Raw genomic sequence first — 84985 nt, 5'->3', positions numbered from 1 at the left:
GAAGCCCTCGGCGGGCACGGTCCGCTTCATCTCGGCGAGCTGCCCGGCCGGGAGGAGCCGGCCGCCCAGCAGGGCGCGCAGGAAGGTGTTCATGTCGGCGGTGGTACTGATGACGGCGCCGTCGGACCAGGCGTTCGCCTGCTCGGTGGTCTCGGTGAGCCTCTTCTCGCCGGGGAACTTCGTGTAGGCGGTGGCGGTCGGTCGCGGGATACGGGCGGAGGTGCCGGGGGCGAAGGTGTCCTTGAGCCGCAGCGGCTTGACGATGCGGTCGCGCACCTCCCGCTCCCAGGAGTTGCCGGTGATCTTCTCGATGATCATCCCGGCCAGGACGTAGTTGGTGTTGGAGTAGCTCCACCGGGTCTCCGACCCGGGATCGGCGGCGTCCGGCAGCCACTCGGGCGCGACGGTCATGGCGAGCTTCACGCGCTCCTCGGGAGCGAGCGAGGTGTAGCGGTTCGCGAGGAAGTCCTGCTTCATGGTCTCCAGGCTCTGGAACTGGAGGTTGGTGTAGTTGGCCAGTCCGCTGGTCTGCTGGAGGAGGTTGCGGACGGTGATACGGCTGCCGTCGTTGCCGTTGCCCTGCACCAGGCCGGGCAGCCACTGCTCGACGGTGTCGTCGAGGTCCAGCTTCCCCTCGGCGACGAGCTGGAGGACGAGGACGGCGGTGAACGTCTTGGTGTCGCTGCCGATGCGGTAGTGCGCGTCATACGGCACCGGCCGGTTGCCGCGCAGGTCGGCGACTCCGGCCCGGACGGTGGTGGAGCGGCGCCGCTCGTCCTGGACCCGGACGGTCAGGCCGGTGACCCCGGTCTCCAGCACGGCCCGCGCGTCCTTCCGGAGCTGGGCCCGCTCACCGTGGTGCGCGGCGGCACCCGCCTTCGCCGTACGCTCCCCGGTCGCCATGGCGTCGGTGCTCAGACCCGTGAGCGTCGTGGCGCCGATCGCGCCGACGCCCGCCAGCGCGAGCCCCGCCCGCACGCTCGTCGCCCGGCTCCACCTGGTGTTCTTCCGCGTCTTCCGCTGCCTCGTCGTCATACCCGAAACGCTATGGACCGGCGGCGGCGCGGGATAACCGGCTGAGCGGTGAAACGGGGGTACAGGCTGCGCTACTTCCCCGCCCGCCCGCCGCCCGCCGGGGTGTCCGGATCGCGACGCACCCGGCGCGAAACCCGCCACGGACGCCGGAACACTCACCTACCGTTCCGCGGTGACACCCGGTCAGGAGGCCCGGCAGCGGACGGGCGGGGACGGAGGGGGACCCGGTGAGCGGTGACGGCGGCGACGCGGACCTGGACATCGACGGGGACCACCTGGACCGGATCACCCGGGGCCTGCGGGACGCGATCGGTGAGCTGAAGGACATCGGCCCGGCCACCGGCGCGCTGCTCGGCGCCGGTTTCGAGAACCTGTCGATGACCGGCATGGAGACCGGACACGGCCGGCTCGCCCGCGAGTTCGAGACATTCTGCGAGGACTGGGAGTGGGGCGTACGGGCGCTGGTCCAGGACGCCAGTGACCTGGCGGCCCGGATGGGGCTGGCGGCGGGGCTCCTCTGGGAGGAGGAGCAGTACCTCGGGGGCACCTTCAAGGTCGGCGCGAACGCACTGCTGGGCAACCCGCACCTCTCCGAGGAGGAGGTGACCCGGCAGAGCTGGCGGGAACTGGTCACCCCCGACGCCCCCGAGATGGGCCCCGACGCGCTCCGGCGGGCCGCGGACGAGGCCGGGCAGACCTGGCGGGACACCGCACGCGGAGCCGCCACCGAGGGAACGGGCGGCCGGCTGACCGACTGGGCGCTGGACGAGGCGGGGGCCGACGAGCGGACGCGCGACCGGATGCTGGACGAGGCGTTCGGCCCCTCCCCGGAGGACGGCGCCGGGGGTGGGCGCTGATGGGGTGGGGCGACCTGGTGCCCGACGACCTCGAGGAACTGGGCGAGAAGGGCGCGGAGAAGCTCGGCGAGGGCATCGACTGGGCCGGCGACAAGGCGGCGGACGGGCTGGACGAACTCGGCTGGGAGCGGGGTGTCAACCTGGTCCGTGAGGGCAGCGGCTCGCTGGCCAACCGGATGGGCGCGGACGTCGACGAGCTGGAACTGGGGCAGACCGACGACCCGCGGAAACTCGTCCACGGCAGCGTCGGGAAGATCCGCGCCACCGTCTCCCACCTGCGTGACTTCACCAGGGCGTTCGACAACGTCGGACAGGGCCTGCGGGGCCTGGACTCCGGGGCCTGGAAGGGCGAGGCGGCCGACGCCTTCCGGACGAAGGCCGGACTCCAGCCGCCGAAGTGGTTCCGGGCGGCGCAGGCCTGCCGGGCGGCCGCCGAGACGATGGACCGCTTCGCCGACACCGTCAAGTGGGCGCAGGACCAGGCGCAGGAGGCCGTCGACGCCTGGCGGGCCGCCGAGAAGGCCACCAGGCAGGCGCGGACCGCCCACGAGACGGCGGTGGACAGGTACGACGAGGCGGTACGGAAGCACGGTGCGGCCGCGCTGAGCGGCCGGGATCCCGGCCCGGAGCCGGAGCGGCCCGGTGACTTCTCCGACCCCGGCGAGTCCGGCCGCCGGGCCGCCCGGGAGAAGCTGGCCGAGGCCCGCCGTCAGCGCGACGCGGCGGCCGAGGAGGCACTCGCCGCCGTGGCGCGGGCCCGGCAGGACGCCCCGGCCAGACCGTCCTATGGGGAGCAGCTCAAGGACGGGCTGATGGAGGGCCAGCTCCGGATCAACCACTTCAACATGGGGATGATCAGAGGCTCGGCGGGAGTCGTCTCCTTCGCCCGCGGCCTCAACCCCTTCGACCCGCACAACCTCACCCACCCCGGCGACTACCTCACCAACCTCAACAACACCGCCGCCGGACTGGTCCAGACGGCCAACGACCCGCTCGGGGCGGGCAGGCAGATGTACGAGCAGTTCATGCGGGACCCGGCCGAGGGCAGCGGCAGGCTCGTTCCCGAACTCCTCGCCACCCGGGGCGCGGGCGCCGCCCGCAAGGGCCTGGGCGCCGCTCGGGACCTGGCCGACAACCCCGGCCGCACGACACTGCGCGACAACGGGCCCCACGACAGCAAGACGCCCGACAGCCGGAAGAACTCGCAGGGAGTGGACCCGGTCGACCTGGCGACGGGCCGGATGTACCTGCCGCAGACGGACGTCTCCCTGCCGGGCGCGCTGCCGCTGGTGTTCCGGCGTCGTGTGGAGTCCGGCTACCGGGCCGGACGGTGGTTCGGGCCGTCCTGGTCCTCCACCGTCGACCAGCGGCTGGAGGTCGACGCCGAGGGCGTCGTCCTCATCGGCGAGGACGGTCTGATCCTGGCCTACCCGCACCCGGCGCCGGGGGTGTCCACCCTGCCCGAGGCGGGACCGCGGTGGCCGCTGGAGCGCACCCCCGACGGCGGCTACACCCTCACCGACCCGGAGACCGGCTGCGTACGGCACTTCGCTCCCCCGGCGGGAGCGGAGCCCGGCGGCGACGGCGTGGCGCTGCTGGAGCAGCTCACCGACCGCAACGGCAACTGGATCACCTTCGCCTACGACGAGGCCACCGGCGCCCCGGTCCGCATCGAGCACAGCGGCGGCTACGTCCTGCACCTGACCGTCGAGGACGGGCACGTCACCGCCCTGTCCCTGGCAGCTCCGGACGGCACGGCACAGCCGGTGATGCGCTACGGCTACAGCGACACCGGCGACCTCACCGAGGTGATCAACTCCTCAGGGCGCCCCCTGCGCTTCGAGTACGACGAGCACCGCCGGGTGACGGCCTGGATCGACTCCAACGACCGCCGCTACGACTACGTCTACGACGAGCGGCACCGGGTCGTCGCCGAGGGCGGCGAGGGCGGCCACTTCCAGGTCATCCTCACCTACGACGACATCGACCCGGCCACGGGCCACCACATCACCACCGTCACCACCGCCGAGGGCCACGCCACCCGCCACCTGATCGACGACGCCCGCCGGACCGTCGCCACGACCGACCCCACCGGAGCCACCACTCGCTTCGCCTACGACGACCGCGACCGCCCGCTCACCCACACCGATCCTCTGGACCGCACCACCCGCTTCGAGTACGACGAATCCGGCCACCTCGTCCGCCTCACCCGCCCGGACGGCCGGGAGGTGGTCATCACCCGCAACGAGCTGGGCCTGCCGACCGAGGTCCGCGAGCCGGACGGCGCGGCATGGCGTCACACCTATGACGAACGCGGCAACCGCACCGCCACCACCGACCCGGCGGGCGCGACGACCCACTACGCCTACGACACCCATGGTCATCTGACGGCGGTGACCAACGCGCTGGGCGAGACCACGTCCGTGCGCTGCGACGCGGCGGGCCTGCCCGTGGAGATCACCGATCCCCTCGGGGCGGTCACCCGCTACACCCGTGACGCCTTCGGCCGCCCCACCGCCCTCACCGACCCCCTTGGTGCGGTCACCCGCCTGGCCTGGAGCACCGAGGGCAAACTCACCCACCGCACCGGCCCGGACGGGGCGGATGAGTCGTGGGAGTACGACGGGGAGGGCAACTGCGTCCGCCACACCGACCCGGCCGGCAACACCACCGTCTTCGAGTACACCCACTTCGACCTGCTCGCCGCCCGCACCGACCCGGACGGAACGCGGTATGAGTTCGAGCACGACGCCGCCCTGCGCCTGACCGGTGTCACCAACCCCCAGGGCCTGACCTGGCGGTATGTCTACGACCCGGCCGGGCGCCTGACCGCCGAGACCGACTTCGACGACCGCACCGTCACCTATACCCACGACGGCGCCGGACAGCTGACCGCCCGCACCACCCCCCTCGGCGAGACGATCACCTTCGCCTACGACGAGCTGGGTCTGCTGGCCCGCAAGGACGCCGCGGGCGCCGTCACCACCTACGAGCGCGACCTTGCGGGCCGCCCACTGCGCATCACCGGCCCCGACACCGACCTGACCTACCAGCGCGACAAGCTGGGCCGCGTCAAGACCGAGATGGCAGGCGGCCGGGTCCTGACGTTCTCCTACGACGCGCTGGGCCGCCGCACCCGCCGCACCACCCCCACCGGCCAGGTCACCACCTACACCTACGACGCGGCCGGCAACCGCACCACCCTCACCACCGGTGGCCGCACCCTGGACTTCACCCACGACCCGGCCGGCCGCGAAACCACCCGCCGCATCGGCGACGTCACCCTCACCCAGCTGTGGGACCCCGCCGGCCGCCTCACCGACCAGACCCTCACCAGCCCAGAGACCACGGTCCAGCACCGCAGCTACCACTACCGCGCCGACGGCTACCTCACCGCCGTCGACGACCTCCTGACCGGCCACCGCACCTTCGACCTCGACCCGGCCGGCCGCGTCACCGCCGTCCACGCCCAGGGCTGGACCGAGACCTACGCCTACGACACCGCCGGCAACCAGACCTCCGCCGCCTGGCCCACCACCCACGCCGCCGCGGACGCCACCGGCCAGCGCACCTACACCGGCACCCGCCTCACCCAGGCCGGCCGCACCCGCTACGAACACGACGACGCCGGCCGCCTCACCCTGCGCCAACGCACCCGCCTCTCCCGCAAGCCCGACACCTGGCGCTACACCTGGGACACCGAAGACCGCCTCACCACCGTCACCACCCCCGACGGCACCCGCTGGCGCTACCTGTACGACCCACTGGGCCGCCGCACCGCCAAACAACGCCTCACCCACACCGGCGAGGTCGCCGAACAGATCGACTTCACCTGGGACGGCCCGGTCCTCATCGAACAGACCACCACCACACCCGACCTCCCCCACCCGGTCACCCTCACCTGGGACCACCACGGCCTGCACCCCATCACCCAGACCGAACGCCTGGTGGACGAAGCCACCCAGACCGAGATCGACGCCCGCTTCTTCGCCATCGTCACCGACCTCGTCGGCACCCCCACCGAACTCATCGACGACACCGGCCACCTCGCCTGGCACACCCGCACCACCCTGTGGGGCACCACCACCTGGAACCGCGACGCCACCACCTACACACCCCTGCGCTTCCCCGGCCAGTACCACGACCCCGAAACCGGCCTCCACTACAACTACTTCCGCTACTACGACCCCACCACCGCCCGCTACCTCACCCCCGACCCCCTCGGCCTCGCCCCCGCCCCCAACCCCACCACCTACCCCCACAACCCCCACACCCGGACCGACCCCCTCGGACTGGCTCCGTACCCCAACCAGATGCCGGAAGAATTGGCGCAGGAGTTGGCTGACGCGGAGAGACTCGGAGTCAGACCGTTGAGGGTCGGTGATGAAGGGTTCGATGCCGCGGTGAACTCGGGAACCATCAAATGGGCCGTTGATGAACAAGGGAGGCTATTCGTTATTCCGAAATATGCGAATGGTGTTGAGCTGAAGCATCCTGTGCTCACGGGAGGTCGCCCAGTGCTGGCTGCTGGCGAGGCGGAGATAGCCGGCTCCGATGGAAGCTACTTCGGGATGGAAATCAACAATATGAGTGGTCATTACAAGCCTTCCATGGAAAGCTTGCAGGTGGGGAGGGAAGCGTTTGAGCGGGCCGGAATTTCATTCCTCGAGTGAAGAGTCAAATGAGCTGATCAACCTTTTCGGAAAGCATCCGAGGGGTGTCTCCGCAAGGGATGTTAAGAGTATCGTTCTGTCTCTTCCGGTAGAGGGCCTGTCCGGCTCCGCGTTGGAGGAGTTGCGAGACATGGGCGTCGGCAGGATGCAAAGTTCACTGCCGCAGGAGGAAAGAGTCCTGTGGGCCGAGGTGGCGATTTTTTGCATCCGGCGGAAAGAAGTATGTGGGGCTTCCGACCTCCTTGCTTCTTCTGTCGATGAAGCTCGAATCAGATCTTACGTAATTCGGAATCTGGATGGAAGGGATTTGGGGCCGACTTGGAGTCTGGAGGAGCTGTGTGGCCTAGTTCTTGATTCCATCCCGTATCCGTTTGAGGAGGCAAAAGAGAGGGCTTCGCGGTGGCGTAGTCTAAGTCGTGAAGAAATGCTGACTCTGCGACGGATTAAAAATCTTCTAGGTGCCGTGAAGGATGTGGGGCGCCTTATTCAAGAAAAAGATGAGGCGTGTGAAGGTGTCAGGATGTGGCTGGATCTTGTGCCTCTTCTTCCTTGAAGGTGGGTGTCGGACGCCGTATGGACATGGTTGTTTACCCCGGCGGCAATGTGATCGGTGCTGTATGGCAAGGGGGGAGCTTCGAGCGGCAGGCCACGAAGTATTCGACTTCGCAGCGAGGGTTGGAATGGAGCGGACATGTTCTGCCATCATGCCGACCCTCGCCCCCGCAATGGAGTGATCCCGTGAGGTGGCCCCGCCCGGGGGGAATCCCGCGAGTCGCGATGAGTTCTGCGGCGTTTGGCGGTCGTACTGTCGGACCCGTCACCGAGGAGGACCTCTGATGCGCAGCGTGACCTATTCGATGAACGTCTCGCTCGATGGCTACATCGCCGGGCCGGACGGCGGGTTCGACTGGTCGGAGCCCGACGAGGAGGTCTTCCGCTTCTGGATCGACGAGATCCGGGGGGTCGGCGTCCATCTGCTGGGGCGGCGGCTGTACGAGACGATGCTGTACTGGGAGACCGCCGAGCAGGACCAGTCCCTCGACGACGCCGAGCTGGAATGGGCCGCGCTCTGGAAGCCGCTCCCGAAGGTGGTGTTCTCCACCACGCTGTCGGCGGTGCGGGGCCAGGCCCGCCTGGCCTCCGGCGGCTTGGCGGAGGAAATCGGGCGGCTGCGGGCCGAGCCGGGGGAGGGCGGCGAGATCGCGATCGGCGGCGCGACCCTCGCCGCCGAGGCGGCCGAGCTGGACCTGATCGACGAGTACCGGGCCATTGTCCACCCGGTGCTGGTCGGCGGTGGCATCCCGTTCTTTCCCCGGCGCGAGCGCCGGGTGGACCTCGAACTCGTCGAGACCCGCACCTTCAACTCGAAAGTCGTCTACCTCCGCCACCGCGTGGCGCGCTAGCCGGTCCGCCCGCCGGTCCCGGGAAGAACGGGCCGGTCAGTGGCCTGGATGCACCGCTCGCCCGTGTTTCGTCTCCTCGACGCCGGGCCGCGGGCGCGGGTACCGGAGGCGGTGGTGGGGCCGGTCCTCCGGTACCCGCGATCACCCGTGATCAGTTACGCGGCAGGCTCAGCGGGAGATCGCGTATCCCCTGAACGCGGCCTTGGTCTCCGGTCCGATGATTCCGTCGAGGGGACCGTCGTAGCCGTAGCTCCGCAGCAGGCGCTGGAGCGCCTTCACCGTTCCGCCGCCGACGACCCCGTCGATCGCCCCGGTGTAGCCGAAGTTCCTGAGGCTGCGCTGCATCGCCTTCCAGCTGTTGGTGCCCAGCTGTCCGTCGATCGCGCCGGTGTAGCCGTAGAAGTCCCGCAGGTACGCCTGGAGGTTCTTGGCCTGCGTGATGGTCAGCCCGAGGTTGACCACCGCGAGCGGGGCGGCGGCCTCGGCGGTGACCGCCGCCGGCCTGGTGTCCGGGGCGGACGCGGCGAAGCTGGTGCCCGCGGTGGTCAGGGTCGTCGCGGCGATCCCGGCGACGGCTACGGCGCTGACGAACGTTCTCTTCGTGGCTCGCATGTACTTCCTTCGAACGGGTGGAGCCGACCGCACCGGCCGGCTTGCCGACAAGGCTGCGGGACAGTGACCGGTGGCCGCCGCACCCCTGGGGAAGTTGACGTACACGTGGGACGTCCCACACGCTGACCTGCTGTTATGCCGCCCAACGGGTCGGCGGGGCGGGACGGGGATCTCTCGGGGCGGCGCGGGAACCGGAGGATCGGGGTCCTGACTCCCGCAGGGAAGAACGCGTCCCGTGCCCGACGTTCCGTGCGGATTACTGCCCCCACCGGGTCCGTGCGGGCCGGGGCCGGGGCAGACTGGCCGGGTGAGTACCGCATCCCTGCGCAAGGGCGCCAACGTGCCGCTGTCCGTACCCGCCGTCCGGGCCGTACTGAGCTGGGCGGACGCGCCCGGTGTGCCGGACGCCGACGCGTCGGCGCTGCTGCTGACCGCCGCCGGGCGGGTGCGGGACGACACCGACTTCGTCTTCTACAACCAGCCCCGCCACGCCTCCGGCGCCGTGCGCCACCTCGGCAAGCGGCGCGAGGGCGGCGCGGTCCTGGACACCGTGGAGGTGGACACGGCCCGGCTGGAGGCGGGCGTCGAACGGGTGCTGCTGTGCGCCTCGGCCGACGGCGGGACGTTCGGGCAGCTCACCGGGCTGCGGCTGACGTTGCAGGACGCGGCTACCGGCGCCGAACTGGTGTGGTTCGAGATGGCGGCGACGGCCGAGACGGCGTTCGTCGGCGGCGAGCTGTACCTGCGCGGCGGGCAGTGGAAGTTCCGGGCGGTCGGGCAGGGGTACGCATCGGGGCTGGCCGGGCTGGCCACCGACTACGGCATCAGTGTGGACGAGCCGCAGCCGCAGCCCGCACGGCCCCAGCCGCAGGCGCCGCCGCCCCCCGCCGCTCCTCCCGCCGCGGCTGCCCCGCGGCTGACCAAGGGCGAGGAGCACCTCCCCGTCGACATGCGCAAGCGCCTCTCCCTCCGCAAGGAGCAGGTCGCCGTCAGCCTCCGCAAGCACGGCGCGGAGGGGGCGCGGGCGCGGGTGATCCTCGTCCTGGACGCCTCCGGCTCGATGTCGTTCCTCTACAGCAAGGGCGTCGTCGCCGGGGTCGTCGAGCGCATGGCGGCGGTGGCCGCGCAGCTCGACGACGACGGCGAGATGCAGGCGTGGACGTTCGCCTCGTCCCCGGCCCGGCTGCCGGACCTGCGGCTGGGCGAGCTGCCCGAGTGGATCGGGCTGCACGTACGGGTGGGGGAGCTGAGCCTCTTCGGGCGGCCGAAGAAGCGCAAGCGCGGGCTGGCGCCCGAGCAGATCGACATGCGGACGATCGGCATCCAGAACGAGGAGCAGAAGGTCATCGCCGAGGTCCGCGCGTACGTCCGCGAGCACCCGGCACCGGATCCGACCCTGGTGCTGTTCTTCTCCGACGGCGGGGTCTACCGCAACGACCAGATCGAGAAGGAGCTGCGGGAGGCGGTCGAGGAGCCGGTCTTCTGGCAGTTCGTGGGGCTGGGCAGGGCGAACTACGGGGTGCTGGAGCGGTTCGACACGCTGCCGGGCCGCCGGGTCGACAACGTCGGTTTCTTCGCCGTGGACGACATCGACAAGGTCTCGGACCCGGAGCTGTACGACCGGCTGCTGTCGGAGTTCCCGCAGTGGATCCGGGCCGCCCGGCAGGCGGGCGTCCTCCGCTCCTGAGCGGGGAAGCCCGCCTGCCGGACGTCCTGTGCGCCATCAGCCGTCCAGCCGTCCAGCCGTCCAGCCGTCCGGGGAGGACTACCCGCCGCGCTTGGTGATCTTGTCGGTCACGTCCGTGGTGTCCTCGGCGGGCGGCGGGGAGACGTCGACCTCGGTGCCGAAGTCGCTGAACTCGAGCGTGGTGCGGAGCGCGGTGCTCTGCGGGTTCTTCGAGCCCTGCGGGTCCTGGGTGGAGTTCACCGCCCCCAGGTCGATGTCGAACTGCTGGCGGCGGATGCGGTCCTCGTCGTCGAGCCACAGGTGCATCGGCAGGGTGTCGCCGAGCTGCTCCCGGAGCCGCTGGGCCTGGGGGTTGTCGCCCCTGGCGAGTTCGTCGACGTCCACCTCCACCCGGTACTTCGTGGTCTCCACGCCGTCGATCTTCTCGGTGCCGACGCGTTCGGCGTCGCCGTCCGTCAGGGCGCCGGCGTACTCCATGGCCTGGGCCGGGTCGGTGATCTGCAGCTCGCCGGTGCCGCCGGCCGCCAGGGCGATCTCGCCCAGATCGACCTTGATCCACGGCTTGTCCCCGCCGAGCTGCCCGCGCAGGGACTCGGGGAGCCGCTGGTAGAGGTCCTGCTCCACCACCCGCTGCTCGATCTTCTGGCCGCCCGTCCCGATCGTCAGCCTGCTCGTGCCGTCGACCAGGTCGATGACGCCGTTCCCGGTGATCGTCTGCTGCTCTCCGTCGGCGGCGGCGCGTACCCGCAGCTCCAGCTTCGCCGTCTCGGCCTCCAGGGTCTCCTCGTGGGCGGCCCGGACGACCTCGGTGGTGCTCCGGTCCCCGTCGCGGGTCTCCTCGCCGCCGGGTTCGGAGGCACTGCCGTTCCCGTCGTCGCCGCAGCCGGTCAGTACGGCCGTACCGGCCAGCAGCCCGGCAGCCGTCACCACGGCGGTCCTGCTCCTGCGTGACACGCGCGCCATCGCACTCTCCTCCGGTGTCGGGTGAGGGAACTTCCCGTACCGTGATCCGCTTTTCCGGTGAGACCGCCGGTAAGGGGCGTGAATCGGCCAATTGGCGTGAACGGCCGGGAGGTTCGCCGTCCGCGGTCACACGGTGAACGTCTCCTCGTTCCGCGGCACGCCCACCCCGCGCCAGGCGAACGGCACGCCGCGCGCGGTGCAGGGGTCGGCGGCGTCCATCAACTGGAAGTGCAGGTGCGGCTCGGTGGAGTTGCCGGTGTTGCCGACCCGGGCCACCACCTGGCCCGTCCGTACCCGTTCGCCCTCCCGCACCGTGACCGAGCCGCGCTTCAGATGGGCGTAGAGGGCGTACGTGCCGTCGCCGAGGTCGAGCACCAGGTGGTTGCCGACGAGGGCACCGAATCCGGCCAGGTCGCGGAAGGACGCCTCGACGAAGAAGGGGAGCAGGGCCGGGTAGGAGCTGCGGGTGAGATGGTCGCGGCGGCCGTCCCGGACCCGTACGACCGTGGCGTCGGCCACCGCCAGCACCGGCTCGCCGAAGGCGGGGAAGTCGCGGTTGCGGCGGACGGGCGGCCACCAGCCGAACGCCGGGCGGGGCTCCCGGGGCGGCTCCGGCTCCCGCACGACGTCGATCGCGTACGCCTGGCCGTAGGCCCGGACGCCGTGGCTGGGGACCTTGTCGGCCGGGCTGTTGAGCGCGCTCCAGCGGCCGGTGACCGGCGGTGCGACCTCCACCGCGGCGGGCTCGGGCCCCCGGTGGACGGCCCGGGTGAGGTACGCGCGCAGCGCCTCGGCGGCCAGCGCGAGCCCGGCAGCCGCGAGCAGTACCCGGCCGGACAGGCCCCTTCCGTCACCGAGGTCGGCCACCTCGGCGCCGAGGTCGGCCAGGACGAGCGCCACCACCAGCGCGTACAGGGCGGGACGCAGCCGCCCGACCAGGGCGGCCGCGCGGGCGGGACGGGAGGGACGGACGGGGCGGCGGGTCGTGGTCAACGGCTGCTCCTCCCGGGCCTGTCGTGCCGTGCCGTGTCGTGTCGTGCCCTCCGGGCGTGTTCTGCCCGGTCCGGCCCGGGCGGTAACCCCGGCGGCGGCCATCACGGCTGCCCGGCCGACCGCTCCTTCCGCAGGTGGCGGCGGAGGCCGTACGCGGCCCCGGCGCCTCCCGCCAGTGCGCCGACCACCATGCCCGCGAGGGTGGCGGGGTCGCCGAGGGAGATGTCCGAGTTGCCGAAGTAGACGGCCTCGGCCACCAGCAGGGCCAGCACCGCCATCAGCAGGGCGCGGTACTTGCGGCTGAAGAACACCCGGCGCCCCGGGACCTCCGGCGCGGCGGCCAGTGCGGCGGCCGGACCGGCGGTGACGGCACACGGGCGCTTGAAGTACGCCAGGTACGCCCACCGGCCGCATGGCTCCCAGCCGTCCGGGGCGAGCCGGGCGGCCAGTTTGCCGCGCTCCCCGCGGAGCGTGGTCTCGCGCCGGTACTCCCAGCGCATGGCGTTCCCGGGGTCGCGGCGGCAGACGAACTGGCCCAGCCGGTCCACGCGCTCGACCTCCCAGCCCTGGCCGCCGTAGCGGTTCAGCAGCTCCCGGTCGGTGTAGATGTCGGCGGTCCAGCGCCACTCCTGGGCGCGGGAGCCGGGCTGTCCGGCGGCCTCGGGGGCGGACGCGCCGGTGCCGCGGGCGAGCTGCTCGGCGAACTCGGCCACCGGGCCGAACTCCGCCTCCGGCGTGCTGTCGGCGTCCAGCAGGTGGTCGTGCAGCTCGGTGAGGGTGACGGTCACCCGCTCCTCGGCGACGCCCCGGGCGCGGAGCCGCTCCGCCAGATCCGTGAAGTACGCGTCCATGGTCTCTCCCCTCGTCTGCGGCCCTCGTGCGCGGGACGCTCAGCCCTGTGCCGCCGCGGCGGCCGGTCCGCCGGTCAGCGCGGTGCTCACCGTGCGGTGGAACGCCAGCCACGCCTCGCTCTGCTCGGCCAGGCTCCGGCGGCCCTCGGCGGTGAGCCGGTAGTAGCGGCGGCCGGGGCCGCGCTCGGCGGCGCGGAACTCGGCCGCCACCAGCCCGGCCTCCTCCAGCCGGTTGAGCACCGGGTAGAGGGTGCCGCCCCGGATCGTGCCGAGCCCCGCCTCGTCCAGACGTCTGGCGATCTCGTAGCCGTAGCTCTCGCCGTCGGTCAGGCAGGAGAGCACCAGCAGGTCGAGGACGCCCTTGAGCCAGCTGGCCCGTCGGTCTGTTGCCATACCTAGATGACACCATGAGCTAGATAGGATTGCAACCTAGGTGGGTGAGTAGAACGACGGTACGGCCGATGAGCCGACACGTTCCGTACCGGTGTGCGGCCCGCCCCGCGCCCCGCGCCCCGCGCCCGGCGGCCGACCGGCCGGGCTCCCGGCCTCAGTCCGCCCCGGCGGACCGGTCGGCGCGGTCGGGGCCGAACGCCCCGACCGCCCCGGCCACCAGCGACTCCAGCCGGTCCCCGTGCGCCCCGCGCCAGTAGACGCGCCCGCAGTCGCGGCAGCGGGCGAAGGTGTCGTACGTACGCCGGGTGCCCGGCCGCAGCAGATGCGCGATCTCGGCCTTGCCGACCGAGGCGAGCGCCCCGTTGCACGCGGTGCACCGCGTCCACGGCGCCAGGGGCGGCGCGAAGCGGTCCAGTACGTCGGCGAGCTGGTCGTCCGGGTCCGAGCCGCGCACATAGGCGCCCAGCCACAGCCGGCGGCGCATCAGCAGCCCGCGGTCCTGGGAGAGCAGGACCCGCCGCTCGGCGTTGGCCTGCTCGACCAGGGCGGCGTCGCCCCTGTCGTTGTGGTAGGCGGTGTCCAGGCCCGCCACCAGCCGCAACCGCCTGGCCAGCGTGCCCAGATGGACGTCCAGCAGGAAGCGCGGCGGTCCGCCGGGCACCGGCTGCGGCCGGGGCACGGGCTCGACCCGGACCGTCTCGCCCGCGCCGGGACGGTACGACGGCTCCACCCGCCGCCCGGCACCACCACCACCGGCACCACCACCACCGGCACCACCACCACCGTCCTCCACCACCAGCGCGCCCACCTCGGTCAGCGGCACACCCGAGGACTGCACGATCTGGACGAGGGGGGAGACGCCGTCGTGGGGGACGGGAAGGAGTTCGTCCGCGCGGCGGCGCGCGGGCAGGAAGATCCGCAGTGCGGGGGAGACCTTCAGGAACAACTCGGGCCGGGGATGCTCGGTCACCCTCCCCAGGGTGCCAGCCCGTCCCCCGCTGCCCCACCGCTTTTCCCGGCCGTCCCCACCTGTCCCTGTCCGTCCCTGCCTGTCCCCATCTGTCCCCGTCCCCGCGGTGGCGTCCGCCCGGGGGCCGTCCCCGGTACTCAGTCCGGGGTGTGCTCGGGCCCGCCGAAGTCGGGGCTCGCGAAGCCGGGGCCGGTGAAGTCCGGGCTGGTGAAGCCGGTCCGGGTGCCCGTCTCCCGGGCCCGGTCCGGGGCCGGACTGGAGAAGCCGGGATGGGTGTAGCCCAGCCGGGGGTGGCGGCTCTCGCCGCGCGGCTCCCCGGGCCGGTCGTCGCGCCGGTCACCGTGCTCCCCGCGCGGCTCCCCGTGCCCGGGCACCCGGGCCGTCCCCGGCGCGCTCCCGGGACCGTCCAGCGCTCCGTGCCCCTCCAGCGCGTTGTGCAGGAACGGCAGCATCCCGCGTTCCAGCAGTGCCGTACGCCAGGCCGCGTGGGCCCGCTCGACCTCCTCGGCCAGGGCCCGCCGTCGCCCGTCCCGCTGCCCGCCGTCCCGTCTCCGGCCGTCCGCCCGGATCGCGCCGGAGCCGTGGCGCAGCGCGGTGACCAGCAGCCCGACGCACGCGGCCAGGAGCGCGGCGGCGGTCAGGGCGGCGAAGGCCCAGCCCGTGTCGCGCAGCGGTGCGGCGATGGCGGGCTCGGGGTCCAGCATCCGCAGCACATGGCCGACGACGAGGAAGATCACCGCGGCCGTCCCGGCGAGCACGGGCGCCAGCACCGAGAGCATCGCCACCAGCCCGGCGCCGGCCCCGGCGGCGGAACCGGCGGAGTCCGGGGCGTGGCCGGGACGGCGCAGCTCGTCGCGGAGCTGGACGAAGGTGCCGTACTCCGCGGCGGCGCAGGCGGCGATCGCCGCGGCGGCGCCGAGCGCCATGGCGCGGAGCTGCTCGGTGGTCGGCGGTTCCGCGCCGGTGCCCGGCACGGTGCGCCGGTGCGCGGTGGTGCGCAGAGCCTCCTCGAGGACTCTGCCGAACTCGGCACGGTCCTCGGGGCTCAGGTGCGGAGCGGTGTTCATGTGCGTCCCCCGGTGCTCCGTAAGGCCGTGAGGGCGGAAACGGAGGAGAGCTCGCTACGGCAGGGACCCGCATGGTAAGGCGGTTCCGGCGGAACGTGACAGGGTGTTTCCGGAAAATACGCACTACCGGGGCGCGCCGTTCACTCCGGTCGCCGACACCGCACGCACCCGGTGGACACCGTGCGGACCGCGCACGACCGCCGTACAGCCACCGCCGCCCGTCGGCCGCCCGCCGTTCAGAACGGCAGCGGAAGCTGTGCCACCAGTAGCTTTCCGGCCATGGTCACCCCGCCGTCCATCGCCACGGCGAGGGAGTCGGCGTACACGTGCGGACCGTTCACCTGGGGTGTGCCCTCGCCGCCGTCCTCGGAGCCGACCTCGCCCAGCAGATACGGGATCGGACTGTGGCCGTGGACGACGCGCCGCCCGCCGTAGGCGTCCAGCAGCTCGCGCGCGGCCATGGGCCCGGCCTCGTCGCGGAAGGCGAAGCGCTTGGTGAACTTGCGGAACAACTCCCAGGTCTCGTCGGCGTCGTGGTGGGTGAGCGCCTCGGTGATGGTGTCGTTGACGTCCGCGATGGAGTCGCCGTACTCCAGGTAGGCCATGGTGTCGGAGTGGACCAGCAGATGGTCGTCGGCCAGGGCCATGGCGTCCAGCCGGGACATCCACTGGACGTGGTGCTCCTGGAGGCGCTCCATGTCCGAGCGCTGGCCGCCGTTGAGCAGCCAGGCGGCCTGGAAGGAGGCGGTGCCCGCGCCGGAGCCGACGGGAGTGTCGCCGAACCGCTTGGCGCCGATCAGCAGCAGCTCGTGGTTGCCCATCAGCGCCTTGCAGTAACCGCCCGCGGCGGCGGCCTCGGCGGAGAGCTGCATCACCAGGTCGATGACGCCCACCCCGTCCGGGCCGCGGTCGGTGAAGTCGCCCAGGAACCACAGCCGGGCGTTGCCCGCGGTCCAGTGGTCCTCGGTGTCGATCAGGCCCTGGTTGAGCAGGGCGGTGCGCAGCTCGTCCAGATAGCCGTGGACGTCGCCGACGACGTACAGCGGTCCCGGCCCCTCCGCGGGGGCGGGCGTGTCGACCAGGGTGGGGGTGGGGACGGGCGCCCCGGCGCCGATGACGGGCAGGTCGCGCCGGGTCGGGGTGTACCCCTCCGGGTGCGGCCCGGTGGCCGGAGTGGCCGGTGTGCCCGGCGTGCCGGCCACACCACTGACCGCGCCACCGGCCACACCACTGACCGCGCCACCGGCCACACCACTGACCGCGCCACCGGCCGCCGGACCCACCACACCGCCGGCCACGGTGCCGCCCGTCGCGCCCGTGCCGTGCCAGACGTCGGCTCCGTGACCGGCCCCCTGAGTCATCGACCCCTCCACCATCGCGCGCGCCTGCACCTGCCGGACCCTCTCTTCGCCTCCCGCGGGTTGCCCCAGCCGAAAGCCGGTCCTGGTGTCGTGCGCCCATCATAGGAACGCAGGTCGCGCCTTGTGACGCACCCGGGGGCGGCAATTCGGCCCGCGTCCGGACGTGGCGCGGGCGGCACGGGGCTTTTTCCCGGAATCATCCGGTTCTGCGGTCAACCGTGCTGTTCGGGGGAGCGGGGCGCGCTCACCGTCGCCCGCCGGCGGCGGCGCTGCGAGGAGGTGCGGACGATCAGGTCGGTGGGCATGATCTGCTGGACGGGGCGGCCGCCGCCGGTCCCCTCGATGGCGTCGATCAGCAGCTGTACGACGGTGGTGCCGATGCGTCCGGGCTTCAGCGACAGGGTGGTGATGGGCGGCTCGGTGCCGGCGTAGACGGCCGACTCGCTGCAGCACACCAGCAGCAGGTCGTCGGGGACGCGCAGCCCGTAGCGGCGGGCGGCGGCGAGCAGGTCGGTGCCGTTGGGGTCGAACAGGCCGTACACGGCGTCGGGCCGGTCGGGCCGGGCGAGCAGCCGGTCGGCGGCGACGGCGCCCGCGCAGGGGTCGTGGGCCGGGTACGCCTCGTACACCGGGTCCTGGCCCCGGCGTTCGCACCAGCGCAGATAGGCGGTGGTGGACAGCCGGGTGTAGGTGTCGGTGCTGGTGCCGGTGAGCAGGCCGATGCGGCGGGCGCCGGCGGCGGCCAGATGGTCCAGCAGACCCGTCACCGCGGCCTCGTGGTCGTTGTCGACCCAGGCGGTGACGGGCAGGTCGCCGCAGGGGCGGCCGTCGGAGACGACGGGGATGCCCTGGCGGACCAGCTCGGTGACGACCGGGTCCCGGTCGGAGGGGTCGATGACGACGGTGCCGTCGAGGGCGACGTTCGACCAGACGTCGTAGGGGCTCTGCCGGGTGCTGCCGGGCAGGATCACCAGGGCGTAGCCGCGGGCCAGGGCGGCGGAGGAGGCGGCGCGGGCCATCTCGGCGAAGTAGGCGAACTCGGTGAAGGTGAAGGGCTCCTCGCCGTAGGTGGTGACCGTGAGCCCGAGCAGCCCCGACTTGCCGGTGCGGAGGGTGCGGGCCGCGGCGGAGGGCCGGTAGCCGAGCCGGTCGGCGACCTCCCGGACATGGCGCCGGGTGGCGTCGGGCAGCCGTCCCTTGCCGTTGAGCGCGTCCGAGACGGTCGTGATCGACACTCCGGCCGCGGCGGCTACGTCACGGATGCCCGCGCGTCCCAGTCGACGGCTGTGTGCCCGGCTCACCTGGTGCTTCCCTGCTGCTGTCATGGCGTGCCGATAGTAGGGCCGTGACACACCGTCTGCGGGAGCTCACAGGGGAGGGGGTGAAGAGACGATTCTGCAAGCCGTGACTGCGGTAACGACCTTGGAAGAGGCGGTAGTTGAAGGATTAACCCATCGTTTCTGCAGCTGTTTCGGCGTCTGCTCCAGCAGAACCCCGGATGTCTCAAAGCTGTCTCAACTCACCTCCACGAGTGACGCGCGCCACGGCGCGCGCCACCCGCGCACGCTCGCAAAAAAGCGCCCATGGGGGAGGTACGCGGACCCCGGGAATCCTCCTATGGTGTGCAGCAATAGCGGTACGAGCGGCGGCACGGCCGCTCCACGACCCGGCCCTCCGGGGCCGTCCAACAACTCACGGAGGACCTGCCATGACGGAGAAGGCCCCCAAGCTGCGCGCGGCGCTGGACGGGATCCCCACCTACAAGCCCGGCCGTCCCCCGGCCCCCGGCGGCCCGCGGGCCTACAAGCTGTCCTCCAACGAGAACCCCTACCCGCCCCTGCCCGGCGTCCTGGAGACCGCCACCGCCGCGGCCGGCTCCTTCAACCGCTATCCGGACATGGCCTGCACCGCCCTTCTGGCGGAGCTGGCGGACCGCTTCGAGGTGCCCGTGACGCATCTGGCGACCGGCACCGGCTCCGTCGGCGTCGCCCAGCAGTTGCTGCAGGCCACCGCCGGTCCCGGCGACGAGGTGATCTACGCCTGGCGGTCCTTCGAGGCGTACCCGATCATCACCCAGATCTCCGGCGCGGCCTCCGTCCGGGTGCCGCTGACCGGGGGCGAGGACCACGACCTGGACGCGATGGCGGACGCCGTCACCGACCGCACCCGGCTGATCTTCGTCTGCACCCCCAACAACCCCACCGGCAACGCCGTCCGCCGCGCCGAGCTGGAACGCTTCCTGGACCGGGTCCCCGGCGACGTCCTGGTCGTCCTGGACGAGGCGTACCGCGAGTTCGTCCGCGACCCCGGGATCCCCGACGGCATCGAGCTCTACCGCGACCGTCCCAACGTGTGCGTGCTGCGCACCTTCTCCAAGGCGTACGGCCTGGCCGGCCTGCGGGTCGGTTTCGCGGTCGCCCACGAGCCGGTGGCCGCGGCGCTGCGCAAGACGGCGGTGCCCTTCGGGGTGAGCCAGATCGCGCAGGACGCGGCGGTCGCCTCGCTGCGCAGCGAGAACGAGCTGCTCAAGCGGGTGGACGCGCTCGTCGCCGAGCGCGGGCGGGTGCTGCGCGAGCTGCGGGCCCAGGGCTGGACGGTGCCCGAGACGCAGGCGAACTTCGTCTGGCTGCGGCTGGGCGACCGTACCGCCGACTTCGCGGCGGCCTGCGAGAAGGCGGGCGTGGTGGTGCGTCCCTTCGCCGGCGAGGGGGCCCGGGTCACGATCGGCGAGGCCGCGGCCAACGACCTCTTCCTGCGGACGGCGGAGAGCTTCCGCCAGGAGCCGTAAGCCCCGCCACCCGGGACCAAAGGCCCTCCCAACAGGGACGTTCGTGTCCTCCCACCCCCGGTTTGGAGGCACGAACATAGCTGAGTCATACTTCTTGTGAATGTGAACGCATTCACAAAGTTGTGTGCCACCTCACACCCGTCCGCATCCTTGGAGAGTGCCGTGGACCTGGCTCTGGCGCCCGAGACCCTGGCGCGGTGGCAGTTCGGCATCACCACCGTCTACCACTTCCTCTTCGTCCCCCTGACGATCTCGCTCGCCGCCCTCACCGCCGTTCTCCAGACGGCCTGGGTCCGCACCGGCAGAGACGTCTACCTGAGGGCCACGAAGTTCTGGGGCAAGCTCTTCCTGATCAACATCGCGATGGGCGTCGTCACCGGCATCGTGCAGGAGTTCCAGTTCGGCATGAACTGGTCCGACTACTCCCGCTTCGTCGGCGACGTCTTCGGCGCCCCCCTTGCCTTCGAGGCGCTGATCGCGTTCTTCTTCGAGTCCACCTTCATCGGCCTGTGGATCTTCGGCTGGGACCGGCTCCCCCCGAAGATCCACCTCGCCACCATCTGGATGGTCTCGATCGGCACGGTGCTCTCCGCCTACTTCATCCTGGCGGCCAACTCCTGGATGCAGCACCCCGTCGGCTACCGCATCAACGCCGAGTCCGGCCGCGCCGAGCTGACCGACTTCCTCGCCGTGCTCACCCAGAACACCGCCGTGGCGCAGTTCCTCCACACCATGACCGCCGCCTTCCTCACCGGCGGCGCCTTCCTGGTCGGCATCGCCGCCTACCACCTGATCCGCCGCCGCCACATCCCCGTGATGCGGACCTCGCTCCGCCTCGGCCTGGTCACCATGGTGGCGGCCGGCGCGCTCACCGCCGCCAGCGGCGACCACCTCGCCAAGATCATGTACGAGCAGCAGCCGATGAAGATGGCCGCCGCCGAGGCCCTGTGGGAGACCGAGGGCCCCGCCCCGTTCTCCGTCTTCGCCTACGGCGACGTGGACGAGGGCCACAACAAGGTCGCCGTCGAGATCCCCGGCCTGCTCTCCTTCCTCGCCCACAGCGACTTCGACTCACCCGTCCCCGGCATCAACGACACCAACGCCGCCCTCCAGGAGCAGTACGGCCCCGGCGACTACCGGCCCAACATCCCCGTCGCCTACTGGAGCTTCCGCTGGATGATCGGCTTCGGCATGGCCTCCCTCGCCCTCGGCGCGGCCGGTCTGTGGCTCACCCGCCGCCGCTTCTGGCTGGCCGAACGCCACCGCACCACCCCCGACGAAGTCCCCACACTCGCCCTCACCCGCGAGCGGACCCTCGGCCCCACCCTCACCCGCCGCTACTGGCAGCTCGCCTTCCTCACCCTCGGCTTCCCGCTCCTGGCGAACGCCTGGGGCTGGATCTTCACCGAGATGGGCCGCCAGCCCTGGGTCGTCTACGGCCTGATGCGCACCACCGACGCCGTCTCCCCCGGCGTCTCCCAGCTCGAAGTGATCCTCTCGATGACCGTCTTCACCACCCTCTACGCCGTCCTCGCGGTCATCGAGGTCAAGCTCCTGGCCAAGTACGTCAAGGCCGGACCCCCCGAACTCACGGAGGCCGACCTCAACCCGCCCACCCGGATCGGCGGCGACAAGGACGACGCCGACCGCCCCATGGCCTTCTCCTACTGAGGTTTCCCATGGAACTCCACGACATCTGGTTCGTCCTCATCGCCGTCCTGTGGACCGGCTACTTCTTCCTGGAGGGCTTCGACTTCGGCGTCGGCGTCCTCACCCGGCTGCTGGCCCGCGACCGCGCCGAGCGCCGCGTACTGATCAACACCATCGGCCCCGTCTGGGACGGCAACGAGGTCTGGCTGCTGACCGCCGGCGGCGCCACCTTCGCCGCCTTCCCCGACTGGTACGCCACCCTCTTCTCCGGCTTCTACGTCCCCCTGCTCCTCATCCTCGTCTGCCTGATCGTGCGCGGCGTCGCCTTCGAGTACCGCGCCAAGCGCCCCGAGGAGAACTGGCAGCGCAACTGGGAGCACGCCATCTTCTGGAGCTCCCTCCTCCCCGCCTTCCTGTGGGGCGTGGCCTTCGCCAACATCGTCCACGGCGTCGCCATCGACGCCGACAAGGAGTACACCGGCGGCGTCCTCGACCTCCTCACCCCCTACGCCCTCCTCGGCGGCCTCACCACGCTCACCCTGTTCACCTTCCACGGCGCGGTCTTCACCGCCCTCAAGACCGTCGGCGACATCCGCGCCCGCTCCCGCGCCCTCGCCGTCCGCCTCGGCCTGGCCACCGCCGTCCTCGCGGTCGCCTTCCTCGGCTGGACCCAGCTCGACCGCGGCGACCTGACCACCCTCCTCACCGCGTCCGCCGCCGCCGTCGCCCTCCTCCTCGCCATCCGCGCGATCACCGTCGGCCACGAGGGCTGGTCCTTCACCCTCTCCGGCGTGACGATCGTGGCCGCCGTCGCGACCCTCTTCCTCGCGCTCTACCCGAACGTCATGCCCTCCACCACCAACCCGGCCTGGAGCCTGACGGTCACCAACGCCTCCTCCACCCCCTACACCCTGACGATCATGACCTGGCTGGCCGTCCTGGCCACCCCCCTCGTCCTGCTCTACCAGGGCTGGACCTACTGGGTCTTCCGCAAGCGCATCGGCACCCAGCACATCGCCCCCGACACCCACCCCCAGCAGCAGGAACCGACCCGCGCATGAAGCCCGTCGACCCCCGCCTGCTCCGGTACGCCCGCACCACCCGCGGCTTCCTCGCCGCGGCGGTGGCCCTCGGGCTGGCCGGAGCGGGCCTGGTCATCGCCCAGGCCGTACTCATCGCCGAAGTCATCACCGAGGCCTTCCAGCACCGCACACCCCCCACCGCCCTCACCACCCCCCTGCTCCTCCTCGCGGCCGTGTCCCTCGGCCGGGCCCTGGTCTCCTGGCTCACCGAACTGGCCGCCCACCGCTCCTCCGCCGCGGTCAAGTCCGAACTCCGCCTGCGCCTCCTGGCCCACGCCACCGCCCTCGGCCCCGCCCGGTCCACCGGCGAACTCGCCACCCTCGCCACCCGCGGCATCGACGCCCTCGACGACTACTTCGCCCGCTACCTCCCCCAACTGGCGCTCGCCGTCGTCGTCCCCGTCGCCGTCATCGCCCGGATCCTCACCGACGACTGGATCTCGGCGGCGACCATCACCGCCACCCTCCCCCTGATCCCGGTCTTCATGGTCCTGATCGGCTGGGCCACCCAGAGCCGCATGGACCGCCAGTGGCGGCTGCTCACCCGCCTGTCCGGCCACTTCCTCGACGTCGTCGCGGGCCTGCCCACCCTCAAGGTCTTCGGCCGCGCCAAGGCCCAGGCCGAGAACATCCGCGTCATCACCGCCGACTACCGCCGCGCCACCCTGCGCACCCTGCGGATCGCCTTCCTCTCCTCCTTCGTCCTCGAACTCCTCGCGACCATCTCCGTGGCCCTCGTCGCCGTCGGCATCGGCATGCGCCTGGTGCACGGCGAACTCGACCTCCACACCGGCCTGGTCATCCTGATCCTCGCCCCCGAGGCGTACCTCCCGCTGCGCCAGGTCGGCACCCACTACCACGCCGCAGCCGAAGGCCTCTCCGCGGCCGACGAGGTCTTCACCCTCCTCGAAACAGCACCCCCCACCCCCGGCACGCACCCCGCCCCCGACGCCCGTACCGCCACCCTCACCCTCGACGGCCTCACCGTCCGCCACGAGGGCCGCACCACCGACTCCCTCCCGCCCACCACCCTCACGATCAGCCCCGGCGAGACCATCGCCCTCACCGGCCCCTCCGGCTGCGGCAAGACCACCCTCCTCCGCACCCTCCTGGGTCTCACTCCCCCCACCACCGGCCGCATCCTCGTCAACGGCACAAACCTGACCACCCTCGCCCCGCCCACCTGGCACTCCCAGATCGCCTGGGTCCCCCAGCACCCCCACCTGTTCGCCGGGACGATCGCCGACAACGTCCGCCTCCCCCGCCCCGACGCCACCGACGCCGAAGTGCTCCGGGCCCTCCACGACGCCGGAGCGGCCGACCTGGGCCCCACCACCCTCCTCGGCGAGAACGGCACCGGTCTCTCCGCCGGCCAGCGCCAGCGCGTCGCCCTGGCCCGCGCCTTCCTCGCCGACCGCCCGATCGTCCTCCTCGACGAACCGACCGCCGCCCTCGACGGCGCCACCGAGGCCCAGGTCGTCGACGCGATCGCCCGCCTCACCCGCGACCGCACCACCCTCCTGGTCGTCCACCGCCCCGCGCTGCTCCCCCTGGCCGACCGCGTGATCCGCATCGGCTCCGCCGCCGCAGCGCCCTCCGGACCCGCACCCGTCCCCATCGGCACACCGGACCACCCGGCACCCACCGAACCCGCAGACGGCAGCGAGCCCGCACCCGGCAGCGCGCCGGACCCCGCGACGCCCGTCGGACCCGCACCCGGCAGCGTGCCGGAGGGGACGGGGAGGGGCGGCCGTTCCGGACACTCAAGCGTTATTTGCGGCCAATGGGCGGATCAGGAGCGTGTCACGTCCACGGCCGTAAATAATGCCGTCCGGAATGGTCGCCCCGGACCGGCCCCGACCCCCGCACGCACCGCCCCCGCCCCCACGCACGCACCCGCACCCGCGCCCGCCCCCACGGACGCACCCGCACCCGCACCCGCACCCGCACCCGCACAGCGCAGCACCCTCGCCCGGGTCCGCGAGATCGCGCACCCCCTCCGGGGCCGGTTCGCCCTGGCGCTCGTACTCGGCGCCCTCGCACTGGCCAGCGCGATCGGCCTCATGGCCGTCTCCGGCTGGCTGATCTCCCGTGCCTCCCAGCAGCCCCCCGTCCTGTACCTGATGATCGCCGTCACCGCGACCCGCGCCTTCGGCATCGGCCGAGCCGTCTTCCGCTACGCCGAGCGCCTCGTCTCCCACGACGCCGTGTTCCGCGTCCTGGCCGACCTGCGCGTCGCCGTGTACACGCGCCTCGAACGCCTCGCCCCCGCCGGACTGCGCCGCACCCGCCGCGGCGACCTGCTCACCCGCCTCGTCGCCGACGTCGACGCCCTCCAGGACTACTTCCTGCGCTGGCTGCTCCCCGCCACCGTCGCCGCCACCGTCTCCCTCGCCGCCACCGGCTTCACCACCTGGCTGCTCCCCGAGGCCGGACTGGCCCTCGCCGCGGGCCTGCTCACCGCCGGAGTGGCCGTCCCCGCGCTGGCCGCCGCCGTCGCCCGCCGCACCGAGCGGCAGCTCGCCCCCGCCCGCGGCACCCTCACCACCCGCACCGTCGACCTGCTCACCGGCACCGCCGAACTGACCGTCGCCGGTGCGCTGCCCCGCCGCCTGGCCGCCGTACGGGCCGCCGACGCGGCCCTCACCCGCATCGCCGCCCGCAGCAGCGCCGTCACCGCCCTCGGCGGCGGCCTGACGGCGCTGACCACGGGCCTCACCGTCACCGCCGCCGCCTGGTTCGGCGCCGCCGCCGTGCACACCGGGCGGCTGGACGGCCTCCTCATGGCCGTGGTGGTCCTCACCCCGCTCGCCGCGTTCGAGGCGGTCACCGGGATGCCGCTCGCCGCCCAGCACCGGCAGCGGGCCCGCCGCTCGGCCGAACGCGTCCACGAGGTGACCGACGCCCCCGCGCCCGTACGCGAGCCGGAGCACCCGGTACCCGCGCCCGCGCCCGCCGCCGCGTTCCCCGTGGTGCTCGACGGCGTCACGGCCCGCCACCCGGGCCAGGACCCCGGTGACCGCCCCGCCCTCCAGGACATGCACCTGCGGCTGACCCCCGGACGGCGGGTCGCGGTCGTCGGTCTCTCCGGCTCGGGCAAGACGACGCTCGCCCACGTCCTGCTGCGCTTCCTCGACCCCGTCGCCGGCCGCTACACCCTCGGCGCCGACTCGGCCACCGCCACCGACGCCACCGCCCTGGCCTCCGACGACGTCCGCCGCCTCGTCGGCCTGTGCGCCCAGGACGCGCACATCTTCGACAGCACCCTGCGCGAGAACCTCCGCCTGGCACGCACCACCGCCACCGACGCCGAACTCCACGCGGCCCTGGCCGCGGCCCGCCTCGACACCTGGGCCGCCACCCTCCCCGAGGGCCTGGACACCCTGGTCGGCGAGTTCGGCGCCCGGCTCTCCGGCGGTCAGCGCCAGCGGCTGGCCCTGGCCCGCGCGCTGCTGGCCGACTTCCCGGTCCTGGTGCTGGACGAGCCCGCCGAGCACCTGGACACGGCCACCGCCGACGCCCTGACCGCCGACCTGCTGACCGCCACCGAGGGCCGCACCACCGTGCTGATCACCCACCGGCTGGCCGGGCTGGACGCGGTGGACGAGGTGCTCGTCCTCGACGGCGGCCGTACGGTCCAGCGCGGGCCGTACGCGGAACTGGCCGCGCTGGACGGGCCGTTCCGGGCGATGCTGGAGCGGGAGCGCGCCACGGAGGGGGCGCTGACCACGGCGGTCGGGTGACGCCGCGAGGCGGGTCGCCCCGCGAGGCGGGTCGCCCCGTGTGGCGGGCGCCCCCCGCCGCTACGCCGCCGCCGACAGGCGGCCCCGCTGCTCCTCGCTCAGCCGCAGCTCCATCGCCTCGAACGCCTCGTCCAGCTGCCCGGTCCGGCTCACCCCGACGATCGGGACGATCGCCGGGTCGCCCCCGGCCAGCCAGGCCAGGACGACCTGGTTGGCGGTGGCGCCGGTCTCGGCGACGATCTCCCGCAGTACGGCCAGCCGTCGCCGGGTGCCGGGGTGCTCGTAGTGCTCGGGCAGCGGTTTGTCGGTGCCGGCGCGGGTGTAGGAGCCCCACAGCAGCGCGGAGTAGACCCACAGGTCCATCCCGGGCTCGCTGCGCACGTAGTCGAGCGACTCCTCGGTCGCGTGCATGTGCCCGTCCTCGGGGAGGACGACGCCCGGCCGGGGCTGGAGGTAGGAGTAGCGCTGCTGCACGGCCGTCCAGCCCGTCACGCCCAGTTCGCGGGCGACGGCCCGGCCGCGCTCGACGCGCCAGGCGGGGTGGTTGGAGGCGCCGAGCCGGCGGGCGAGGCCGTCCGCCACCACCTCGCCGAAGGCGCCGACGGTCTCCTCCAGGGGCACGCTCCGGTCCTCGGCGTGCGCCCAGTACAGGTCGATCCACTCGGTGCGCAGCCGCCGGAGGCTCTCGTGCAGCCCCCGGCGGATGGCGGGGGCGGACAGTCCCTCGGCGGAGTCCGGCCAGTCGCCGGGCACGGTGGGCTGCTGGCGGACCTTGGTGCTGATCAGCACCCGGTCGCGGATGCCGGGCCGGGCGGCGAGCCAGTCGCCGATCACGGTCTCGCTCTGGCCGCCGGTGCCGGAGGGGTCCAGCCAGAAGCTGTAGCAGTTGGCCGTGTCGAGCCACTGGCCGCCGCGCTCGACGAAGCGGTCGAGCAGTTCCATGGACGCCGTCGCGTCCAGCCGGGTGCCGAAGTCGATGGTGCCCAGGGCGAAGTACGGTGCGCTCACCGGTGGTCCTCTCGTCGTGCGGTGCGCTTGGCGGACCTCATGGTGGGGCTTGGAGCGCGCTCCAGGGCAAGCGGTGGGTGCACGGGGTGCGGGTGGGGTGCGGGTGCGGTGCGTGCGGGGGTCGGGGCCGGTCCGGGGCGGCCATTCCGGACGGCATGATTTACGGCCGTTGCCGCAACACGTTTCCTCACCCATCCATTGGCCACAAATCACGCTTGAGTGTCCGGAACGGCCGCCCCTCCCCGTCCCCTCCCGCTCGCTGCCGGGTGCGGGTCCGACGGGCGTCGCGTGGTCCGGCGCGCTGGTGGGTGCGGGTCCGACGGGCACCGCGGGGGCCCGGCAGGATGCGGGGGTGGGGCCGGTGTGCGTCGTGCGGCCCGCGCAGGGTCGGCGGGGGGAGCGGCCCCGGGCCGCTCGTTCAGGCGGTTCCGGGCCGCCGTATCGCCGACGGCAGGTCCAGCAGCCGTTCGATGACGGCGGCCACCCCGTCGTCCTCGTTGCCGGCGGTGCGGTGGGTGGTCGCGGCCAGTACGGCGGGGTGGGAGTTGGCCATGGCGTACGAAGTGCCGGCCCAGGTCAGCATCTCCAGGTCGTTGGGCATGTCGCCGAAGGCGACGACCTCCTCGGGCGCGACGTTGCGTCGCTCGCAGCACAGCGCCAGGGTGGACGCCTTGCTGACGCCGGGGCCGCTGATCTCCAGCAGCGCGCTGGGGCTGGAGCGGGTGAACTCGGCGTGGTGGCCCGCCGCGGTGCGGGCGGTGTCCAGGAAGTCGTCCGGGGTCAGCCCGGTGTGGTGGGCCAGGAGTTTCAGGACCGGTCCGTGGTCTTCCTCGAGAGCCGGTGCCAGCAGTTCCTCGACCGGGGCCACCACCGCGCCGGGGTCCAGGTGGAACTGGGGGTAGAGGGGCTCGTAGTGGATGCCGGCGGTCCGCTCGACGGCGAAGCTCGTCTCCGGGGCCGCCGTCCGCAGCTCCTTCACCACCGACAGGGCGGTGGGGGGCAGCAGTTCCCGTACGTGCACCACTTCTCGTCCGCGGTGCAGGTCGACCACGGCGGCGCCGTTGGCGCAGATGGCCAGGCCGTGCCCGTGGACGTGGTCGCTGACCACGCCCATCCAGCGGGCGGGGCGGCCGGTGACGAAGAAGACCTCGATCCCGGCCTCCTCGGCGGCGGCGAGCGCCGCGACCGTGCGGTCGGAGACGGACTTGTCGTCGCGCAGCAGGGTGCCGTCCAGATCGGTGGCGATCAGGCGCGGGCGGGTGGCCGGGAGGTCCTGGGCAGGAGTCACGGTCACCATACTCCCGCATATGCGCGCACAGCCGTGCATGAAGGTGCCCGAATGAGACAGGAGGCGAACGCATCCGGAACCGGATGGACACGGACAGTCAGACCCCGATGATCTGGGCCCGGTGGCCGCACAACCGGGTCATGTCGTCCACGTCGGAGGTCAGCACCGCGACGGGCCCGGGCTGGCGCAACGCCGCCTCCGCGACGGTGGCGTCGATGGCGTACTTGTGTCCGTGGAGGCCGGCATCTTTCAGGAGTCTGGCCGCCTCCCTGGCGGCTCGCTCGGTCACCGGTTCCACTCTGACCCGGGACAGTGTCCACTGCAACCGGGGCATGCTCACCCGTGCGTGGCTGACCTCGACGATGGTGTTGGCGGAGACGACCAGGTCGGTGCCCATCCTGTGGAAGGCCTGCACCATGGTGAGCAGTTTTCGTTCCTGGGAGATCCAGGCAGAGAGCCCCTGGGAGTCCAGGACCGCGGTCTCGACGTGCCTGTTCAAGCCGCGCTCGCCGGTCCCTCGGTTTCCGTGCCGCCGAAGATCTTGGCGAAAGCCTCGTTCATTTCCTCCTCGGTGAAGGCTCCGTGTTCCTCCTGATACCTCTGCAGGTCGGCGCCGAGGAGTTGGTGCCTTATCTGCCGGGCGACCGCTGCGGCTACATAGCCGGAGACGTTGTCCGTGAGTTTCCTCAGTTCGGTCACCTGGTCGGTCGGAAGCGTGACGGTGATGCGTGTCGTGTCGGTCATGGAAGGAAGCATACTGCGATATGCGCCCCGAGCGGGGTGAAAGATCCGGTTCAGAGGAGCTGGCGCGGGGCCTCTGTCGCGATCTGTTCGAAGACGCGCTGGTCGGTGGCGAAGCCGGAGTCGGGGATCGGCCAGTGGACGGCGAGCTCGGTGAAACCCAGCTCCCGGTGGCGGCCGGCGAAGTCCACGAAGGCGTCCAGGGACTCCAGCGGGCGGCCGCGTTCGGGGGTGAAGCCGGTGAGCAGGACTTTGTCCAGCTCGGCGACGTTCCGGCCGGTGTCCGAGCAGGCCGTTTCGAGCTTCTTGAGCTGGCCGTGGAGGGCCGCCGCCGACTGCTCCGGGGTGCCCTCCTCGGTCAGTTTCGGGTCGCCGGTGGTCACCCACGCCCGGCCGTACCGGGCGGCGAGCCGCATGCCGCGCGGGCCGGTGGCGGCTACCGCGAAGGGGAGGCGGGGGCGCTGGACGCAGCCGGGGATGTTGCGGGCCCCGTCGGCGGAGTAGTGGGTGCCCCGGTGGGTGACCGCGTCCTCGGCCAGCAGCCGGTCGAGCAGCGGTACGAACTCGGCGAAGCGGTCGGCGCGTTCGCGCGGCGTCCAGGCCTCCCGGCCGAGGACGGTGGCGTCGAAGCCGCTGCCGCCGGCGCCGATGCCCAGGGTGACCCGGCCGCCGGAGATGTCGTCCAGGGAGATCAGCTCCTTGGCGAGCGTCACCGGGTGCCGGAAGTTCGGCGAGGTGACGAGGGTGCCCAGCCGTATGCGGGAGGTGGCCGTCGCGGCGGCGGTGAGGGTGGGCAGCGCGCCGAACCACGGCCCGTCGCGGAACGGGACGCGCCAGGAGAGGTGGTCGTAGGTGTAGGCGGTGTGGAAGCCCAGCTCCTCGGCGCGTGTCCACTGGTCGCGGGCGCCTTCGTGCCAGCGGTGGACGGGGAGGATCACGGTGCTCAGACGCAGGCTGCTCATACCTCCGAGCCTATGGCGGCTCAGGGTTCCCGAGGTCCCCGCCCCGGGCGGCCGGTGAGGGGGCCCGGACGCGGTCAGCCCGGGAGCCGGAGGTACTCCGGCGGTACGTGCGCCACCAGCCACACCCCGTTGGCGCTCACCCGGAACTCGTGCCCGTCCCGGTGCATCGCCCCGGCGTCCACCGGCAGCACCACCGGCTTCCCGCGCCGCGCCCCCACGGCGGCGGCGGTCTCCCGGTCGGGGGAGAGGTGGACGTCGTGGCGCGCCATGGCCCGCAGGCCGTCCCGGCGGATGGCCGCCAGGTTCCGCCCGACCGTCCCGTGGTAGAGGTACGCGGGCGGCTCGGCGGGCGGCAGACCCAGGTCCACCACGACGGTGTGCCCCTGGCAGGCGCGGATGAGGTCCCGTTCGGCGTCGAGCGTGAAACGCCGTTTGTCGTTGCCGGCGACCACCTCGGCCAGCTCCTCGCGGGTGAGGCGGACGTTGTGGCGGGCGGCGGCCTCCAGCAGGTGGGGGACGGCGACCCAGCCCTGGGCGTCCAGGGTCAGGCCGATCCGCCCGGGGTCGTGCCGCAGGTGCCGGGAGAGGTACTTCGAGACGCGCTTCATGCGCCGTTCGTCCATGGACGGACAGGGTGCCCGGCGTCCCGGCGCCGCGCACCTCCTTTGTTCAGGACCGGGCGGCCGACGCCCGCACGTTGATCCGGGCGAACGCCCGCAGCAGGGGCGGCGCCAGCCGGGACAGCCACAGGCCGCCCCGCGCCTCCAGGCTCACCGGCACCACCGCGCGGTTGCGCACCACCGACCGCAGCACCGCGTCGGCGACCTTCTCCGGTGAGTACCGGCGGATCCGGTACACCTGGTAGGCCCGTTTGCGGCGGCGCTCGCGCTCCTCGGCGTCGAGGCCCCGGAAACGGGCGTCGTCCAGGATCGAGGTGCTGACGACACCGGGGCAGACCGCCGACACTCCGATGCCCTCCCCGGCCAGTTCGGCGCGCAGCACCTCGCTGAGCATCAGCGCCCCCGCCTTGGAGGTGCAGTACGCGGGCAGGGCGCGGGTGGGCTCGTAGGCGGCGCAGGAGACGACGTTGACGATGTGGCCGCCCTGCCCGCGCTCGGCCATCTGCCGCCCGAAGAGCCGGCAGCCGTGGATCGTGCCCCACAGGTTGGAGCCGAGCACCGCCGCCCAGTCGTCCGCGCTGTGTTCCAGGAACGGTCCGGCGGCGGCGATCCCGGCGTTGTTGACCAGGATGTCCACCACGCCGCAGTTCCGGGCCACCCGTTCGGCGAGCTCCTCCATCGCCTGCCCGTCGGAGACGTCGGCGACCTCCGCCCACGCCCGCGGCGCGCCGGTGAGCCGGGCGTGCTCGGCGGTGCGCGCCACGTCCTCGGCGTCGATGTCCACCGCGACGACGCGGGCCCCGGCCCGGGCGAAGGCCAGCGCCGTCGACCGGCCGATGCCCCGGGCCGCGCCGGTGACCAGCACCAGCCGGCCGCCGAAGTGCTCGGCGTACGGATCGCGCGCCCGGTGCCGTACGGGTGCCAGGGCCGGGACGCCGGCCCGGGAGTCGGCGCGGGTGTCGGCGCGTCCGCCGGGCGCGCGGTCCGCGCCGCTCCCGGCGAACGCGCCGATCCAGTCGGCCAGCTGGTCGGGCCGGGTGCGCGGCGCCCAGTGCCCGGCGCGCAGCGCCCGGTGCACCAGGCGCGGCGCCCACCGCTCCAGGCCGTCGTGGACGGCGGGGGAGAGGAAGGGGTCCTCGGTGAGGGTGATCACCTGGACGGGCACCCGGGCGTACGCGTCCTCGCGCGGCCGGCGCAGCCGGTCCGGCAGGTTGTCGCGGTAGAGCCAGACGCCGTGCGCGGCGTCGGCGGGCAGCGAGCCGGTGGGGTACCCGTCGCCGTACGCGCGCCGCGCGCCGTACCCGTCGGCGGCGCGTGCGGCCCGGCGCCGGGCCAGGGCGGGCCAGAGCACGCCCGAGGCCACCTCCGGCAGCACGGGCACCTGCATCGCCCACACGTGGGAGAGCCGGGCGCCCTGCCCGAGCGCCTGGAGGGCCCGGCGCGGGCCGGGCCGGGTCAGCCGCCGGGCGAACCAGTGCCCCAGGTGGTCCAGGGACGGACCGGAGATCGAGGTGAAGGACGCGATCCGGCCGCGGGTCCGCTCCACCGTGGCGAACTCCCAGCCCTGGATCGACCCCCAGTCGTGCCCCACCAGGTGCACCGGGGCGTCCGGGCTGACCGCGTCCGCCACCGCCAGGAAGTCGCCGGTCAGCCTCTCCAGGGTGAAGCCGCCGCGCAGCGGCTCGGGGGCGGTGGACCGGCCGCAGCCGCGCATGTCGTACAGCACCACGTGGCAGCGGTCCGCGAGCCGCTCGGCGACCGGCAGCCAGAGCTCCTTGGTGTCCGGGTAGCCGTGCAGCAGGAGCACCGTCGGGCGGCGCCCGCCGTCCGGTGCCGACGGGGTGCCCAGCTCGGCCACCCGCAGCCGTGCGCCGTCCCCGTCGACCCAGCGTTCCCGTACGCCCGCGGGAGCCGCCGCCGTGCCCGCCGGTGTGTCCGCCGTCATCGCTGTCTCCTCCCGCCGGCGCCGCACGGCACCGGAACGTCCTGCTTGTCCGGGTATCCGCTCTCCGTGCGGTGACACCGGCGGACGGCGGGCCGCCGTGGCCATCCCCCGGGCAGATCTCCCTTAGGGGCGCCTCCCTCTCCGGTACGAGGCACATCCACGCCCCCGGGGTGACGTGAACCCTTCACGGCACCACTACGGTCGACCTGTGACTGTCATCGCGACCGAAAACCTCAGCAAGAGGTTCCCGAGGGTTACCGCGCTGGACCGGCTCACCATGAGGATCACGCCGGGCGTGACCGGCCTGGTGGGTGCGAACGGCGCGGGTAAGTCGACCCTGATCAAAATCCTGCTGGGGCTCTCCCCGGCCAGTGAGGGAACCGCGTCCGTACTCGGCCTCGACGTCTCCGACCGGGGCGCCGAGATCCGGGAGAGCGTCGGGTACATGCCCGAGCACGACTGCCTGCCGCCCGACGTGTCGGCGACCGAGTTCGTCGTCCACATGGCGCGGATGTCCGGGCTGCCCGCCGACGCCGCCCGGGAGCGCACCGCCGACACCCTGCGCCACGTCGGCCTGTACGAGGAGCGCTACCGGCCCATCGGGGGCTACTCGACCGGTATGAAGCAGCGGGTCAAACTGGCCCAGGCGCTGGTCCACGACCCGAAGCTGGTCTTCCTGGACGAACCGACCAACGGCCTCGACCCGGTCGGCCGCGACGACATGCTGGACCTGATCCGCCGTGTCCACACCGACTTCGGCATCTCGGTCCTGGTCACCTCCCATCTGCTGGGCGAGCTGGAGCGCACCTGCGACCACGTCGTCGTCATCGACGGCGGGAAGCTGCTGCGCTCCTCCGCCACCGCCGACTACACCCAGCGCACCGCCACCCTCGCGGTCGAGGTCACCGACACCGACACCCATCCGGACGGCACCACCGCCCTGCGCGAGGCGCTCACCGCCGCCGGGCTGACCGTGGCGCCGGCCGGGGCGGCCGGCGAGGGGCTGCCCGGTGCCGGGCACGTCCTGCTGGTCGAGGCGGCCGGCAGCGGTGAGGAGGCCGGGGACGCCGGGAACGCCGCGGACGCCGTGTACGACACCGTCCGCGACACCGTCGCCGGGCTGGGACTCGGCCTGGTCCGCATGGAGCAGCGCCGGCACCGCATCGCCGAGGTCTTCCAGAACTCGCCGCAGCCCGGCACCCCCGGTGCTCCCGACACCCCCGCCGCCACCGAGACCGTCCAGAAGGGGGGCAGCACCGATGCGGCCTGACACGACGCCCGAGGCGGCCACGACCGGCGCCGCCACCGTCCCGCCCGGCGCGGACGCCAGCATCCACAACATCGGCTACCGCCACTACGACGGCCCCCGGCTGGGCCGGTCCTACGCCCGCCGCTCGCTGCTGATCCAGTCCCTGCGCGGCGCGTACGGCCTGGGCCGCTCGGCGAAGTCCAAGGTGCTGCCGTTCATCCTGCTGGCCGTGATGGTCCTGCCCGCGGGCATCCTGGTGGCGGTCGCGGTGGCCACCGGCGCCGACGAGCTGGAGATGGACTACACCCAGTACTGGCTGGCCCTCCAGCCGGTCATCGGCCTCTACCTCGCCGCCCAGGCACCCCAGTCGGTCTCCCTGGACCTGCGCTTCCGCACCGTCCCGCTGTACTTCTCGCGCCCCATCGAACGCGTCGACTACGTGGCGGCCAAGTACGCCGCCATGGCCGCGGCCCTCTTCCTGTTCACCACCGCGCCCCTGGTGATCATGTACGCGGGCGCCCTGCTCGCCAAGCTGGACTTCGCCGACCAGACCACCGGCTTCCTGCAGGGACTGGCGGCCAACGCGCTGATGTCGGTGGTCTACGCCGGGGTCGGTCTGCTGGTGGCCGCCCTGACCCCGCGCCGGGGCTTCGGCGTCGCCGCGATCATCGCCGTGCTGACCATCCCGTACTTCGCCGTCACCACCGTCCAGGCGATCGCCGAGGTCCAGGAGGCCCAGGGCGCCGTCCCGTGGCTGGGGCTGGCCTCCCCGACCTCGCTGCTCGACGGCTTCCAGTCGGTCTTCCTCGGCGCCGTCTCCGGCTTCCCCGGCGGACACGAGCCGTCCGCCGCCGCCGCGGCCGTCTACGTCCTGGTCCTCGTCGCCCTGGTGGCGGGCTGCTGGGCGGCGCTGATGCGCCGGTACCGCAAGGCGCTGTGATGAGCCAGTACATCTCCCCGCGGAACGAGAAGGCGGCGTAACCCATGACCACGATCCACATCGACCACGTGTCCCGCTGGTTCGGCAACGTCGTCGCCGTCAACGACGTGACGATGGACATCGGGCCCGGCGTCACCGGTCTGCTCGGCCCGAACGGCGCGGGCAAGTCCACCCTGATCAACATGATGGGCGGCTTCCTGGCCCCCTCCACCGGCACCGTCACCCTCGACGGCACGACCATCTGGCGCAACGAGCAGGTCTACCGGCAGATCGGCATCGTCCCCGAGCGGGAGGCGATGTACGACTTCCTCACCGGCCGCGAGTTCGTCGTCGCCAACGCCGAGCTGCACGGCCTGCCCGAGCCGGACGCGGCGGCCCGGCGGGCGCTGGCCACCGTCGAGATGGAGTACGCCCAGGACCGGAAGATCGAGACGTACAGCAAGGGCATGCGGCAGCGCGTGAAGATGGCCTCCGCGCTCGTCCACGACCCGGCCGTGCTGCTGCTGGACGAGCCGTTCAACGGCATGGACCCGCGCCAGCGCATGCAGCTCATGGAGCTGCTGCGGCGGATGGGCGACGAGGGCCGCACCGTGCTGTTCTCCTCCCACATCCTGGAGGAGGTCGAGCAGCTCGCCTCGCACATCGAGGTGATCGTCGCCGGACGGCACGCCGCCTCCGGGGACTTCCGCCGCATCCGCCGGCTGATGACCGACCGGCCGCACCGCTACCTCGTGCGGTCCAGCGACGACCGGGCCCTGGCCGCCGCGCTGATCGCCGACCCCAGCACCGCGGGCGTCGAGCTCGACAGCGCCGAGAACGCCCTGCGCATCCAGGCCGTCGACTTCACGCGCTTCACCGAGCACCTGCCGCGCGTCGCCCGCGAGCACGGCATCCGGCTCCTCACGGTCTCGCCCTCGGACGAGTCCCTGGAGAGCGTCTTCTCCTACCTCGTCACGGCCTGACCCGGCCCGGCAACCACCCAAGGAGCCTCTTCGCGATGTACGACCCCACGGTCGCCCGGCTCACCTACCGGGCCCTGCTCGGCCGCCGCCGGGCACTGATCCTGTTCATCCTGCCCGCCCTGCTGCTGGTGATCGCCGTCGCGGTCCGGCTGCTGGTCGGCGCCGACGACGAGACCGCCGTCAACGTGCTGGGCGGCTTCGCGCTGGCCACGATGGTCCCGCTGATCGGCGTGGTCGCCGGGACCGGCGCGATCGGCCCGGAGATCGACGACGGCTCGATCGTCTACCTGCTGGCCAAGCCGGTGAAGCGGCCCACGATCATCCTCACCAAGCTGACCGTGGCCGTCGCCGTCACCATGGCGTTCTCCGGCATCCCCATGCTGATCGCCGGGTTCATCCTCAACGGCAACAGCCAGCAGATCGCCGTCGCCTTCACCGTCGCCGCGGTCGTCGCGTCCATCGCCTACAGCGCCGTCTTCCTGCTGCTGGGCACCGTCAGCCGCAACGCCGTCGTCTTCGGCCTGATCTACGCGCTGATCTGGGAGTCCCTCTTCGGCAACCTGGTCCCCGGCGCCCGTACCCTCAGCGTCCAGCAGTGGGCACTGGCGCTGGCCGAGAAGACGGCGTCGCCCGACGTGGGCATCAACTCCGACGTCGGCCTGGTCACCGCCGCGATCCTGCTCGCCGTGGTGACGGTGGCGGGCACCTGGTACGCCGGGCAGAAGCTGCGCACCCTCACCCTCGCCGGCGAGGAGTGAGCCGCCCGGCACCTTCCGCCGCCGAACGCCTGCGGGCCCCGCCACTCCGAGGGAGCGGCGGGGCCCACGGGCGTTCGACGAGCCAGCGCACCTTCGAGGTGGTGCGGGCCCGCCGCGCTCCCGGGCATGGGAAGCGTCCGCGTGCACGCCGCCTTCAGGCCATCCCGTCGACGCGGTATCCCTATATGTGGGATTCAGCAAGGTTATGGGCTGTGGCCGTATGGACCGAATTCGGCCATGAAGCACTTGGGGCCGAAATTAGTTTCCATCGCCATGTGCTCTGTGCATATAGTGCTGGTGCTCTGCGGGTCTGACCAACTCGCGACGGGTAGTGGGGGTGGGGGTCTTGTGCCCTCGGGTACCTCACGTGACTACAGGAGGCGCTCATGTCTATTTCCAGGTCTTCTCTGCATGCTGCGGCAGTGGCGACAGCGGTTGTTTCCCTCGGCTTGACTGCTCCACAGGCTTCCGCCGTCAATGCCGCCGAAATCTTGGGTGTGAGGGTCTCGGCAAGCGCGGACGCCGGCACTCACGCCATCGCGGCGGCGGACCCGCAGGCTGTCCAGGCCGCGGCCAATTTGTGCGGCTCGGGCTACTCGCTCAACTACGCCGAGCGCCTTCCCGACGAGCGAAGATTCGGGACCCTGTTCACCTACGAAAATGGCCGGAACAGCGTCTGTGCCATCTTCGACAACAACCTGGGTGTCAGGAAATACATGAAGCTCAAACTGTGCGATAACCGGGTCAATGGGGTCTGCAAGACGGATGAGGGTAACTTCACCCAATACGCTGGTCCTGTCCGTATCACGAGCGACGCCGCCCAATGCTCCAAAGTAACGGCGATCATGAAGGACTCGGCCAGCTCCAACGTGGCGATCATCGACCGCGTAACCACTGCGACTCACTGCAACTGATGGGACACCGGAAAGTCCGCCGCGTTCCGCGCCGCAAGACGTGGGGCGCGGCCGTCACACTGGCTGTGGTCGCTGTACTGATCGGTGCTGTGGTCACTGCGTTCCGCGATACCGGCTCGGGCGAAGAGGCCGCCGGGAGCGATGAAAGGCCCCGGCTCTCCGCCGCTTCTCCATCGGCCTCGCCGGGTGGCAGTGGGTCCCGTTCCCCCGCGCCCCCGGAGATCTCCGGCAGCCCGTCCACGCCGCCGGAACCCGCGGAGTCCATGTCCTCCGCGGCCAAACCGTCCCCGAGGACCGATGACAGGGTCAGGCCCGAGGAGCCACTGCCGCCCTCCCACGATCCCGGTGGAGACCGGGATTTCTCCCAAGTCGTTGCCACGAAGGGCGATGTGGCGGTGAAGGAGCCGGTACGCAAGTCCTCCGGAGACGGAATGTGGGTGTCGGTAGAGGTCACCAACCAGGGTGGGGAATCGGCCAGTTATGAGATCGAGATCCGGGTGACCGGCCCAGAAGGGTTCAACGCCACAGTGCGTGCCACCACCAACGTTCTCGCGCCCGGTGAACAAGCGTCCCAGGCGCACACAGCGATGGACATGTCTGGTGCACCCGTCCCGGAACGTGCTGAGGTCAGCATCGTCAGTGTCACCCGCGCCCCCTCGTGAACCACTGCCGGTGCCTGGTGGAGCGACAGAAGCTGGTGCTACGAAGCGATGGGCCTTCCGTTCGGAAGGCTTCGATCGGCGGGACTTCTGCTGCCTTCTGGTGAGAAAGTTCGGCGGTCCGGTCGTCCTGCTGTGGGACGACATCCGTCTGCACCTGGTCCGCGGTATGCAGGAGTTCATCAAGGACGCGGACTGGCTGACCGTCTTCCATCTGCCCTCTACGCGCCCGATCTCAATCCGTACGAAGGCATCCGGTCGCTGGTCAAGCGTGAGGTCGGCAACCTCGCGGCCGCCGACCTCTCCCGGGTCATCTGAGCCGTCAAGCCCAAGCTGAAGCAGCTCCGGTACCGGCCCGACGTGGTCGACAGCTGTCTCGCTAGCACTGGCCTGATCATCGAAGGTTGACCGACATCTCGAGTTCAAGCTCGGTAGCGGTCGAGATCCACTCAGTCGGTAGTCGTAATTTAGCGGGTCATCCATCTGAGCCAAGATCTCCAGCCAACCACCCGTCCGGGCGACACACCCCATTACCTGCTTCCACGAAAGGACTTCCATGGCTGACGAAATGGTTCTACAGGCCCAGAAGTGGGTCAACGCGACTTACAAGGACGTCGCTGGTTACAACGCCGTGAAGGAGGACGGGAGGACTGGATGGAACACCATGTACTCTCTGACACGGGCATTGCAGCACGAACTCGGCATCACAGCGCTCTCCAACGCCTTCGGTCCCACCACATTGTCCAGGCTGGTCGCCAGGGGCCCCGTCAGGATCGGTGAGTCGAATAAGAACATCGTCAAGATCATCCAGTCCGGAATGTACTGCAAGGGATACAGCGCCGGCGCCATCGACGGGGAGATGTCAGACGCCACCCGGACCGGCATCAACACAATGATGAGAGACATAGGTCTATCGTCAGCCTATATTGACGGTACCGTGCGTCCTAAGGTATTCAAGGCCCTGCTCACCATGGACGCCTACATTTTCCTGTCCGGCGGATTGGAGCAGATACGCTTCCTGCAGCAGTGGCTCAATGGCCGATACATGGAAAAGTCGACCTTCTTCATCGGTCCGTGTGACGGCTACTTCTCCCGCGACGCTCAGCAAGCTCTGATGAAGGCAATTCAGTATGAGGTGGGAATTCACGAGGACGATGTCAACGGCGTCTTCGGGCCCGGCACCCAAGCCGGCTTGAGGTCCCATACGCTCGCCGAAGGTGACAGTGGTACGTGGGTGCAACTGTTCTCGGGCGCCTGTGTGGCGAACGGTCCTTCCAACACGAGTGGAGACATCGCGAACTTCAGCAATCGGTTCGACGCGAATCTCACGGACTGGGTAAAAAAATTCCAGAGTTTCTCTGCGATCAACGTGACCGGGAAAGCCGACTTCGACACCTGGGCGCAGTTGCTGGTCTCCTACGGCAACCCTGACCGGCGGGTCAACGTCACCGCCTGCGATACTCGTTTTACCATCACTGCTGCCCGGGCGAAGGCCCTATACGATGCCGATTATCGAGCCGTGGGTCGTTACCTTGACGAGCCGTCATCGAGTAATCTGAACAAAGAAATACAGCCTGGCGAGTTGGAGGCGATATTCTCTGCCGGGTTGAATGTCATCCCCCTGTTCCAGTACGACGCAAGGAGTCTCGATGACTTCGACTACGGGAATGGATACGATCATGGACGCAGAGCGCACGACCGGGCCGAGGGGTATGGATTCAATCGGAGTACGGTGATCTACTTCGCAGTCGACTACGATGCCACACAGGCGGATATGGAAAGGGTTGTCGACTACTTTGTCGGAGTGAATGACGCACTGAAAAGCAAAGGCAGCAAGTACATCGCCGGGGTGTATGGTTCGCGGAACGTATGCGCCAGTGTGTCCGCAGGAGCCTATGTCCCTTATGCGTATGTCTCCGGCATGTCGTATGGTTTCTCCGGAAACCTAGGATTTCCGCTTCCGCAGAACTGGACATTCAACCAGATCAAGGAGTTTCAGTTCTCTGCAGGTTCGGACACGTTTGCGTTGGACCGGGTGGCCCACCGTCCCGGCTGGGACTTCGGGCAGAGCTCGGTCAACGAGGTGGGTATATCGCCGGCAGAGGAATTCATTGCCTACGTCCAGAAGGTGTATGACGCCGCTGTCTCCTACGGAAAGGGTGACGCGAACGAACTCTCGCTACAGTTCATGCGCTGGAACAAGTACACCGACTCCCGCTGGAGAGCTCTGTTCGGTGAGGTCGACGACGCATTCATTCAGTACGCCACGGGTAAGGGACTCAGTCGATCGAGGGAGCATGCGTACATCGACCCGTCGATGGGCGTCATCATCAACCCTGACCACCTAGCGGCTAGCGCGAGCGGATACTTCCTCAAAGGAAATGCTGGGATCGGTAAGGCAAACCGCGCCGAACTGGCTAGTTGGGGCGGAGACCTGCTCACGTTCTACGGTGAGTGGAGCCGCTCAGACAACGCTTCTCCGCTGGACTTCTGTCGGAAGACGCTCGCCAGACCCGATGTGGCGTCGACGTTCAGTCTCAACGACATTATCGAGGACATCGATGGGTTCGCGGTTGCCGCGAAGCTGAAGTCCGGTGGCACGAACATCGTCTCAGCGCTAAAGGACATCCTCCTCAACGGGGGCCATCTGACGCGCTTCAGTGACTTCTTCCTGGCCAGATTCAACAATGATATGGATAACGTCAAGAAGACGGCAAAGGCATTCCTCGAAGACCAAATAGACGACAAGCTCCTGTCAGTCACGCGTGCGCTATTGATCCGTAGGAACTGCCCGCTGGGCAAGGAGCCCTGGAACGAATCTGGTTCCGTAATGAACGAGTTTTACGGAGGTTTCGCCGAAGTACTGAATCGCCTCATCGATCAGGAGTGAACCGTTAAAGGAATTTCCTTGCCGAGTAGAATGCGAGGAAGCGGTGGGATATCCCGCCCAACCGCAGGGGTGAAAGAATAGAAGGTGACGCAGTGCTGATGGCTTTTCTGGGCGTACTGATGCTCATCAGTCTGGTTACTGTGGCAGCGGGCACTGTGACCGTCGCCCTGATGATGAACAACCCACCCCTGCCTATGTCCAAGCTCTGTGCGGTTATCGCTCTGATCTTTGGCTCCTCGGCAGCAGCGGTGTACTGCTACGGCTGGTTCTCCGTCACCATGGGAGGGCCGTTTCCCGAGTTGTGCGAGGACCAGAATGCCTCCGGTGCCGAGTTGGTGAGCATTGAGCAGGAGCAGTGGCCTCTTCGCAGTGCATGTGTCTACTCCGATGGTGCAACGGTGGAGCACATCTCCATGTCGATCAACGTGCTCATCTGCACGCTGGCAGGTCTTGCCATCGTCCTGGCCTGCGCCAGCGCAGGCCTGCGCCGGCGGGCCAGCTCATTACATTGAAGGGATCTCATGATCACCGAACACTCACGTCGCGCCGTACTCAAAGGGTTTGGTGTCGCTGCGGGAGCCGCACTGGTCACCGGCGGGAGTGGACTTATCACTCCCGCCACCGCCCAGACCGCGGACTCCTCGTGGCGCAAGTCGACGTCGGCGAACGGCTGGGACATTCCCGCCGGTCGCTTGCCGCTTATCGCCATGCATGACATTCAGGGATGTGATCTGACCGTCTCCCTGCGCGAAGGTGACGCGGGAGTTGTCCTGGCCTATCTGGCGCAGCGTTTCCACTACGACGTCGCCATGCTGGAGCGCGAGCGTGGTGAGATCATCGGATACAGCGCCGATCGCAACGTTAAGGTGGAATTCGAGTCAAACCACCTATCCGGTACCGCGCTGGCGCTTTATCCAGAACTGTATCCGCTGGGAGCCAAGGGGAGCTTTTGGCCACACCAGGTCACAGCGATCCGAGATATTCTCGCGGAGCTTCAAGGGGTGGTGAAATGGGGCGGCGACATGAGGCCGCCCCAGGAATCGATGTTCTTTATTGACGTTCCGCCTGATTCAAGGAAGCTCAAGCAGGTCGCAGCGACGCTCCGAGAGTGGCAAATCACCCCAGGCGAGGGTGCCGGGACCCAGAACGTCGAAGAACCCGCGCGTATCGCAGCTTCGAAAAAACTCGCCAAGAAGCAAGCAAGGTAGCATTCCGGCTGGAATTCTGTATTCCTCCGGTTGACGGCCTGATGGTGGGGAGTGCAACGAGCCTGTGCATGGTCGGTGGTGAGGTGCCCAGCTCTCGATCGTCGATCATGGTTGTGTGATGGGGAACGTGCCTCATACAGCGATCGGGGGGACACGGGCCTGTCAGCCGACGTGATTGCCGAACTCTCAGCTGAGCTGGATCCGTTGTGGCATGAACGGCATCAGGCCAGGACTGCTCCAGGCAGCGGAAGCGGGCGACGGGCATCGGCGCGAAGCACCAACTGGTCTTCGCCGACCGGCTCCTGGCCACGCTTGTCCACTTCCGACGCGCCACCACGCACGACGCGCTCGCCTGCCGGTTCGGCGTGAACCGCTCCACCGCCACCTGGGCTATCGGTGAGGTGCGGCCCCTGATCGCCGAGCGAGGCTGCACGGTCTATCCCGGCGTGCGGCTGCGGACCCTCGTCGGGGTTAACCACCCCCTCCATGTCAGCGGCAGGACCGGGATCATCGACGGCACCGAAATTCGGGTCCGGCGACCGGCCGCCGGGACCTTTGGTTCCGGGGCCGGTGGCGCGAGGGGACGTGCGGCCCCGTCCCTCGCCGCTCGTAGCAGGAGGAGAAGCGCACGATGTCAGCGTCCGACCCGTTCGCGGAGCACCACCCCGCCGTCTTCCTCATGCTGCTCCTGACCGGTCTCGCCGCCGCCCCGGGGCTCGTGCTGTACGCGTTCGGCACCGGGGTCGTGCTGCTGGTCCGTGCCCGGAAGGCCACGGCCACGGCCGCGGTGACGTGGACGGCGGCCGTGAGGTCCGTCGCGGCCCTGGTGTGGGCCGGTGCGGTCGGCGTGTACACCTGGGGACTGCTGCACCTGATGTTCACCGACGACTACGGCAAGTCCATGGCGTGCCACGAGATCGGTGCGGAACATGTCGTCGGCTACGACCCGTCGTTCGTCCCGCTGGAGTTCGGCTGCCGCCTGGACGACGGGCGGACGGTCGATGTGATCGTCCCCGACTACGTCAACGCGTGGGCGTTCCCCTTGGCCGGGTGCGCCCTGCTCCTCACCCTGCTGGTGAGGAGTGGGAGCAGGAGCAGGAGCGGGACGGAGGCCGGGGCGCAGCCGGCGGGCGGGGGCGCGCACGAGGGCGGGGCACCGGCCCGGAAGTGGTTTGCCTGCGTGGGCGTGAACCTCCTGCTGGGGGTGCCCGCGGTCGTCCCGGTGTGGCTCCTGTGGCAGTTCGCGGCCAACTGGCCGCTGGCCGCGCTGGGCTGGACGCGGGGAGAGCCCACGGAGAACGACGGGATGCTGCCGTGGTTCCTCTTCGCGGGCCCGGTGGTCGTGGCGTTCGCCCTGGTGTGGTGGCTCGTCAATCGTGCCGTCGCCCGCCGGGCCCGCCTGCGGGGCGGGCCCTACTGGGCAGTCGCCGCGGTGACGGTGCTGGTGCCCAGTCTGGCGAGTGTGGCCGTGACGGCTCTCCTCTGACGCTCCGGCGGCCCACACCTGTGGGCCGCCGGAGCGGGACCGGTACGGGACCGGGGCGAGGGCGGGATCAGGCGCCGGCCAGGCCCGCCTTGAGGGCGGCGGCGATCTTCACGACGCGCTCGGCCTGGACGCGGGCGGCGGTGCGGGTGGTGTCGTCGACGGGGTTGTTGCCCTGGGCGTCGACGTGGGAGGTGCCGTAGGGGTTGCCGTCGACGAACTTGGACGGGTCGGTGTAGCCGGGGGCCACGAGGATGCCGCCGAAGTGGTGGATGGTGTTGTACAGGGCCAGCAGGGTGGACTCCTGGCCGCCGTGCGCGGTGGCGGAGGAGGCGAAGCCGCTGTACACCTTGTCGGCGAGCTTGCCCTCGGCCCACAGGCCGCCGAGGGTGTCGATGAACTGCTTGAGCTGCGCGGATATGTTGCCGTAGCGGGTGGGGGAACCGAAGATCACCGCGTCGGCCCACTCCATGTCGTCCGGCGTGGCCTCGGCGGTGCCGGCGGTGGCGGCGGCGTGGGCGGCCCAGGCGGGGTTGGAGTCGATCGCGGCCTGCGGGGCGAGCTCGGCGACCTTCCGCAGCCGGACCTCGGCACCGGCCTTCTCGGCCGCCTCGCGGATCTCCTGGGCGATCGTGGCGATCGTGCCGGTGGAGGAGTAGTAGACGATGGCGAGCTTGACGGGGGTGCTCACAGCGGGGTCTCCGTTTCGTTGGCGGTCGGTGTGCGGTTGCGGGACGTACCTGTCTGCGGGCACGGCGGAGCCGCTTGGCGCCTCACGACGGGTGTCCGCCGACGGCACTGATTGAACACTAAACCATTGGGTGGTCGCTCGAATTCCCGTGGGGGCGGCGGACCGGGCACGAGACGACGGAGTCCCGCCGCGTCACGCGGCGGGACTCCGTACGGACGGTGCGGGACGGTGCGGGACGGTGCGGCTCAGGTGGTGGGCAGTTCGCCGTTCTTGAGGCCGGTGACGAAGGAGATCCAGCTCTGCGGTGGGAACGTGAGCGCCGGGTGGCCGGGGTGCTTGCTGTCGCGTACGGGGACGTTACCGGAGCGGACACGGGCCGGTGCCCACTCAAGGCAGTTGGCCCCTCCGTTGCCGCTGTGGCTGGACTTGACCCACTCCGCGGGGGAGAGATCCACGAGGTTGCTCATGTCGGTAGCGCCTCCATGACGGACCGGATGAAAGCCGCCGAGTCACGCGGCGACAGGGCACATGCTCTGAGCAGATCGTAGGCCCGCCGGCGGTCCGCGACGCTCTCCATGTCCTCCAGCAGCGTCCCGGTGGTGATGCTCTCCTCCCAGACGACCTGTGTACCGCCGTCCAGGGTCAGCAACGCCAGTGAGCCTCCCACCAAGGCATGTCCCCCGTGTTCGAACGGGAGAACCTGGAGGACGGTCGCCGGTGTGAGGGTCAGCTCGGCGAGGCGGGCCAGTTGGGCCCGCATGACTGCCGGTCCGCCGAAGCCGCGGCGCAGTACCGCCTCGTCGAGGATCAGGGAGTGGTCCGGCGGGGAGGCGCCCCGCAGCAGGGCCTGGCGGCTCATCCGGGCCGTGACCAGCTCATCGATCTCCTCCCACGCCGCCTTGGGGTTGGCCGCGGTGAACTGGGCGCGGGCATACTCCTCCGTCTGTACGAGCCCCGGCACGATCTGACCGGCGTACTCCTCGATGAGCCGGGACTGGGCCTCCAGCGTCATCCGGCGCCGGAACTGGTCGGGGTGGATCTCCCGGCACGCGAGCCGGTACAGCTCCGCGAAGATCCCGTCCGTCTCGAAGGCCATGTCCAGCGCGGTGGGCAGCGACGGGGGCGGCATGACCTCGGCCGTCTCGATGCGGGACAGGTGGCTGCGGCTGACGTTCACCACGTCCGCCAGCCCTTCCAGACTCATGCTCGTCCGCTCCCGTTGGGCGCGCATCTTCGCCCCGAACAGATGCCGGGCGCCGCGGTCGGGTGTCAGATCGCGAGGTCGTGCGGGCATTTCGGGCAACTCCCTCTCCCCAGCCGGAACATGGGACATCAACGCCTTCCGACCGTAGGCGGAAGCGGCCACTCTGCGGATACGAATGGTTACGCAACACACGGAACGGTGAAAGGCGTGAGGCATGGACGAGCTGGTGATCGCCCCCGAGCCGGGGACGTATGTCTACGACCCGGAGCGGGGCGAGGTGGGCGAGTACGTGGCCCGGGAGGTGGACCGGGCGGGGCCGTGCGCCCGGATCCGCCCGGTCGGGGGCGGGCAGGAGTGGGTGGCCGACCTCGCGGGGCTCCGCCCCGCCACCGCGTGCGAGCGGCTCCGCGCGGTGCTGGGCGCCGCCAACGCCGGGCGGCGGTGGGGCCGGTGACGTACCCCGCCACGGCGTCGGCGCCGATGCCGCCCGCGGGCACGGACGACGGCAACGGGTGGGCCACCGGCACCTGCTGGCTGTACTGCCGCCGGTCCGGGGTCCGGGTGCTGTGCGTCGGGACGGCGGTGACGCCGAACGGGGCCGCCCGGCTGTACGGGTGCGGCGGGTGCCTGGCCGAGCTGGACTGGATGGTCCGGCTCCGGCCCGCCGCCCCCGGACCCGGCCCGGCCCTGCACAGGACGCGCGGTCCCGCGGCGTTCCGCGGGGCCCCGTACGCTGGAGGCATGAGCACGGCACGGTGGCTGGACGAGCGCGAGCAGCGGACCTGGCGGGCCTTCCTCGGCGCCACCCAGCGGGTACGCGAGGAACTGGACCGCCAGATGCAGCGCGACGCCGGGATGCCGCTGGCGTACTACCAGATCCTGGCCATGCTCTCCGAGGCGCCCGAGCGCACGCTCACCATGAGCCGGCTGGCGCGGATCACCGGCTCCTCGGCCAGCAGGCTCTCGCACGCCGTCGCCCGGCTGGAGGGCAAGGGCTGGATCAGCCGCTGCCAGCACCCCGCCGACCACCGCACCACCCTGGCCACCCTGACCGACGAGGGGTTCACCGAGCTGGAGTCCGTCGCCCCGGGGCATGTGGAGCAGGTGCGCAACTCCCTGTTCGACCACCTCGACCCCGAGCAGACCGAGCAGCTCCTCGACATCTGCCTGGCCGTCCTGACGGACAACCGGGAGTGTGCCCGGGAGAACGCGGAGTCCTGAACCGTCCCGGTGCGGCCGGTGGGTCCGCGCGGTCACACGCGGGGTTTCCCGGGCCCGGCGGGCCCGGGGCGTAGGCTGGCCGGGACATCCGTTTCAGGCTTCTCGTTTTCGTCTGCCGCACGGCAGGCCACGGCCCCCCGCATGGTGAGGGCGACGGCCGGACGCGGGCCACCCCCCGCCTGACAGGTCGTCCTCCATGGCTTCGCCCGAACCCTCCTCCCCATGCTCCGCGCTCTGCTGCGGGCGTTCCATCTGGCCGCCTTCGAGGAGCTGCCGGGGCTGGTGGCCCGGCATGCCGGTGAGGCCGGGCTGCACCACGCGACGGTCCATGTGGCCGATGTGCAGGAGAAGGTGCTGCGGGAGATCACCGGACAGGGCCTGGACGCCGGGCGGGGCGGGCAGGAGACGCACATCGACGGCACGCTGCCCGGCAGGGTCTTCCGCAGCGGTCAGCCGCTGTCCGCGCCCGCCGACGGACGGGTGCAGCACTGGCTTCCCGTCCTGGACGGCACCGAACGCCTCGGCGTGCTCCGCCTCGACACCGACGGAGAGCCGGACGACCCGAAGCGGCAGACGATGGAGGACCTCGCCTCCCTCATAGCCCTGCTGCTGGTCGCCCGGCGGCACCACAGCGACTCCTACGCCCGCCTCACCCGCATCAACCCCATGTCGGTCTCCGCCGAGATGCAGTGGACCCTCATGCCGCCGCGCACCTTCGCCAGCAACAGGGTGACCATCACCGCCGCGATGGAACCCGCCTACGCCGCCGCCGGCGACGCCTTCGACTACGCACTGGCCGCCGACACCGCCCACCTGGCCGTCTTCGACGCCATGGGGCACAACACCGCCGCCGGACTGACCGCCAACCTCGCCATGGCCACCTGCCGCAGCCGACGGCGCCAGGGCGGAAGCCTCACGGACATCCGCGACGCCATCGAGGCCACCCTGATCGAGCAGTTCACCCACACCCGTTACGCCACCGCCGTGCTGGCCGACCTGGACCTGACGACCGGCCTGCTCACCTGGATCAACTGCGGGCACCCGCCGCCGATCCTGATACGCGGCGGACGCTGGACCACCCACCTGCACTGCCGGCCCACCCACCCCCTGGGCACCGAACTCGGTCTCCCGGCGACCCTGTGCCGCGAACAGCTCGAACCCGGGGATCGGCTGCTGCTCTACACCGACGGCATCACCGAGGCCCGCGACAACAAGGGACGCGAGTTCGGCCGCGACCGCTTCGTCGACTTCATCATCCGCCACCAGGCCGGTGGCCTCGCCGCACCCGAGACCCTGCGCCGCCTGGTGCACGCGGTGCTCGACCACCACGACGGGCGGATCGACGACGACGCCACCGTCCTGCTGTGCGAGTGGCACGGCAACGCCGAGACGACCCCGCCCGTCCAGTACGGGGGCGGCCCCCGGCAGGACACCGCCGGCCGGCCCCGGCTCTCAGGGCCGGCCGGCGGTGCCCTGCCACCGGACACGCCCGCCCGGGACGGCCGGGTCGCCGGCCGGGGGCGGCGGACCGTGCGGGTGCGGTCAGGCCCCGGCGAGCAGCCGTTCCAGGACGAGGGCGATGCCGTCCTCGTCGTTGGAGGCCGTCACCTCGTCGGCCACCGACAGCAGCTCGGGGTGGGCGCCGCCCATGGCGACGCCGTGGGCGGCCCAGGCGAACATCGGGATGTCGTTGGGCATGTCGCCGAAGGCGATCGCCGCCGTCGGCGACACTCCCAGGCGGCGGGCGGCGATCGACAGGCCCTTGGCCTTGGACAGCCCCAGCGGCAGCAGTTCGACGATGCCCTCGCCGGAGACCACCACGCTCACCAGGTCGCCCGCGGCCCGCCGGGCGGCCGCGGCCAGCTCGTCGTCGCCGAGCCCGCCGGGGTGCTGGAGGTAGATCTTGTTCAGCGGCTCGGCCCACAGCTCGGCCGGATCGGTGGTGGACGACGCGGGCAGTTCCCCGTCCCCCACCCGGTAGCCCGGCCCGAACAGTACCTGGCCGTCCAGCCCGTCCCGGGAGACGGCCAGGGCCAGCGGGCCGGCCTCCGCCTCGATGCGCTCCAGCGCCAGCCGGGCCTGCCGCCGGTCGAGGGTGACGGAGGTCAGCAGCCGGTGCTCGCCCGCGTGGTAGACCTGCGAGCCCTGCCCGCAGACGGCCAGGCCGTCGTAGCCCAGCTCGTCCAGGATGTACCTCGTCCAGGGCACGGCGCGGCCGGTGACCACGATGTGCGCGGCGCCCGCCGCCGTGGCGGCGGCGAGCGCGTCGCGGGTGCGGGGCGAGACGGTGCCGTCGCTGCGCAGCAGGGTGCCGTCCAGGTCGGTGGCGACCAGCCGGTACGGGAGGCGGGTGGCGGAGGGGACGGGGGCGGAGGCGGCGGCGCTCACCGGCCGACGGGTTCCAGCGCCTCGCGGCCGCCCAGGTACGGCCGGAGGATCTCCGGGACCCGGACCGAGCCGTCGGCCCGCTGGTGGTTCTCCAGCAGGGCGACGATGGTGCGGGGCACCGCGCACAGCGTGCCGTTGAGGGTGGCCAGCGGACGGACCCTCCTCTTGCCGTCTCCGCCGTCCCCGGCCTCCTCGCGCATCCGGACGGACAGCCGCCGGGCCTGGAACTCGTTGCAGTTGGAGGCGGAGGTCAGCTCGCGGTACCTGCCCTGGGTGGGGATCCACGCCTCGCAGTCGAACTTCCGCGAGGCGGAGGCGCCCAGGTCGCCGGTGGCGACGTCGATCACCCGGAACGGCAGCTCCAGGGCGTTCAGCCACTGCTTCTCCCACTCCAGCAGCCGCGCGTGCTCCGCCTCGGAGTCCTCGGGGGCGACGTAGGAGAACATCTCCACCTTGTCGAACTGGTGGACGCGGAAGATGCCCCGGGTGTCCTTGCCGTACGTGCCGGCCTCGCGGCGGAAGCACGGCGAGAAGCCGGCGTAGCGCAGGGGCAGCTTCTCCCCGTCGAGGATCTCGTCCATGTGGTAGGCGGCGAGCGGGACCTCGGAGGTGCCGACGAGGTAGTAGTCGTCCTTCTCCAGGTGGTAGACGTTCTCGGCGGCCTGGCCGAGGAAGCCGGTGCCCTCCATGGCGCGCGGCTTGACCAGCGCCGGGGTCAGCATGGCGGTGAAGCCCGCCTCGGTGGCCTGCGCGATCGCGGCGTTGACCAGGGCCAGCTCCAGCAGGGCGCCGACGCCGGTGAGGTAGTAGAAGCGCGACCCGGAGACCTTGGCGCCGCGCTCGACGTCGATGGCGCCGAGGGTCTGGCCGAGCTCCAGGTGGTCCTTGGGCTCGAAGCCCTCGGCGGCGAAGTCGCGCGGGGTGCCGTGCGTCTCGCGGACGGTGAAGTCGTCCTCGCCGCCGACGGGGACCTCGGGGTGGACGAGGTTGCCGAGCTGGAGGAGCAGCCGCTGGGTCTCGGCGTCGGCCTCGTCCCGCTCGGCGTCGGCGGCCTTGACGGCGGCGGACAGCTCGCCCGTCTTCTTCAGCAGCCCGGCCTTCTCCTCGCCGGCGGCCTTCGGGATCAGCTTGCCGAGCTGCTTCTGCTCGGCGCGGAGCTGGTCGAAGCGGGCGCCGGACGACCTGCGCCGCTCGTCGGCGGAGAGCAGGGCGTCGACGAGGCCGACGTCCTCTCCACGGGCGCGCTGCGAGGCGCGCACACGGTCGGGGTCCTCACGGAGCAGACGAAGGTCAATCACGCGGCCAGGGTACCGGGGGGCGGGCGTCGCGCTCGACTCGATATGGCGGTACGTGAGCTTTTGCCCTTTTTGTCCATTGCTCGGCTTACGGAATGACTGCCGTCAAGTGAATTCGCAGTTGTCACCGTGCCGAGTGGGCGGCGGGCGCCGGGGGGACGGAATTCCGCTCCGGCGATGTCGCCGGGCGGCGGGCGGTGGACGCGGGCGGCGGGGCCGGCCGGCGCAAGTTATCCACAGGTCGCAGGAGAGAGCCCTGGAGTTGTCCACAGGGGGCGGGGAAATCCTGTGGAAGAACCGGCGATACGGTCTGCCGGGGGATGTGCCCGGCCATGGATTCCCCTTTGCCGCCACCGCTACACGCCCTTGCGGGCGAAAAGGCCGCCCTTCCGGTTGTAGGGCAAGTGCCGATCAAGTGAATTGCCGTATGGAGCGGAGATCTGCTCGGTTCTGGGCGATGTGTTGATGATTTCGGTTTTTGGGCGAAGTGACGGTTTTCCGGGCCGGGTTGTGCACAGGCCGCCCGCGCCCCTGTGGATAACTCCGGAAAGAGGGCTCCGGCGCCGCTCTCCCGGCCTTCTCCGGCTGTCCCCAGGGCCCTTCCGGGCCTTCCGGGTCTCTTCCGGGTTTCCCGGGCTTCCGCCCGGGGAGCTCAGGCGCGGCCGTCGATGCAGCGCGTCAGCCAGTCCGACGCCTCGGCGAACTCCGTGTCCGTCGTCCCCGGCCGCAGCGGCGCGGTCTGCGACGGCTCGGCGCCCGCCCGCGGATACGACCCCAGGAAGCGCACCTTCGGACAGATCCGCCGCAGCCCCATCAGCGCCTCGCCCACCCGCCGGTCGGTGATGTGCCCCTCGGCATCCACCGAGAAGCAGTACCGGCCGATCCCCTGCCCCGTCGGCCGGGACTCGATCCGCACCAGGTTGACGCCCCGCACCGCGAACTCCTGGAGCAGCTCCAGCAGCGCGCCCGGGTGGTCGTCGCCGAGCCACAGCACCACCGAGGTCTTGTCCGCGCCCGTCCGCGCCGCGGGCCGCCCGGGCCGTCCGACCAGCACGAACCGCGTCTGGGCGTTGGGCGCGTCGTGGATGCCGGTCACCAGCGGCGCCAGCCCGTACCGCGCCGCCGCGAACTCCCCCGCGAACGCCGCGTCGTACCGCCCCTCCTGCACCAGCCGGGCGCCGTCCGCGTTGGAGGCCGCCGACTCCCACTGGGCGTCCGGCAGGTGCTTCGCCAGCCAGCGGCGCACCTGCGCCTGGGCCACCGGGTGCCCGGTCACCGTCTTGACCGACTCCAGCGCGGTGCCCGGCCGCACCAGCAGCGCGAACGCGATCGGCAGCAGCACCTCGCGGTAGATCATCAGCGGCCGGCCGGCGGCCAGCTCGTCCAGGGTCGCGGTGACCCCGCCCTCCACCGAGTTCTCGATCGGCACCAGGGAGCCGCCCGCCTCCCCGTTGCGCACGGCGTCCAGCGCGGCGGGCACCGACACCATCGGCACCAGCTCACGGGTGGCCGCCTCCGGAAGCGTGCGGAGCGCGGCCTCGGTGAAGGTGCCCTCGGGGCCCAGATAGGTGTAGCGGCTCGCGGGAGACATACGGCCACAGTAGCCGTGCGGGCGGCGGCCCCGGCCCGGATCTCAGCCCTCGAACAGCCGCTGCCCCACGTACCCGCCCTTCTCGGCTCCGCCCGGCACCGCGAACAGCGCGCTCGCCTCGTGGCGGAGGAAACGGGACAGCGCGTCACCCCGGTCCAGCTTGCGCTGCACGGGCACGAAGCCGCGCAGCGGATCCGCCTGCCAGGCGACGAACAGCAGTCCGGCGTCCGGGGCGCCGTCGTCGCGGAAGCCGTCGTGGTAGGAGAAGGAGCGCCGCAGCATCGCCGCGCCGCCGTTGGTCTCCGGCGCCGTCACCCGCACGTGGGCGTCGGCGGCGACGGCGAGCTCGCCGTCGGCGGTCCGGCCCGCCAGGTCCACCGGGGTGGTCTCGGTGCCGTCGGGGCCGGCCGAGAGCGGGGCGCCGTCCGACTTGCGGCGGCCGATCACCTTCTCCTGGTCGGCGAGCGGGACGCGCTCCCAGTCGTCCAGCAGCATCCGGATGCGGCGCAGCACCGCGTACGAGCCGTCCGCCATCCAGCCCGGCTCGCCGCCGGCGGGCACGAAGACCCGCCGCCCGAAGTCCTCGTCGGTCTCCCTGGGATTGTTGGTGCCGTCGATCTGGCCCATCAGGTTGCGGGCGGTGCGGGGGGCGGCGGTGGCACCGGGGGAACGGTTGAAGCCGCTCATCTGCCAGCGCACCCGGGCCGTCCCGGCCGCCTCGCGCTGGAGGGCGCGCAGCGCGTGGAAGGCCACCGGGGCGTCGTCGGCGCCGATCTGCACCCACAGGTCGCCGTCGGAGCGCTTCGGGTCGAGCGCGTCGGCGGAGAACGGGGGCAGCGGCTCCAGCGCGGCCGGGCGGTGCGCGGCCAGGCCGGTGCGGTCGAAGAAGGTCCGGCCGAAGCCGAAGGTGACGGTGAGGGCGGACGGCCCGGCGTCCAGGGCGATCCCGGTGTCGGGCAGCCTGCCGGGCGGCACCTCGCCCGCCATCAGCGCCCCGGCCACCCGCGACCAGCGGCGCAGCAGTGCCGCGGCCTCCTTCCGGCCCGCGCCCGCCACCAGGTCGAAGGCGAGCAGATGGCCGTGTGCCTGCGCCGCCTCGGTGATGCCCGGCTGGTGCGTGCCGTGGAAGGCGATCCGGCGCCGCCCGACGGTGGCCAGGGCGGTGGGCGGTTCGGCCGCGGCGGACGTGGCCAGGGCGCCGCCGGCCGCGCCGAGCGCCAGCCCGGCGGTGCCCGCCGCGCCCGCGGCGCCGAGCACCCGGCGGCGGGACGGGCCGGCGGGTGCGGTGGGTGCGGTGGGTTCGGCTGACTCGGTGGGCTCGGCTGACTCGGCGGTGCGGTGGCGTTTCATGGGCCTGCGGTGTCTCGGTTCTCGTGGCGGTTCTCGTGGCGGTGCGTGATCACGGGGGTCAGGGGAGCAGGAAGGTCATCCGCTCGGTCACCTGGTCGATGTCCGAGGTCCGTACGGTGACGGCGGCCTCCCAGACCCCGGACATGGGCAGCTGGAGTCCGGTGGCCGTCCAGCGTCCCGTGCCGTCCTCGGTCAGCTCGGCGGTCAGCGGGCCGATGTCCTGGGCCTCCAGGGTGAAGGCCAGCCGCACCTCCGGTACGTCCATGGGCTGCCGGCCGTCGGGGCCGGTGATGAGCAGCCGGACGGTGTTGTCGCCCTTGCGGCCGGGGTCGATCTCGAGCTCGGCCGAGCCCTTGCCGTCCTGGCCGCCGGTGTCGAAGGGGGTGAGCAGTGTCAGTGTGCCCGAACCCACGGCCGAGTGCTCCGCCGCCTCCCGGGCACTGGCGGCGGCCTGCGTCGTACGGGCCGGCTCGGTGCCGGTGAGCAGGGTCGTCACGACGAGGACGGCCGCCGCGACGGCCGCCTCGGCGAGCACCGACCGTCGCAGCCCGGTGCGCGGGAGGTCCGCGTCGCGCTCCCGGCGGCGGCGCGCGGTGTCGGCGGCGGCCCGCTGGCGCGCGAGCTGGGCGGCGCGCTCGGCGGTCGGGGCGTCCTCCGGACCGCCCGGAACGCCGGAGCCGTCCCCGCCCGCCCGCTCCGGGGCGGACTCGGCGGTCGCGGCGGTCGCCCCGGCCACCGCGGGGGCGGTCTCCCGCCGCTCGCTCCGCTTCTCCTCCGGGGCCTCCGCCGACGCCGTCCCCTTCCTCTCCCCTGCTTCCGGCTCCGTCTCCGCGGCCGTCCCGGGCGCGGTCTCCGCGGTGCCTGCGGTGCCTGCGGTGCCTGCGGTCCCTGCGGTGTCCGCGGCCGCCGGTGCGGGAGCCGTGTCCGCCAGCCGCGCGGTCCAGCGGCGGGAGTGGCGGGCGAGCGCGACCAGCAGCGCCACCAGGCCGACCTTGAGCAGCAGCAGCCGCCCGTAGTCGGTGGAGGTGAGCGCCGACCAGCTGCCGACCTGCCGCCACGACTGGTACAGACCGGTGGCCGCGAGGACGGCCACACCGCCCAGGGCGAGCCCCGAGAAGCGGCGTACCGCCCCGGCGGGTACGGCGGGACCCCGCCACAGGGCGGTCAGCAGGGTGGCCAGCCCGCCCAGCCAGACGGCCACGGCGAGCAGGTGGAGGATGTCCACCGGAATCGCCACCCCGGTCTGGATGCCGGTCGAGGCGTGCTCGGCCAGGGCCCAGGTGGCGGCCAGTCCGACGGCGCCGACCGTACCGCCGACGGCCAGCCCGAGGAGCAGCTCGCGCCGGTCTCGCGGCCCCCGCCCCTCCCCGGTGTTCCCGGTGTCCCCGGATCCGCCGGTCTCCCCGTCACGTGCCTCGTCGCCCGTCCCGCCGGCGGTCAGCCGGGCGTACATCCCGAAGAGCACCGAGACGAACAGCGCCGCCACCGCGAGCAGCAGCAGTCTGGACACCAGCGCCGTGCCCGGCCGGGTCTCCAGCACCGCCCGGAGCCCGTCCGCGTCGAGGGCGTCGCCCAGCCGGCCCGAGCCGGTGTACGGGCCGCGCAGCAGCAGGGCCGCGATGGTGGCGGCGGTCAGGGCGAGCCAGCCGCCCACCACCAGGCGCTGCACCGCCCGGAGCCGGGCGGCGCCGGGCCAGCAGGCCAGTACGAAGACCGCCCCACCGACGAGCAGCACGAAGCCGGTGTAGGCGGCGTAGCGGGCGATGTCGTACAGCGCGCCGACCAGGCCGCCGCCCGGCTCCTCGGCGGAGAGGGAGACGGAGGTCTCGGAGGGCGCCCCGACGGAGAAGGTGAAGCCGCCCGCGATGGGGTGGCTGTCGGCCGAGACCACCCGCCAGGCCACGGTGTACGTGCCGTCGGCGAGGCCGCCGCGCAGGCCCACCGCGTAGTGGAAGCCCTCCCCGCCGCCCGCCCCGTCGGACCGCTCCCCCGGTTCGCCGTCGTCCACCCGCTCGCCGTCCGGCGCCAGGACGCGGATGGAGTCGTCCGACAGCGCCACGCTCTCGGTGAAGGTCAGCGTCACCTCCTCCGGCGCGTGGGTGACCACCTCGCCCTCCCCCGGGTCGCTCTCGGTCAGGACGGCGTGCGCGGCGGCCGGGGCCGCGCCGCCGAACTGGCCGAGCAGGCCGAACGCGGCGAGCAGGACGGCCAGCAGGGCGGTGCGGGCCCGGGCGCGCGACCGGGCGCGCGACGGGGTGGGGGAGCGGTGCGCGGTGCGGGGGACGGCGGTGGTCATGGCGGTGACCTCACTGCTCGTGGGTGTGGGGGGAGTGGGTGGGGACGTGGTTGGTCGCCTCGACGGGGATCTCGATCTCGATCGGGTCGGACTTCTCGAACCGCAGCTCCACCGTGACCTTCTCGCCCTTCTCGGGTCTGCGGTCGAGGTCCATGAACATCAGGTGGTTGCCGCCGCGGCTGAGCTCCAGGGCGCCGTCCGCGGGCACGGGCAGCGAGGCGACCCGCTCCATCCGCCCGCCGTCGGTGCGGTGGATCTGCACCTCGTTCGCGATGGCGCTGGTCGCCGAGGTGAGCGCGTCGTCGCTGCCGCCACTGTTGTGGACGACCAGGAAGCCGCCCGCGGTGTCGGTGGTCACCGGCTCGGGCATGTAAGCGCCCTCGACGGTCAGCTCCGGTCCCGCCGTCTCCGCCCCCGTCCCCGTCCCCGTCTCCTGCGTCTCCGTGCCGGAGCCGCAGGCGGTCGTGCCCGCGGCGAGCAGCGCGGCGGCCAGCAGCGCGGCGCCCCGTCGGGCGCGGCGGGTACCGGGGGCGCCGGGGGTGCGCGGCCGGGTCACGGCAGCTCCCCCTTCACCAGCTTGGGCAGGTCCTGCTCGTAGACCTCGACGGGCACGTCCGAGGTGTACAGCACGTGCGCCTTGTCGTCCTTCGGCAGGAAGGCGAGCACCTGGGTGCCGTGGGAGGAGACGACGTCGCCGTCCTCCTCCACCACCGGCGGCTCCAGACTGATGCCCAGGGTGCGGGCGCCGGCCTGGATGGTGTCGAAGTCGCCGGTGAGCCCGGTGAAGTCGGGGTCCTGGGCGCGCAGCCACTTCCCGAGCGAGGCGGGGGTGTCGCGCTCGGGGTCGGAGGTGATGAAGACGACCCGCAGCTTCTCCTGGTCGGCCTCCGGCAGCTTGGACTTCGCCACGGCGATGTTGCTCATCGTCAGCGGGCAGACGTCGGGGCAGTGGGTGTAGCCGAAGTAGACCAGGGTCGGCCGGCCCCGGGTCTCCTCGATCAGCTCGTAGGTCTCGCCCCGCGTGTCGGTGAGGACCAGATCGGGCTTGTCGAAGGGGTTGCTCAGGACGGTGCCCCGCTTCACGGAGCCGGTGGGCTCCGACACGGCTGCTGTGTCGCCGGAGCCGCCGGAGCCGCTGCCGGAGGAGCCGCAGGCGGCGGTGGTCACGGCGAGCAGCGCGGCGGCGAGGGCCAGCGCCGCGGTACGGCGGGCGCGCCGGGGGTGGTGGCGCGGGATGTGGTGCATTCTGGTTCTTTCCTGCTGTCGGTGGATGCCGGCGCGCGGCCCCGGGAGGGGCCCGGCCCCGCGGTGCGCGGGGGCGCGGGCCCCTCCCGGGCCTCGCGGCCGTCAGGCGGTGGTGGTGGTGCGGCGGCGTCCGGCCAGCACGCCGAAGGCGATGCCGCCGGCGCCGGCGAGGATGCCGAGGACGCCGAGGACACGGGCGGTGGTGTCGGTGCCGCCGTTCTCCGCGGCGGCGTTCTCCGTCTCGTCGCCGTCCGCGCCGTCGCCGTCCTTGTCGGCGGCGGGTGCCGCCGCGTTGTCGGCGCCGTCGCCGTCCTCGCCGCCCGCCTCGTCGGCGGGCGGGACCAGCTTCAGCACGGGCGCCGGGTGCTCCGGCTCCTCGCCGCCCTCGGCGGGCGGCTCCTCGATCCAGCGCACGACCTCCTCGTTGCTGTACGTCTGGACGGCCTTGAGGACGAGCCGGTCCACGTCCTCGGGGAGCTGCCCGACGGAGAGGGGGAACTGCTGGAAGGTGCCCGGCTGGATGCCGCCGCCGGTCTCCGTCCAGGTGATCTTGGAGGGCACCTCCTTGAGCTGCCGGCCGTGGAGCTCCAGCGGCTTGTCCAGCTTGGTCCTGGTGACCTCCACGTCCCAGCCGGGCACCGGCTGGGGCATCACCGAGGCGATCGGGTGCTCGGCCGGGAGGGTGACCTCCACCTTCACGGTGGAGGCGTTGTCGCGCTCGTTGGGGACCTTGACGTCGACGGTGGCGTAGCCGCCCTGCTCCGCCGTGCCCGGTACGGAGACATGGGCGGCGGCGGGTCCGGCGAGGACGAGGGCGCAGGCGGTGGCGGCGGCACCGGCGGCGGCCAGCCGGCGGCCGGACGGCAGCGGGCGGCGGGCCGTGGCGCCGGCGGTCTCACGGACGGCGGTGCGGGGGGTGGACTGCATGGTCGATGACACTCCTCTGACACGGGTGGGGGAGCGCCTCCCGGCCCGGCGGGGCGGCACCCGGCACGGCGGCCGGACAGCGGCGGCCGGGCGGGAACGAACCGACGACGGGACGACGGGACGACCGGTCGGTGCCGCCGGACAGGCCGGGGCCCCGGGCCGGACAGGCGCGGATTCGGTGTGCGCGCGGCACCGGCGCGCACCTCACCCGTGGGGTACGGAAGTGGGGGGTGTGCGCGTCAGACCGCGAGGGTGAGGTCGTCCGCGGAGCACGGCGGCCCGCGCCGGACCACCGGGTGCCCCGGGGGCAGGGAGCGGGGCGGTACGGGGTCCGCGCCGCGGTCGGTGCGGGGCGCGGACGGCGGCAGGAGCCCGGCGGGCAGCAGCCCGCGGCTCAGCGCGCGCGCCCAGCGCAGTGCCGTGCGCAGCGCCCGGACGAGCAGCGCGCCGGCCAGGGCGTCGCCCACGGCGGCCTGCCGCGCGTACAGCCGGACCAGCCGCCACAGCGCGTCGTCGCCGCGGCGCAGCAGCCAGCCCATGACGAGCGCGGCGAGCAGATGGCCGAGCAGCATGGGCACGGAGAGCAGCGACAGCGCGGTGCGCACGGCGGCCTGGAGGCACTCGGCCGGGGTTTCGGCGGCGAGCGTACCGGCCGGGACGGCATGGCCCGCGTGGCCGGGGCCACCGGGGTGACCGGGATGGGCCGCTCCCGGCAGGGCGGACAGGGAGAGCCCGGCCTCGCCGACGACCCGGCGGGCCTCGGCCTCGCTCAGGGCGGCCGTGGCCCGGTCGTCGCACAGCAGCCGTCCGGCCAGCTCCAGCAGCCCGTGCCGGTCGCCGGCCCCGGCCCCCGGGGCGCTCCGGGCGGCCGGTCCGTCCTGCCCGCAGGAGAAGAGGAAGTGCAGCGCGAGCTGCCCGGCCGCCAGCAGGGCGGCGATGCCCGGCAGGGAGCGCTCGCGTCCGGCCAGCGGCACGGCCACGGCGAGGACGGCCGCACAGCCCGCGCCGACCGTCCACAGCGGCAGGCCCTGCCCGGCGGCGAGCACGTGCCCGGCCGCGGACAGGGTGACGCAGACCGCGGTGAACACCGCGGCCCGCAGCAGTCGCAGGTCGGCGGCGGCACGCGCGACGGGGGCTCTCATGGCCCGGCCATCATCTCACCCGCGCCGCCGCGGGCTGCAGGGCGTTGTGGAAAACCGATAATCCCGGCCCCGGCGGTTCTTTCCCGTGCCTGCTGCCGTGCCTGCCCCCGCGCCCGCTTACGGGCTCGCCACGGGCTGCCCGCGGTCACCACCGGCCGGTGTCCGCATCCGTCCACTCCGGGCGGTACGCCCTGATCGTTCCTTCTCATGCGTTTTCCGTACCTCACGGCACTCCTCCCCTCCGCCGAATGAGGGGTAGGAGGCCCGGGACGGCTTACCGGCGCCGACCCTGGCAATACGTATGCGTATGTCGAGCCGCAGCCAGGAGGCTGAGCATGAGCATCTGGTGGTCTCTCCACTTGCGGCGTGAGGCCGCGAGCGTTCCGCTCGCCCGGCGGCTACTGCTCGGCGCGATGGAGGCGGCGGGCGTCGACCCCGATGTCTCCTACGACCTTTCGGTAGCGCTCTCGGAAGCCTGTGCGAACGCGGTGGAGCACGGCGGTCCCGGGGAGTCCGGGCGGTCGGGCGCCGGGGAGTACCACGTGACGGCGTACATCGATGACGACATGTGCCGCATCGAAGTGGTCGATCACGGGCCGGGCTTCGGGGACGGGACGGCGTACGAGGAAGGACACGGCGGTGCGTACCGCGCGACGGACCCGCTCGGTACGGCGGCGGAGGACGCCGCACCCGCCATGGCGTTCGGCCCGTTGCTCGCCGACGCCGGTCTCCAGGAGGTGCCCCACAGCGGTGAGCACGGCCGGGGGCTGTTCCTGATCGAGGCCCTCGCGGACCACGTCGACTTCCGCAACAGGCCGGGCGACGGCGCCGTGGTCTGCTTCGACAAGCTCCTCAAGTGGCGGGAGGACGCGCTGCTGAAGGCGTCCTGACCCGCGCTCGTGTCCGCATCCGCATCCGTACCCGTCCCCGGTTCCGGCCGGGCGGACGGGGGAGGGCGGTCCCTTCCGGGACCGCCCTCCCCGCGGTACGCGCCACCCGGTGCGCGGGTCAGCCGCGCAGCCGGGCCATCCACTCCTCGACCTCGTCCGAGCGGCGCGGCAGCGCGGCCGAGAGGTTCCGGTTGCCGTCCTCGGTGACGAGGATGTCGTCCTCGATGCGCACCCCGATGCCCCGGTACTCCTCGGGCACCGTCAGGTCGTCGGGCTGGAAGTACAGGCCCGGCTCGACGGTCAGGCACATGCCCGGCTCCAGCGTCCCCTCGGCGTACGCCTCGCGGCGCGCGACGGCGCAGTCGTGGACGTCCATGCCGAGCATGTGGCCGGTGCCGTGCAGCGTCCAGCGGCGCTGGAGGCCCAGCTCCAGCACCCGCTCCACCGGGCCCTCGACCAGACCCCACGCCACCAGCTTCTCGGTGAGCACCCGCTGGGCGGCGTGGTGGAAGTCCAGGTACTTCGCGCCCGGCCGCACCGCCGCGATGCCCGCCTCCTGCGCCTCGTAGACGGCGTCGTAGATCTTCCGCTGGAGGTCGGTGAAGCGGCCGCCGACGGGCAGGGTGCGGGTGACGTCGGCGGTGTAGAGGGTGTGGGTCTCCACACCCGCGTCCAGCAGGAGCAGCTCGCCGGAGCGGACCGGGCCGTCGTTGCGCACCCAGTGCAGGGTGGTGGCGTGCGGCCCGGCGGCGCAGATGGAGCCGTAGCCGATGTCGTTGCCCTCCACCCGGGCGCGCCGGAAGAAGGTGCCCTCTATGTACCGCTCGGAGGTGGCCTCGGCCCGGTCCAGCTCGCGCACGACGTCCTCGAAGCCGCGCACCGTGGAGTCGACGGCCTTCTGCAGCTCGCCGATCTCGAACTCGTCCTTGACCAGGCGCATCTCGGAGAGGAAGACGCGCAGCGCCTCGTCGCGCTCGGCGGTGGTCTTGTCGCGCAGGGCCGCCTCGACACCCGCGTCGTACCCGCGGACCGTCCGGACGTCGCCGCGGGCCTCGCGCAGCGCGGCGGCGACGGTGCGCACGTCCTGGCAGGGCAGGCCGTAGAGCCGCTCGGCCTCGGCCAGGCTGTGCCGGCGGCCCACCCACAGCTCGCCCTGGCCGTCGAGCCAGAACTCGCCGTTCTCCCGGTCGGAGCGGGGCAGCAGGTACAGCACCGCGTCGTGGCCGCCGCCGTCGCGCGGCTCCATGACCAGGACGCCGTCCTCGGTCTGGTTGCCGGTGAGGTAGGCGTACTCCACGGAGGCGCGGAACGGGTACTCGGTGTCGTTCGAGCGGGTCTTGAGGTTGCCCGCCGGGATCACCAGCCGCTCGCCGGGGAAGCGGGCGGAGAGCCGCGCGCGCCGCTCGGCGGTACGGGCGGCCTGGGGGACGGGGGTCAGGTCGCGCAGTTCGGTGTCGGCCCAGCCGCTCCGCATGTTCTCGGCGAGCTCGTCGGAGACGCCCGGGTACAGGCCGTTCTTCCGCTGCTTGACCGGCTGCTCCTCCGCGTGCTCGTCCGCCTGCTCGTCCGGGGTCTCCGGCGTCTGCTGGTCAGCCACGTCGCTGCCTCCTCCTGCTGGTGGTGTGGGCCTGGTGCGGGCCTCCTCCATCGTAGGTCCGCGCGGGCCGCCGGCCGGGGCCGCGGAACGGGGCCGCGAACGGGCCGGACGGACTCAGAACCGCGCCGCGAGCAGCACGGCGTCCCCGGCGGCCCCGTCCCCGGCGGCCCCGTCCCCGGCGGCCCCGTCCCCGGTGTTCCCCCCGACGGGGGCGAGGGCGCGCAGCAGGTGGTCGGCCAGCGCGCCGGGGTCGTCGCGGACGGTGGGCGCGGCGCGCTCGGCGGCCGACCTGAGCAGGTCGACGGCCCGGTCGAGGGGCTCGCCGGTGCGGCGCAGCAGCCCGTCGCCGTAGAGGAGGAGCGTCTCCCCGGCGGCCAGCTCCAGCTCGACGCCGGGCGCCTCCCAGCAGGTGAGCATCCCCAGCGGCGCGGAGAGCGCGGTCTCGGCGAGCTCGGTGCGCCGCGGCCCGACGACCAGCGGCGGGCAGTGCCCCGCCCCGGCCAGCACGATCCGGGCGCCCCCGGCCGCGGCTCCGGGTGCGGCTCCGGGTGCCGAGGCGGGCGGGGGCGGGGCCGGCTCGGCGTATCCGAACAGCACGGTCGCCGCGCGGGCGGGTTCGGTCAGCCGCAGCAGCACCTCCAGATCGGACAGCACGGCGACCGGGTCCTCGCCCTCCAGCACCGCGTACGCCCGCAGCGCCGCGCGCAGCCGCCCCGCCGCGGCCGACGCGTCCGCACCGGAACCGGTGACCGTGCCCACGGACAGGGCGAGTCCGCCGTCGGGCAGCGGCAGCGCGTCGTACCAGTCGCCCCAGTCGCCGCCGCACGGTCCGGTGCGGTGCCGGACCGCCAGCCGCACCCCCGGCACCCGGGGCAGCCGGCCGGGCAGCAGCCCCTCGCGCACGGTGTCCAGGGCGCTCCGGGCGCGGGCCAGGTCGAGTTGGCGGGCGAGGTGTTCGGCGGCCTGCCGCGCGTACAGCCGCAGCAGGTGGCGGCGGCGCTCGGTCGGCCGGGCGGGCTCGTCGTAGAACCAGACGGCCGCGCCCACCCGTCCGGCGGTGCCGGTCTCCAGGGCGACCGCGTAGCTCGCGGCGCAGCCGAGCCGGGCGGCGACCTCGCGGTGGCGCGGGCCGAGGCGGGCGTCCCGGCCGATGTGGGGGAGGACGACCTCCCGGGGCCCGGCGGGGCCGCCCCCGCCCCCTTCCCCACCCCCTTCCCCGCCCCCGCGCCCGGGCGCGGCGGACTCCGCCGGTTCGGGCGACAGCAGCGCGAAGGGGACGGAACCGTGCGGGACGGTCTCGATCTGGCCGAGGTCCGCCACGCCCAGGCCGAGCCCGACGGTGGCGCCGGGACCGACTCCGCCGGGCCGTTCGGCGGGCGGGCCGGGGTGTCCCGCCGGGCCCGCCGGGGCCAGCGAGAGCAGTCCGCGCCGGGCGCCCGCGAGGGCGGCCCCGGCGCGGAGCACCTCGTGCACCGCGCTCTCCAGGGTGGCCGTGCGCAGCAGGCGTTCGGTGAGCCCGTGGAGGATGGTGAGGTCGGAGAGCCGGCCGGCGAGCCGGTCCTGGACGGCGGCGAGGTGCTCGGCGGGACGGGCCGGGACCGGCCCCCGGCCCGGCGCCGGATCCGGGCCGGGACCGTGCGGCCGGGCCGGTACGGACTGCCCGCGGGGCACGGCGGAGGGCGGGCCAGTGTGCTGGGAAGGCGGTGCGGGGGAGTTGGTTCCGGCCAGTTTCGGCGGGCGTCGGGCGCTCATGGGCGGTGGCCCCCGGTGCGGGCCGGCGTGCTCGACAGCATCGCGAACCCCCATGTAGTGCTGCTCCGCCATCAATGCCTCCAGGTGTACACGTCCTGATGGCGAGATGTCCAGCATTGTCCGAGCGGGCCGCGGGTGTCCCGGAAGACGGTTCCGCCGCCCGGGGCGGGGAGGGAATGAGATGGTTCCGGGGGGTGTCACGAGCTTGGCCGAAAACATACGCTGTGCTCGGTGGTGCGCGGTCGACTGGCGTCTGACACGACAGCGCGTCATCACGACTGTTGTGGGTACGTGAGTACGTACGGCAAGAGGGATCGGGCAGGTCGGGCCGCGCCGGAACCCGGCGGCGGGCCCGCGCGTCTCACGGGGCGGAACCGGGGCGTGACCTCGTACGCGGCGATCGGGATCAGGGCAGGACCGGCAGCGGGACGCCGCGCGGGCACGAGGCAGTACGGACAGCACGGGCGCAGCCGCGAGGCGCGCCACTCTCCGTGTTTCGCGGTTTCACGGTTTCGCGCCCGATCCATGGAAGGCCCGGGGCCGCGGGGGGACATCGCGGTGCCGCAGCGCTCGGCAGCGTATGTGCGATCACGTGAGATCCGCAGATGTACAGGTGTGAGGGGGGTCGGACAGCCGCCATCGGCTGACCGGTCCGGATAGGTCCTTGTCGATCTTTGGCGTTACGGAAAGGAACGAGCGCTGATGCGCGAGATCCTCGGAAGGCGACGCATGACCCGCTGGGCGCTGCGCGACGCGGCGCTCGTCTGCGCCACACGGTGGGGGTGGCCGGTACTGCCCGGGGTGGCACCGCGGGAGTCCAGGCGCCTGACCGCACGCCAGTCCGGGCAGCCACGGGGGCGCTGCTCCTGTCCGCGGCCCGACTGCGCCGTGCCCGGCGCGCACCCCTTCGACCCCGGGCTGCTGGCGGCCACCACCGACGCCCGCATGGTGCGCTGGTGGTGGACCAGCCGCCCCGGCGCGCCCCTCCTGCTGGCCACCGGGGACCGCGCGCCCTGCGCGCTCAGTCTGCCGGCGGCCGCGGGTGAGCGGGCACTGGCGGAGTTCGACCGGCTCGGGGTGCGCACCGGTCCGGTGATCGCCACCCCGACCCGCTTCGTCCTGCTGGTGGCGCCGTACGACCTGGAGGAACTGGGCGAGCTGCTCTACGCCCAGGACTGGGTACCCAGTTCGCTGCGCTTCCACGGCGAGGGCGGCTATGTGCCGCTGCCGCCGTCGCGCACCGGCGCCGGGCAGGTGGACTGGGAGCGGCCGCCGTCTGTGGGGGACGGCGGAACCCCGTGGCTGCCGCGGATGGAGTCCCTGGTGGACGTGCTGGTCCGGGCGAGCGCCCAGGTCCCGGACACCGGCAGCCGGCTGGCGTACTGAGCCCGGCGCACCGGAGGGTGCGGTCCCGGCCGGGGTGCCGGCCGGGACCGCACCCTTTCACTTTCACTCGTACGGGTAACGGTGCGCCGGAGTTGGAGGGAAACAGGCGCTCTGTCCCGAGGGGCGCCGGTCCGTTCCCGGTATGTTCGGCCCACCCGGAGGGCCCGCCGAGGGCTCCCGCTCCCCAGCGAGTCGCAGGTGGGTCGTCCATGCATGAGCCGCAGCACCGTGCCACGAACCTCCGCAGCCTCCGCCTGATCGCGCTCGCCAGTACGGTGGCGCTCGCCGTGGCCCTGCCCCTCGCCGCCGCGACCGCCGGCCCGGACTCGCCGTACGCGTCCGGCCTCCGGCACACCGCCGCACCCTCCCCGACACCGGCGCCACCGGCCGCGCCCGCGGCCCCGGCCCCCGGAGCGCCCGCCGCCCCCGGCTCCGCCGAACTCGCCATCCCCCCGGAGCTGCTGTCGGACGTCGGCCTGTCGGAGGTCACCGCCGTCTGCGGGGCCCAGGCCGCGGCACCGGAGGGGGTACGGGCGCAGACCTGCGTCCTGACCCGGGACAGTACGACCTGGGGGCGGATGTACTACCGGAACACGACGGGCGAGCCCCTGCCCGGCGCCCTCAGCCTGACCGGCCCCGACGGCCGTACGGTGCACATGCCCTGCGCCCTGCCCGCGACGGACCGGCCGGGCGCGTGCGACACCCCGGCACGGCGGCGGACGGCCGGCACCCGCCCGGACGGGGAACCGTACGCGGCGGTGGCGGAGATCGGGGCGCCGGACGGGGAGCGGCTGCTGCTGCGGTCCGGCAGCGGAACCGGCGGTGACGCCGGTGATCCCGGCGATCCGGGGCGCCCGCACGGGGGCTGACCCCCCGGGGCACCGCACCGGGGCCCGGACATGAGAAGACCCGATCGCTGGCGACGGGGGATGCACCAGCGACCGGGCAGTTAGAACGGTAACAAGTAACGGCCCGTTCGCAAATTCCACCGATCCCTTCAAGCCGTCTATTCACCGGCCCGCAAGGGGAGTTGTGACAGGAGTCACGGCAGGAATGTAGCAACGGACGCCGGAAATTCGTCTGTCAGTTGAGAGTTACCTGGCGATTGGTGAATCCGCTGCGCGCACGGCGCTCGTCGGCGGTCAGCGGAGCGGTGGACTCCAGCGCCTCGCCGAGCCGTTCGGCGAAGGCCGCCGCGGGCTTCTCGCACTCCTCCGCGCGCATCGCGCCCGGCAGGTCCCACACCGGCACGACCAGCCCGTGGGCCCGGAAGGAGCCGACCAGCCTGGTGTCCTCGCCCAGCGACGAGGCACCCGCGGCGTGCAGCCGGGCGAGCGCGTCGAGCAGCCGCTCCTCGGAATGCGGCATGACCCACCGCAGATGGTTCTTCTCCGGAGTCTCGCACCAGTACGCCGCCTCCACTCCGGTCAGCCGGGCGGTTGGCAAGGCCGCCGAGTTGGCGCGTTCCAGTGAGGCGGCCACTTCCGGGCTCTGGTTCTCCGCGTCCTCCACCCAGAACCCGAATCCGTCATGCACCTCCGGTACGAAGGGCGCCTCCGGGTCCAGCAGATCCTGCAGCCGGGGGGCGTCGGCCGCGGTGCGCTCGGCGGCCACCGGGCTGCCCGGCCGGGCCGTGAGCGCCCGCAGCAGTACGTCGGCGAGGTCCCGGCTGATGTCCCCGGAGGGGGTGTCGTTCTGCAGCCCGAGCAGGACGGCGCCGTTGTCGCGGCGCAGGGCGGGCCACGCCATGGGCAGGACGGTGGCCAGCGTCAGGGCGGGGACGTCGTCGGGCAGCCCGTCCTTCGGGGTGAGCGGCGCGGTCGCGGCGGGCACCAGCTCGCGCAGCGCCACCCAGTCGCACTCCCCGGGCAGTCCCTCGAACGGGCGACGGACGAGCTCCGTCACCGCCTGCGCGGCGGCGCGCCCGTGGCAGGCCTTGTAACGGCGGCCCGATCCGCAGGGGCAGGGCTCGCGAGCCCCGACGACGGGGATCTCCCCACCGGTGAGCTGCGGCGTTGCGGCCTTGGTCTGGGGGCGGCGCTTCTTGGCCATGGCGTACGGATCTCCCGGTCGTACGGACGCTGTCGGCGCGAGCCTAGCCCGTACCACCGGAGGGTCCCGCGTACGCGGGAAACACCGGAGACGCCGGAGACGACACCGCCCCGGGCATCCGCGGGGCGATCAGGCGAAGTCCTCCAGATCCATCAGGTCGTCGAACCTCATCGACGAGCCGAAGCCGGACTCGGACGGCGGCACCACCGCCCAGACCGTCACACAGCCGGGCACCCCGCCGTCCCGCACACCCCAGTCGCGGGCCAGGGAGGTGATGATCGACAGGCCTCGGCCGCCCCGCGCCGTCACCGACGGATTGGACAGCCGCGGCCGGGTCGGGCCCCCGCCGTCCGTGACCGATACGCGCACCCCGCCGTCGCCCGTACGCCCCCACGCCGCCCGTACGCACTCGCCCGGGCCGATGGGCCTGGCGTGCCGGTACGAGTTGCTGAGCAGTTCCGAGAGAACGAGAACCGCGTCGTCGACGACCGCTTCCGGCATACCGGAGCCGAGCAGCTCCTCGCGCATCCGCCGCCGTGCCGTACCCACGCCCGCCGGACCGTGGGGTACGGCCATCGTCGACGACGTCGGCGCTTCCTGTGCAACCACCAACGCCACCCCCGAGACCTCCTTCTTCACCCCACGCCACGGGATGAATGCCCTTTTGCCCGTGCGTGGAAACCGTCCGGAGCGGTCCCGTGACGCGGCTGACGGCCGGAGCCGGCCGGCTCCGGCCGCCGTACGGGCCGAGTGCGCCGGAGCACCACCCCGCCGTGTCCCGGCCGTCAGCCCTCCTCCAGTCCTTCGAGCTGGGCCAGCACGTGCCGGGGCCGGTTGGTGATGATGGCGTCCACGCCGAGCAGCGCGCACAGCTCCACGTCGGCCGGATCGTCCACCGTCCACACGTGCACCTGGTGGCCCATGCTGTGCGCGAGCGCCACGTACTCGGGGTGGGCACGCAGGATCCGGATGCTCGGCCCGGCGACCGGCACACCCGGTGGCAGCCGCCCGTCGCGGTGGCGGGGCAGCAGGAACTGCATCAGGTAGACGGTGGGCAGCCACGGCGCCGCGGCCCGCACCCGGTGCAGGGAGCGCGCCGAGAAACTCATGACCCGTACCGGAATGGCCGGATCGTGACGGGCGAGCACCCGCAGCAACTCCTCCTCGACCTGCCCCGCCCAGCGGGTCGGGTGCTTGGTCTCCACGGCCAGCTCCACCCGGCGGCCCGCCGACGCCTGCTCCTCCACCAGCCGCAGCAGCCGCTCCAGGGTGAGGACCGAGGTGTGCTCGCGGCTCTCGGTGTCCGGCGACTCCCGGGTGTCGCCCCAGCCCTTCCAGGAGCCGAAGTCCAGGGCGGCCAGATCGGCCAGCTCCAGCGCGGAGACGGCGCCCCGGCCGTTGGAGGTACGGTTGACGCGGCGGTCGTGCACGCAGACCAGATGGCCGTCGGCGGTGAGCCGCACGTCGCACTCCAGGGCGTCGGCACCGTCCTCGATGGCCCTGCGGTACGCGGCCAGGGTGTGCTCCGGGGCGTCCTCGGAGGCCCCGCGGTGGGCGACGACGGAGATGCGGCGCCGGGAACCGGACGGCACCCGGTCGGTCTCATTACTCACCGCGTTATGGTGCCACCCCGTACCGCGCGGGTCGGCGGACGGGGGCCGCCCGGACGGGTGCGCTTACGCCGGTCTGACGTCTCATGGGGGAAGCTGGCGTCATACACCTGAACAATCACACCGCGCTCCGGGCGGTGTGTACTGTCGTGTACCTGAGGAGAGAGCTGTGAGCACCGAGAACGAGGGCGCAGCCGACAGGCCCGCGTCGGACGCCCCCGTGCCGCCCCCGCCGGCCGGGCGGTCCGGCGCCGACGACGCCGCGCCCAGGACACCGAACGACGCCCCGCCGGAGGACTACGACCTCCAGGCGCCCACCCACGCGCCGCCACCGGCGCCGGCGGCCGAGGACCCGTCGACGACCGTCCTGCGGAAGATCGACCCGGACGCGCCACCGCCGCACTCCCAGCACCAGCCGCACTCCCAGCAGCAGCCGCAGCCGCCGCAGCAGGACCCGCCGACCACCCAGTTCGCGACGACCCCGCCGCCCCCCGCCCCGGTCCAGCCCCACACCCCCCAGTCCCACGGGGCGCACGGGACCCATGGGGCACCCGGAGCCCAGGCCCCGCAGCCGGGAGAACCCCACAATCCGTGGGGCGCGCCCGGCGAAGGCTACGGCGGCGGTACGCACCCGCCCCAAGCCCCCGACACCGCCGCCGCCTCCTGGGGCGCCCCGCTCGTCCCGCCGGCGCCCCCGGGCCCGGAGCGGAAGCGGGGGCGCTTCGGCGGCCTCATCGCCGCCGTCGTCGCGGCCGCCCTGCTGGCGGGCGGCGTCGGCGCGGGCGTCGGCTTCTGGGCCGCCGACCGCGCGAACAGCGGCACCTCGACGACCATTTCCTCCGACGGCAACCTGGAGCAGGTCAACCGTCCCCCGGACTCCGTCGCCGGGATCGCGGCCAAGGCCCTGCCCAGCGTCGTGACGATCGAGGCCGCGGGCGGCGGCGAGAGCGGCACCGGCACCGGCTTCGTGTACGACCAGCAGGGCCACATCATGACCAACAACCACGTGGTGGCCAGCGCCGCCGACGGAGGCGACCTGACCGCCACGTTCTCCGACGGCCGGAAGTACGACGCCGAGGTCGTCGGCCGCGCCCAGGGCTACGACGTGGCGGTCATCAAGCTCAAGGACGCCGGCGGCGCCAAGCTGACCCCGCTGCCGCTCGGCGACTCCGACAAGGTCCAGGTCGGCGACGCCACCATCGCGATCGGCGCCCCGTACGGCCTGTCCGGCACGGTCACCACCGGCATCGTCAGCGCCAAGAACCGCCCGGTCGCCTCCAGCGACGGCCAGGGCGCCCAGGCCTCCTACATGAGCGCCATCCAGACCGACGCCTCCATCAACCCGGGCAACTCCGGCGGCCCGCTCCTCAACGCCGAGGGCGCGGTCATCGGCATCAACTCCGCCATCCAGTCGGCGCCCGGCGGTGGCCTGGGCGGCGCCCCGGGCAGCATCGGCCTGGGCTTCGCCATCCCGATCAGCCAGGCCAAGCGGGTGGGCGACAACCTGATCAAGACCGGTGAGCCGGTCTACCCGGTCATCGGCGTCCAGGTGGTCACCCAGCAGCAGAGCGACGACGGCGCCCGCATCATCGAGGACGCCGAGGACGGCGCCGAGCCGGTCACCCCGGGCGGCCCGGCCGACAAGGCGGGCCTGCGGGCGGGCGACGTGATCACCAAGTTCGACGGCGTGGCCATCGACAGTGGCCCCACCCTGATCAGCGAGATCTGGGCCCACGAACCGGGCGAGAAGGTCACGCTCACCTACGAGCGCGACGGCAAGGAAGCCCAGACCGAACTGACCCTGGGCTCCCGCACGGGCGACTGAGCCACCTCACCGGCCGTACCGGTTAGGCTGTCCCCACGCCGCGCGCCACCCGGCGCGCGACGTGGGGAGGCTTGCCCGAGCGGCCTAAGGGAACGGTCTTGAAAACCGTCGTGGTGGCGACACCACCGTGGGTTCAAATCCCACAGCCTCCGCATCTGATCGGCCCCTGACCAGCACAGACGGTCAGGGGTCGTCGTCGTGCCCGCTGCCGTCGGCGACCGCCGTTCCCCGTGGTCTCCCGTTCGACGGGGGCACGGAAAGGGCGCGTGCGTTCCGGTGGGCAGGCACTGTTCCACCGTTATTCCTGGTCGTCGCCGAGGACATTACGGAGCCAGTGCTGGAAGCAGCGGTGAACGGCATTGCCGTCATGAGGGTCGAGCTGGATCCATTCTCTCGCGGCAGTCACCAGGTGCCTCATGGCGAAAGCTTCGCCGGAGGTGCGCGGTGGCAGCGGGCAGCGCACCGCTGAGGGCTGTCAGGGTGGCGATGCCTCGGCGGGTTCGCGTCCCACGGCCCCCGTCGGGGCGCCGGTGGCGTGCCGTTTCCGTCGCCTCGCTGTCACACGCGGGTGATAGCTCTTGTGCCCGTGACCGCTTTCCGTGACTTCAACTTCAAGCTGCTGGTCGTCGAGAAACTCATGTACTGGGACCGGACGCTCACCCCGCCGTTCAGCATGAGTGCGTACCTGCGGAGAAAGAAGGGCGTCACCGACCTCTACGGCTACGTGCACGGCAACGGCCTGGCGTACACGGTGCTCGACGAGGCCCGTGACTTCTTCGAACGGCTGCACATCGGTGACGAGTTGCTGGCGACCGTGGACACGCTGGTCCTCGACGGCGGTCACCAGGTGTACCTGGAGTGCGCCCCGATCTGGGACGGCGAGGACGACCTGTTCGACGTCCGCTCGCTCGACGATCTCCCCCTCCTGCCGAATCTCAGGCGCATCATCGGTGCGGACTCCGGCGGGATCGACGTCCCGGACAAGTACGCGATACTCGCGGCCCGGGGCATCGCCGTCGACTGATCCCGGGTGGTTCCGTCGTCGGCATCACCCGGGCGGCCGTGCCCGGTGACCGGACGTCCGTCCACTGGGCGAGTGCCTCGCCGACGAGGTGGAAGCCCTCGCCCCGCGTCGTGAAGGCGTAGGGTGCGCCCCGATCGCCGCCGCGGTCCGGCCGGACGTGGAGCCCGGCAAGGTCCTCACGCCAGCGGCAGGGCGGCGAAGACCGACGCCCGGGCCACCGATCCCGAGGTGACCGACGCGGTGCTCTCCCTGAGAGCGCGCCTGAGCGGCCTCGTCCACGACCGGGCGCAGCGGGGACGCCCCTGTGCCTTCGGCCGGGGCACGAGGTCCGAGGACAGTAGGTTCGTGTGGTCGAGGGCCGGGGCCGAGCCGTAGGGGTGTGCGCATGGGTGATGGTCACGTCACGATCAAGCTGACGAGTGACGAGGCGCTGGTGCTGTCGCACTGGCTGGAGAAGTTGCAGATGACGGACCTCAGTCGCATGGTCGACGACCCGGCGGTCTGGGCACCGGTCCACCGGATCGCGGGAACGCTGGACAAGGCGCTTCCCGGGCTGTTCGCGCCCGACTACGACCAGCGGCTCGAGGCCGCTCGCCGGCGGCTCCGTCCGGAGGAGTGACGGATCGGTCCGAACCGCGCCCGGCCGCCGCGGGCCGAGGTTCCTGGAAGGCGCCGTCCCGGAGTGCCGCGAGGAGGACGCCGGGGCGCGTCCGCCGGGGCGGCTCAGTCCCGGTCCGGTGGTGGCGGGGCCAGGGGCAGGGTCAGCCGGAAGCGGGCGCCCTCGCCGAGGGCGGTCTCCAGCTCGACGTCGCCGCCGTGGGCCCGGGCGAGGGAGCGGGCGATGGCGAGTCCGAGCCCCGCGTCGGCGCCGCCCGAGCGGTTCCGGGAGCGGTCGGCCCGGTAGAAGCGGTCGAAGACGCGGTCCGCCTGCCCGGCCGCCAATCCCGGTCCCTCGTCGGCCACTTCGAGTACGGCGCGGCCGTCCGCCGTGCCGACGCCGATGCGGACGGGGGTGCCCGGCGGGGTGTGGGCGGCGGCGTTGCCCACGAGGTTGGCGACGACCTGCCGCAGCCGGCCCTCGTCGGCGTGGACCGGGGCCGGGCCGGGCGGGCCGGTGCCGCCCGGCCCGGTGAGCTCGACCGGGCGGGACGCGTCGAGGGCGCGCAGATCGTGCCGGGCGTCGCCCGCCAGGGTGCGCAGATCCATCGGGGCCCGGTCGAGCTGCCCCTCGGGTGCCTCGTCGAGCCGGGCGAGCAGCAGCAGGTCCTCGGTGAGGGCGGTGAGCCGGGTGGCCTCGCGCTCGATGCGGCGCATCGCCCGGTCGACGTCGGCCGGCCCGGGCAGCCCGCCCATCCGGTGCAGTTCGGCCGAGCCCTTGATGACGAAGAGGGGGGTGCGCAGCTCGTGGCTGACGTCCGAGACGAAGGTACGCATCCGGGCCTCGGAAGCCGCCCGGTCGGCGAAGGCCCGTTCGAGCTGGCCGAGCATGGTGTTGAGCGAGGCCGCGAGATGCCCGATCTCCGTGCCGGGCTGGGCGAGGACGGGTACGCGCCGGGTGAGGTCGCCGCCGGCGATCGCGGCCGCCGTGTGCTCGATCCGGCGCAGCGGCCGCAGACCCCGGCCGAGCGCGAACCAGCCGACCGCCGTGAGCAGGACGAGCAGGACGGCGCCGCCTGCCAGGCTGCTCGTCCGCAGCCGGGCGACGGTGGCGTCGGCCTCGGTGAGCGGCGCGGCGGCGATCACCGCCCCGTCCCAGCCGGTGGCCGGCCGGGCGACGGCCCGCCAGCGTCCCGAGCCGTCCGCGGCGGGCAGGCCGACGGCCGTCCCGTCGGTGGGGACGGTGCGCAGCGCGCCGGGCGGCGGCAGGGCCGCGCCGTCCAGCCGGGGGGAGTGGACGCTCCTCGTCGGCGAGCCGTCCGCGTCCAGGTACACCAGGTACGGGGCGCCGAACAGGTCGAGCCCGGGGCCGAGGAGCTCGGGGCGGGCGCGGGCACCGTCCACCTCGGGCGGCCCGGTGGCCGAGACCTGGGAGACGAGTTCGGTGAGCGAGCGCAGCCGGTCGTCGATGCGGTCGAGCTGGTAGCGCTCCAGGCGGTCGGAGACGACCGCGCCGATGAGGCCCAGTCCGGCCAGCAGCAGGCCCGTGGTGAGCAGCAGCAGCCGGGCCCGCAGTGAGAGCCGGTGCAACGAGAGCCGGTGCAACGAGAGCCGGTGCAGCGAGAGCCGGTGCGGCGAGAGCCGGTGCGGCGGGTGCCGGTGCGGCGGGTGCCCCGGCGGGCGCCTCACCCGCCTCACCGCCGGGGCTCCCGCAATACGTAGCCCACGCCGTGCACGGTGTGGATGAGCCGGGGCTCCTCGGTGTCGACCTTGCGCCGCAGATAGGAGATGTAGGTGTCGACGATGCCGGCGTCGCCGCCGAAGTCGTAGGCCCACACCCGGTCGAGGATCTGCGCCTTGGACACCACGCGCCCGGCGTTCTCCAGCAGGTAGCGCAGCAGCCGGAACTCGGTGGGTGAGACGCGGACGGGCCGCCCCGCCCGCGTCACCTGGTGCCCCTCGGGGTCGAGCGCGAGGGTGCCCGCCGTCAGCACGCCGGTCCGGTGGCCCGTGGTGCGGCGGAGGATCGCGCGGATCCGGGCGATCAGCTCCTCCAGGTCGAAGGGCTTCGTCACGTAGTCGTCGGCGCCGAGGGAGAGCCCGGTGACCTTGTCGGCCTGGCGGTCCCGGGCGGTGAGGAAGAGGACGGGCACCGGCCCGCCGCGGCCCTCCGCGCGCCGCTCGCGCAGCCGCCGGACCACCTCGAAGCCGTCCATGTCCGGCAGCATGACGTCGAGCAGCACCAGGTCGGGGGGCTCCTCGGTGGCCGCGGCGACCGCCTCGGCGCCGGTCGTCGCGGAGGTCACCCGGAAGCCGGCGAAGCGCAGCGTCGCGGAGAGCAGCTCGCGGACGGTGGGCTCGTCGTCCACCACCAGCAGCCGCTCGGCATCCCGCCCGGCACCGTCGTCCTCCCGGGGCGTCATCGCCCCGGGCACCCGGGCTTCCCGGGCTTCCGGGGCCGTCTGTTCCGGTCGCTCCACGCCGGCCAGGATACGGAGGCCCGGCTCCGGAGCCCGTCCGCGAGCGGTCCGCCGGGCGCCGCGGGCCCGCGCCTCACACGTCACGGTGCCGGAAGGCGACGAACGCGGCGGCCAGCACCGCGGCGACGCCGAGGCACATCCCGCCCAGGTTCAGCCAGGGGTGCGGGTAGTCGGGGTCCGGGACCGTCGTGAGGACCGCGGCCGCGCCCGCCGTCGGCCAGAAGCCGAGGAGGCCCTCGAGCCAGGCGGGGAAGAGGCCCGCGAGGCCGGGCACCAGGAAGATGATTCCCACCAGGATGGTGAGCGCGCCCGCCGTGGCCCGCATGAGCGTGCCGAGACCGGCGGCGAGCAGCGCGATCGCCGCGAGGTAGAGCCCGCCGCCCGCCACGGCGGAGAGCGCCCCGGGATCGCCGAGCTCCGCGCTGGGCACGTCCTGCCCGCGCAGGAGGGCCTGGCCGATGAGGAAGGCGGCGAACATCAGCACCTGGCCGGCCACCACGGCGACGGCGGTGGCCACCGCCAGCTTGGCCGCCAGCAGCCGGTGCCTGCGGGGCGTGGCGGTCAGCGAGGTCTGCATCAGACCGGTCGCGTACTCGGAGGTCACGACCAGCATGCCCAGCACACCGATGATCAGCTGGGCGACGATGTACGTCGTCAGACTGAGGCCGGTCGGATCCCAGTCCTGCCGTTCCTCGGCCGTCGCGTCCGCGTACTGCGTCCCGGCGGAGCTCATGGACAGGACCGTGATGCCGAGCCCGACCCCGAAGAGGCAGGCCAGCGTGTACCAACTGGAGCGCAGACTACGGAACTTGACCCACTCCGCGCGGAGGGTGTGGACGAAGGTCACCCGGGGCGCGGCGGTGGGCCCGGTGACGGACCCGCCGGCGGGTGCGGCGGTGGTAGCGGTGGCGGTGGTAGCGGTGGCGGCGGGCTCGGCGGCGGGCGGGGTCATGCGGCGGCCTCCTGGTGTCCCTGGTACTCGACGCTGTCCCTGGTCAGTTCCATGAAGGCGTCCTCCAGCGAGGGGCGCTGCGGGGTGAGTTCGCTGAGCGGGACGCCGTGGTAGACGGCGAGCCGGCCGATCTCCTCGCCCGTCAGGCCGGAGACGGTGAGCGAGGATTCGGGGCCCTCCCGCACGGTGGCCCCGGCGGCGGTCAGCCGGGAGGCGAGGGAGCCCGGTTCGGGGGTGCGGACGAGTACGGTGCCCTCGCCGCGCGTGCGCAGGAACTCGCTCATGCCGGTGTCGGCGATGAGCCGGCCCCGGCCGATGACGACCAGGTGGTCGGCGGTCTGCGCCATCTCGTTCATGAGGTGGCTGGAGACCAGCACCGCCCGGCCCTCGCGGGCGAGGGAGCGTATGAAGGCCCGGATCCAGCGGATGCCCTCGGGATCGAGCCCGTTCACCGGCTCGTCGAAGATCAGCACCCGAGGGTCGCCGAGCAGCGCCGCCGCGATGCCGAGCCGCTGCCGCATGCCGAGCGAGAACCCTCCGGCCCGCCTGCGGGCCACGCCCTCCAGCCCGGTCCGGGCGAGCACCTCGCCGACCCGGCGCCGGGGGAGGCCGTTGCTCGTGGCGAGCGCCAGCAGATGGCTGTACGCCGTCCGGCTGCCGTGGACGGCGCCGGCGTCGAGCAGCGCGCCCACCTCGGTCAGGGGCACGGGCAGGTCGCGGTAGTGGCGGCCGCCGATGGTGACGGAGCCCCGGGTGGGGGCGGCCAGTCCCAGGATCATCTTCATGGTGGTGGACTTGCCGGCGCCGTTCGGGCCGAGGAAACCGGTCACCTGCCCGGGCCCGACGGTGAACGACAGGTCGTCCACCACGGTGTCGGGACCGTACCTCTTGGTCAGTCCCCGTACGTCGATCGCTGTCATGGGACGGCATCCTGGCGGGCCGGTCCGGTCTTTCCCTGGGAACTTCTGGGAGAACCCTGGGAGTCCGGCGGCCCGTGCCGCGCTCCGTGCCGAGCCCGGGCCCCGTCCGTGCGCCGCCGGGGCGGACCGCTCACAGGAAACCCTCGGGAGAACGGCTGCCGCGGGCCGGCCCGGCGTGCGGCGCCCGTACGGGGCGGAGCAGCGTCCGGAGCTTCGGAGGAGAAGCGCGAGAGCGGGGCCGAACGGGTGGTGCGGTTGTGCGGTGGTTTATCGACACATCGTCATTCGTGCGGGGGAATGAGGCGCCGGCGGCGGTTTTCCGGGTTTCCGGTGGGCAGTCTGGTGGCGCGACGTCGCTGAACCGGAAGAAGCCCAACGGACGCTCCTGGAGGAGGACATGGCAGGTATCCGCACCGTCCGCCCCGTCGCGGCGGTGCACACGCTCCACCGGCTCCGGTGAGCCGACGGGGTGCCGGCCGGGCGGGGAACCGGCCGGTGCCCGATGGGAGAAGGGATGCACGGCGCGGCCGCACCTGGAGTGCGGCCGCGCCGTCGTGTGGGGGAGGGGCACGCGGGGACCCTGAGAGGGGCCGGTGTTCCCTACACCCCCGGGAGGTGTATCCGGCGCCTCCCCTCCGACCTGAGAGGGATCCGGCATCGGGACCTGCGGCCGATTCCGGTGGGGGGCGCGGAACCTAGCGTTGGGCCATGACCACTCAAGGGGGAACCACCGCGGCCGGGGCGCGCCTGACGTTCACCTCGTACGTACAGGCGCGCGGTCCGGTGCTGCTGCGCACGGCCCGCTCGCTCACCGGCAATCCGGCCGACGCCGAGGACCTGCTCCAGACCGCGCTGGCCAAGACCTACCTGGCCTGGGAGCGCATCGAGGACCAGCGCGCCCTCGACGGCTACGTGCGCCGCGCGCTGCTCAACACCCGTACCTCGCAGTGGCGCAAGCGCCGGGTGGAAGAGTACGCCTGCGACGAGCTGCCCGAGCCGGAGACGACGGTGCCGGCGGACGACCCCGCCGAGCGGCAGGCGATGCGCGACGCGGTGTGGCGGGCGGTACTGAGGCTCCCGGCCCGGCAGCGGGCCATGGTCGTCCTGCGGTACTACGAGGACTTCAGCGAGGTGCGGACCGCCGCGGTGCTCGGGGTCTCCGTAGGCACCGTCAAGAGCGCGGTGTCGCGGGCGCTGGCCAAGCTCCGGGAGGACGTGCAGCTGCTGGCCGAGGCGCGCGGCACCGCACCGGACGAGGGGGACGGGGCGCGGGGGGCGGCAAGGGCAGCGGCAGGTGCAGCCGGTGCCGCGGAGGTGCGTGATGTGCGTGATGTGCGGAACGGCGTGCGGGCGGTGCGGCGCGCCGGGGGCCTCGGGGCGGAGCCGGTGACGGCCGCCGCGTAGCCGCGGGAGGCGCGCGGCACCGCGCGCCGGAAGGGACGGAAGGCGGCGGAAGGCGGTGACACCTCCGGTCCGCCCTGGTGACATACCGGCCGGTCGGTGGCAGGCTGCCGGGGAAACGACCGCGTTGCCCGCGGGTGGCGCCCGTATCTCTCCTCGGGAGGCCCCGGTGCTGAGCACGATGCAGGACGTACCGCTGACCGTCTCGCGCATCCTGCGCCACGGCACCACGGTGCACGGGCGGTCGCGGATCACCACCTGGACCGGGAACGCCGAGCCGCAGCGGCGGACGTTCGCCGAGATCGGGGAGCGTACGGCCCAGCTCGCGCACGCCCTGCGGGACGGGCTCGGTATCGCCCGGGACGACCGGGTGGCCACCCTGATGTGGAACAACGCCGAGCACGTCGAGGCGTACTTCGCGATCCCGGCGATGGGGTCGGTCCTGCACACCCTCAATCTCCGCCTCCCGGCCGAGCAGTTGGTCTGGATCGTGGGCCACGCCGCCGACCGGGCGATCCTGGTCGACGGCTCGCTGCTGCCGCTGCTCGCTCCCCTGCTGCCGCGCCTGGACACGGTCGAGCACGTCGTGGTCGTCGGCCCCGGCGACACCTCCGTGCTGGACGGCTGCCGCCCCGCCGTCCACGAGTACGAGGCGCTGCTCGCCGGACGGCCCACCGCGTACGACTGGCCGGAGCTGGACGAGCGCACCGCCGCGGCCATGTGCTACACCTCCGGCACCACCGGCGACCCCAAGGGCGTCGTCTACTCGCACCGCTCGGTCTATCTGCACTCGATGCAGGTCAACATGGGTGAGTGCATGGGGCTGACGGACGCCGACACCAGCCTTCCCGTGGTGCCGATGTTCCACGTCAACGCCTGGGGGCTGCCGCACGCGGCCTTCATGACGGGCGTCAACCTGCTGATGCCGGACCGCTTCCTCCAGCCCGCCCCGCTCGCCGAGATGATCGAGGCCGAGCGCCCCACCCACTCCGCGGCCGTCCCCACCATCTGGCAGGGGCTGCTGGCCGAACTGGCCGAGCGGCCGCGCGACATCTCCTCCCTGCGGCACGTCACCATCGGCGGCTCGGCCTGCCCGCCGTCCCTGATGCGCACCTTCGAGGAGCGGTACGGAGTGCGGGTCGTCCACGCCTGGGGCATGACGGAGACCTCCCCGCTGGGCACCGTCGGCCACCCGCCGGGCGGGCTGAGCGGGGAGGACGCCTGGCCGTACCGAGTCAGCCAGGGCCGCTTCCCCGCCTCCGTCGAGGCACGGCTGATCGGCCCGGACGGCTCCGAGATGCCGTGGGACGGGAAGTCCGCCGGTGAACTGGAGGTGCGCGGGCCCTGGATCGCGGGGGCGTACTACGGGGGCGCGGGCGCCGAGCCGATCCGCCCCGAGGACAGGTTCAGCCCGGACGGCTGGCTGCGCACCGGCGATGTCGGCACCGTCACACCCGACGGCTATCTGACGCTGACCGACCGCGCCAAGGACGTCATCAAGTCCGGCGGCGAGTGGATCTCGTCGGTGGAGCTGGAGAACCATCTCATGGGCCATCCGGCCGTCGCCGAGGCGGCGGTGGTGGCCGTGCCCGACGAGAAGTGGGGCGAGCGCCCGCTGGCCACGGTCGTCCTCAAGGAGGGCGCCGGGAAGGTCTCGTACGAGGAGCTGCGCGACTTCCTCGCCGACAAGGTGGCCCGCTGGCAGCTCCCCGAACGCTGGACGGTGATCCCGGCGGTGCCGAAGACGAGTGTCGGCAAGTTCGACAAGAAGGTGCTGCGGGCGCGGTATGCCGAGGGCGAGCTGGACGTCACGCGGCTCTAGACGGCGCCAGGACGCCAGGAGTTCCGGCGCGCCGCGTCCGGCGCGCCGGTCCCGGCCGAGGCGCACCGCCGCCTCACCGAACTGGTGCGGGCGGCCACCCACCGGTACGCCACCCACGGCCACGGCGAGGCGACGACGCCGGTCCACGCGGCCACGGCGCCCAACGACGTACCGCGCACCCTGCCCGCGCTGCTGCGCGCCCTGTGGGTACCGGACCCGCGGGCCGCCTGGACGGCGTGCGCGGCGCTGACCGCGATGTGCGCGCCCCGGTCGCGTACACCCCACCGGGCACGTCCACCCTCGAGGAGGTGCTCGGACAGACCCTGGCACACGGCGGCGAACACGTCGTCAAGCTGACGGACACGGCCCTCGACGTCGGCGGTGAACAGGCGCCGGCGCTGCACCGCATCGAGCTGAGCGAGCCGCAGACCTGGACCGCAGACCTGAACCGCCGGTCCGGATCGCCGTCAGACGTACTGCCCCGGAAGGCCGGGGCCGGCAGTACGCCTGACGGCGGTCAGCCGGCCCCGGCCCCGATCTTCGCCAGCAGGTCCACGATGCGCGACTGCACCTCCGGGGTGGTGGAGCGCTCGGCGAGGAAGAGCACCGTCTCGCCGGAGGCCAGCCGGAACAACTCGTCCGGATCGATGCCCGTGGAGGTGTAGACGACGAACGGCGTGCGGTTGAGCAGGCCGTTCACCCGCAGCCAGTCGATGATCCCGGCCCGGCGGCGGCGCACCTGCATCAGGTCCATCACCACCAGGTTCGGCCGGATCTGCTCGGCGACCTGCACCGCGTCCGCGTCCGTGGGGGCGTGCGCGGTCTGCATGCCGCGCCGCTCCAGTGTCGCCGCGAAGGCATCCGCGATCTCCGGGTGCTCCTCCACCAGCAGCACCCGCGGCGGGTGCTGCTCACTGTCGCGCGGCGCCAGCGCCTTGAGGAGGACGGCCGGGTCCGCGCCGTACGCCGCCTCCCGGGAGGCCTGCCCCAGTCCGGCCGTCACCAGCACCGGCACCTCGGCGGCGACGGCGGCCTGGCGCAGCGACTGCAGGGCGGTGCGGGTGATCGGGCCGGTCAGCGGGTCCACGAACAGGGCCGCCGGATACGCCGCGATCTGGGCGTCCACCTCCTCGCGGGAGTGGACGATCACGGGGCGGTAGCCGCGGTCGGTCAGGGCCTGCTGGGTGGAGACGTCCGGCTCGGGCCACACCAGCAGCCGCCGGGGGTTGTCGAGCGGCTCGGGCGGCAGTTCGTCGTCGGTGGGCATCGGCACCGGCGGTCCGGCGGCCGGGGTCACCTCGACGGCGCCTCCCGGGCCGTCCAGCGGCTCCGGCCCCTCGGTGGCTCCGGCCTCGGGCGCGCCGATCGCGAACTCCCGTCCACCGGTCGCCGGTCCGGGCGCGGGCGCGTGCGGCGCGGCCGGGGGTTGGGGTGGCTGGGACGGCTGCGGTACGGACGGCTGCCGGGGCGGGGCCTGCGGCGGGGCGCCCGGTACGGCGGCGGCAGCGGCGGCGGCCGCCGCCGCGCGCTCGCCACCCTCGGGCGGGGCCGCCAGCTTGCGGCGGCGGCCCGGGGCGGTGCCCGTGGCGGAGGGCGAGGGGGGCGCGGGCTGCTGGTCCGCGGCCGGCTGCGACCGGTCCGGCGGCTGGGGTGCCTGGGGCGCCCGGGTAACGGGGTACTGGCCGGAGTGCTGCACCGGGTACTGCCCCGAGTGTTGCCCCGAGTGCTGCTCGTCGCCCTGGCGGCCGAAGGGCACCCCCTGGCCGAGGGTGCGCACGCTGACGCCGGAGGTGTGCTCCGAGGACGCCTCGCGGCCCGGCATCGGCAGCCCCCGGTGCCGGGGCGCTGCCGTGGGCGGCACCGAGCCGCCCAGGATGGGGCTGGCCGCCACCACGGTGAGGTCGGCCCGGGAGGACTGTTCGGGGTCCTCGGCCTGGCCGTGCTCGGCGTTCTGCCCGGAACCGGACCCGGGGGCCTGCGCGGGCGTACCGGCCTCGCCCCGGGACGGCTGCGGCTGTGCCTGCTGCGGCTGCGGTTCGGGCATCGGCGGAGCGGCCTGCGGAACCTGCGGGGCCGGCTGCTGGGGCGCCGCCTCCGGAGGCGGCGCCTGGACCGGCGGTACGCGGCGGCGCCGGCCGGTGGGCCGGTCGTCCCCGGGTGCCGGGGTCTCGGGAGCCCCGGAAACCCCGGAAGCCGGGAAAGACGGTGGCGTCCGGGTCTGGAGGCCGGGCTGTGCCTGGGGCTGCTGTGGCTGCCGGACCTGCTGCTGTGCGGATTCCGGAGCCGGGGTCGAAGCCGGAGCCGGAGCCGGAGCCGCGGGCGGCAGCGCGAACGCCGCGCGCTCCGGTTCCCGTCCGCTCCCGGGCGTGCCGGGCGCGGCCTCGGGTTCGGCGGTCCGCCGGGCGCGCCGCCCGCCGCCCGACCCCGCCTGCTGCGGGAAGGCTGGTACGCCCGTCCCGTTCGGGGACGGAGCGGGGGAGGGAGGAGCAGGGGACGGCTGCGGCATCGCGTGCGCACCGCTGTGCGCGTCGGTCTCCGTACCGCTACCGCTCCCCGTGCCCGCGGTGTCCGTGCGCTCCTCGACCGGGGCCAGGGCGCGCCGCGCCCGGCGGCGCCCCGTCCCGGCCGGAACGGGCGCGGCACCGCCGCCCCCTTCCGGTCCGGCGGAGACGGGGAAGGGCGCCGGGGACTGCTGAGGCCGCGCGGGTACGGGTACGGACGCGGGAGCCGTACCACCGCTGCCCGCGGGCAGCGCGATCGCCCCGCCGCCCGCCCGGCCGCCCACGCCGGTCTCCCCGGTCTGCTGCGCGTACGGCACGTCCCGGGCGGACTGCTGTGCCGGATCCGCCGTCGCCGGTGCCGGCGGCGGCACCTCGGGCCGCTGCGCCGCCCGGCGCCGCTCCGCGACCTCCGGGTCCGGGGAGCCCACCGGCACCTCCAGGACGTAGCTGTCGCCGCCCGCCCCCGGCACCCGGTGGGTCTGCAGCACACCGCCGTGCTGCCGCACGATCCCGCGCACCAGCGGCTCGTGGACCGGGCTGCCGCCGCCGTACGGCCCGCGCACCTCGATCCGCACGACGCCGCCGCGCTGTGCCGCCGCCACCACGATCGTCGAGTCGCCGGTGGCCGCGCCCTGGTGGGCGGCGTTGCCGGTCGCGTCGACCCCGGCGACATCGGCCACCAGATGCGCCAGCGCCTGCGCCAGCCGCACCGGGTCGACCTCCACGTCGACGGGCGGGGCGTGCACCGCGAACTGCGCGCGCCCCGGCCCGATCAGCTCGACGGCGCCCTCCACACCGGCCGAGACGACCTCCTCCAGCGGCACCGTCTCGCGCCGCAGCTTCTCGCCGCCGGAGTCCAGCCGCTGGTAGCTGAGCACGTTGTCCACCAGCGTGGTCATCCGGGTGTAGCCGGCCGCCAGGTAGTGCAGGATCTGGTTCGCCTCCGGCCAGAGCTGCCCGGCCGGGTCGGACACCAGCCCGCCCAGCTCGCCGCGCAACTGCTCCAGCGGCCCGCGCAGCCCGCTCTCCAGCAGGGACAGCAGCTGCCGGTGGCGTGCCGCGAGTTCGTCGTAGGCGGTGCGGTCGGTGAAGGCGAGCACCGCGCCGACGAGCTGGTCGCCGTCCCGCACGGGCGCGGTCGTCATGTTCACCGGCACGGCGCGGCCGTCCTTGGTCCACAGCACCTGCCGCCCGCGCACCCGGTGCTTGCGCCCCGAGCGCAGGGTGTCCGCCAGCGGTGTCTCCTCGTACGGCAGCGGGCTGCCGTCGGGCCGGGAGTGGTGCACCAGCGGATGCAGCTTCTGCCCGCCCAGATCACTCGCCCGGTGGCCGAGGATCTGGGCGGCGGCCGGATTGACCAGGACGATCCGGCCCTCGGTGTCCACCCCGATCACGCCCTCGGCGGCGGCGCGCAGGATCATCTCGGTCTGGCGCTGCTGCCGGACCAGCTCGGCCTCGGTGTCGACGGCGCCGGTCAGGTCGCGGACGACCAGCATCAGCAGCTCGTCGCCGGTGTAGCCGCTGCCGCCGTGGTCGGCGAAGGCGGCCTCGAAGGACGACTCGTAAGGGGTACGGCCGTCCAGGTTGGCGCTGGTCACCTCGACCACGAACTGGCTGCCGTCGGTGCGCCGCGCCACCATCCGCTTCGGCTTCGTGCGCGGCTGCGGGGCGTCGTCGGGGCGGCGCATCGAGCCCGGGATGAGCTTGGAGTCGAAGTCGGGCAGCAGATCCAGCAGCCCGCGCCCGACCAGGGCGGTACCCGGCGACTCGAAGACCTCCAACGCGATGCTGTTGGCGTTGACGACCGTGCCGTTGCAGTTCACCAGCAGCAACGCGTCCGGCAGGGCGTCCAGTATGGCGGCGAGGCGAGCAGCGCCTCGGGATGGCCTGCTGCTCACGACGCATCCTCCCTGCTGACCAGCCAGTGCCCGGTGGCGGCACCGGGAGCGCCACTGGTGTGCCGTTCTCCTGTGCGTGCCACTGGGGGGAGTCTACGGCCAGCCGTAGCGGAAGCGACGGCGGATGCGTGCGGAGCATGCGTAGAACATGGAACCGGGTTCCGCCCGGAGGTGTGGCGTTCGTCACTCCCGCAGGTCGGGGAGGGCGGGAACGAGCGCCTCCCAGCGGGCGATCTCGCAGCCGTCGGTGCGGTCGAAGGCGGCGTTCACCGGGCGGCCGCGCCAGGTCCCGGTGACCTGGGCGGTGGCCGGCCCGCCGTAGATCTGGGCGCACGGAGTGCCCGGCGGGACGGGCTCCCAGGGGTTGCCCGGGCCGTTGTCCGCCCGGTCGAGGGCCTCGCAGGCGGCGAGCGGGTCGGGGTGGCTGCCGCCGGCGGGGTGGCAGTGGAGGGTGTACCTGCGCTGGATCCGCGTCGTCCCGCCGACGACCGGCCTGCTCTCGGTGACGGTGAAGGTGAGCCGGTCCTGCCGGGCGGGGGAGGCGACGGGCCGGTGCGTTTCCTTCCAGGGCTGAGCCTGGGCCTGGGACCGGGAGCGTACGGTGTCCGCCGCCGCCGGTACGGCGACGGCGGACAGGACGGCGGCCCCGGCGAGGGCGACCCCGGTGAGGACTGCGGCGGCGGTGCGGCGGTGCGGCATGGCGGATCCTGTCTGTCTCTGTCTGTCCGTGCTGCGATCCCCCTGCTAACGCGCCGGACCGCGCGTCGTTGCGCACATCCACCCGCTCGTCCCACGGCACCGCCGCCACCGGTGGGAAAGGGCTTTGCCCGGGGGAGTGTCGTCCGGGTAACGTAGACGCCGATTGGAGACAGTCCGCGGGCTGTGCCATCATCTGCACACACGCGCCGCGGTCACGCGGCCCGTGGGGAGGCTTCGCCTAGTCTGGTCTATGGCGCCGCACTGCTAATGCGGTTTGGGCTTTACCGCCCATCGAGGGTTCAAATCCCTCAGCCTCCGCTCGATCATCGAGATCACCGAAGCCCCGGCCCGTGCGGCCGGGGCTTTCGCCGTCGCCCGGGCCGTTCGGATCGTTCCGGTCCTCCATCGGCCTTCCGCGCAGGTCAGACCGTAAGGACGCAATGGATTTCGCCTCCGGCCGCGGGTCATGTAATG

69 protein-coding genes, 2 tRNA genes and 4 pseudogenes are annotated in these 84985 nt (G+C 72.7%); 35 read left to right on the top strand and 40 right to left on the bottom strand.

Annotation, left to right across the window (positions count from 1 at the left end; translation table 11 throughout):
- Positions 1–1035: serine hydrolase domain-containing protein (locus CUT44_RS18845; RefSeq protein WP_233221409.1), on the bottom strand; the 1035-nt coding region annotated here is incomplete at its 3' end.
- Positions 1036–1262: 227 nt separating this feature from the next.
- Between CUT44_RS18845 and CUT44_RS18840 the strand changes: the two genes are divergently transcribed.
- From CUT44_RS18840 to CUT44_RS18830, 4 genes are all read left to right on the top strand, one after another.
- Positions 1263–1892, top strand: coding sequence for a hypothetical protein (locus CUT44_RS18840; protein ID WP_100203035.1), 630 nt, complete (start codon positions 1263–1265; stop codon positions 1890–1892).
- A complete protein-coding gene (locus CUT44_RS34560; RefSeq protein WP_100203034.1) occupies positions 1892–6565 on the top strand; it encodes a putative T7SS-secreted protein in 4674 nt (1557 codons plus the stop codon). Before CUT44_RS18840 ends, CUT44_RS34560 begins: the two co-directional genes overlap by 1 nt.
- Positions 6534–7118, top strand: a complete 585-nt coding sequence (locus tag CUT44_RS32810; RefSeq protein ID WP_146252258.1) for a hypothetical protein — start codon at positions 6534–6536, stop codon at positions 7116–7118. Before CUT44_RS34560 ends, CUT44_RS32810 begins: the two co-directional genes overlap by 32 nt.
- Positions 7119–7401: 283 nt before the next feature.
- Positions 7402–7968 (top strand): dihydrofolate reductase family protein, encoded by a 567-nt coding sequence (locus tag CUT44_RS18830; protein WP_100203033.1) that lies wholly within the window; start codon positions 7402–7404, stop codon positions 7966–7968.
- 168 nt (positions 7969–8136) lie between these two features.
- Here CUT44_RS18830 and CUT44_RS18825 read toward each other — a convergent pair whose 3' ends face one another.
- Positions 8137–8580, bottom strand: coding sequence for a peptidoglycan-binding domain-containing protein (locus CUT44_RS18825; protein ID WP_100203032.1), 444 nt, complete (start codon positions 8578–8580; stop codon positions 8137–8139).
- A 307-nt stretch (positions 8581–8887) separates the two neighbouring features.
- Here CUT44_RS18825 and CUT44_RS18820 point away from each other — a divergent pair, with 307 nt between their 5' ends.
- Positions 8888–10267 carry a VWA domain-containing protein gene (locus tag CUT44_RS18820; protein ID WP_100203031.1) on the top strand — a complete coding sequence of 460 codons (1380 nt, stop codon included), beginning with the start codon at positions 8888–8890 and terminating at the stop codon, positions 10265–10267.
- 78 nt (positions 10268–10345) lie between these two features.
- Here CUT44_RS18820 and CUT44_RS18815 read toward each other — a convergent pair whose 3' ends face one another.
- The 8 genes from CUT44_RS18815 to CUT44_RS18780 form a co-directional block, all read right to left on the bottom strand.
- Positions 10346–11230: a hypothetical protein gene (locus tag CUT44_RS18815; protein ID WP_100203030.1), complete on the bottom strand. Its 885-nt coding sequence runs from the start codon at positions 11228–11230 to the stop codon at positions 10346–10348.
- Positions 11231–11356: 126 nt separating this feature from the next.
- A complete protein-coding gene (locus CUT44_RS18810) occupies positions 11357–12223 on the bottom strand; it encodes a M23 family metallopeptidase (RefSeq protein ID WP_233221487.1) in 867 nt (288 codons plus the stop codon).
- Positions 12224–12324: 101 nt separating this feature from the next.
- Complete coding sequence (locus CUT44_RS18805) at positions 12325–13074, bottom strand: hypothetical protein (RefSeq protein WP_100203028.1); 750 nt, start codon at positions 13072–13074, stop codon at positions 12325–12327.
- A 39-nt stretch (positions 13075–13113) separates the two neighbouring features.
- Positions 13114–13467: a PadR family transcriptional regulator gene (locus CUT44_RS18800; protein WP_100203027.1), complete on the bottom strand. Its 354-nt coding sequence runs from the start codon at positions 13465–13467 to the stop codon at positions 13114–13116.
- Positions 13468–13621: 154 nt separating this feature from the next.
- Positions 13622–14437 (bottom strand): Mut7-C RNAse domain-containing protein, encoded by an 816-nt coding sequence (locus CUT44_RS18795; protein ID WP_199185750.1) that lies wholly within the window; start codon positions 14435–14437, stop codon positions 13622–13624.
- A gap of 137 nt (positions 14438–14574) precedes the next feature.
- On the bottom strand, positions 14575–15504 hold the full coding sequence (locus CUT44_RS18790; RefSeq protein WP_100203026.1) for a hypothetical protein: 930 nt from the start codon (positions 15502–15504) through the stop codon (positions 14575–14577).
- Between the two features lie 236 nt (positions 15505–15740).
- Positions 15741–16865, bottom strand: a complete 1125-nt coding sequence (locus CUT44_RS18785; protein WP_408646757.1) for a metallophosphoesterase — start codon at positions 16863–16865, stop codon at positions 15741–15743.
- A gap of 212 nt (positions 16866–17077) precedes the next feature.
- On the bottom strand, positions 17078–18190 hold the full coding sequence (locus CUT44_RS18780; RefSeq protein ID WP_100203025.1) for a LacI family DNA-binding transcriptional regulator: 1113 nt from the start codon (positions 18188–18190) through the stop codon (positions 17078–17080).
- 383 nt (positions 18191–18573) lie between these two features.
- Between CUT44_RS18780 and hisC the strand changes: the two genes are divergently transcribed.
- The 4 genes from hisC (at position 18574) to cydD (ending at position 26128) form a co-directional block, all read left to right on the top strand.
- On the top strand, positions 18574–19653 hold the full coding sequence (gene hisC / locus CUT44_RS18775; RefSeq protein WP_100203024.1) for a histidinol-phosphate transaminase: 1080 nt from the start codon (positions 18574–18576) through the stop codon (positions 19651–19653).
- Between the two features lie 162 nt (positions 19654–19815).
- The gene (locus tag CUT44_RS18770) at positions 19816–21324 is read left to right on the top strand and encodes a cytochrome ubiquinol oxidase subunit I (protein WP_100203023.1); all 1509 of its coding nucleotides are present in this window, start codon (positions 19816–19818) and stop codon (positions 21322–21324) included.
- 8 nt (positions 21325–21332) lie between these two features.
- A complete protein-coding gene (gene cydB, locus CUT44_RS18765; protein ID WP_100203022.1) occupies positions 21333–22364 on the top strand; it encodes a cytochrome d ubiquinol oxidase subunit II in 1032 nt (343 codons plus the stop codon).
- A complete protein-coding gene (cydD, locus tag CUT44_RS18760; RefSeq protein ID WP_100203021.1) occupies positions 22361–26128 on the top strand; it encodes a thiol reductant ABC exporter subunit CydD in 3768 nt (1255 codons plus the stop codon). Before cydB ends, cydD begins: the two co-directional genes overlap by 4 nt.
- 60 nt (positions 26129–26188) lie before the next feature.
- On the opposite strand, the gene CUT44_RS18755 is transcribed toward cydD, so the two are convergent.
- From CUT44_RS18755 to CUT44_RS18725, 7 genes are all read right to left on the bottom strand, one after another.
- On the bottom strand, positions 26189–27136 hold the full coding sequence (locus CUT44_RS18755) for an aldo/keto reductase (RefSeq protein WP_233221486.1): 948 nt from the start codon (positions 27134–27136) through the stop codon (positions 26189–26191).
- Positions 27137–27554: 418 nt separating this feature from the next.
- Positions 27555–28433: an HAD-IIB family hydrolase gene (locus CUT44_RS18750; RefSeq protein ID WP_100203019.1), complete on the bottom strand. Its 879-nt coding sequence runs from the start codon at positions 28431–28433 to the stop codon at positions 27555–27557.
- Between the two features lie 88 nt (positions 28434–28521).
- Positions 28522–28923, bottom strand: coding sequence for a PIN domain-containing protein (locus CUT44_RS18745; RefSeq protein WP_100203018.1), 402 nt, complete (start codon positions 28921–28923; stop codon positions 28522–28524).
- Positions 28920–29168, bottom strand: a complete 249-nt coding sequence (locus CUT44_RS18740) for a type II toxin-antitoxin system CcdA family antitoxin (protein ID WP_100203068.1) — start codon at positions 29166–29168, stop codon at positions 28920–28922. The genes CUT44_RS18745 and CUT44_RS18740 overlap by 4 nt, the downstream gene beginning before the upstream one ends.
- Before the next feature lie 50 nt (positions 29169–29218).
- Positions 29219–30127 (bottom strand): LLM class flavin-dependent oxidoreductase, encoded by a 909-nt coding sequence (locus CUT44_RS18735; RefSeq protein ID WP_100203017.1) that lies wholly within the window; start codon positions 30125–30127, stop codon positions 29219–29221.
- 74 nt (positions 30128–30201) lie between these two features.
- Complete coding sequence (locus CUT44_RS18730; RefSeq protein WP_100203016.1) at positions 30202–30750, bottom strand: RNA 2'-phosphotransferase; 549 nt, start codon at positions 30748–30750, stop codon at positions 30202–30204.
- Between the two features lie 46 nt (positions 30751–30796).
- Positions 30797–32692, bottom strand: a complete 1896-nt coding sequence (locus tag CUT44_RS18725; RefSeq protein WP_100203015.1) for an SDR family oxidoreductase — start codon at positions 32690–32692, stop codon at positions 30797–30799.
- 208 nt (positions 32693–32900) lie between these two features.
- Here CUT44_RS18725 and CUT44_RS18720 point away from each other — a divergent pair, with 208 nt between their 5' ends.
- From CUT44_RS18720 to CUT44_RS34080, 12 genes and pseudogenes are all read left to right on the top strand, one after another.
- Positions 32901–33962: an ABC transporter ATP-binding protein gene (locus tag CUT44_RS18720; protein WP_100203014.1), complete on the top strand. Its 1062-nt coding sequence runs from the start codon at positions 32901–32903 to the stop codon at positions 33960–33962.
- Positions 33952–34881 (top strand): ABC transporter permease, encoded by a 930-nt coding sequence (locus tag CUT44_RS18715; protein ID WP_233221485.1) that lies wholly within the window; start codon positions 33952–33954, stop codon positions 34879–34881. The genes CUT44_RS18720 and CUT44_RS18715 overlap by 11 nt, the downstream gene beginning before the upstream one ends.
- 44 nt (positions 34882–34925) lie before the next feature.
- Positions 34926–35843, top strand: a complete 918-nt coding sequence (locus tag CUT44_RS18710; protein WP_100203013.1) for an ABC transporter ATP-binding protein — start codon at positions 34926–34928, stop codon at positions 35841–35843.
- A 35-nt stretch (positions 35844–35878) separates the two neighbouring features.
- Positions 35879–36601, top strand: a complete 723-nt coding sequence (locus tag CUT44_RS18705; protein WP_100203012.1) for an ABC transporter permease — start codon at positions 35879–35881, stop codon at positions 36599–36601.
- A gap of 386 nt (positions 36602–36987) precedes the next feature.
- On the top strand, positions 36988–37515 hold the full coding sequence (locus CUT44_RS18700; protein WP_100203011.1) for a hypothetical protein: 528 nt from the start codon (positions 36988–36990) through the stop codon (positions 37513–37515).
- A 389-nt stretch (positions 37516–37904) separates the two neighbouring features.
- Positions 37905–38177 (top strand): hypothetical protein, encoded by a 273-nt coding sequence (locus tag CUT44_RS18695; protein WP_146252257.1) that lies wholly within the window; start codon positions 37905–37907, stop codon positions 38175–38177.
- Between the two features lie 64 nt (positions 38178–38241).
- Positions 38242–38582: pseudogene (locus CUT44_RS35055) on the top strand (transposase); the annotation flags it as partial.
- A 148-nt stretch (positions 38583–38730) separates the two neighbouring features.
- Positions 38731–41064 carry a glycoside hydrolase domain-containing protein gene (locus CUT44_RS18690; protein WP_100203009.1) on the top strand — a complete coding sequence of 778 codons (2334 nt, stop codon included), beginning with the start codon at positions 38731–38733 and terminating at the stop codon, positions 41062–41064.
- Positions 41065–41162: 98 nt separating this feature from the next.
- Positions 41163–41576 (top strand): hypothetical protein, encoded by a 414-nt coding sequence (locus CUT44_RS18685; RefSeq protein WP_233221484.1) that lies wholly within the window; start codon positions 41163–41165, stop codon positions 41574–41576.
- Between the two features lie 9 nt (positions 41577–41585).
- Positions 41586–42272 (top strand): hypothetical protein, encoded by a 687-nt coding sequence (locus CUT44_RS32805; protein ID WP_146252256.1) that lies wholly within the window; start codon positions 41586–41588, stop codon positions 42270–42272.
- Positions 42273–42535: 263 nt separating this feature from the next.
- On the top strand, positions 42536–42964 hold the full coding sequence (locus CUT44_RS34085) for a helix-turn-helix domain-containing protein (RefSeq protein ID WP_332888275.1): 429 nt from the start codon (positions 42536–42538) through the stop codon (positions 42962–42964).
- Positions 42904–43758 carry a hypothetical protein gene (locus CUT44_RS34080; RefSeq protein WP_233221483.1) on the top strand — a complete coding sequence of 285 codons (855 nt, stop codon included), beginning with the start codon at positions 42904–42906 and terminating at the stop codon, positions 43756–43758. The genes CUT44_RS34085 and CUT44_RS34080 overlap by 61 nt, the downstream gene beginning before the upstream one ends.
- Positions 43759–43825: 67 nt before the next feature.
- Here the strand turns inward: CUT44_RS34080 and wrbA are convergent, their stop codons facing one another.
- The 3 genes from wrbA to CUT44_RS18660 form a co-directional block, all read right to left on the bottom strand.
- Complete coding sequence (wrbA, locus tag CUT44_RS18670; protein WP_100203007.1) at positions 43826–44446, bottom strand: NAD(P)H:quinone oxidoreductase; 621 nt, start codon at positions 44444–44446, stop codon at positions 43826–43828.
- Between the two features lie 245 nt (positions 44447–44691).
- Positions 44692–44913 (bottom strand): DUF397 domain-containing protein, encoded by a 222-nt coding sequence (locus CUT44_RS18665; protein ID WP_100203006.1) that lies wholly within the window; start codon positions 44911–44913, stop codon positions 44692–44694.
- The gene (locus tag CUT44_RS18660) at positions 44910–45740 is read right to left on the bottom strand and encodes a helix-turn-helix domain-containing protein (RefSeq protein WP_100203005.1); all 831 of its coding nucleotides are present in this window, start codon (positions 45738–45740) and stop codon (positions 44910–44912) included. The genes CUT44_RS18665 and CUT44_RS18660 overlap by 4 nt, the downstream gene beginning before the upstream one ends.
- A 124-nt stretch (positions 45741–45864) precedes the next feature.
- On the opposite strand from CUT44_RS18660, the gene CUT44_RS18655 reads away from it, so the two are divergent.
- The 3 genes and pseudogenes from CUT44_RS18655 to CUT44_RS18645 form a co-directional block, all read left to right on the top strand.
- Positions 45865–46104 carry a hypothetical protein gene (locus tag CUT44_RS18655; protein WP_233221482.1) on the top strand — a complete coding sequence of 80 codons (240 nt, stop codon included), beginning with the start codon at positions 45865–45867 and terminating at the stop codon, positions 46102–46104.
- Between the two features lie 287 nt (positions 46105–46391).
- On the top strand, positions 46392–46871 hold the full coding sequence (locus CUT44_RS18650; RefSeq protein WP_100203064.1) for a MarR family winged helix-turn-helix transcriptional regulator: 480 nt from the start codon (positions 46392–46394) through the stop codon (positions 46869–46871).
- Positions 46872–47093: 222 nt separating this feature from the next.
- Positions 47094–48185: pseudogene (locus CUT44_RS18645) on the top strand (PP2C family protein-serine/threonine phosphatase); the annotation flags it as partial.
- A 228-nt stretch (positions 48186–48413) separates the two neighbouring features.
- Here CUT44_RS18645 and CUT44_RS18640 read toward each other — a convergent pair.
- From CUT44_RS18640 to CUT44_RS18600, 9 genes are all read right to left on the bottom strand, one after another.
- On the bottom strand, positions 48414–49259 hold the full coding sequence (locus CUT44_RS18640; protein WP_100203004.1) for an HAD family hydrolase: 846 nt from the start codon (positions 49257–49259) through the stop codon (positions 48414–48416).
- On the bottom strand, positions 49256–50557 hold the full coding sequence (gene serS, locus CUT44_RS18635; RefSeq protein ID WP_100203003.1) for a serine--tRNA ligase: 1302 nt from the start codon (positions 50555–50557) through the stop codon (positions 49256–49258). The genes CUT44_RS18640 and serS overlap by 4 nt, the downstream gene beginning before the upstream one ends.
- 649 nt (positions 50558–51206) lie before the next feature.
- Positions 51207–52145, bottom strand: a complete 939-nt coding sequence (gene pheA, locus CUT44_RS18630; RefSeq protein WP_100203002.1) for a prephenate dehydratase — start codon at positions 52143–52145, stop codon at positions 51207–51209.
- A gap of 42 nt (positions 52146–52187) precedes the next feature.
- The gene (gene efeB / locus CUT44_RS18625; protein ID WP_100203001.1) at positions 52188–53495 is read right to left on the bottom strand and encodes an iron uptake transporter deferrochelatase/peroxidase subunit; all 1308 of its coding nucleotides are present in this window, start codon (positions 53493–53495) and stop codon (positions 52188–52190) included.
- Between the two features lie 58 nt (positions 53496–53553).
- Entirely contained in the window at positions 53554–55791 is a 2238-nt protein-coding gene (locus CUT44_RS18620) for a copper resistance CopC/CopD family protein (RefSeq protein ID WP_100203000.1), read from the bottom strand.
- Positions 55792–55801: 10 nt separating this feature from the next.
- Entirely contained in the window at positions 55802–56347 is a 546-nt protein-coding gene (locus CUT44_RS18615) for a copper chaperone PCu(A)C (protein ID WP_100202999.1), read from the bottom strand.
- Positions 56344–57036 (bottom strand): SCO family protein, encoded by a 693-nt coding sequence (locus CUT44_RS18610; protein WP_100202998.1) that lies wholly within the window; start codon positions 57034–57036, stop codon positions 56344–56346. The genes CUT44_RS18615 and CUT44_RS18610 overlap by 4 nt, the downstream gene beginning before the upstream one ends.
- Positions 57037–57138: 102 nt before the next feature.
- A complete protein-coding gene (locus CUT44_RS18605) occupies positions 57139–57963 on the bottom strand; it encodes a YcnI family copper-binding membrane protein (RefSeq protein ID WP_100202997.1) in 825 nt (274 codons plus the stop codon).
- A gap of 239 nt (positions 57964–58202) precedes the next feature.
- A complete protein-coding gene (locus tag CUT44_RS18600) occupies positions 58203–59105 on the bottom strand; it encodes a hypothetical protein (RefSeq protein ID WP_100202996.1) in 903 nt (300 codons plus the stop codon).
- A gap of 335 nt (positions 59106–59440) precedes the next feature.
- On the opposite strand from CUT44_RS18600, the gene CUT44_RS18595 reads away from it, so the two are divergent.
- The gene (locus tag CUT44_RS18595) at positions 59441–59995 is read left to right on the top strand and encodes an ATP-binding protein (RefSeq protein WP_100202995.1); all 555 of its coding nucleotides are present in this window, start codon (positions 59441–59443) and stop codon (positions 59993–59995) included.
- A 118-nt stretch (positions 59996–60113) separates the two neighbouring features.
- On the opposite strand, the gene CUT44_RS18590 is transcribed toward CUT44_RS18595, so the two are convergent.
- Positions 60114–61592 carry an aminopeptidase P family protein gene (locus CUT44_RS18590; RefSeq protein WP_408646755.1) on the bottom strand — a complete coding sequence of 493 codons (1479 nt, stop codon included), beginning with the start codon at positions 61590–61592 and terminating at the stop codon, positions 60114–60116.
- A 114-nt stretch (positions 61593–61706) separates the two neighbouring features.
- Complete coding sequence (locus CUT44_RS18585) at positions 61707–63344, bottom strand: PP2C family protein-serine/threonine phosphatase (RefSeq protein ID WP_100202993.1); 1638 nt, start codon at positions 63342–63344, stop codon at positions 61707–61709.
- A 702-nt stretch (positions 63345–64046) separates the two neighbouring features.
- Between CUT44_RS18585 and CUT44_RS18580 the strand changes: the two genes are divergently transcribed.
- Together CUT44_RS18580 and CUT44_RS18575 are read left to right on the top strand one after the other, a co-directional pair.
- Positions 64047–64730, top strand: a complete 684-nt coding sequence (locus CUT44_RS18580; protein WP_100202992.1) for a bifunctional DNA primase/polymerase — start codon at positions 64047–64049, stop codon at positions 64728–64730.
- A gap of 209 nt (positions 64731–64939) precedes the next feature.
- Complete coding sequence (locus CUT44_RS18575) at positions 64940–65599, top strand: hypothetical protein (RefSeq protein ID WP_100202991.1); 660 nt, start codon at positions 64940–64942, stop codon at positions 65597–65599.
- Positions 65600–65813: 214 nt separating this feature from the next.
- Here CUT44_RS18575 and CUT44_RS18570 read toward each other — a convergent pair whose 3' ends face one another.
- The 3 genes from CUT44_RS18570 to CUT44_RS18560 form a co-directional block, all read right to left on the bottom strand.
- On the bottom strand, positions 65814–66782 hold the full coding sequence (locus CUT44_RS18570; protein ID WP_100202990.1) for a DUF5926 family protein: 969 nt from the start codon (positions 66780–66782) through the stop codon (positions 65814–65816).
- Positions 66783–66911: 129 nt separating this feature from the next.
- Positions 66912–67436 carry an ATP-binding protein gene (locus CUT44_RS18565; protein ID WP_408646758.1) on the bottom strand — a complete coding sequence of 175 codons (525 nt, stop codon included), beginning with the start codon at positions 67434–67436 and terminating at the stop codon, positions 66912–66914.
- Positions 67437–67567: 131 nt separating this feature from the next.
- Positions 67568–68395, bottom strand: a complete 828-nt coding sequence (locus tag CUT44_RS18560; RefSeq protein ID WP_100202988.1) for a glycerophosphodiester phosphodiesterase family protein — start codon at positions 68393–68395, stop codon at positions 67568–67570.
- Between the two features lie 166 nt (positions 68396–68561).
- On the opposite strand from CUT44_RS18560, the gene CUT44_RS18555 reads away from it, so the two are divergent.
- The 4 genes from CUT44_RS18555 to CUT44_RS18540 all read left to right on the top strand — a co-directional run bounded on the left by CUT44_RS18555 (position 68562) and on the right by CUT44_RS18540 (position 71860).
- Positions 68562–70217, top strand: coding sequence for a S1C family serine protease (locus CUT44_RS18555; protein WP_100202987.1), 1656 nt, complete (start codon positions 68562–68564; stop codon positions 70215–70217).
- Positions 70218–70282: 65 nt separating this feature from the next.
- Positions 70283–70369, top strand: a tRNA-Ser gene (locus CUT44_RS18550).
- A 434-nt stretch (positions 70370–70803) separates the two neighbouring features.
- Entirely contained in the window at positions 70804–71241 is a 438-nt protein-coding gene (locus tag CUT44_RS18545) for a DUF6892 domain-containing protein (protein WP_100203063.1), read from the top strand.
- Positions 71242–71626: 385 nt separating this feature from the next.
- Complete coding sequence (locus CUT44_RS18540; protein ID WP_100202986.1) at positions 71627–71860, top strand: hypothetical protein; 234 nt, start codon at positions 71627–71629, stop codon at positions 71858–71860.
- A 104-nt stretch (positions 71861–71964) separates the two neighbouring features.
- Here CUT44_RS18540 and CUT44_RS18535 read toward each other — a convergent pair whose 3' ends face one another.
- The 4 genes from CUT44_RS18535 to CUT44_RS18520 all read right to left on the bottom strand — a co-directional run bounded on the left by CUT44_RS18535 (position 71965) and on the right by CUT44_RS18520 (position 76190).
- Complete coding sequence (locus CUT44_RS18535; protein WP_100203062.1) at positions 71965–73428, bottom strand: sensor histidine kinase; 1464 nt, start codon at positions 73426–73428, stop codon at positions 71965–71967.
- Positions 73429–73532: 104 nt separating this feature from the next.
- The gene (locus CUT44_RS18530; protein WP_100202985.1) at positions 73533–74261 is read right to left on the bottom strand and encodes a response regulator transcription factor; all 729 of its coding nucleotides are present in this window, start codon (positions 74259–74261) and stop codon (positions 73533–73535) included.
- 130 nt (positions 74262–74391) lie between these two features.
- The gene (locus CUT44_RS18525) at positions 74392–75270 is read right to left on the bottom strand and encodes an ABC transporter permease (RefSeq protein WP_100202984.1); all 879 of its coding nucleotides are present in this window, start codon (positions 75268–75270) and stop codon (positions 74392–74394) included.
- Positions 75267–76190 (bottom strand): ABC transporter ATP-binding protein, encoded by a 924-nt coding sequence (locus tag CUT44_RS18520; RefSeq protein ID WP_100202983.1) that lies wholly within the window; start codon positions 76188–76190, stop codon positions 75267–75269. Before CUT44_RS18520 ends, CUT44_RS18525 begins: the two co-directional genes overlap by 4 nt.
- Positions 76191–76898: 708 nt before the next feature.
- Here CUT44_RS18520 and CUT44_RS18515 point away from each other — a divergent pair.
- From CUT44_RS18515 to CUT44_RS34075, 3 genes and pseudogenes are all read left to right on the top strand, one after another.
- Positions 76899–77414: pseudogene (locus CUT44_RS18515) on the top strand (SigE family RNA polymerase sigma factor); the annotation flags it as partial.
- A gap of 346 nt (positions 77415–77760) precedes the next feature.
- Positions 77761–79413 (top strand): long-chain fatty acid--CoA ligase, encoded by a 1653-nt coding sequence (locus CUT44_RS18510; RefSeq protein WP_100202981.1) that lies wholly within the window; start codon positions 77761–77763, stop codon positions 79411–79413.
- Positions 79414–79461: 48 nt separating this feature from the next.
- A pseudogene (locus CUT44_RS34075) lies at positions 79462–79838 on the top strand (questin oxidase family protein); the annotation flags it as partial.
- Between the two features lie 92 nt (positions 79839–79930).
- On the opposite strand, the gene CUT44_RS18500 reads toward CUT44_RS34075, so the two are convergent.
- Positions 79931–83812, bottom strand: a complete 3882-nt coding sequence (locus CUT44_RS18500; RefSeq protein WP_100202980.1) for a PAS domain-containing protein — start codon at positions 83810–83812, stop codon at positions 79931–79933.
- 183 nt (positions 83813–83995) lie between these two features.
- Complete coding sequence (locus CUT44_RS18495) at positions 83996–84511, bottom strand: SSI family serine proteinase inhibitor (RefSeq protein WP_100202979.1); 516 nt, start codon at positions 84509–84511, stop codon at positions 83996–83998.
- Positions 84512–84738: 227 nt separating this feature from the next.
- On the opposite strand from CUT44_RS18495, the gene CUT44_RS18490 reads away from it, so the two are divergent.
- Positions 84739–84829 (top strand) — tRNA-Ser (locus CUT44_RS18490).
- Positions 84830–84985 lie beyond the last annotated feature (156 nt).

Origin of the sequence: Streptomyces carminius, assembly GCF_002794255.1 — a bacterium.
GTDB classification, from domain to species: Bacteria; Actinomycetota; Actinomycetes; order Streptomycetales; family Streptomycetaceae; genus Streptomyces; species Streptomyces carminius.
The sequence above is the reverse complement of the archived record's forward strand: the minus strand, read 5'-3'. Positions and strand labels throughout refer to the sequence as shown.

Bases quoted from the DNA above. Each gene is read 5' to 3' on its own strand.
- CUT44_RS34560 (WP_100203034.1), top strand. From the start codon at position 1,892: ATGGGGTGGGGCGACCTGGTGCCCGACGACCTCGAGGAACTGGGCGAG.
- CUT44_RS18830 (WP_100203033.1), top strand. From the start codon at position 7,402: ATGCGCAGCGTGACCTATTCGATGAACGTCTCGCTCGATGGCTACATC.
- CUT44_RS18825 (WP_100203032.1), bottom strand. From the start codon at position 8,580: ATGCGAGCCACGAAGAGAACGTTCGTCAGCGCCGTAGCCGTCGCCGGG.
- CUT44_RS18815 (WP_100203030.1), bottom strand. From the start codon at position 11,230: ATGGCGCGCGTGTCACGCAGGAGCAGGACCGCCGTGGTGACGGCTGCC.
- CUT44_RS18805 (WP_100203028.1), bottom strand. From the start codon at position 13,074: ATGGACGCGTACTTCACGGATCTGGCGGAGCGGCTCCGCGCCCGGGGC.
- CUT44_RS18800 (WP_100203027.1), bottom strand. From the start codon at position 13,467: ATGGCAACAGACCGACGGGCCAGCTGGCTCAAGGGCGTCCTCGACCTG.
- CUT44_RS18790 (WP_100203026.1), bottom strand. From the start codon at position 15,504: ATGAACACCGCTCCGCACCTGAGCCCCGAGGACCGTGCCGAGTTCGGC.
- CUT44_RS18785 (WP_408646757.1), bottom strand. From the start codon at position 16,865: ATGACTCAGGGGGCCGGTCACGGAGCCGACGTCTGGCACGGCACGGGC.
- CUT44_RS18780 (WP_100203025.1), bottom strand. From the start codon at position 18,190: ATGACAGCAGCAGGGAAGCACCAGGTGAGCCGGGCACACAGCCGTCGA.
- hisC (WP_100203024.1), top strand. From the start codon at position 18,574: ATGACGGAGAAGGCCCCCAAGCTGCGCGCGGCGCTGGACGGGATCCCC.
- cydB (WP_100203022.1), top strand. From the start codon at position 21,333: ATGGAACTCCACGACATCTGGTTCGTCCTCATCGCCGTCCTGTGGACC.
- cydD (WP_100203021.1), top strand. From the start codon at position 22,361: ATGAAGCCCGTCGACCCCCGCCTGCTCCGGTACGCCCGCACCACCCGC.
- CUT44_RS18750 (WP_100203019.1), bottom strand. From the start codon at position 28,433: ATGGTGACCGTGACTCCTGCCCAGGACCTCCCGGCCACCCGCCCGCGC.
- CUT44_RS18740 (WP_100203068.1), bottom strand. From the start codon at position 29,168: ATGACCGACACGACACGCATCACCGTCACGCTTCCGACCGACCAGGTG.
- CUT44_RS18735 (WP_100203017.1), bottom strand. From the start codon at position 30,127: ATGAGCAGCCTGCGTCTGAGCACCGTGATCCTCCCCGTCCACCGCTGG.
- CUT44_RS18730 (WP_100203016.1), bottom strand. From the start codon at position 30,750: ATGGACGAACGGCGCATGAAGCGCGTCTCGAAGTACCTCTCCCGGCAC.
- CUT44_RS18725 (WP_100203015.1), bottom strand. From the start codon at position 32,692: ATGACGGCGGACACACCGGCGGGCACGGCGGCGGCTCCCGCGGGCGTA.
- CUT44_RS18715 (WP_233221485.1), top strand. From the start codon at position 33,952: ATGCGGCCTGACACGACGCCCGAGGCGGCCACGACCGGCGCCGCCACC.
- CUT44_RS18710 (WP_100203013.1), top strand. From the start codon at position 34,926: ATGACCACGATCCACATCGACCACGTGTCCCGCTGGTTCGGCAACGTC.
- CUT44_RS18705 (WP_100203012.1), top strand. From the start codon at position 35,879: ATGTACGACCCCACGGTCGCCCGGCTCACCTACCGGGCCCTGCTCGGC.
- CUT44_RS18700 (WP_100203011.1), top strand. From the start codon at position 36,988: ATGTCTATTTCCAGGTCTTCTCTGCATGCTGCGGCAGTGGCGACAGCG.
- CUT44_RS18690 (WP_100203009.1), top strand. From the start codon at position 38,731: ATGGCTGACGAAATGGTTCTACAGGCCCAGAAGTGGGTCAACGCGACT.
- CUT44_RS18685 (WP_233221484.1), top strand. From the start codon at position 41,163: ATGGCTTTTCTGGGCGTACTGATGCTCATCAGTCTGGTTACTGTGGCA.
- CUT44_RS32805 (WP_146252256.1), top strand. From the start codon at position 41,586: ATGATCACCGAACACTCACGTCGCGCCGTACTCAAAGGGTTTGGTGTC.
- CUT44_RS34080 (WP_233221483.1), top strand. From the start codon at position 42,904: ATGTCAGCGTCCGACCCGTTCGCGGAGCACCACCCCGCCGTCTTCCTC.
- CUT44_RS18665 (WP_100203006.1), bottom strand. From the start codon at position 44,913: ATGAGCAACCTCGTGGATCTCTCCCCCGCGGAGTGGGTCAAGTCCAGC.
- CUT44_RS18660 (WP_100203005.1), bottom strand. From the start codon at position 45,740: ATGCCCGCACGACCTCGCGATCTGACACCCGACCGCGGCGCCCGGCAT.
- CUT44_RS18655 (WP_233221482.1), top strand. From the start codon at position 45,865: ATGGACGAGCTGGTGATCGCCCCCGAGCCGGGGACGTATGTCTACGAC.
- CUT44_RS18650 (WP_100203064.1), top strand. From the start codon at position 46,392: ATGAGCACGGCACGGTGGCTGGACGAGCGCGAGCAGCGGACCTGGCGG.
- pheA (WP_100203002.1), bottom strand. From the start codon at position 52,145: ATGTCTCCCGCGAGCCGCTACACCTATCTGGGCCCCGAGGGCACCTTC.
- efeB (WP_100203001.1), bottom strand. From the start codon at position 53,495: ATGAAACGCCACCGCACCGCCGAGTCAGCCGAGCCCACCGAGTCAGCC.
- CUT44_RS18620 (WP_100203000.1), bottom strand. From the start codon at position 55,791: ATGACCACCGCCGTCCCCCGCACCGCGCACCGCTCCCCCACCCCGTCG.
- CUT44_RS18610 (WP_100202998.1), bottom strand. From the start codon at position 57,036: ATGCACCACATCCCGCGCCACCACCCCCGGCGCGCCCGCCGTACCGCG.
- CUT44_RS18605 (WP_100202997.1), bottom strand. From the start codon at position 57,963: ATGCAGTCCACCCCCCGCACCGCCGTCCGTGAGACCGCCGGCGCCACG.
- CUT44_RS18600 (WP_100202996.1), bottom strand. From the start codon at position 59,105: ATGAGAGCCCCCGTCGCGCGTGCCGCCGCCGACCTGCGACTGCTGCGG.
- CUT44_RS18595 (WP_100202995.1), top strand. From the start codon at position 59,441: ATGAGCATCTGGTGGTCTCTCCACTTGCGGCGTGAGGCCGCGAGCGTT.
- CUT44_RS18585 (WP_100202993.1), bottom strand. From the start codon at position 63,344: ATGAGCGCCCGACGCCCGCCGAAACTGGCCGGAACCAACTCCCCCGCA.
- CUT44_RS18580 (WP_100202992.1), top strand. From the start codon at position 64,047: ATGCGCGAGATCCTCGGAAGGCGACGCATGACCCGCTGGGCGCTGCGC.
- CUT44_RS18575 (WP_100202991.1), top strand. From the start codon at position 64,940: ATGCATGAGCCGCAGCACCGTGCCACGAACCTCCGCAGCCTCCGCCTG.
- CUT44_RS18570 (WP_100202990.1), bottom strand. From the start codon at position 66,782: ATGGCCAAGAAGCGCCGCCCCCAGACCAAGGCCGCAACGCCGCAGCTC.
- CUT44_RS18540 (WP_100202986.1), top strand. From the start codon at position 71,627: ATGGGTGATGGTCACGTCACGATCAAGCTGACGAGTGACGAGGCGCTG.
- CUT44_RS18530 (WP_100202985.1), bottom strand. From the start codon at position 74,261: ATGACGCCCCGGGAGGACGACGGTGCCGGGCGGGATGCCGAGCGGCTG.
- CUT44_RS18525 (WP_100202984.1), bottom strand. From the start codon at position 75,270: ATGACCCCGCCCGCCGCCGAGCCCGCCGCCACCGCTACCACCGCCACC.
- CUT44_RS18520 (WP_100202983.1), bottom strand. From the start codon at position 76,190: ATGACAGCGATCGACGTACGGGGACTGACCAAGAGGTACGGTCCCGAC.
- CUT44_RS18495 (WP_100202979.1), bottom strand. From the start codon at position 84,511: ATGCCGCACCGCCGCACCGCCGCCGCAGTCCTCACCGGGGTCGCCCTC.